At 60.6% G+C, this 111,584-nt stretch carries 120 protein-coding genes, 1 tRNA gene and 1 pseudogene (1 of these 122 running past the window's edge); 61 read left to right on the top strand and 61 right to left on the bottom strand.

The window, feature by feature from the left end; all coding sequences use genetic code 11:
• On the top strand, positions 1-1,120 hold the 3' portion of the coding sequence (locus AUR64_RS05640; RefSeq protein ID WP_058580971.1) for an MATE family efflux transporter. 275 nt of this gene lie to the left of the window's left edge; 1,120 of the gene's 1,395 nt are visible here — the last part of the coding sequence; its start codon lies off the left edge, out of view; the stop codon is at positions 1,118-1,120.
• 81 nt (positions 1,121-1,201) lie between these two features.
• Here the strand turns inward: AUR64_RS05640 and AUR64_RS05635 are convergent, their stop codons facing one another.
• Positions 1,202-1,522, bottom strand: coding sequence for a DUF7344 domain-containing protein (locus AUR64_RS05635; protein ID WP_058580970.1), 321 nt, complete (start codon positions 1,520-1,522; stop codon positions 1,202-1,204).
• A 547-nt stretch (positions 1,523-2,069) separates the two neighbouring features.
• Between AUR64_RS05635 and AUR64_RS05630 the strand changes: the two genes are divergently transcribed.
• Entirely contained in the window at positions 2,070-2,885 is an 816-nt protein-coding gene (locus AUR64_RS05630; RefSeq protein ID WP_058580969.1) for a TrmB family transcriptional regulator, read from the top strand.
• A gap of 44 nt (positions 2,886-2,929) precedes the next feature.
• Here the strand turns inward: AUR64_RS05630 and AUR64_RS05625 are convergent, their stop codons facing one another.
• The 4 genes from AUR64_RS05625 to AUR64_RS05610 form a co-directional block, all read right to left on the bottom strand.
• Complete coding sequence (locus tag AUR64_RS05625) at positions 2,930-3,403, bottom strand: ester cyclase (protein ID WP_082230624.1); 474 nt, start codon at positions 3,401-3,403, stop codon at positions 2,930-2,932.
• A gap of 85 nt (positions 3,404-3,488) precedes the next feature.
• Positions 3,489-4,445 carry an AEC family transporter gene (locus AUR64_RS05620; RefSeq protein WP_058580967.1) on the bottom strand — a complete coding sequence of 319 codons (957 nt, stop codon included), beginning with the start codon at positions 4,443-4,445 and terminating at the stop codon, positions 3,489-3,491.
• Between the two features lie 85 nt (positions 4,446-4,530).
• Complete coding sequence (locus AUR64_RS05615) at positions 4,531-4,827, bottom strand: hypothetical protein (RefSeq protein ID WP_058580966.1); 297 nt, start codon at positions 4,825-4,827, stop codon at positions 4,531-4,533.
• Positions 4,828-4,917: 90 nt separating this feature from the next.
• Positions 4,918-5,631, bottom strand: coding sequence for a phosphoribosyltransferase (locus AUR64_RS05610; RefSeq protein WP_058580990.1), 714 nt, complete (start codon positions 5,629-5,631; stop codon positions 4,918-4,920).
• Between the two features lie 183 nt (positions 5,632-5,814).
• Between AUR64_RS05610 and AUR64_RS05605 the strand changes: the two genes are divergently transcribed.
• Positions 5,815-6,747, top strand: coding sequence for a sulfide-dependent adenosine diphosphate thiazole synthase (locus AUR64_RS05605; RefSeq protein WP_058580965.1), 933 nt, complete (start codon positions 5,815-5,817; stop codon positions 6,745-6,747).
• 36 nt (positions 6,748-6,783) lie between these two features.
• Here AUR64_RS05605 and AUR64_RS05600 read toward each other — a convergent pair whose 3' ends face one another.
• Positions 6,784-7,671 (bottom strand): SDR family NAD(P)-dependent oxidoreductase, encoded by an 888-nt coding sequence (locus tag AUR64_RS05600; protein ID WP_058580964.1) that lies wholly within the window; start codon positions 7,669-7,671, stop codon positions 6,784-6,786.
• A 78-nt stretch (positions 7,672-7,749) separates the two neighbouring features.
• Here AUR64_RS05600 and AUR64_RS05595 point away from each other — a divergent pair, with 78 nt between their 5' ends.
• Positions 7,750-8,199 (top strand): hypothetical protein, encoded by a 450-nt coding sequence (locus AUR64_RS05595; protein ID WP_058580963.1) that lies wholly within the window; start codon positions 7,750-7,752, stop codon positions 8,197-8,199.
• An 18-nt stretch (positions 8,200-8,217) separates the two neighbouring features.
• Here AUR64_RS05595 and AUR64_RS05590 read toward each other — a convergent pair whose 3' ends face one another.
• From AUR64_RS05590 to AUR64_RS05570, 5 genes are all read right to left on the bottom strand, one after another.
• Positions 8,218-8,937, bottom strand: coding sequence for a class I SAM-dependent methyltransferase (locus AUR64_RS05590; protein ID WP_082230623.1), 720 nt, complete (start codon positions 8,935-8,937; stop codon positions 8,218-8,220).
• Positions 8,934-9,836, bottom strand: a complete 903-nt coding sequence (locus AUR64_RS05585; RefSeq protein WP_058580962.1) for a thiamine-phosphate synthase family protein — start codon at positions 9,834-9,836, stop codon at positions 8,934-8,936. The genes AUR64_RS05590 and AUR64_RS05585 overlap by 4 nt, the downstream gene beginning before the upstream one ends.
• Positions 9,833-10,420 (bottom strand): dCTP deaminase, encoded by a 588-nt coding sequence (dcd, locus tag AUR64_RS05580; protein ID WP_058580961.1) that lies wholly within the window; start codon positions 10,418-10,420, stop codon positions 9,833-9,835. Before dcd ends, AUR64_RS05585 begins: the two co-directional genes overlap by 4 nt.
• Before the next feature lie 117 nt (positions 10,421-10,537).
• Positions 10,538-11,245 carry a Yip1 family protein gene (locus AUR64_RS05575; protein WP_058580960.1) on the bottom strand — a complete coding sequence of 236 codons (708 nt, stop codon included), beginning with the start codon at positions 11,243-11,245 and terminating at the stop codon, positions 10,538-10,540.
• 53 nt (positions 11,246-11,298) lie between these two features.
• Positions 11,299-11,901, bottom strand: a complete 603-nt coding sequence (locus AUR64_RS05570) for a Yip1 family protein (RefSeq protein WP_162265528.1) — start codon at positions 11,899-11,901, stop codon at positions 11,299-11,301.
• Positions 11,902-12,002: 101 nt separating this feature from the next.
• Between AUR64_RS05570 and AUR64_RS05565 the strand changes: the two genes are divergently transcribed.
• Together AUR64_RS05565 and pth2 are read left to right on the top strand one after the other, a co-directional pair.
• Complete coding sequence (locus tag AUR64_RS05565) at positions 12,003-13,250, top strand: AI-2E family transporter (RefSeq protein ID WP_058580958.1); 1,248 nt, start codon at positions 12,003-12,005, stop codon at positions 13,248-13,250.
• A gap of 53 nt (positions 13,251-13,303) precedes the next feature.
• Positions 13,304-13,642, top strand: a complete 339-nt coding sequence (gene pth2, locus AUR64_RS05560) for a peptidyl-tRNA hydrolase Pth2 (protein ID WP_058580957.1) — start codon at positions 13,304-13,306, stop codon at positions 13,640-13,642.
• Between the two features lie 17 nt (positions 13,643-13,659).
• Here the strand turns inward: pth2 and AUR64_RS05555 are convergent, their stop codons facing one another.
• Entirely contained in the window at positions 13,660-14,052 is a 393-nt protein-coding gene (locus AUR64_RS05555) for a hypothetical protein (protein WP_058580956.1), read from the bottom strand.
• A gap of 165 nt (positions 14,053-14,217) precedes the next feature.
• On the opposite strand from AUR64_RS05555, the gene truD reads away from it, so the two are divergent.
• Positions 14,218-15,597, top strand: coding sequence for a tRNA pseudouridine(13) synthase TruD (gene truD, locus AUR64_RS05550; RefSeq protein WP_058580955.1), 1,380 nt, complete (start codon positions 14,218-14,220; stop codon positions 15,595-15,597).
• A gap of 11 nt (positions 15,598-15,608) precedes the next feature.
• Here truD and AUR64_RS05545 read toward each other — a convergent pair whose 3' ends face one another.
• Together AUR64_RS05545 and AUR64_RS05540 are read right to left on the bottom strand one after the other, a co-directional pair.
• Positions 15,609-16,118, bottom strand: a complete 510-nt coding sequence (locus AUR64_RS05545; RefSeq protein WP_058580954.1) for a hypothetical protein — start codon at positions 16,116-16,118, stop codon at positions 15,609-15,611.
• Between the two features lie 92 nt (positions 16,119-16,210).
• Positions 16,211-17,551, bottom strand: coding sequence for a hypothetical protein (locus tag AUR64_RS05540; protein WP_058580953.1), 1,341 nt, complete (start codon positions 17,549-17,551; stop codon positions 16,211-16,213).
• Between the two features lie 138 nt (positions 17,552-17,689).
• On the opposite strand from AUR64_RS05540, the gene AUR64_RS05535 reads away from it, so the two are divergent.
• Both AUR64_RS05535 and AUR64_RS05530 read left to right on the top strand, forming a co-directional pair.
• On the top strand, positions 17,690-18,388 hold the full coding sequence (locus tag AUR64_RS05535) for a DUF4336 domain-containing protein (protein ID WP_058580952.1): 699 nt from the start codon (positions 17,690-17,692) through the stop codon (positions 18,386-18,388).
• 47 nt (positions 18,389-18,435) lie between these two features.
• Positions 18,436-19,164 carry a DUF2103 domain-containing protein gene (locus tag AUR64_RS05530; protein WP_058580951.1) on the top strand — a complete coding sequence of 243 codons (729 nt, stop codon included), beginning with the start codon at positions 18,436-18,438 and terminating at the stop codon, positions 19,162-19,164.
• Between the two features lie 11 nt (positions 19,165-19,175).
• On the opposite strand, the gene AUR64_RS05525 is transcribed toward AUR64_RS05530, so the two are convergent.
• Positions 19,176-19,883, bottom strand: a complete 708-nt coding sequence (locus tag AUR64_RS05525) for a helix-turn-helix domain-containing protein (protein WP_058580950.1) — start codon at positions 19,881-19,883, stop codon at positions 19,176-19,178.
• A gap of 143 nt (positions 19,884-20,026) precedes the next feature.
• The gene (locus AUR64_RS05520) at positions 20,027-20,419 is read right to left on the bottom strand and encodes a DUF7344 domain-containing protein (RefSeq protein ID WP_155120534.1); all 393 of its coding nucleotides are present in this window, start codon (positions 20,417-20,419) and stop codon (positions 20,027-20,029) included.
• 183 nt (positions 20,420-20,602) lie between these two features.
• Between AUR64_RS05520 and AUR64_RS05515 the strand changes: the two genes are divergently transcribed.
• The 8 genes from AUR64_RS05515 to AUR64_RS05480 all read left to right on the top strand — a co-directional run bounded on the left by AUR64_RS05515 (position 20,603) and on the right by AUR64_RS05480 (position 25,665).
• Positions 20,603-20,869 (top strand): 50S ribosomal protein L37, encoded by a 267-nt coding sequence (locus AUR64_RS05515; RefSeq protein WP_058580948.1) that lies wholly within the window; start codon positions 20,603-20,605, stop codon positions 20,867-20,869.
• An 8-nt stretch (positions 20,870-20,877) separates the two neighbouring features.
• Positions 20,878-21,012 (top strand): DNA-directed RNA polymerase subunit P, encoded by a 135-nt coding sequence (locus AUR64_RS05510; protein ID WP_058580947.1) that lies wholly within the window; start codon positions 20,878-20,880, stop codon positions 21,010-21,012.
• Between the two features lie 10 nt (positions 21,013-21,022).
• On the top strand, positions 21,023-21,262 hold the full coding sequence (locus AUR64_RS05505) for a KEOPS complex subunit Pcc1 (protein ID WP_058580946.1): 240 nt from the start codon (positions 21,023-21,025) through the stop codon (positions 21,260-21,262).
• A 91-nt stretch (positions 21,263-21,353) separates the two neighbouring features.
• Entirely contained in the window at positions 21,354-21,737 is a 384-nt protein-coding gene (locus AUR64_RS05500) for a spore germination protein GerW family protein (protein WP_155120533.1), read from the top strand.
• 50 nt (positions 21,738-21,787) lie between these two features.
• On the top strand, positions 21,788-22,189 hold the full coding sequence (locus AUR64_RS05495; RefSeq protein WP_058580945.1) for a prefoldin subunit beta: 402 nt from the start codon (positions 21,788-21,790) through the stop codon (positions 22,187-22,189).
• Entirely contained in the window at positions 22,190-22,456 is a 267-nt protein-coding gene (locus AUR64_RS05490) for a DUF3194 domain-containing protein (RefSeq protein ID WP_058580944.1), read from the top strand.
• A gap of 71 nt (positions 22,457-22,527) precedes the next feature.
• Positions 22,528-22,737 (top strand): HVO_0649 family zinc finger protein, encoded by a 210-nt coding sequence (locus AUR64_RS21135; protein WP_082230621.1) that lies wholly within the window; start codon positions 22,528-22,530, stop codon positions 22,735-22,737.
• A 198-nt stretch (positions 22,738-22,935) separates the two neighbouring features.
• On the top strand, positions 22,936-25,665 hold the full coding sequence (locus tag AUR64_RS05480) for a PEP/pyruvate-binding domain-containing protein (RefSeq protein WP_058580942.1): 2,730 nt from the start codon (positions 22,936-22,938) through the stop codon (positions 25,663-25,665).
• A 62-nt stretch (positions 25,666-25,727) separates the two neighbouring features.
• On the opposite strand, the gene AUR64_RS05475 is transcribed toward AUR64_RS05480, so the two are convergent.
• From AUR64_RS05475 to AUR64_RS05465, 3 genes are all read right to left on the bottom strand, one after another.
• Entirely contained in the window at positions 25,728-27,740 is a 2,013-nt protein-coding gene (locus tag AUR64_RS05475) for a DUF2070 family protein (RefSeq protein ID WP_058580941.1), read from the bottom strand.
• Between the two features lie 177 nt (positions 27,741-27,917).
• Positions 27,918-28,469 carry a GMP synthase subunit A gene (locus tag AUR64_RS05470; protein ID WP_058580940.1) on the bottom strand — a complete coding sequence of 184 codons (552 nt, stop codon included), beginning with the start codon at positions 28,467-28,469 and terminating at the stop codon, positions 27,918-27,920.
• Between the two features lie 83 nt (positions 28,470-28,552).
• Positions 28,553-29,107: a DUF7097 family protein gene (locus AUR64_RS05465; RefSeq protein WP_058580939.1), complete on the bottom strand. Its 555-nt coding sequence runs from the start codon at positions 29,105-29,107 to the stop codon at positions 28,553-28,555.
• Between the two features lie 236 nt (positions 29,108-29,343).
• Here AUR64_RS05465 and AUR64_RS05460 point away from each other — a divergent pair, with 236 nt between their 5' ends.
• Both AUR64_RS05460 and AUR64_RS05455 read left to right on the top strand, forming a co-directional pair.
• A complete protein-coding gene (locus tag AUR64_RS05460) occupies positions 29,344-29,697 on the top strand; it encodes a HalOD1 output domain-containing protein (protein ID WP_058580938.1) in 354 nt (117 codons plus the stop codon).
• A gap of 56 nt (positions 29,698-29,753) precedes the next feature.
• Positions 29,754-30,089 carry a DUF192 domain-containing protein gene (locus AUR64_RS05455; RefSeq protein WP_058580937.1) on the top strand — a complete coding sequence of 112 codons (336 nt, stop codon included), beginning with the start codon at positions 29,754-29,756 and terminating at the stop codon, positions 30,087-30,089.
• A gap of 193 nt (positions 30,090-30,282) precedes the next feature.
• Here AUR64_RS05455 and AUR64_RS05450 read toward each other — a convergent pair whose 3' ends face one another.
• A complete protein-coding gene (locus tag AUR64_RS05450) occupies positions 30,283-31,239 on the bottom strand; it encodes a winged helix-turn-helix domain-containing protein (protein WP_058580936.1) in 957 nt (318 codons plus the stop codon).
• A 325-nt stretch (positions 31,240-31,564) separates the two neighbouring features.
• Between AUR64_RS05450 and AUR64_RS05445 the strand changes: the two genes are divergently transcribed.
• The 3 genes from AUR64_RS05445 (at position 31,565) to AUR64_RS05435 (ending at position 34,133) form a co-directional block, all read left to right on the top strand.
• The gene (locus tag AUR64_RS05445; RefSeq protein ID WP_058580935.1) at positions 31,565-33,049 is read left to right on the top strand and encodes an alpha-isopropylmalate synthase regulatory domain-containing protein; all 1,485 of its coding nucleotides are present in this window, start codon (positions 31,565-31,567) and stop codon (positions 33,047-33,049) included.
• 191 nt (positions 33,050-33,240) lie between these two features.
• The gene (locus AUR64_RS05440; RefSeq protein WP_058580934.1) at positions 33,241-33,765 is read left to right on the top strand and encodes a hypothetical protein; all 525 of its coding nucleotides are present in this window, start codon (positions 33,241-33,243) and stop codon (positions 33,763-33,765) included.
• Between the two features lie 53 nt (positions 33,766-33,818).
• Positions 33,819-34,133, top strand: a complete 315-nt coding sequence (locus AUR64_RS05435; protein WP_058580987.1) for a hypothetical protein — start codon at positions 33,819-33,821, stop codon at positions 34,131-34,133.
• A 3-nt stretch (positions 34,134-34,136) separates the two neighbouring features.
• On the opposite strand, the gene AUR64_RS05430 is transcribed toward AUR64_RS05435, so the two are convergent.
• The 3 genes from AUR64_RS05430 to AUR64_RS05420 form a co-directional block, all read right to left on the bottom strand.
• Positions 34,137-35,144 carry an AI-2E family transporter gene (locus AUR64_RS05430; protein WP_058580933.1) on the bottom strand — a complete coding sequence of 336 codons (1,008 nt, stop codon included), beginning with the start codon at positions 35,142-35,144 and terminating at the stop codon, positions 34,137-34,139.
• Positions 35,145-35,260: 116 nt separating this feature from the next.
• Entirely contained in the window at positions 35,261-35,731 is a 471-nt protein-coding gene (locus AUR64_RS05425) for an SHOCT domain-containing protein (protein WP_058580932.1), read from the bottom strand.
• A gap of 728 nt (positions 35,732-36,459) precedes the next feature.
• Positions 36,460-36,544: transfer RNA gene (locus tag AUR64_RS05420), tRNA-Ser, on the bottom strand.
• 126 nt (positions 36,545-36,670) lie between these two features.
• Here AUR64_RS05420 and AUR64_RS05415 point away from each other — a divergent pair.
• Positions 36,671-37,633 (top strand): AAA family ATPase, encoded by a 963-nt coding sequence (locus AUR64_RS05415; RefSeq protein WP_058580931.1) that lies wholly within the window; start codon positions 36,671-36,673, stop codon positions 37,631-37,633.
• A gap of 37 nt (positions 37,634-37,670) precedes the next feature.
• On the opposite strand, the gene AUR64_RS05410 is transcribed toward AUR64_RS05415, so the two are convergent.
• The 14 genes from AUR64_RS05410 to AUR64_RS05350 all read right to left on the bottom strand — a co-directional run bounded on the left by AUR64_RS05410 (position 37,671) and on the right by AUR64_RS05350 (position 50,311).
• Complete coding sequence (locus AUR64_RS05410) at positions 37,671-38,168, bottom strand: DUF7519 family protein (RefSeq protein WP_058580986.1); 498 nt, start codon at positions 38,166-38,168, stop codon at positions 37,671-37,673.
• Positions 38,165-39,439: a DUF58 domain-containing protein gene (locus AUR64_RS05405; RefSeq protein WP_058580930.1), complete on the bottom strand. Its 1,275-nt coding sequence runs from the start codon at positions 39,437-39,439 to the stop codon at positions 38,165-38,167. Before AUR64_RS05405 ends, AUR64_RS05410 begins: the two co-directional genes overlap by 4 nt.
• Positions 39,436-39,987, bottom strand: a complete 552-nt coding sequence (locus AUR64_RS05400; protein WP_058580929.1) for a DUF7269 family protein — start codon at positions 39,985-39,987, stop codon at positions 39,436-39,438. The genes AUR64_RS05405 and AUR64_RS05400 overlap by 4 nt, the downstream gene beginning before the upstream one ends.
• The gene (locus tag AUR64_RS05395; protein WP_058580928.1) at positions 39,984-40,976 is read right to left on the bottom strand and encodes a DUF4129 domain-containing protein; all 993 of its coding nucleotides are present in this window, start codon (positions 40,974-40,976) and stop codon (positions 39,984-39,986) included. The genes AUR64_RS05400 and AUR64_RS05395 overlap by 4 nt, the downstream gene beginning before the upstream one ends.
• 103 nt (positions 40,977-41,079) lie before the next feature.
• Positions 41,080-42,075: a metallophosphoesterase family protein gene (locus tag AUR64_RS05390; RefSeq protein ID WP_058580927.1), complete on the bottom strand. Its 996-nt coding sequence runs from the start codon at positions 42,073-42,075 to the stop codon at positions 41,080-41,082.
• A gap of 141 nt (positions 42,076-42,216) precedes the next feature.
• Positions 42,217-42,675, bottom strand: a complete 459-nt coding sequence (locus tag AUR64_RS05385) for an SHOCT domain-containing protein (protein ID WP_058580926.1) — start codon at positions 42,673-42,675, stop codon at positions 42,217-42,219.
• A gap of 88 nt (positions 42,676-42,763) precedes the next feature.
• Positions 42,764-42,943: a hypothetical protein gene (locus AUR64_RS05380; protein WP_058580925.1), complete on the bottom strand. Its 180-nt coding sequence runs from the start codon at positions 42,941-42,943 to the stop codon at positions 42,764-42,766.
• A 98-nt stretch (positions 42,944-43,041) separates the two neighbouring features.
• A complete protein-coding gene (locus AUR64_RS05375; protein WP_058580924.1) occupies positions 43,042-44,028 on the bottom strand; it encodes an MBL fold metallo-hydrolase in 987 nt (328 codons plus the stop codon).
• Between the two features lie 70 nt (positions 44,029-44,098).
• Complete coding sequence (locus AUR64_RS05370; RefSeq protein WP_058580923.1) at positions 44,099-45,859, bottom strand: ATP-dependent DNA ligase; 1,761 nt, start codon at positions 45,857-45,859, stop codon at positions 44,099-44,101.
• Between the two features lie 110 nt (positions 45,860-45,969).
• Positions 45,970-46,128 (bottom strand): hypothetical protein, encoded by a 159-nt coding sequence (locus tag AUR64_RS20875; protein WP_169794655.1) that lies wholly within the window; start codon positions 46,126-46,128, stop codon positions 45,970-45,972.
• Between the two features lie 167 nt (positions 46,129-46,295).
• Positions 46,296-46,598 carry a hypothetical protein gene (locus AUR64_RS05365; protein ID WP_058580922.1) on the bottom strand — a complete coding sequence of 101 codons (303 nt, stop codon included), beginning with the start codon at positions 46,596-46,598 and terminating at the stop codon, positions 46,296-46,298.
• A gap of 71 nt (positions 46,599-46,669) precedes the next feature.
• Positions 46,670-47,095 carry a GtrA family protein gene (locus AUR64_RS05360; protein WP_058580921.1) on the bottom strand — a complete coding sequence of 142 codons (426 nt, stop codon included), beginning with the start codon at positions 47,093-47,095 and terminating at the stop codon, positions 46,670-46,672.
• A 2-nt stretch (positions 47,096-47,097) separates the two neighbouring features.
• Positions 47,098-48,558, bottom strand: coding sequence for a sulfatase-like hydrolase/transferase (locus AUR64_RS05355; protein WP_058580920.1), 1,461 nt, complete (start codon positions 48,556-48,558; stop codon positions 47,098-47,100).
• Between the two features lie 421 nt (positions 48,559-48,979).
• A complete protein-coding gene (locus AUR64_RS05350) occupies positions 48,980-50,311 on the bottom strand; it encodes an IS200/IS605 family transposase (protein ID WP_058580919.1) in 1,332 nt (443 codons plus the stop codon).
• Positions 50,312-50,364: 53 nt separating this feature from the next.
• Between AUR64_RS05350 and AUR64_RS20870 the strand changes: the two genes are divergently transcribed.
• Complete coding sequence (locus AUR64_RS20870) at positions 50,365-50,502, top strand: hypothetical protein (protein ID WP_169794654.1); 138 nt, start codon at positions 50,365-50,367, stop codon at positions 50,500-50,502.
• Positions 50,503-50,578: 76 nt separating this feature from the next.
• On the opposite strand, the pseudogene AUR64_RS05345 reads toward AUR64_RS20870, so the two are convergent.
• Positions 50,579-50,902: pseudogene (locus AUR64_RS05345) on the bottom strand (DUF2071 domain-containing protein); the annotation flags it as partial.
• A 221-nt stretch (positions 50,903-51,123) separates the two neighbouring features.
• On the opposite strand from AUR64_RS05345, the gene AUR64_RS05340 reads away from it, so the two are divergent.
• Complete coding sequence (locus AUR64_RS05340) at positions 51,124-52,557, top strand: S8 family peptidase (protein WP_058580985.1); 1,434 nt, start codon at positions 51,124-51,126, stop codon at positions 52,555-52,557.
• Positions 52,558-52,580: 23 nt separating this feature from the next.
• Here AUR64_RS05340 and AUR64_RS05335 read toward each other — a convergent pair whose 3' ends face one another.
• Together AUR64_RS05335 and AUR64_RS05330 are read right to left on the bottom strand one after the other, a co-directional pair.
• Complete coding sequence (locus AUR64_RS05335) at positions 52,581-52,841, bottom strand: hypothetical protein (protein ID WP_058580918.1); 261 nt, start codon at positions 52,839-52,841, stop codon at positions 52,581-52,583.
• A 187-nt stretch (positions 52,842-53,028) separates the two neighbouring features.
• Complete coding sequence (locus AUR64_RS05330) at positions 53,029-53,760, bottom strand: bacteriorhodopsin (protein ID WP_082230616.1); 732 nt, start codon at positions 53,758-53,760, stop codon at positions 53,029-53,031.
• Positions 53,761-53,980: 220 nt separating this feature from the next.
• Here AUR64_RS05330 and AUR64_RS05325 point away from each other — a divergent pair, with 220 nt between their 5' ends.
• The gene (locus AUR64_RS05325; RefSeq protein ID WP_058580916.1) at positions 53,981-54,595 is read left to right on the top strand and encodes a hypothetical protein; all 615 of its coding nucleotides are present in this window, start codon (positions 53,981-53,983) and stop codon (positions 54,593-54,595) included.
• Positions 54,596-54,641: 46 nt separating this feature from the next.
• Here AUR64_RS05325 and AUR64_RS05320 read toward each other — a convergent pair whose 3' ends face one another.
• The 3 genes from AUR64_RS05320 to AUR64_RS05310 form a co-directional block, all read right to left on the bottom strand.
• Positions 54,642-55,253: a hypothetical protein gene (locus tag AUR64_RS05320; RefSeq protein WP_058580915.1), complete on the bottom strand. Its 612-nt coding sequence runs from the start codon at positions 55,251-55,253 to the stop codon at positions 54,642-54,644.
• 123 nt (positions 55,254-55,376) lie between these two features.
• Positions 55,377-56,555 carry a PQQ-binding-like beta-propeller repeat protein gene (locus AUR64_RS05315; RefSeq protein ID WP_205628377.1) on the bottom strand — a complete coding sequence of 393 codons (1,179 nt, stop codon included), beginning with the start codon at positions 56,553-56,555 and terminating at the stop codon, positions 55,377-55,379.
• Positions 56,556-56,994: 439 nt separating this feature from the next.
• A complete protein-coding gene (locus tag AUR64_RS05310) occupies positions 56,995-58,245 on the bottom strand; it encodes an RNA-guided endonuclease InsQ/TnpB family protein (RefSeq protein WP_058580913.1) in 1,251 nt (416 codons plus the stop codon).
• A gap of 452 nt (positions 58,246-58,697) precedes the next feature.
• On the opposite strand from AUR64_RS05310, the gene AUR64_RS05305 reads away from it, so the two are divergent.
• Genes AUR64_RS05305 through AUR64_RS05280 form a run of 6 tightly spaced genes read left to right on the top strand, consistent with a single transcriptional unit; the run spans position 58,698 to position 66,041 of the window.
• On the top strand, positions 58,698-59,111 hold the full coding sequence (locus AUR64_RS05305) for a hypothetical protein (protein ID WP_058580912.1): 414 nt from the start codon (positions 58,698-58,700) through the stop codon (positions 59,109-59,111).
• A 41-nt stretch (positions 59,112-59,152) separates the two neighbouring features.
• The gene (locus AUR64_RS05300; protein WP_338035568.1) at positions 59,153-60,829 is read left to right on the top strand and encodes a hypothetical protein; all 1,677 of its coding nucleotides are present in this window, start codon (positions 59,153-59,155) and stop codon (positions 60,827-60,829) included.
• The gene (locus AUR64_RS05295) at positions 60,826-61,671 is read left to right on the top strand and encodes a hypothetical protein (RefSeq protein ID WP_058580910.1); all 846 of its coding nucleotides are present in this window, start codon (positions 60,826-60,828) and stop codon (positions 61,669-61,671) included. The genes AUR64_RS05300 and AUR64_RS05295 overlap by 4 nt, the downstream gene beginning before the upstream one ends.
• Before the next feature lie 3 nt (positions 61,672-61,674).
• Positions 61,675-62,781: a hypothetical protein gene (locus tag AUR64_RS05290; protein WP_071391220.1), complete on the top strand. Its 1,107-nt coding sequence runs from the start codon at positions 61,675-61,677 to the stop codon at positions 62,779-62,781.
• A gap of 15 nt (positions 62,782-62,796) precedes the next feature.
• The gene (locus AUR64_RS05285) at positions 62,797-63,900 is read left to right on the top strand and encodes a hypothetical protein (protein WP_058580909.1); all 1,104 of its coding nucleotides are present in this window, start codon (positions 62,797-62,799) and stop codon (positions 63,898-63,900) included.
• Entirely contained in the window at positions 63,897-66,041 is a 2,145-nt protein-coding gene (locus tag AUR64_RS05280; RefSeq protein WP_240479587.1) for a VirB4 family type IV secretion system protein, read from the top strand. Before AUR64_RS05285 ends, AUR64_RS05280 begins: the two co-directional genes overlap by 4 nt.
• On the opposite strand, the gene AUR64_RS19980 is transcribed toward AUR64_RS05280, so the two are convergent.
• The 4 genes from AUR64_RS19980 to dctP form a co-directional block, all read right to left on the bottom strand.
• Positions 66,034-67,266 (bottom strand): PQQ-binding-like beta-propeller repeat protein, encoded by a 1,233-nt coding sequence (locus AUR64_RS19980; protein WP_082230615.1) that lies wholly within the window; start codon positions 67,264-67,266, stop codon positions 66,034-66,036. The genes AUR64_RS05280 and AUR64_RS19980 overlap by 8 nt on opposite strands.
• 163 nt (positions 67,267-67,429) lie before the next feature.
• Positions 67,430-68,719: a TRAP transporter large permease gene (locus AUR64_RS05275; protein WP_058580908.1), complete on the bottom strand. Its 1,290-nt coding sequence runs from the start codon at positions 68,717-68,719 to the stop codon at positions 67,430-67,432.
• 2 nt (positions 68,720-68,721) lie between these two features.
• Entirely contained in the window at positions 68,722-69,222 is a 501-nt protein-coding gene (locus tag AUR64_RS05270; protein ID WP_058580907.1) for a TRAP transporter small permease, read from the bottom strand.
• A gap of 10 nt (positions 69,223-69,232) precedes the next feature.
• Complete coding sequence (dctP, locus tag AUR64_RS05265) at positions 69,233-70,288, bottom strand: TRAP transporter substrate-binding protein DctP (RefSeq protein WP_071391219.1); 1,056 nt, start codon at positions 70,286-70,288, stop codon at positions 69,233-69,235.
• 91 nt (positions 70,289-70,379) lie between these two features.
• Here dctP and AUR64_RS05260 point away from each other — a divergent pair, with 91 nt between their 5' ends.
• From AUR64_RS05260 to AUR64_RS05250, 3 genes are all read left to right on the top strand, one after another.
• The gene (locus tag AUR64_RS05260; protein WP_058580905.1) at positions 70,380-71,207 is read left to right on the top strand and encodes a carbon-nitrogen hydrolase family protein; all 828 of its coding nucleotides are present in this window, start codon (positions 70,380-70,382) and stop codon (positions 71,205-71,207) included.
• Between the two features lie 141 nt (positions 71,208-71,348).
• Positions 71,349-72,155, top strand: coding sequence for a TrmB family transcriptional regulator (locus tag AUR64_RS05255; RefSeq protein WP_058580904.1), 807 nt, complete (start codon positions 71,349-71,351; stop codon positions 72,153-72,155).
• Between the two features lie 105 nt (positions 72,156-72,260).
• Positions 72,261-73,082: an HpcH/HpaI aldolase family protein gene (locus AUR64_RS05250; RefSeq protein WP_058580903.1), complete on the top strand. Its 822-nt coding sequence runs from the start codon at positions 72,261-72,263 to the stop codon at positions 73,080-73,082.
• A gap of 418 nt (positions 73,083-73,500) precedes the next feature.
• Here the strand turns inward: AUR64_RS05250 and AUR64_RS05245 are convergent, their stop codons facing one another.
• Positions 73,501-73,992 carry a thermonuclease family protein gene (locus tag AUR64_RS05245; protein WP_082230614.1) on the bottom strand — a complete coding sequence of 164 codons (492 nt, stop codon included), beginning with the start codon at positions 73,990-73,992 and terminating at the stop codon, positions 73,501-73,503.
• Positions 73,993-74,171: 179 nt separating this feature from the next.
• Between AUR64_RS05245 and AUR64_RS05240 the strand changes: the two genes are divergently transcribed.
• The 20 genes from AUR64_RS05240 to AUR64_RS05150 all read left to right on the top strand — a co-directional run bounded on the left by AUR64_RS05240 (position 74,172) and on the right by AUR64_RS05150 (position 93,633).
• A complete protein-coding gene (locus AUR64_RS05240; protein ID WP_058580901.1) occupies positions 74,172-74,600 on the top strand; it encodes a CopG family ribbon-helix-helix protein in 429 nt (142 codons plus the stop codon).
• Positions 74,601-74,905: 305 nt separating this feature from the next.
• Positions 74,906-75,973: an ABC transporter substrate-binding protein gene (locus AUR64_RS05235; RefSeq protein WP_205628376.1), complete on the top strand. Its 1,068-nt coding sequence runs from the start codon at positions 74,906-74,908 to the stop codon at positions 75,971-75,973.
• Positions 75,973-76,815, top strand: coding sequence for an ABC transporter permease (locus tag AUR64_RS05230; RefSeq protein ID WP_058580900.1), 843 nt, complete (start codon positions 75,973-75,975; stop codon positions 76,813-76,815). The genes AUR64_RS05235 and AUR64_RS05230 overlap by 1 nt, the downstream gene beginning before the upstream one ends.
• Positions 76,812-77,591 (top strand): ABC transporter ATP-binding protein, encoded by a 780-nt coding sequence (locus AUR64_RS05225; RefSeq protein WP_205628375.1) that lies wholly within the window; start codon positions 76,812-76,814, stop codon positions 77,589-77,591. The genes AUR64_RS05230 and AUR64_RS05225 overlap by 4 nt, the downstream gene beginning before the upstream one ends.
• A 474-nt stretch (positions 77,592-78,065) precedes the next feature.
• Complete coding sequence (locus AUR64_RS05220) at positions 78,066-78,476, top strand: CopG family ribbon-helix-helix protein (RefSeq protein ID WP_058580898.1); 411 nt, start codon at positions 78,066-78,068, stop codon at positions 78,474-78,476.
• A gap of 137 nt (positions 78,477-78,613) precedes the next feature.
• Complete coding sequence (locus AUR64_RS05215; protein WP_058580897.1) at positions 78,614-79,294, top strand: energy-coupling factor ABC transporter permease; 681 nt, start codon at positions 78,614-78,616, stop codon at positions 79,292-79,294.
• Positions 79,294-79,617 (top strand): hypothetical protein, encoded by a 324-nt coding sequence (locus AUR64_RS05210; protein ID WP_058580896.1) that lies wholly within the window; start codon positions 79,294-79,296, stop codon positions 79,615-79,617. Before AUR64_RS05215 ends, AUR64_RS05210 begins: the two co-directional genes overlap by 1 nt.
• A 2-nt stretch (positions 79,618-79,619) precedes the next feature.
• On the top strand, positions 79,620-80,432 hold the full coding sequence (locus AUR64_RS05205) for an energy-coupling factor transporter transmembrane component T family protein (protein WP_058580895.1): 813 nt from the start codon (positions 79,620-79,622) through the stop codon (positions 80,430-80,432).
• Positions 80,433-80,500: 68 nt separating this feature from the next.
• Entirely contained in the window at positions 80,501-81,304 is an 804-nt protein-coding gene (locus tag AUR64_RS05200; protein ID WP_082230612.1) for an energy-coupling factor ABC transporter ATP-binding protein, read from the top strand.
• A gap of 370 nt (positions 81,305-81,674) precedes the next feature.
• A complete protein-coding gene (locus AUR64_RS05195) occupies positions 81,675-82,424 on the top strand; it encodes a helix-turn-helix domain-containing protein (protein WP_058580893.1) in 750 nt (249 codons plus the stop codon).
• A 59-nt stretch (positions 82,425-82,483) separates the two neighbouring features.
• Positions 82,484-84,853 carry a heavy metal translocating P-type ATPase gene (locus AUR64_RS05190; protein ID WP_082230610.1) on the top strand — a complete coding sequence of 790 codons (2,370 nt, stop codon included), beginning with the start codon at positions 82,484-82,486 and terminating at the stop codon, positions 84,851-84,853.
• A gap of 274 nt (positions 84,854-85,127) precedes the next feature.
• Positions 85,128-86,378: a GTP-binding protein gene (locus AUR64_RS05185; protein ID WP_058580892.1), complete on the top strand. Its 1,251-nt coding sequence runs from the start codon at positions 85,128-85,130 to the stop codon at positions 86,376-86,378.
• The gene (locus AUR64_RS05180) at positions 86,378-87,697 is read left to right on the top strand and encodes a GTP-binding protein (protein ID WP_058580891.1); all 1,320 of its coding nucleotides are present in this window, start codon (positions 86,378-86,380) and stop codon (positions 87,695-87,697) included. Before AUR64_RS05185 ends, AUR64_RS05180 begins: the two co-directional genes overlap by 1 nt.
• On the top strand, positions 87,694-88,278 hold the full coding sequence (locus AUR64_RS05175; RefSeq protein ID WP_058580890.1) for a MogA/MoaB family molybdenum cofactor biosynthesis protein: 585 nt from the start codon (positions 87,694-87,696) through the stop codon (positions 88,276-88,278). The genes AUR64_RS05180 and AUR64_RS05175 overlap by 4 nt, the downstream gene beginning before the upstream one ends.
• 108 nt (positions 88,279-88,386) lie before the next feature.
• The gene (locus AUR64_RS05170; RefSeq protein WP_058580889.1) at positions 88,387-89,916 is read left to right on the top strand and encodes a metal ABC transporter solute-binding protein, Zn/Mn family; all 1,530 of its coding nucleotides are present in this window, start codon (positions 88,387-88,389) and stop codon (positions 89,914-89,916) included.
• Positions 89,913-90,134, top strand: a complete 222-nt coding sequence (locus tag AUR64_RS21415; RefSeq protein ID WP_082230608.1) for a DUF7511 domain-containing protein — start codon at positions 89,913-89,915, stop codon at positions 90,132-90,134. The genes AUR64_RS05170 and AUR64_RS21415 overlap by 4 nt, the downstream gene beginning before the upstream one ends.
• Complete coding sequence (locus tag AUR64_RS05165) at positions 90,131-90,904, top strand: metal ABC transporter ATP-binding protein (protein WP_058580888.1); 774 nt, start codon at positions 90,131-90,133, stop codon at positions 90,902-90,904. The genes AUR64_RS21415 and AUR64_RS05165 overlap by 4 nt, the downstream gene beginning before the upstream one ends.
• Before the next feature lie 2 nt (positions 90,905-90,906).
• Positions 90,907-91,962, top strand: coding sequence for a metal ABC transporter permease (locus tag AUR64_RS05160; RefSeq protein ID WP_058580887.1), 1,056 nt, complete (start codon positions 90,907-90,909; stop codon positions 91,960-91,962).
• On the top strand, positions 91,959-93,251 hold the full coding sequence (locus AUR64_RS05155; protein ID WP_058580886.1) for an FAD/NAD(P)-binding protein: 1,293 nt from the start codon (positions 91,959-91,961) through the stop codon (positions 93,249-93,251). The genes AUR64_RS05160 and AUR64_RS05155 overlap by 4 nt, the downstream gene beginning before the upstream one ends.
• Before the next feature lies 1 nt (position 93,252).
• Positions 93,253-93,633, top strand: a complete 381-nt coding sequence (locus AUR64_RS05150) for a DUF7124 domain-containing protein (protein WP_058580885.1) — start codon at positions 93,253-93,255, stop codon at positions 93,631-93,633.
• A 44-nt stretch (positions 93,634-93,677) separates the two neighbouring features.
• On the opposite strand, the gene AUR64_RS20420 is transcribed toward AUR64_RS05150, so the two are convergent.
• From AUR64_RS20420 to AUR64_RS05140, 3 genes are all read right to left on the bottom strand, one after another.
• Entirely contained in the window at positions 93,678-93,830 is a 153-nt protein-coding gene (locus tag AUR64_RS20420) for a C2H2-type zinc finger protein (RefSeq protein WP_155120531.1), read from the bottom strand.
• Between the two features lie 140 nt (positions 93,831-93,970).
• Positions 93,971-94,237, bottom strand: coding sequence for a hypothetical protein (locus tag AUR64_RS05145; protein WP_058580884.1), 267 nt, complete (start codon positions 94,235-94,237; stop codon positions 93,971-93,973).
• Positions 94,238-94,239: 2 nt separating this feature from the next.
• A complete protein-coding gene (locus tag AUR64_RS05140) occupies positions 94,240-95,520 on the bottom strand; it encodes a GTP-binding protein (protein WP_058580883.1) in 1,281 nt (426 codons plus the stop codon).
• A 52-nt stretch (positions 95,521-95,572) separates the two neighbouring features.
• On the opposite strand from AUR64_RS05140, the gene AUR64_RS05135 reads away from it, so the two are divergent.
• Genes AUR64_RS05135 through hisI form a run of 5 tightly spaced genes read left to right on the top strand, consistent with a single transcriptional unit; the run spans position 95,573 to position 99,448 of the window.
• On the top strand, positions 95,573-96,733 hold the full coding sequence (locus AUR64_RS05135) for an NAD(P)/FAD-dependent oxidoreductase (protein WP_058580882.1): 1,161 nt from the start codon (positions 95,573-95,575) through the stop codon (positions 96,731-96,733).
• Between the two features lie 2 nt (positions 96,734-96,735).
• Complete coding sequence (locus AUR64_RS05130; protein ID WP_058580881.1) at positions 96,736-96,921, top strand: 30S ribosomal protein S14; 186 nt, start codon at positions 96,736-96,738, stop codon at positions 96,919-96,921.
• A complete protein-coding gene (locus AUR64_RS05125; RefSeq protein WP_058580880.1) occupies positions 96,914-98,623 on the top strand; it encodes a nucleoside recognition domain-containing protein in 1,710 nt (569 codons plus the stop codon). The genes AUR64_RS05130 and AUR64_RS05125 overlap by 8 nt, the downstream gene beginning before the upstream one ends.
• A gap of 17 nt (positions 98,624-98,640) precedes the next feature.
• Complete coding sequence (locus tag AUR64_RS19970) at positions 98,641-99,036, top strand: DUF7124 domain-containing protein (protein ID WP_240479584.1); 396 nt, start codon at positions 98,641-98,643, stop codon at positions 99,034-99,036.
• 34 nt (positions 99,037-99,070) lie between these two features.
• A complete protein-coding gene (gene hisI / locus AUR64_RS05120; protein ID WP_058580879.1) occupies positions 99,071-99,448 on the top strand; it encodes a phosphoribosyl-AMP cyclohydrolase in 378 nt (125 codons plus the stop codon).
• Positions 99,449-99,450: 2 nt separating this feature from the next.
• On the opposite strand, the gene AUR64_RS05115 is transcribed toward hisI, so the two are convergent.
• A complete protein-coding gene (locus AUR64_RS05115; protein ID WP_058580878.1) occupies positions 99,451-99,828 on the bottom strand; it encodes a cupin domain-containing protein in 378 nt (125 codons plus the stop codon).
• A 198-nt stretch (positions 99,829-100,026) separates the two neighbouring features.
• Here AUR64_RS05115 and AUR64_RS05110 point away from each other — a divergent pair, with 198 nt between their 5' ends.
• Positions 100,027-101,634, top strand: coding sequence for a transposase (locus AUR64_RS05110; protein WP_155120530.1), 1,608 nt, complete (start codon positions 100,027-100,029; stop codon positions 101,632-101,634).
• 170 nt (positions 101,635-101,804) lie between these two features.
• On the opposite strand, the gene AUR64_RS21375 is transcribed toward AUR64_RS05110, so the two are convergent.
• The 9 genes from AUR64_RS21375 to AUR64_RS05070 form a co-directional block, all read right to left on the bottom strand.
• Positions 101,805-102,893: a thermonuclease family protein gene (locus tag AUR64_RS21375; protein ID WP_394326097.1), complete on the bottom strand. Its 1,089-nt coding sequence runs from the start codon at positions 102,891-102,893 to the stop codon at positions 101,805-101,807.
• Positions 102,894-103,134: 241 nt separating this feature from the next.
• A complete protein-coding gene (locus AUR64_RS05105; protein ID WP_058580981.1) occupies positions 103,135-104,067 on the bottom strand; it encodes a transcription initiation factor IIB in 933 nt (310 codons plus the stop codon).
• A 226-nt stretch (positions 104,068-104,293) separates the two neighbouring features.
• Positions 104,294-105,439: a Fic family protein gene (locus AUR64_RS05100; RefSeq protein ID WP_058580877.1), complete on the bottom strand. Its 1,146-nt coding sequence runs from the start codon at positions 105,437-105,439 to the stop codon at positions 104,294-104,296.
• 877 nt (positions 105,440-106,316) lie between these two features.
• Positions 106,317-106,580 carry a type II toxin-antitoxin system HicB family antitoxin gene (locus tag AUR64_RS05095; RefSeq protein WP_058580980.1) on the bottom strand — a complete coding sequence of 88 codons (264 nt, stop codon included), beginning with the start codon at positions 106,578-106,580 and terminating at the stop codon, positions 106,317-106,319.
• A 63-nt stretch (positions 106,581-106,643) separates the two neighbouring features.
• The gene (locus AUR64_RS05090; RefSeq protein WP_058580876.1) at positions 106,644-107,573 is read right to left on the bottom strand and encodes an ArdC-like ssDNA-binding domain-containing protein; all 930 of its coding nucleotides are present in this window, start codon (positions 107,571-107,573) and stop codon (positions 106,644-106,646) included.
• Between the two features lie 172 nt (positions 107,574-107,745).
• Positions 107,746-108,195, bottom strand: coding sequence for a hypothetical protein (locus AUR64_RS05085; protein WP_058580875.1), 450 nt, complete (start codon positions 108,193-108,195; stop codon positions 107,746-107,748).
• Positions 108,196-108,723: a DUF7342 family protein gene (locus AUR64_RS05080; RefSeq protein WP_058580874.1), complete on the bottom strand. Its 528-nt coding sequence runs from the start codon at positions 108,721-108,723 to the stop codon at positions 108,196-108,198.
• Between the two features lie 239 nt (positions 108,724-108,962).
• Positions 108,963-109,859, bottom strand: a complete 897-nt coding sequence (locus AUR64_RS05075; RefSeq protein ID WP_058580873.1) for an SOSS complex subunit B family protein — start codon at positions 109,857-109,859, stop codon at positions 108,963-108,965.
• Between the two features lie 483 nt (positions 109,860-110,342).
• Positions 110,343-111,320 (bottom strand): HNH endonuclease, encoded by a 978-nt coding sequence (locus AUR64_RS05070; protein ID WP_240479583.1) that lies wholly within the window; start codon positions 111,318-111,320, stop codon positions 110,343-110,345.
• Positions 111,321-111,584: the final 264 nt, after the last annotated feature.

Here is a 111,584-nt window from a genome sequence, read left to right as displayed (position 1 = left end):
CGGGATTTTGGGCTTCTTCCTCACGGACCCGATGCTGTCGCTTCTGCCGACGAACGCCGAGACGGGCGCGGACATCGTTCCGCTGGCGGGGCGTTACATGCGTCTGTTCTTCCTCGGGTCGCCGTTCCTCTTCGGCTTCTTCATTTTCTCGTCGTTGATGCGTGGCTACGGCAACACGCGGGTTCCGATGCTCGTGATGGTCGTCAGCGTCGCCATCAACGTCGTCCTCGACCCGCTTCTCATCTTCGGCTGGTGGGTGTTCCCCCGTCTGGAAATCGAGGGCGCAGCCATCGCCACCATCGCCGCCAGAGCCGTTGCGGCGGTCATCGGGATGTACGTCCTCTTCGGGACTGACGTCGGCCCGGACGTGGGTGTCGAACACCTTCCGTTACAGTTCGACCGCGTCCGCGACATCGTCTCGCTCGGCGTGCCGACGGCGCTCGAACAGTCTACCAGCGCGCTGGCGATGATTATCATGACCGCGATGGTCGCCACGTTCCCGCCGGCAATCGTCGCCGCCTACGGCCTCGGTAACCGCCTCACCTCGCTCATCTTCCTGCCGGCGATGGGGATGGGACAAGCCATAGACGCCGTCGTCGGGCAGAACCTCGGTGCGGGGAAACCCGAACGGGCAGCACGGGCGGCGAAACTGGCGGCGAAACTCGTCACCGTGGCGTTGCTCCCGCTGGCCGTCGTCGCCGCCGTCACGCCCGAACCTATCGTCGCCGTCTTCCTCGGGGCCGACAGCGCCCGAGCGGCTGAAACCATCGTCTACGCCAGCGACTACCTCCGTATCGCCTCGGTGATGTTCGTCTTCATGGGCGTCCTGCAGGTGATGCTCGGGACGTTCCGCGGCGCGGGCAACACGAAGACGGCGCTCGTGATGTCGGCTATCACGCTGTGGGTCGTCCGCCTGCCGGCGACGTACATCCTCGTCTTCGTCGAAGGCTGGGCGGAGACGGGTATCTGGGTCGCCGTCGCCCTCGGCGACATCGGCGGTGCTATCGTCGCCGTCGCGTGGTTCACCCGCGGGACGTGGAAAAGCGCCGTCGTCGACACCGACGACGCGGACGCCTCGAACGAAGAGGGTCCCGTCGACCGGACGCCGACGGACGATTGAGGTTCGGTGACCGACCGACGACTGACCGATAGCCGACCGACAACCGGAGGGACGTGTTCTGCGGCGAGAGTTGGAGGGTTCTCAAAAGACGGCTTCGATTACTGATTCGAGCGTTCCGTCGCCGACCAACGAGACGTGGTCGTCGTCGGGGTGGTGTCGAATCACCTCGAAGTCGGCCAGCATCGGTAGATGGACGTGCCGCAAGGTGATTTCGACCCGCTTGAGGTGTTCTTCGGTCACGTCGCTCGGCGAGTCGACTTCCCGGAGTGCCGTCTCGTACACCAACACCGGTATCGTCAGCGGCGAGTCCGCCTCGCGGAGTGCGAGGAGGACGTGTATCCGCCGCTGGCTACTGAGAAGCCGACTCGTCGTTGCGACGTTTCGTTGCTCTTTGTTTGTCATTTTAGTCACATCCGCTCGGGCTCTTTCTGTCGGTCCAAAACTATTAGCGCGGCGTCATGAGTCCGATACGAGAGAGAACTCCGCCTGAGAGTAAAACACCCGACGTTCACCCAGTAACTAAATTGCGGACGGAGTTTCGTCGCCTGTCGACAGTGAGGCTTCACCAGTGCCCTGTACGTCGGATGAAGATGTCTCCCGATTCCTCACACACAGCTTGTTTTCGCCCACCAGACTGTCAGACAAGATACACCGTTCCGTTCGTCGGGCGTTACTCGCTCGGTGTGGTCACTATCTCGACGAACGCCGAGCGTAGAAACGAGTGGCACGCACCGGACAGTGGTGGGGACCACAGCGCAATGCGTGCCAGTGACGCGTATGGGGTCAACTGGTATTACCCTTGTGTGATTAACTGAGTGAATCTGTTAAACGCGTGCCGTCTTCGAATCTGTGTAGAATAGTCACTACACAATACGAACGCCTTTTGCGGTTGCCTGAAAAATACACTAGTGACTGTCTTCGAGTTCGTTCGAAGGCTATGGTGGGGACCATGAGTTCAGATGACACACAGCAGCAGGCAGTAGGGTTACTCCAGCAACTCGGGTTAAAGGAGTACGAGGCGAAATGTTTCGTGGCGCTCTCTCGGTTACCGAAAGGGACGGCCAAACAGATAAGCGACATCGCGGACACACCGCGGACCAGAGTGTACGACGCGATACGAGTACTGGAGGCCAAAGGGCTGGTCGAGATTCAGCACAGCAGTCCCCAACAGTTTCGCGCCGTCTCGCTCGACGAAGCGACGGAGACGCTTCGACAGCAGTACGAGAGTCGTGTCGACGAACTCTCGGCGATGCTGGAAGATATCGAACCGGTCGAACTCGAGGAGGAGACGACTGCTCACGAAGTCTGGGGACTGTCGAGTGCCGGGAGTATCGCCGCGCGAACGAGCAAACTCATCGGTGAGGCGGCCGGCGAAGTCGTGTTGGTAGTTGGCTCCGACGGCGTGGTAACCGACGCTCTCATCGAGAGTTTGAACGAAGCGACGGAACGCGGTATCTCGGTGCTCGTCGGAACCGTCTCCGAGGACATCCGAGAGCAGTTACAGTCTCGGGTGACCGACATCAACGTGTTCGTCTCCGAACTCAAGTGGTTACACGAGTCCGAAAACTCCGAGAGTGACGACAACGTGACTATCGAGCGTATTCTCCTCGTGGACCGAGATACGATTCTGTTGAGTTCGCTGGACCCGAGTACGGCCGAAGAACACGCCGTGTTCGGCCGTGGCTTCGACAACGGACTCGTCGTTCTCACACGCCGACTGATGGCTTCGGGCCTCCTCTCGTCGCAAGACCCCGGTTGGAACTAAACGGTCCACGTCGATGAACGACGAGCGACGAGCGACGAGTCGCGCTACGCGCTCGCCTCGCCCATCTCGTCTGCGCGACCCGGAATCACGCCGAGTTGTTCCATCATTCCGAGCGCGTGCGGACTGTTGTACTCCTCGGTGCAGCGGTCGCCGTCGAACCTGACGATGGAGATGCCCGGCGTCTCCACGGATTTCCCCGTGGGCGGAATCTCCATGCCCCGAACCCGGAGGGTGCCTTCGTGCGTGCCAGTCACGCGGTACCGGCAGGTGACGCAGTCGCCGGCGACGACGAGTTCGTCGATGTGGACGGTGAGGTCCGGCATCGCCTCGCGGTACGATTCGATGAGTGCCCGATACTCGTCGATGCCGCGGAACGACTGTTCGAGTTGGTAATGTGTGGAAACGTATTCGTCGGCGAGCGTCTCGTCGAGGACGCTGTAATCGCCCTTGCTCCACGCGTCGTCGGCGATGCGTCTGAACTGTCTCTCCATCTCCGTCATCGGTGTGGTGGTTGCCATATCTATCACCGGTAATCGTGTACGTCGGCTGAAAGAATAGAGATTCGCTGCGACCCGACAGAGTGTCCCGAGCGTCGGCCGTTCGTCAGATAATCATCCCCGACTCCAACACGGCGATGAGAAGCGTCAACACGGGAATACTGACGAGCGTCGTCGAGAAGACGACGGCGCTGACGTACTCCGCCGCCGAGAGGCCGCCGATGGTCGCGCCGTCGGAGAACTCGATGAGCAAGATGAGTGGCGTGATGGCCGCGGGCATCGCACATTCGAGGACGAACACGCGCGCGACGGTGGGGTCGGCGAATCCGAGCGCGAACGCGACACCCAGACCGACGACGGGCGCGACGGCCATCTTGAGCGCGCTGGCGACGCCGACGTGCGAGAGCGCCGAACCGTAATCTGTGTTCGCCAACTGGATGCCGAGGATGAGAAGCATCACCGGAATCGAGGAGTCGCCGACGAGTTGGACCGTCTCCATCGCCGCGCCGTCGACGGGCGGAACGAGGTTCAGCCACCGCGCGACGAGTGCGACGACGACGGCGTAGACGAGCGGGATGCGGAGCACGCGCTTGAACCCGGCGAGGCCGGCCGACCCGCCGCTTCGAGAGGCGATGTAGATTCCGACCGAGTACATCAACACGCCCTGCACCGAAAGATACAGCACCGCGGTGCTGCGACCGGTCGACCCGAAGGCGAACTCAGACAGCGGGACGCCGTAGTTGCCGGCGTTCGGGAAGGCGCTGACGAGGACGAGCGCACTCAAGATGGGTTCGGGTTCGCCGAGCAGTCGGCCGATAGCTTCGGAGACGACAATCATCGCCAGCGTGTAGACGGTGACGCCGGCCGCGACGCGGACGAGCGTCCCGCCGCCGAGCGTCGTCGTCGCGAGACTGTGAAAGACGAGCGCCGGCGCGAGCACGTAGAGCGTAATCGTGTTCAACGGCCCGGGATTGACGTCCTGCGTCCGGCCGAGGAGAAAACCGATGCCGGCCAGCGCGAGAATCGGCAGTATCGCAGTCGCGAAGATAGAGACCAGTGACACGCTCGAAGCCACCCACGCGGCGGTAGCAAGCGTTTCGGATGCGGCGACCTACGAAATCGCCCTACACCTGTGGTTTCGACGTCCGTCAGTCAGTCCGGTGTCTCGGCCGTAACTCGCCGGCGACCCGCCGAAGCACGGCGACGACGACGGTGGCTTCGAGATACGCGAACAGCGCCCAGAGCGCGAAGAAGAACGTGTACGCGGGGACGCCGAACTCGTTGAACAGCAACGTGTCGAGGAAGAACGCGACGGCGTAGGCGGGGAACGTCACGTACAGAACCGCGTCGGCGGCGACTCCGACCCGGTTCAAAACGAGGAGGGCGACGAAGACACCGAACAGCGAGAGCGTCGCTGCGTCGAACGCGTCTCGGAGGGAACCCATACGAGAAGTTGCTTGTTCACTCACATAACGATACCGACGGAGTAGTTCCGAAAAACGCCCAAAAGCGCCGAAAGGGCCGAAAGGGCCGAACTACGCGCCGACGCCTTCGTTGTCGATGAGTCGCCACGCGCCGGAGCCAGTCGTCTCGACGAAGCCGCGGCGTTCCATCTCGTCCATCACTTCGGGCAGACGGTCCGGTTGCGCGATTTCCATCCCGATGGGGTCGACGTCGTGGAACTCGTCGAGGTAGTGGCGTACGTCTTCGAGTTCGAACGTCTCCTCGTCGGCTTTCACCATCACGCCCGAGATGAGGTCGACCATGTCCTCGATGAAGTTCCACGGGTACACTATCCACGCCCACTCTTCGAGACGCTCGCCGACGTAGTCCGGTTCGAACTCGCTGGTCTGCAGCAGTTGCAGCGTCGCCGTGCGGACCTCGTTGGCGTTGCGGTCGCGGACGTACTCGTCGGCGCGTTTGATGGAGCCGCCGGTGTCGGCGATGTCGTCGATGATGAGGACGTTCTTGCCTTCGACGCTGCCTTCCGGCATCGGGTAGCGGACCTCGGGTTCGCCCGACTTCTGGGCGGTGCCGACGTAGTGTTCCATCTTCAGACTCGTCAGGTCGTCGAGTCCGAGGAAGTCACAGAGACACCGACCCGCGAACCAGCCACCGCGGGCGAGGGCGACGACGACGTCCGGTTCGAACTCCGAGCGTTTCACCTCGTCACTCACGTCGCGGCAGAGACCGTAGATGTACTCCCAGTTGCTGATAGTGCACTTGAACTCGTCGGGGAGGTCGCTCATTTCCGACTGTGATTCGACCACGCCCGCACATAAGGGTTTACAGGCAGTCTCGTCGGTGTGTTCGGCCCCCAGCGACCCGACAGCGGCGGCGTCTCGGCGTCGATGTCTGGTCGGAGTCCGTTCGGAACTCGTCGAGGCGCTGTGGCCGCAAGATTTTAGCACTTGGTAATATCACTGGGTAGTATGACGGAGTTCACCGGATTCTCCGCGGCCGGAGAGGCGGAAGTGACCCGCGCGATAGCCAGCGAGTGGAGCGACGAGTTCCTCAACCACACCGAAAGCGACGTCATCGTCGTCGGCGGCGGTCCGTCCGGACTGATGGCTGCGAAAGAACTCGCAGAGCGAGGCGTGAAGACGACCGTCGTCGAGAAGAACAACTACCTCGGCGGCGGCTTCTGGCTGGGCGGCTTTCTGATGAACACGGTCACCGTCCGCGACCCCGCACAGACGGTACTCGACGAGTTGGGTGTCCCCTACGAAGAAACTGAGGAGGCGGAGGGGCTGTACACCGCGAAAGGGCCGCACGCCTGTTCGGCGCTCATTTCGGCTGCTTGCGACGCCGGAGCGCGGATGCAGAACATGACCGAGTTCACCGACATCGTCGTCCGCGAGGGCCACCGCGTCGCGGGCATCGTGATGAACTGGACGCCAGTCCACGCGCTCCCGCGCGAACTCACCTGCGTAGACCCCGTCGCCGTCGAATCCGACCTCGTCGTCGACGCCACCGGCCACGAAGCCGTCGTCGTCTCGAAACTCCAGGAGCGGGGCGTCCTCGACGCACCGGGTATCGAACACGCCCGCGAACACAACGTCGGTATGGACCAAACAGGCGAAGGCGAGTACGGCGCACCCGGTCACGACTCGCCGGGTCACGACTCGATGTGGGTCGCCGAGAGCGAAGACCAGGTCGTCGAGAAAACCGGCGTCGTCCACGATGGCCTCGTCGCCACCGGGTTGGCGACGGCGACGACGCACAAACTCCCCCGGATGGGGCCGACGTTCGGCGCGATGCTGCTGTCGGGCAAGCGTGCCGCACAGGTCGCACTGGAGGAACTCGGCGTCGACGCCGCGCCGGTCGAGATGGTTCCCGAACGGGCGACGCCCGCCGACGATTGAACCGAGCGCCACCAGTAGCAGCGTTGGCCGGACCGACTACCGCCCGTACCCGTCCGGCGAGATGCCAACCAAGCCGGCGCTCACGTCCCAGAGTCTGCGACGAGTCGTCTCGTCGCCGACCGACGACGCCGACCGGATTTCTTCGCTGTCGACGTACACCCCAGTCGATTCGCCGAAGTCGGTGTCGAGCGCCGCCGCGAGGATACTGTCGGTCCCCTCGTCGAGCGAGCGTGTGAAGCCGACGGGGAGACGCGAGAAGGCGGCGAGCAGCACGCGATTGCGAAGCGTCGACTCGCGGGCGAGGTTCGTCTCGGGAACGAACCCCGGGTTCACGGCCGTCGCGGTCACGCTCTCTCCGTTCAGACGCTCGGAGAGTTCGGCGGTGAACAGCACGTTGGCGAGTTTCGACCGAGCGTAGGCGTCCATCGTGTCGTAGTTCTCCTCGAAAAAGAGGTCCGAGAAATCCATCTCACCGCGTTCGAGCAGGCCGGACGAGACGGTGACGATGCGGGACGAAGCGCCCGCAGTGAGCAACGAAAGCAACTCGTGAGTCAAAAGAAACGGCGCGAGATGGTTGACCGCGAGGGTAAACTCGATACCGTCTTCGGTCAGTCGACGGGACGACGAGAAGACGCCCGCACCGTTGACGAGCAAGTCGAGTCGGTCGTGACGGGCGCGGAACTCGGCGGCGAGTTCGCGGACGACTGATTGAGAAGCGAGGTCGGCGCGGTAAAACTCGACTCGACCGTCGGTTCGCTCGCGGAGGTCGGCGGCGACGCGGCGGCCGCGTTTTCGGTTTCGCCCGACGATAGCGACGGATGCGTTTCGGTCGGCGAGTCGACGGGCGACCGCCGCGCCGAGGCCGCTGGTTCCACCGGTGACGAGGGCGGTGCGCTCCGAGAGACGGTCGTCCGGGAGGTCCATACTGTCGTCTCGTCGGGACACGTGAAATAGCTCCTCGCCGCCGGCAAGTTCATTCGTTCGACGACGAAACGGTGTGGTATGAGCGACGAACCGGTGTTCCGTGAGGTACAGCGATTCCGCCAGCGGTGGCTCTGGTTGCTCCTCGGGGGCGTGTTCGCGTTTTCGCTGCTGCTCGGCCCCGTCTCGATAGTCGGCTTCGCAGTCTCCGCCGCCGTCGGCGCACTGTTGTACAGCGCCCGACTGGAGACGGAAGTCAGAGACGACGGCGTGTACGTCAGGTTCGTTCCGTTCCACCGCTCGCCGCGTCGAATCGGGTGGGAGGAGATGACCTCGGCGGAGGCGACCGAGTACAGCCCAATCGGCGAGTTCGGCGGGTGGGGACTCCGGTGGCGGCCCGGTTCGGTCGCCTACTCCGTCAGCGGCACCGAGGCCGTCCGTATCGAGCGACCCGACGAGAAGACGGTCGTCGTCGGCTCACAGCGCGCCTCGGAGTTCGCTGCCGCCATCGAACGCGCGCGTCGTCAGTAGAAAGGGGAGAAAAGAGAGTCAGCGAACCGTACCCGCACCGAGGCGGGCAAATCCGAGCGCGTGTGTCGAGTACGTCGCGTCGACACACCGTTTTCGAAGTGCTCGCTGGGCGGCGACGACCCGCCGGTCGAGCAGTTCGGTCGCCGCGCTGAGGTCCGCCGGACGCTTCGAGGGCATCCCGGCGAGCACGAGGCCGTGAAACAAGGCGTTCAACGGACGGCCCGCAGGCCGGGTACTGCGAGCTAAATCCAGCAGCGCGAGACGCCCGCCGGGGCCGACGAGGTCCGCCCAGTCGTCGACGACGGCCGCGGGGTCGGCGAGCATGCCGGAGACGAACGAGGCGACGACGGCGTCCGTGTGCTCGACTGGCGGCTGGGTCGCGTCGCCGCGGACGACGTGGACGTTCTCCCACTTCTCTCGGACGACTCTGTCGCGGGCGACGGCGAGCATCCCCGGCGAGAAGTCGACGCCGACGACAGTGCCCGAATCACCGACTCGCTCGCGGAGATACGCGAAGTTCGCACCTGTACCGCAACCCATCTCGACGACGGTGTCACCCGCCTGCGGGTCGAGCGCCGCCGCGGTTCGCTCGCGGAGTGTCGAGACTCCGGGACCGTACGTCGCCAGCGCGTCGTACAGTCGCGCCCAGCGAGTGTAGAACTCTTGGGCGGTCGTGACGCCGGTCGTACTGGTCTCCGCGTCGCCGCCATCGCCAGCGTCCGCGTCACGGTCGGTCATCGCAACAGTTCTCGAACCGCGTTGGCTACGGTCGGTGCATTCGGGCCGAGGACGTACGTGATGGGTTCGATACCGTAGCTTCCCGACTGGTACAGGACGAACGTCTCGTCCAACTTCCTCCCTTCGAGGGCGGCGACGACGGCGTCGGTCGGCGCGTCGGGGTCGAACTCGACGGTCTGATAGCCCGCCGCTTCGAGCGACGCGACGATGTCGGAGTCGTAACGGACGTTGACCGCGGCGCGAACCGGAGCGCCCGCCTCTCGCGCCGACAGGAGAACCGACGCGACGTGGCCGCTCGCGCCGAATTCGGGGTCGCCCGCGACGGTGGCGCGACCTTTCACGTCGAAGATGCGGCCGGGGACGGCGGCGACGTCCTCTATCTCCTCGGCGTCGGGCAGACACTCCGCGAGGTTCGACCCGACGTGCGGGATGAGTCCCGAGAAGCCGCTGGCGTTCGTCAGCGTCCGCAGGCCGCGCCGGACAGACGAGAGCACTCGTTCGGTGGCTCTGAGCGCGCTGTCGGGGTCGTGGACGTCGAAACCGCCCTCGAACTCCGCGAGTTCCGGCATCGCCTCCTCGTGGAGGTCCGAAAGCAGGTCGCCGTCTTCGAGGTGACGGATGAGTACCTCGGCTTCGACGAGCGCCTGCAGTTGGCTCATCTCGCCGGTCGACAGTCCTTCGGCGACGCGTTCGACGAGTTCGCGGACCCGCTCGTCGGCTTCGACGGCCTCGTTGCGCGCGACCCGGCCGTGGGCGTACTTCGAGACGGCGCTCTGGCTGACGCCGAGCGCTTCGGCGACTTCCTGCTGGGTGAACTCTTTGTCCCTGAGTTCCGCGGCGAGCATCGACCGGAACGTCGGGAGAAACTCCTCGACGACGACCTCTTCGACGAACTTCATCGGTCCCTTTCGAACTCGGGGTCGTCACCCAATCTGGACGCCTGCGGGCCGCGCTGGCCCTGATATTTCGACCCGCGTTCGACGCCGTACGGGCGTTCGGCGCGCGTCTTCAACTCGGTGAAGATGAGTTGCGAGACCCGCATCCCGGGTGAGAGCGCGACCGGTGCGGTGCCGAGGTTCGACAGTTCGAGCGTTATCTGTCCTTCGTAACCGGGGTCGACGATACCGGCGGTCGCGTGGATGACGATAGCGAGACGACCGAGCGAGGAGCGGCCCTCGACGGTGGCGATGAGGTCCGGCGGAATCTCGACGCGCTCTTTCGTCGTGCCGAGGACGAAGTCACCCGGATGAAGGATGAACTCGTCGCCCTCGTCGACGTGGGTTTCGGAGACGTACTGGCCGATTTCCTCCTCGCGGTTGGGGTGGATACAGGAGATGTTCGTCCGCTGGAACTCCAGAAACTCCTCGCCGAGTCTGAGGTCGATGCTCGCCGGTTGCACTTGCATGTCGATGTCGTCCAGCGGGTCGACGACGAGGTCACCGACCTCCAGTCGTTCGAGAAGGTCCACGTCCGAGAGTATCATACTGGGGTGGGCGCGTGCCACCACGTAAAATCTCCCGGTCGACTCGCTTCTTCTGACTCTGCTCGACTCCCGGTCGGGTGACGATTCCCAGTCGGTCAACCGACGACTTCCAATCGCTCAGCCGACGACTCCCAAGAGAAACACGACGAGGGCGACGAGTCCGGCGACGCCGCGGGCCACGTCGCTGTCGAGGCCACGGGCGTGTTCGAGACCGGCGCGCCAGACGAACAGTTGCCATCCGGCGACGAGGAGGCCGACGCCGATGGCGAGCGGTAAGTCGAGAAACGACTGCAGTCCCTGCACCTGCTGGAGCAGTGCTTCCGGATTCTGCGAAAACGTCGTCTCGCGGATGACGCGCATCGCCGCGAGGAGTCCGACGGCCGATTCGACGAGCATCGGGACGCCACCCCACGCGGTGACGGCCAGCGTGTCGCCGAAGGTGCCGCTGTCGCCGCCGCGGGAGAGAACGTGGAGGAGTCCACCGACGACGACCCACCCGACGAGCGTCGAGAGGAACACCACAGGAAGCAGACCGACGAATCGGTCCCAGAGTTCGTCGCCGAGGTTCAGTTGCCGCGTTTCGGACTGCCCGCATCCGGGCCAGTCGTCGCCGTTCTGTTCGCAGACCCACTCCGGTGGGCGGTTCTCGTTTTCGACGGTGACAGTCGTGTCTATCGCTTGGCTGAACTGCCAGCCGACGGCTCCGATAGCCGCCGTCGTCAACAGCGAGACGACGAGCGCAATCGTCAGCGCGCGTCCGAAACTGAGTCCGGGTGCGCGCTCTCGGAAATACTCGTCGGGGTGGAGGAGGGGTGTACGGGGCATCGTCAGCGCCGATTCGACGAAGCGGCATAGCTCTTGTCCAAAGAAACGATACTTTATCCGAGAAACACGACGAGCGTCGCCACCGCGGCGAGCGCCGAGACACCGGCGGCGATGGGCGTCTCCGCGTGATGGACGTGGCGCATCCCGCCGAAGCAGACGTACGCCTGCCAGACCGCGCCGACGAGAACGGCGACGAGACCGACGATTCCAACGACGGCGAACGTCGACTGGGCGGTTCCCGGCGTCGCCGGAATCGTTCGGTAGAGAACCAGCGGTGCGAGCGGACCGACGACGAACGGCACCGACAGCGGCACGAGCGTCCACCCGACGAGCGCGAGCGACGCGCGGAATCCGCCGTCGCCGTCGCCCCAGCGGACGAACAGGTGGACGACGAGCGTGACGAGAAGCCAGAAGCCGAGCACCCCGACGAGCAGCAGTGGCAGTTGTGTGAGCGTTGCGACGAGCGCGCCGACGAGACCGCCACGAGCGGCGCCGAGTGCGACGAGCGAGACGAACGTCGCCAGTAAACTCAGTAGCACGAGCGAAACGACGGCGATGGCCGCAGTCCGAAGCGACGGTGAACCCGTCCGCTCGAAGTACGAACCCGGGGAGAGTAACGGTGTCCGAGCCATGTGGTCGGCTACGTGCGCGGCCACTAAGCATGCACCGTCACTGAACTGCGAGGTGGGTTCGAGATGACTTCGACCTTCCATTTACAGGCAGAATCACTTCCGAACCGCGTCAGAGACACACGGTGATGAAGCTATTCGACCGCGACGTCACCGTCGAACGACAACGCATCGGGTGGTGGCTGTTCGTCCTCACACTCGCTGCCGTCGTCGGCTACGTGCTGTACTCGTTCGTCGGGATGGTCGTCCTCGGCGTCGCCGCCTACTACGGGACGCGGCCGCTCAGTCGACGACTGGAGGAAGTCGTCGGGTCGAATCGCGTCGCCGCCGCGGTGACGCTTCTGGGTATCTTGGTGCCCGTCCTGTTGCTCGTCGTCTACGCCGGGGTCCAGTTCGTTCACTCCGTAGAGCTGTTCGTCGGAACGGCCGAAGCACAGCGCTACCGGCAGGTGCTGACGCAGTGGCTCGGCGTCGGAGCGCTCGCAGACGTGCAGTTTCAGCAACTCGCCCAGCAGCTACAGCGTCCGGGCGGCGCACTCGGGCAGTACCGCGACGTGGTGCGCTCGGCGTTGCAACTCGGCACGAACGTCGTGACCGCGCTCACCGGCGGTCTGCTGCTGGTCGGCCTGTCGTTGACACTCGCGTACTATCTCCTCCGGTTCGACGACCGACTCGCGGCCGTCTTCGAGCGAGTCGTCGGCGACGAGGGGTCGGCCGCGCACGCCTACGCGACCGCCGTCGACCGCGACCTCCAGAGCGTCTTCTTCGGCAACCTCGCGTTCATCGTCATCATGTCCGTCGTCGCTGCCGTCGTCTACTACGGCGCAGCCCTCGTCTCGCCGCCGTCGCTGTCCGTTCCGATGCCGCTGGTGCTCGCAGTACTGACCGGCGTGTCGAGCATCATCCCGGTCGTCGTCGGGAAGGTCGTGTACGTCCCGCTCGTGCTGTATCTGGCCGCGCAAGCGCTCCGCGCGGACGCAGCGGTGCTGTGGTTTCCCGCGGCGTTGCTGGCCGTCTCCGTCGTCGTTCTCGACCTCCTCCCACAGGCGTTCGTTCAGCCGTACGTCTCGGGGCAACGGCTCACCATGGGTTTGTTACTGTTCGCGTATCTGCTCGGCCCGATGCTGTTCGGCTGGTACGGGTTCTTCCTCCTCCCGCTGGTGACCGTACTCGTCGTCCAAGCCGTCCGTCTCGTACTGGCCGAACTCGTCCGGGGTGAACCGCTAACCCCGTGGGTGTCCGCACCGCTGGAGGTCGGGTCCGACCCGGCCATCGCACGTGGAGGCGGCGAGCAATCGAGGGACGACCAGAGCGGGGCCGGAAGCGGGGCGGGGGCGGCAGCGAGCAGAGCGAGTAAGCGGAGGGACGTCGAGTGAGCAGCGAACCGCCGAGTGAACAGAGATTTACCCCACCAGTGGGGACGGGAGGTATGAAGCAGGTCATCGTCGCCCGGACCGACATCGGGATGGGCCGCGGGAAACTGGCCGCGCAGGTCGCCCACGCGTCGTTGTCGGCGTACGAGGACGCCGACTCGCGGACGCGAAAGAAGTGGAAAGGCGAGGGTCAGAAGAAAGTCGTCGTCAAAGCGCAAGGCGAAAAAGAACTGTTCCGCCTCGCGGACCTCGCAGAGCGTGAGGGCTTGCCGAACGCTATCATCCGCGACGCCGGGCACACCCAGTTGGACCCGGGAACGGTGACGGCGCTCGCTATCGGTCCCGGGCAGGAGAACCTCGTCGACAAAGTGACCGGCGACCTCTCGCTGTACTGAGGGCCCCGTTTTCGCTCTCAGACCATCTCTTCTGCGGTGTCGACGCCGACGACCACACCCACGAAATCGTCCGCCGGTTCCACGCCCTCGGTCGACGAGTCGAACAGCAGTCTCGCTTGCTCGTCGTGGGTCCGGCGGGCCGCTGCGAGCAGTTTTTCGTCGAGGCCGAACGACACGACGAACGAGTCCCACGCCGCCTCGTCGACGAGGTACGCGCGGCGGCCGTCGACGGTGACGTGGTCGTACTCGCTTTCGAACTCGGAGTGTTTGCCGAGCAGTTCGGCGTCGACGACGGTGAGCGCGTCCGTCAACTCGTCGAGGGCGACGTCGGTCGTCTCGACGGTTCGCTCGACGACGCGGTCGTCGAACGGCAGGTCCCGCGTCTCGGCTTCGTTGGTGTGGTCGGACATCGTACTCGGGTCGATAGACGCCCGCGAGTCGTTTCGTCGTTGTGGCTCGCTCGGGAGTACGGAACTACAGCGCTTTTACCTGCGCCGCCGGAACCGACGGCCAATGAGTGATTCGACGGCGACAGCAGCAGTGCCGCGTCCGACGACGGACCGGAGGTCGAGTTGATGCGCGAGGCCCACCCCATCGAACGCGAAGTCGGTATGGAGTACTACGTGAGCGACGCCGACGGCATCGGCGGCGAACTGCGTGTCGAACCGGAGGATTTCCGCGTCCGCGAACTGGAGGCGTTCGACGCCGCGCCCGTCGACGCCGACCCCGGCGCGTACGCGAATCTCGTCGTCCGCGCGACGCTGCGCGGGTGGGACACCAACGACTTCGCCGCCCGCCTCTCCGACGCCCTCGGCGTCAGCCGCGAGCGCATCTCGTGGGCCGGAACGAAGGACAAACACGCCGTCACGACCCAGTTGTTCACGGTTCGTGGCGGCGACCCCGACGACCTCCCGGACGTGCGCGACGCCGACGTGGAGGTCGTCGGCCGCGCCGGCCGCGACATCTCCTTCGGCGATTTGGCGGGCAACGCGTTCGGGATTCGGGTTCGGAACGCCCAGAATGCAGAAAACGTCGACGAAATAACCGAGCAGTTGCGCGCGTTCGGCGGTGTCGAGAGCAACGGGAACGACGAGAAAGGAGATAGCGACGACGCGCCCGTCGTCGGCGTTCCGAACTACTTCGGCCAGCAACGGTTCGGCAGTCGCCGCCCGGTAACCCACGTCGTCGGCCTCCACGTCGTCCGCGGCGAGTGGCGTGAAGCGGTGCTGTCGTACGTCGGCAACCCCCACGAGAACGAACCCGAGGAGACCCAAGAGGCCAGAACTCTCGTCGACAAGGAGGCCAAAAGCGCCGACCCCGACTGGCACCGCGCGCTCGACCGGATGCCCGGCTACCTCCGCTACGAGCGGTCGATGCTGCACGGACTCGACGAAGATGGGGCAGAGACGGCCGACGACTGGCGACACGCGCTCGAAGCGGTCCCGTCGAATCTTCAGAGATTGTTCGTCAACGCCGCGCAGTCGTACGTGTTCAATCGAATCCTCTCCGAGCGCCTTCGCCGCGGTCTCCCGTTCCACAAGCCGGTCGAAGGCGACGTGGCGTGTTTCGCCGACCGAGACGCGCCCGAGGACCTGTTCCGCCCGGACACCGACCGCCTGCAGGAGGTGACGGACCGCCGCGTCGATATCGTGGGCAAACACTGCGAACGCGGGCGGGCGTTCGTCACCGCACCGCTCGTGGGCACCGAGACGGAACTGGGCGAGGGCGAACCGGGCGAGATAGAACGCGAGATTCTTTCGGAACTGGACCTCGAACAGCGCGACTTCGACCTCCCGGGCAACTTCGAGTCGACGGGGACACGCCGAGCGATTCTGGTTCGGACACGGATGGATGTCGAGAAAAACCCCCTGAACTTCGAGTTCTCGCTTCCCTCCGGGTCGTACGCGACGGCAGTGATGCGCGAGTACACGAAGTCGGGACCGCTGGACCTCTGAAAATTCTGCCACTACATTCTATTTTCTTTTATGTATCCGATTTCACAAAAAACAGAAACGACACCCACAGACAGTAGGAGAGCCCGAACGATATCGGAACCGGCACCCACTATGCCGTTCAAGACCATGAGAATGCCAAGCAGAACCGAGAGACCTACTTGAGGGACGGTTATTTCGCCGCCTCGGTACGCAATCCAGCAAAAGAGGACAAAAGCCACAAACGCGAATCCGGCGAAGAGTGGGTCCTCTTCTAGATAGCTAAGAACCGAATTTTGTAGGCTCGATACAAACAGGAGTGAGACGAGACAAAATCCCACCCCTGATCCAGCGACGGCTCTTTGCATCGTCTCTGTCTGTATCCGCTTGCTCGAAGTCACGAAAAACACGCCAGCGAACACCACTACTGTGATTCCGACAATTGGACTATGAGTGAAGGACGCCGGCGTAAGTATGAGTGCGACGATTCCACCGAACACGTTTCTCAAACGGATTCTGGGGAACGGTCCCTCCTTCAAATTCATCACTTACTGTGTTTTCACTAGGTTGTCATAGTTGTGTCGTGCGTTCAGGACCTCATCGGTCTGAATTACGAATCCAGCGTTACGAGGTTCGGTTACCGTCCAGTCGCTGGCGAGCGCTGACCCCCCGATAGCGACGCGCCGACGAGCAACAGCGGCGCGCCGAGTACCGCGATGGCGACGGCGTAGATTCCGGCGAGGAACACGGCCAAGAGCGCCATCCCGGCCATCGGGGCAGTGAGCGGCGACCACGACAGCACCGGAAGCGCGAACGCCAGCGTCGCTGTCGCAACGCCGAGTGTTCTCTCTCCTCGACCGACCGCGTACCCTGCCGGAAGGAGCGCGAACACCGGGGCGACGAAGGGGAGACTCGAGAGGAGCGCTGTCGTCACGCCGAACGCGCCGAACAGCGCCGCCCCGCCGATGGCTGCCGCGGCGGCGAGACACGCTACGCCGACCGCCCCCGCGAGTACGGTGCGGAACGTGGCGTGTTTGCGAGCGTCCGTCGCAGACAGGGCGAGTCCCGCGGCAGCGAGGCCGACACCGATGCCGAACACCGGTGCGTCGAATCCGCCGATACCCAACATGGAACCGGAGAGGAGTGGGAACACCACCGCGAGCACACCGACCGCGAGGAGGCCGGTTCCGACGTAGCCTTCGACCTGCTCGAACCGTCCGGTTCGCGTCGAGAGCCACGACACCGCGCCGGCGACGCCCGCGACGAGGGTGGCGAACAGCGCCGTCGGTAGGCCGACGAACACGCCGAAGTTCAGCGCGGCGACCGGACCGAGTTTCTCGGCGACGACGATGGGACTCAGCACTGCTCCGAAGGTACTGTCCTCGGGGACGAACGTGACGAAGTCGCCCTCGTCGGCGTCGGTGAACTCGGTGAGCGTCATCCGCGTTCGGTCTTCCGAGACCGTGGACCCCGAGACGGTCCAGCCGAGACGCATCCCTTCGGGGGCGACGACGGTGAGTTCGTCCGCGCCGAGGCCCGCGAGGTTGCGGTAGCCGTAGCCTTCGGTGAACGCGCCGGAGCGGAGCGTTCCAGCGACCGACTCCTCGGCGAACTCGGACTCGGTGTGGCGCGTGACGAGCGTTCCCGAGTCGGCGATGTTCGAAGAACGTTCGGACGGGTCGCCGGGGACGATAGCCTCGCGCAGCGAGTCGTTCGTTCGGAGTCTCGTCGCCGCCGCGTCCTCGGCGATTCGGTTGCGGACGACCCACGTCGCACTGCCGTTGTCGTGGACGTGAACCGTCACCGTACTTCGCTCGACGGTGAGGTCGAGGCCGTGTTCGGCCGCCGCCGATTCGACGTTCTCGCCGCAGAACCCGCAGAGTTCGCGCGGCGGCGGGCGGGCGTCTGCGGCCGGTGCGGCGAGCGAGGTTGCGATGAGGACGGCACAGAGGAGGGCGACCCACACGGGGCGATTCATGTCACCGACGAGGATAGTATCGAGTAAGAAGCTACCGGAGGGTCAAACGGCCGCTGTACTCTCGGTCGTCTCCGACTCCGCTGGCTGGGGTGGAGTGACTGTCCGAACCTCCATCTCCTCTCTCGTCGTCTACGGCGTATGACCGCCACATCCGACGTACTCGACCACCTCGACACTGGTCTGTGGACTTACCGCGAACCGCTGCGGTTCTTCGGCCTCGAAATCGGCCGCGTGATGGTCGTCGTCCGTCTTTCGAGCGGAGGATTGCTGATTTACTCGCCGGCCGAACTGACCGCCGACCTCCGCGGTGCGCTGGCCGAACTCGGCGACGTGCGCTTCGTCGTCCCCGCGAGCAAACTCCACGGCCATCTGTACATGGAACAGTACCGCGAGGCGTACCCGCGCGCCGAGTTGCTGGCCGCGCCGGGACTCGACAGACGGCGGACGGACCTCGATTTCGACGGCCTGCTCGGCGGGACGCCCGACCCACGGTGGAGCGCCGACCTCGACCAGACGGCGTTTCTCGGCCACCGGTGGCTCACCGAAATCGAGTTCTACCACCGCCCGAGTCGGACCCTGATTCTCGGCGACATCTGCTATCACGTCACCGGCGACGCGCCGTTGTCGACGCGGGCCGTCGCGCGCCTCGCCGGGATGTACGGACGACTCGCGGTGCCGCCGGACCTCCGCAGAACGATAGTGAACGAGGACGCGGCGCGGAACTCGGTCCGAAAGATACTGGCGTGGGAGTTCGACCGCGTACTCGTCGGTCACGGGTCGGTACTGGAGTCCGGCGGTCGGGCGGCCGTCGCCGACGCGTTCGACTGGTTGCGCTGACATCCCGAAACGAACGGAGTTATAGGTCGGCGAGAACCAGATTCGGTATGCACTGCGGCCGGTGTGGCACGCCGTTGGAGAAACCCGGAGACTACTGTCTGACCTGCCGCACCGGCAACTGCGACGCCGTCGTTCTCGACTGCTCGCGCGACCGAGCGACGCTCACGTTTCTCGACGAGGAGACGGTTCTCGGCGAGACGACGGTGACGACGATGCCCGAGACGGGCGAGGAGTCCGGCGTCGTCGAACTCCGGAACTTCGCCGGCCGCGTCGCCGACGAAATCCGTCGAAAGCGGCCCGAGACGGTGTACGCTGCCGGCGACCGAGACGTCATCCGCGAGACGCGCGCCCAGTTACATTACGAGTTCTACCGCGTCCGCGACGACGACCCCGTCGCGGCCGTCGTCGAGAGTCGCGGCGAACGCACGCTCGAAGTCGTCGAGGCGTCGCCGGGCGAGAAACTCGGCGGGTCGCACACGACGGTCATCGGCGGGCGCAAAGGCAGAAAAGCCATCGGCGTCGTCGCCAGCCATCCGCACGTCAAGAAGATAATTCCCGGCCCCATCGACGCCGGCGGGAAAGGGTCGCGGACGAGTCTCCGAGCGAAGGTGACCCGCGCCGACGACAACGGCAACGTCCGGTTTCTGTTGCGCGACGGGTCGAGCGTCCAAGAGAACCGCGTCGTGACGACGGCGATGAACCGAGAGACGGGCGAACGCGTCCGCGACGACCTGAACGAGGCGCTCGTCGAGGCGGAGTTACGCTCGGAGAACTGAACCGCTGCGACTCAGTCTGCGGGCCGGTCGGGAGTCTCGGCGTCCCTCGTGGGTTGGGCAGCGACCTCCTCCGGTGAGTTCTGTTCCGAAAGCGTGCTCCGCAGCAGCGTCTGGAGGCCGCGTCGGAGTCGCTCGGAAGTCGCCTGCCCGGAGATACCGAGTTCGTCGCCGATGTCGGCGAGCGAACAGCGTCGCGGAACCTCGAAGTAACCGGCCTCGAACGCGGCGGTCAACACGGCTTCCTGCGGTGCAGTGAGTCCGTACTGCGTTCGCCCGTGAGGTGATTTCTCGTACAACCGGTGCAGTCGGAACGAGATACCCGCGTCGACGCAGCGTTGTCGGTACGCCGAGACCGACGCCCGGTCGGGAAACTGGAGTCGGAGCGTCCATCCGTCGGTCGTCGCTTCGGCGTCGAGAAGCACCGCGTCCAGTTCCGTTCGCATGTGGTACGTGGACGCGTCGTCGCCCGCTGGGCTGAGTGTGAGGCGGTACTGTCGCCATCCATCGTCCTCACCGAGAAGTGCCGCGTCCGCGACGGTCGGGTCGTCGGGTAGTGCCGTGTCGAACGCCGTGAGTCCGTCGCCGGTCGCCTGTATCTGGAGGAGACTGGTATCGGTGTCCCGAGTGTACTGCTGGTCGAGACTGACGGTCACCTCCGGCGCAGTCGCCAACGCACGCTTGAGGATAGCGGTCGAAAGGGTGAGTTCGGCGATGAGCATCTGTCGGTCGTCCCTATTCGTCCGCTACTACAGGCTGGTTCGGTAAAAACGCACTGTTCAGATATGATACCGATATCGGTTGTGGACAGCACGTAACCTGCGGGGCTCCCCCGAGAGACGAGAAAAGCGAGAAAAACGCGCCGTTAGTTCAGTTCTTCGACAGCCGCGAGGTCGACCCAGTCGTGAATCACGGGGCTGTCGGACTGTTCGACGGTGTCCTGGTCGCGGTCGTAACTGAGCGCGCCGATTTCGGCCAGTTTCGGCAGGTGGACGTGACGAAGCGACACCAACAGACTCCGGAAGTGGTCGGACTCGACGGTTTCGAGACACTCGACTTCCCACGCAGTCATCGTGTCCGCGATGTCACAGACGTCGACCCTTCCGCCATCCGCTTGGTGTAAGTAGTACAGTACGTCCCGCCGTCGCCGGTTCGACAGTGCGTCGAACGCCTCGTCCAAGCGCGCACGGTCGACGGTTGTAGACGGTGCGTGCGTCGGGTGGTCGCTTCGGCGTCCTAGCGTATGTTCGTTTGACATGGTGAGGTGAGCACCCGGGGGAAGTTCCCAGCGCGGATAGAAACCGACGCTACACTCCCCAAACTGTGGCGCTTTCACAGCCATGGTTTTATATGAGGGTTAGGGACCGCACTCGGGAGCACCGACGGCGACTGAGGTGGACTCGTAGGCTTTATCTGTTCGCTCGGGATAGTTGCCACCACTATGGCCGACAATAAGGCACGACAGACCGGTAGCTCGGGCCGCTTCGGCGCGCGCTACGGTCGCGTCGCGCGCAAGCGGGTCTCCGACATCGAATCCGAGATGCGAAACGCCAGCGTCGACGGCGACGAGGTCAAGCGCCTCGGCACGGGCATCTGGGTCAACAAAGAGACGGGCGAGAAGTTCACCGGCGGCGCGTACCGCCCCGAGACGCCCGGCGGACGCTCGGTCCGACGCTCCATCCGCGCGGCACTCGACGAAGACGAATAATTCCACAGATGAGTTACAAATGCTCCCGCTGTAAGCGCGACGTCGAACTCGACGAGTACGGGGGCGTTCGCTGTCCGTACTGCGGTCACCGCGTTCTCCTGAAGGAACGCGCCCGCGTCGTCAAAGAAGTCGACGTAAAGTGACCTCGCGGCAGTGTCGCATCTAAGCGTTCTCCGCTTTTCGTACCCCGACGAGCGACGCGCACGCGTCGTCGAACGCAGTGTCGGTGTCGAAGTCGGCGAAATCGACGACGAGCGCTCACAAGCGAGTGTCGAAAGAGAGGGAAACACCGTCGAAGTACGGGTCGAAGCGACCGACCTCGTCGCCCTCCGCGCCGGTATCAACTCGTGGACTCGGATGGTCGCCGTCGCCGAACGCCTCGCAGCGCGCTGACGACCTGCTGCGGCCCGACGACTCACCGGCCACGACTGTCACGGACCCCAAACAGAGCCAGTAGAACCGTTATTCACTCCGGTAGCGTAGCGTGTGGTATGGGGCAATCAGTAGCGTACAGACGATTCGGTCGCTCGTCGAACAGCTCCGGGAGAAAGCGACCGTCGAGGCGGCCTACGGCGACGCAATCGTGGCGGAGGGTCACACCACCGTTCCCGTCGCACGCATCAGATACGGCTTCGGTGGAGGGTTCGGCAGCGGCGGCGTCGACGACGAGATGGAACCCGACCGGACCGGCGAAGGCGGCGGTTTCGGCGGAGGTGTGACGGTGACGCCGCTGGGTGTCGTCGAAATCACGGCCGACGACGTTCGATTCGTCCCCGTCGCCGCTCGACGGCGGTTCGCCCGAGGGTTCGTCGTCGGGGCCGCAGTCGGGGCACTCGTCGGACGCCGACTCCGGAGACGGTCCACCTGACGGGAGAGTAAATACGGGGCTTTTTCAGTCCGGCGCGCATCGGACCGACTATGCAAGGAAGCCTACCACCGGAGGCGCAGGAGAAGCTCGAAGAACTGCAGGACCTCCAAGAGACCGCACAGCAAGTCAGCGCACAGAAACAGCAGGCCGAGAGCACGCTCTCGGAGTCGAAGACGGCGCTCGAAACGCTCGACGACGTCGACGAGGACGCGACGATGTACCGCGAAGTCGGCGAACTGCTCGTCGAAACCGAGTACGGCGAGGCCCGCGAGCAACTCGAAGACCGCGTCGAGAGCCTCGAAGTCCGCGTCGAGCAACTCGACAAACAGGAAGGGCGCGTGCAGGAGCAGTTCGAGAGCCTGCAGAGCGAACTCCAGCAGATGCTGCAGGGCGGCGCGGGCGGCCCCGGCGGCCCCGGCGGGATGGGCGGCCCCGGTGCAGGCGGCGCGTAAATGACAAGCGAGGAACCGACCGACGAAGAAGTCGTCCAGACGGCCGCTGACGCCGCCGAAGGCGTCATCTTCACGCACTACAAGCAGTCGAACGTGCGCGACATGGACGTCACGGTCACCTTCGAGGACGGAGTCTTGGACGTGGACGTGTATCTGAACGCGCCCGCCGACGAGACCGACCCGGAGGCTGTCGCCGACGAGGCAGCGCTTGCGGCGCGCGACGCCGTCGACGACCTGTTCGCGTCCGCCGAATCGTCGTCGGAGTAACCGACTCATTTCTTTCCAAACAGTTCCGCCGAGGCGAACAGCTAAGCAGCCACAGTGTTAATAGTTAACACATGGCTACCGGAGGCCGGAGGAGCGGGACGACGGCGTTAGACAGACTGCGGTCGCACTACAACCGTGTCGACTTGCGGTGTCCCCAGTGTGGATACCGAGACGAGGAAGGGCAGTGGACCGCCCGAACGACCGGTTCGCAGGTGTTGTACCGCCACATTTGTCCGAGTTGCGGCGAGATTCGAACGCGAACGCTTCGACTCGGTCAGTGAACGCGTATCGCCGACGCCGAACACCGGCGGGACGAACAGTGGCATCGCTCGACTCCGTCACGGCAGTCGCTCCAGTAGCTACGAACGCAGCAGTCGAGTCAGTCCGTTCGGGTCTGCCGCAGCGACCGGAAACGGAAGCGTCGAGCGGCGGCGACTCGGACGGACCGAATCCGACACGAACTGAGTCGGTGATGTGAGATGAACGAGACGAAACACACGGCGCACAGCGACCCGTTCGTCGTCGACTTGGCGGACCCGTCGGCGACGGACCGAACACTGGTTGGCGGCAAGAGCGCGAACGTCGCCCGACTCGTCACCGCCGGGATTCCGGTTCCCGGGGGATTCTGCGTGACGACGGCCGCCTATCGTACGTTAGTCGACGACGAGACGATTCGAACGGCGGTTCGCGCGCTGTCGGACCTCGACCCGGCGGAAACCGACGCGCTCGCGCAGGCTGGAGAGTATCTTCGCGATTTGATTCGGGCACGGCCGATTCCCGCAGCACTTCGAGAGGCCATCGAGCGAGCGGTGGCCGACGAGGACGAGGCGACCTCCTTTGCGGTTCGGTCGAGCGCAACCGCCGAAGACCTTCCGGACGCCTCCTTTGCCGGCCAACAGGAGACGTATCTCAACGTCCCCGAAGAGAGACTCGAAGAACGGGTCCGCGACTGCATGGCGAGTCTGTTCACCGACCGCGCTATCGCCTACCGGGCGCGAAACGGCATCGACCACGAGAGCGTCTCCATCGCGGTCCTCGTCCAGCGGATGGTCGACGCCGACAGTTCCGGTATCCTCTTCACTGCCGACCCGACGACCGGTAACCGCCGCGTCGCCGCTATCGAGGCCGGAGTCGGACTCGGCGAAGCGCTCGTTTCAGGAGAGGTGAGCGCCGACAGCGTCCGAGTCGATAGGGAGACTGGAGAGATACTCGATTACCAAGCCGGAGTGCAGACAGTCGCCGTTAGACCGGCCACCGGCGGCGGGGTCGAACGAGTCGACCGCGCGGTCGACGAACGAGGCGACCGTAGCGCCCCTGACGACCGCGCACTCACCGACGACGACGTCCGAACGCTCGTCGAAACCGGAGCCGAAATCGAGGCGCTGTTCGAGTCGCCACAGGATATCGAGTGGTGTTTCGCCGACGGCGACCTGTTCGTTCTCCAGTCGCGGCCCATCACGTCACTGTTTCCGGTTCCCTCGCCCGCGCCCGCAGACGACCGACTCCACGTCTACTACAGCGTCGGCCACGCACAGGCGTTGCCCGAAGCGATGCCGCCGCTGGTCAGAGACGTGTGGCTCTCGTACGCGGAGTCGTCGCTGGCGGCGTTCGGGTTCGACTCGGAGAGCTCGTGGGGCGTCGAGGCCGGCGGCCGCGTCTACGTCGACATCACGAACGTGCTCCGAATCGACGCGCTCCGCGACGACGTTCCCGAGTTTCTCGGTTCGATAAGCGAACCGATGTCGGTCGCGCTCACCGACCTGCTCGCACGCCGCGGCGACGAGTTCCGAACCGAACGGTCGCGCCGAGAACGGGCCACATCGCTACCGCGTGTCGCCGGCCGTGTCTGGGCGGGCCTTCGACGGGGCTACCCGTTGGTTCGACTCACGCTCGCCGGATTCTTCGGGGCGTTCGTCGGCGACCCGGAGCCACCGCGCTACGAGGAGGCGCTGTGGACGGTCTGGGGCGTCGAGACGGCCGACGAAATCGAGCAGACGGAACCGTTCGTCGAACGGGTTCGGACGCCGTTCGACCTCTACGCGGTGGTCGACCAGTTCGGGTCGCTTCCGCGAATCGGGCCGCTGTACGCGGCGCTGCTCGTCGACAGTTGGCTCCGACGTCGGTTCGCGGCAGAGGCGGCCGACGACGTGAACGCCGTCGGCAGGGGTTTCCCGGCCGAACTGGTGACGCGACTCAACCTCGGACTCGGCGACCTCGCGGACCTCGCGCGCGAACACCCGCAAGTCGCCGACGCGCTCCGAGAGGGCGCGTCGCTCGACGAACTCCACGAGTACGACGGCGGCGAGGCGTTCTGCGACGCGTTCGACGAGTATCTCCGCGAGTTCGGCCACCGCGGGACCGGCGAGATAGACATCAGTCGGCCGCGGTGGCGCGAAGACCCCTCCGGATTGCTGGCGACGGTACGGGCGAACCTCGAACACGGAGAAAGCGGCGACCACCACGAACATCTTCGACGGATGGAACGCGAGGCGGCCGAGGCGGCCGACCGACTCGAAAACCGGGTCGACCACGGAGTGTTGGGTCCGATTCGGAGACGGGTTCTCAGACAGTTGCTCACGACGTACCGCGGCTACATCCAGACGCGGGAGTACCCCAAGCAGGGCGTTGCGCATCTCTTTGCCGCGTGGCGCGAGGTGCTTCTCGAAGCCGGTGAGTCGCTCGTCGCCGACGGCCGCTTGGACGAGGTCGACGACGTCTGGTTCCTCCGGCGTGACGAACTGCTCGCCGCCTCGGAAGGGGAATCGCTCTCCGTCGATATCGCCGCCCGGCGCGCCGAGTTCGAGCGACACGCCGCCATGGACGCGCCGCCGATACTAACCAGCGAGGGCGAAGCACCGAACCCGGTCGTCTCCCGCGACGACGTTCCGGCGGGAGCGCTCGTGGGAACCGGCGTCTCCGGCGGCGTCGTCGAAGGCGTCGCCCGCGTCGTCCGCGACCCCACGAAAGAGACCATCGAGAAGGGAGAGATTCTCGTCGCCCCCTCTGCGGACCCCGGATGGACGCCGCTGTTTCTCAACGCCGCGGGGATGGTCGTCGAAGTCGGCGGCCGGATGAGCCACGGTGCGCTCGTCGCCCGCGAGTACGGCCTCCCGGCGGTGGTGTCGGTGCCGCGTGCGACCCGAACCATCGAGACGGGTCAGCGACTCCGCGTCGACGGAACCCGAGGTGTCGTGGAGTTCGTCGACTGAGACAGTGCGGAGAGCGAGCGGCGAATCCGAACGAGGACGGACACCGACGGACGACGACCCGTTCAGGCGAGGAAGAAGATGAGAATGCTCACGAGAATCGTCGCGCAGGCGATGGCGGCGGCGAACGCCCCGCCCATGGAGACGGCGACGTTGGCGTGACTGGCGAGCGTCTCCGTCCGGTCGTTGCCGAAGACGGTTACTTCGGCGTGTTCGACGGCCATGCCGGCTTCAACGGGTTCGCAGTCGGCGGCCGCCTCCGAGACGAGACGCCGAATCAGCGAGCGGAGTTCGTCGTGGTCGATGACCGCGCCGACCTGGTTGTCGGCTTTCACCGTGTTGACGATGTGGGTGTCGGTGGTCATCACTTCCGCCGTGTCGACGAGGCCGCCGCCGTCGCTGACGACGCGTTCGGCTTTCGCCGGGTCCGCGCCGCCGCTCTGCGTACTCGGCGCGCTGACGACCTCGGGGTCCTCGGGCGTCGTCGATTCGACGGTCTCACAGAGGTCCGAGACGATTTCGTCGCGCAGTCCCGGTTCCATGTTGTTGCCGTCGACGAGGACGTACGCCGTCCGCTGGCCGTCGACCTCCGAGACGGCGACGCGGATGCCGAGTGGACCGATTCCCTCCCGCGGCGTCCACTCGGTCGGGTCGGAGGCGGTCCCGAGACGCAGTTGGTCGGTGTCGGCGTCCGACAGCGCCCGGCCGACAGCGCCCGCGCCGCGAATCATGTCGAAGGAGCGCCGACTGCCGGGCGTGACGTGACCCAAGTCGGGTCCTTCGAGTCCGTTGTTACAGTTGTGCGCGTCGACGAGCAGCACGTCGCCCAGTCCGCTGGTGCGCGCCTCCGTCGCCGCCGAGAGGCCGACGGAGTACTCCACGTCGTCGGCGAAGTTCGGCGCGAACGTCGAGACGACGAGCGCATCGTCGCCGAAGCGCTGGCCGAGCAGTTTCGCCTCACCGGAGTCGACGCTGGCGCTCTTCGTCGCTTCCGCGCTGTACTCGATGCGCTCGTGGGCGTTCTCGGCGGCGTCGAGGATGGTGTCGACCTCGCGTTCGGTGACGAGGTTGAAGTCGTGGCCCGCGGTGGCGTGCGGCGGGAACGCGAGTCCCTCGCTGCGACGGGCGACGCGTTCGGGGAAGTTGCCGCCGCCGATTTCGCCCATCGGGCCGGGATGAATCATCGGGAGGACGAACTGGGCTTTCTCGTCGCCGTTCTCGTCGCGGAACGCGAGGACGGTGACGGGAACGACGGCCTCCTGTCCGAGTTGCTCGAAGAAGTCCTCCAGTTCCCGGGAGCCTTCGGCGATGTGACCGATGAAGCCGCGGATGAAGTCCAAGACGGAGACGCCGAGGCTGTTGCGCCACGGGCGGTCGATGACTTCGAGGAAGGCGTAGACGCTCGTCGCGTAGATAACGCACATAACGCCGAGAAGGACGAAGTGGTTCGGCGTGAGCGCCGAGACGACGTCGGGCGCTTGCTCGGAGCGAGCGAAGTACGGCATCAGGTAGGCGTCGAGAATCGGGCCGCCGACTTCCAGATAGCTGAGCGTCCCGCTGTAAACGAACAGCAGCAACGCCGAGACGACCGTCTGGATGCTCGCCGGAATCGACGCGACGAGAATCGACGACCGAGAGACGGCCATGATGACGAGCAAGCGGAGCGCGAAGATAGACGCGAGTGCAACGACGAGCACGTTGTAGACGAACCGCTGGTCGAGCGAGGCGAACACGGCAACGATTGCGCCGACGGTGAGCAGACCGACGAGAACGATTTCGCAGGCCAACGCCAGAAGCGACGACCGGTTCGGCGTCAGTCGGCCGCCGAGAAACCGGTCGACACCGGTGGTTGCGACACTGGCGACGACGGTGGGAATCCCGACGAAGAAGATACCCTCCCAGGCGTCTTTACCGACGAAGAATAGACCCCGCCACGTCCCCTCGCGGAGGCCGGAGTCGAACGCGCCGACTCCGGCGATGGCGGCGATGAGCAACGCGAACCCGAGGCTCGCGTACCACGACGGCGCGCGGAAGATGAACCGCGACAAGCCGGCGAGGTTGCTCTGCGACGCTGTCATGCCGACGAGGTTGTGTGCGCGACTCCTAAAACCTCGCTACTTGTTTCGCTGTGTGGACTGTCTCTACGTCTGTCACTCTCGGCGCCGTCTGGCGGTCTACTCTCGGCCAGTTCTCGGCCAGTTCTCGGCCAGTTCTCGGCCAGTTCTCGGTCGATTTTCGACCGGTTTTCGGTTGGTTCAGCGTTCGCAACGGGCGATGAAGTTCTCGAACACTTCCTCGCCGCGTTCGGTGTGAGCGACTTCGGGGTGCCACTGGACGCCGTAGAGGTCGCGGTCGGCGTCGCTCATCGCTTCGATGCCGCAGACGTCGCTCGTCGCGGTGTGGGTGAACCCGTCTGGGAGTTCTTTCACCTCGTCGGCGTGGCTCGCCCAGACACGAGTCTCGGGCGCGAGCGAGCCGACGAGCGGGTCGTCGTCGTCGAGAATGTCGACGGTTACGTCGGCGTAGCCGCCGTAGTCGCCGGAGCCGACGCGGCCGCCGAGTTCACTGGCCATAATCTGCATCCCGAGACAGATGCCGAGAACAGGAACGTCGATGTCGAGAAACTCCGCCGAGCGTCCCGCCCGGTCGGCGTCAGGACCACCGGAGAGGACGACGCCGTCCGCGTCGATTTCCTCTGGAGGGGTGTCGTTGTCGACGAGTTCGGTGTCGACGCCCGCGTCCCGCAAGGCTCGCTGCTCCAGATGTGTGAACTGCCCGTGGTTGTCGATGACGACGATTCTGGTCATAGCCGGGGTTGGACCGACGAGCCTAAAAGCGAATCGGACTCGGGTCGAAGTAAGCACGTTCGTGCATTGGGCGTCGCCCGAACTCAGGCGTCCTCAGAACCGCGCTCGAACCGCTCGCTCGCGGACTGAAACCCGAACTCGGCCTGTTCCTCGCTGCGGCGCTGTTCGCGCGCGGCCAACGCTTCGGCGTCGGGGTTCACGTCGTCGTCGACGCGGGCGAAGGAGTTGTGGACTTTCGCGTGACACCACCGACACAGCGACACCGTGATTTCGTGGTTCGGGTCGGCGTCGTCTCCGTCGCTGTTGTCACCACCGCCGTGGTACGAGAGGTGGTGTTCCTCCAACAACGGACGCGCCGACGACTGGTGTGCCATCCGAATTTCGGGCAGGTCACACCGGACGCATTCGCGGCCATCGGTCGTCGAACGGTACTGTGGACAGTCGCGCCACTCGCAGCCTTCTTCGCCAACGAGACAGCGATAGTCGTCGGCGCGGCGCGCGCGGGCGAACTCGGGGTCGTCACCCGCGTGCGAAAGTGCGTAGCGACACCGGCCGTCGCCGGTCAGGTGGTCGCATCGGCCCGCGAACTCGTAGGGGTCGTCTACGCCGACGGACGTCCCTTTCGGCGTCTTCTCCATGTCGGCGACTCGGGCCGCTCTCACTTGTACGTTCGACGTTTGCTCGCGCGCGAGCGGACTGAACAGATTCGAAGAAACTCGTTGGATGAGACTTATTCGAGTCTACAATCGTGTATAAACTAAGTTCCGAACGGTCGTCTATGAAACGGTAGTTTGAAAAGCCCGGATGTTGGTAGATGGATTACAACCAAAATACTGCTGGTCGCGGATGCCAGCACGGGCGCGAGAACCTATCCATGACAGACCACTCACCATCTCACACCGGGCACTCCTACGACACGGACCGCTATCGACAACAACACGAAGCTATCGTCGACCCCAGCGAAACCGACCTCTCGTTCGCTGTCATCGACGCGATAGCGGCCGTCGAGGGTGTCGACCCGCTCGACTTGGACCCCTTCATGCACGAATCTATCAACCCCGACGCGCTGAACAACCTCTTCGCCGGGACCGAGAAAACGAGTCTCGGCGGTTCCGTCGCGTTCGAGGCACTCAGCTACACCATCGTCGTCGAGAGCCACGGCCGAATCACCGTCTACGAGCAGAAAGACGGCGGCGGGCGGCGGACGCTCGCGGCCGGCATGCGGTAACGTTCTCTGCCGAACGAATCTCACATATTTTTATCGTTCCGTCGTAACGCCGAGTCGTGCAACTCGTTCACGAGAACCGGCCGATAGCGAGCACCGTCGAGTTCGCGGATTCCTTCTTCGAGCAGAGTCGTGGCCTGATGTTTCGACGGTCGGTTCCCGACGACTACGCGCTCGTCTTCCGGTTCGACGAGGCCGAACGCCGGAGTCTCCACATGCTGTTCGTTCCGTTTCCCATCGATGCGCTCTGGATAGTCGACGGTGAGGTGACCAAACACGCCCGACTCTCCGGGTGGACGGGCCTCGGATGGGGCACCGCCGACACTATCGTCGAACTCCCCGCCGGTGCGGCCGACGGTGTCGAGGAGGGCGATTCGGTCGAACTCGTCGAATGAGTCCCGAAAGCTGGACGGGTGTTTAGATGTGAAGCGCGATGGCAAGTGACATCTGAAATTGATTTTTGCAGTCGTTCCTGAAGATGCCTTCGTCGGCGTGTTCGTGTTCGATGGCCTGTACGGTACAACGACGAGATGAGAGATTCAGTCGACTGTCGGAGAGTGCCAACGACACGCCACTGCGTTCAGACCGTCACCCGGAAAGTTGCGCGCGACGCGTGGTGAGCGCGCCGAGTGATTTATCGACGGTTACCCAAAGCGACTCGTCGTCCACGGTAAACCGGACGGTGAGTTCGAGGGGGTCCATCGAGACGACGTCCGTTTCGGACCGCCGTCCGTAACGCTCTATCTCCCACACCGGTATCTCGACGATATCGACGCCGTGGTCGCGGTAGAACTGGACGACTGTCGGATGGTACAAGAGAAGCGTCGCCAGATTCGAGACAGTCCACAACCCACAACAGCGACACTCGAACTTGACCGTCATCACCGGCTCCAACCCGTCACCGAGAGGGTGGGTTCCTGCCTTCTCTCCGGTGCGTTCCCGACGGAGGTCCGGAGGCGCATCCCGTTCGTGTTCGAGGTGAGCAAGTCGACCGCTGGCCGCACAGTTCGGACAGATATCGCGAGCGACGAGCGTGAAGTACGAGCGTGCGAACTGGTCGGAGACGGTCACCAGTTCCTCGTCGGTGCGTCCAACGACACCACTGGGGGGAAACGGGAACATCTGGTGCATCCAGCCGCAGTCCACGCAGTCGACGTACAGCAGTCCGTCGTCGTAGCGCGCTTCGAGCGGCGCCGAACACCACTCACAGTCGCTGTCCACCGGAAACGGGTCACGGTGAGTCTCGACGGTGAATCGTCCAGACGCGATAGCCCAGACGACGTTGACACCCGCCATCCGAAGGTCGTAGCCGTCGGGCGTCCGACGTACGTAGTAGTCGGTGAGTTTGTTGAGGTGATAGGAGAACTGGCCGGGGTCACGCATACCGACGCGCCGTCGAAGCTCTGCGAACCCGAGCGGCCGGTCCGAGGCGGCCCACAGTTCTTCGAGAATCCGAACCCGCGTTTCGTTGCCGACGACGGCGAACGCGTCAGCCACCGACGCGTATGCGCCTTCGGTCGACTGGTCTGCTCGCTCCACAGTCATGGCTGTACGTCACCTACGGTTGTAGACGCTGTCACCGCGCTAAACTGTGTGCTCACGATGTCGGGACGCTCGTTCTATCGGGATGGTCTCACAGATACCGTCGAGCGACGACGAATCGGACTGGCAAGTTCTGTCATACCCCACAGGTTCATAGGTAGGCGAACCCACGAAGCATCCACAATGTCGGACCACACCGGCACGGAGGATAGGGTAAGTCGCCGCGAGGCGACTGGCCGAGAAATTCCGCGCCAAGGATAACACATCGACCGACGACGCGAACGCGGCCGCCAACCCGTTCGCCACGTCGCTCGACGACCGCGACGTACTGCTTTTAGACACGACACTCAGAGACGGCGAGCAAGCGCCAGGTGTCTCGCTCTCTGCGGACGAGAAAGTCGACATCGCACGCGCACTCGACAGCGCGGCGGTGCCGTTCGTCGAAGCGGGTAGCGCCTGCACCGGCGCGGGCGAACGCGACGCCATCTCCCGCGTCGCCGACTTGGGTCTCGACGCGACGGTGACGAGTTTCGCCCGCGGCGTCCGCGCCGACGTGGATCTCGCACTCGACTGCGGCGTCGACGGCGTCAACCTCGTCGTCCCCGCCAGCGACCGCCACGTCGAGCGAAAGGTCGGCACCGACCACGACTCGGTTCTCGAAACGACGGTCGAACTCGTCGAGTACGCCCGCGACCACGGCCTCTGGGTCGAGGTGCTGGGCGAAGACGGCTCCCGCGCCGACCTCGACTTTCTCGACCGACTCGCGGCGGCGGCACACGACGCCGGGGCCGACCGGTTCTGTTACTGCGATACGGTCGGCTACGGAAGCCCCGAACACACAGCGCGCGTCGTCTCCCGCCTCGCCGAACACGGCCCGACGAGCACGCACGTCCACGACGACTTGGGCTTCGCCATGACGAACGTCCACGCCAGTCTCCGGGCGGGCGCGGACCTCGTCCACGCCACCGTCAACGGCGTCGGCGAACGCGCCGGCAACGTCGCACTCGAAGAAGTCGCCGTCGCGCTCTCGCACTGTTACGACGTCGACTGCGCGAACCTCGACGAACTGTACTCGCTCGCACAGACCGTCGCCCGCGCGACGGGGACACCGCTGCCACCCAACAAAGCCGTCGTCGGCGAGAACGCCTTCGCCCACGAGAGCGGTATCCACACCGACGGCACGCTGAAAGACGAGGCGATGTACGAACCGTACCCGCCCGAGTTAGTGGGCCGAGAACGACGCCTCGTGCTCGGCAAACACGCCGGGCGCGCGGGCGTACGCGCAGCACTCGACGAACACGGCGTCGACGTCTCCGACGAGGAACTCGCGCAGGTCGTCGACCGCGTCAAAGGCCTCGCCGAACGCGGCAAACGGGTCACCGACGCCGACCTCCTCACCGTCGCCGAGGACGTGCAGGGTCGCTCCCGCGAACGGCGCGTCCGCCTCGTCGACCTGCAGGCGACCAGCGGCGGTGGGGTGCCGACTGCGAGCGTCCGTCTCGCCGTCGACGACGAGGAACGCGTCGCCGCAGGCACCGGAAACGGCCCCGTCGACGCCGCCGTCGAAGCGGTCCGGACTGCGCTCGGCCCCGACGCCGCCTTCCAGTTGGAGTCGTACCACGTCGACGCTATCTCCGGCGGCACCGACGCCGTCGTCACCGTCGAAGTCGAACTCTCGCGCGAGGACCGGTCGGTGAGCGTCGCCGCGTCGGACGCCGACATCACCCGCGCGAGCGTCGTGGCGATGGTCGACGCACTCGACCGACTCCGCGCACCAACTGCGGTCGCAGACACGCCACCCACCGCCGACTGAACCTCGAGTCGAGAGAAGGGCGACGGTCTCGAAGCCACCCGAAACATTCGGGAACGAATTTCGTCCGAATCTCCGCCAGTAACAAAGTGACATGTCAACCTGACACAGGCTAAAAATCGACAGACTGCGTGGCGAAGTTAGTTATTTTACCTATCAGGGGACTTATCACCAATGCCGATAATATTGACAGTATGGAACGTCGCCGCTTTCTCGCCCTCCTGGGAACGGTCGGTGCCGGTGGACTCGCCGGCTGTACCGGACGACTGCCGACGTTTGACGAGAACATGCAGTTTCCGCCCGCCGCGCGCGACGCCGAGTTCGACCCGCAACTGGACGCGAGTCCGGCCGAACGGGTCGATATCGGCTCTCGATTCGGCGTCCTCCGACCGGCAAACAACGGCCCACACGCCTTCAACGTCTGGAACGACGGCCCGGACCGCGAGATTACCGTCTCGGTGTATCGGAACTCGCTCCGTCCGTTCAAGACGTTCGAGCGGGCGTTCGACGTCGACGGCGATACACACGTCGCGCTGACGCTGCATCGCCCGGCGAACTACACCGCCGTCGTCGCAGCCGAGGATAGCCAAGCCTCGACAGTTGGTGTCGCCCGTTCGAACTTCGACTGCAACGAGTCGGCGACTACCGTCGCCATCCGCGAGAACGGACAGATGGAGAGTTCGACGTGGTCGACGACGATGGGCTGTGGACCGTTCTAGGCGGACGAAGTGAAACACCGAAGTGCGTCCGAATCGAACGCCGAGTCGTCACTGTGAGCGAGTTCGTCGTCGAAGTGAAACAGTCGGCCCGGCGGACCAACGGCGCGGTCGGTGCCGCCGTCGTCCGCCGCGGGAGTCGGCGGCGTTTCCGAACGCGCGCCGACGCCGAATCGTGGGCCGCGTCGCTCTCCGGTGGGGGCGAGCCTCGCGTCTGGATTCGACTGGCCGACCCCCGAGACGACTCCGACACCGACGGCTATCTCGTCGGCCGTCGCTGCCGAGTCGCTCTCGACGGTGCGTACGACAAACGCCGGCGTCGACTCCGCGGCGGCACCGACGCCGAACAGTCGGGATTCGACCGGTTTTGAGGCTCAGTCGCTGCCGACCGGCAGCGAGTTGCTGTTCGCGTACTCGCGGACGTACACGTCGACGAGCGCCTTCAGCACCCCGAGAACGATGGGGCCGAAGAAGATACCCATAAAGCCGAGAGCGGCGACGCCGCCGAAGATGCCGACGACGAACAATCCGGGGTTGAGGCGCGCCTCACGGCCGCCGATAACGGGCCGAAGATAGTTGTCCGAGAGGCTGACCACGACGGCCCCGTACACGAACAGGAAACCCGCCGCGACGTACTGTCCGGAGAGTCCCAGATACACCGCCGCGGGGAACCAGACGATAGAGGCCCCGATGAGCGGCAAAAGCGAGAGCAGGACGGTGAACACGGTCCAGAAGACGACGCTCGGAAAGCCGACGACGAACAGGCCGATACCGGTGAGGATGCCTTGAACGATGGCGACGAGGACGTTGCCGACCAACACCGCCCACATGAGTCGGTTGATGTGCGCGTGGAGTTCGTCCTGTATGTGCACCGGAAGCGGTGTTGCCCGTCGAATCCACGCGACGAACGCCGCACCGTCGGTCAGCAGGTAGTAGAGCAGAAACAGGAGTACCGTGAGGCCGATGACGGCGTTCGAGAGACCGCCGAACACGTCGACGACGCTCCCGACGAGCGTCGACCCGCTTCCCTGCGCGGACCCGAACAGCGCTTCCACCGAGAGGTTCATCCGCGTGAACTCCTCGAACGGTGTCGACCCCGACACGAGGTTACGGATGGTGTTGAACACGGAGCGAGCCTCCTGAAGCACCACCTGCACGATGAGCAGCACCGGCAGTAACACGACGAGTGTCGAGATAGCGATGAGCGCTGCGGCGGCGATTCGTGCTCCGACTCTGGGTTCGAGCCGGCGATGAATCGGTGTCAACACGTACGCGAGGAGTATTGCTGCGAGAACGTACTGCAGGAACGGGAACAGCAGTAGAAACGAGAGCAACCCGACGACCCCGATAGCGAGGAGGAGGAACGAACGGTCGCTGTTCATACCCCTACAACGAGTGACAACTGGATAAATCGGGAGGCTGGACCGTACCGTTCGCTAACCGTCTCTCGTGGGTCGCCGTCGACGTGTCGACGAAGTGAGTTCGTGTCGGCCTCGGACTACTCGACGAGTTCGTTCGTCTCCGCGTTCTCCGGCGACGAGTCGCTCTCTTCGCCGCTTCGGAGCAGTCGGGTCAGTTGTTCTTCGAACTCCTCGTCGGTCACCTCGCCGTCGGCGTACCGTCGCTGCAGAACGCCGACCGGGTCCGATTCGACGACCTGTTCGCCGCCCGCCCGGTCACCACGGCGTTCCGTCGTGTCGGCGTTCCCGCCGACGAGCGACCACGTCGACACGAGTCCGAGGAGTCCGAACGCGAGGAACGCCCACGCCGTGAACACGCCACCCGGGACGGCGAGTAGAAACGCCAGCGTCGACAGCGTTTGCTCGACTACTCCTTCGTGGAGCATCCCCGAGAGAAGATACGACACGCCCGAGAGGACCAGTTCGACGCTCAGTGTGAGCGCGAGGAGAGAGACGACTGCGCGCGACATCGACGTCGGGAGCCGGCGGTCGACGACTGTTCTGCGCATGAGACCTATTTCAGAAGAGAACGGTATGTAGTTTTCCGTCGCTTTCGGTGCTGAAGTTGTGAGGAAGGGGCGATTCGAACGGGTGAGTTCAGTCTCGTTGAACCTTTCGACTATCGAGTCTCAAAGGTACCTTCTCGCAAGATTACGTTCTTGCTCACGTCATGGATATTGTGTGAATCTCACGAATATGGCGTCCGTCGTTCAAACACCTCACTCGTGAGAACGGGGAATGCAATCCAAAATATCCCAAAGAGAATCCCTACTTGGGGACCGAGGGCCGCCCACACAACCGATGTGGATACTATTGAGAAAACCACGCCAATGCATATCGCGATGGTTCTCTTCTTCATAGAGAAGGATACAACTATATTGTATTAAAGTCCATCTGTGACGCCGTTCGTCAAAGAAACTCAACAGGTATTTTACTTCTGTTAAACCCCAAGCGAGAGAGTCAGTGAATTCAACACTCGGGTGTGTCGGCTGTTCCAGTATGTATTCTCAATAAATCGCACCTCGAACTACTGTTGGGTCGTTGAGTCTCCCAGCGTCACAAAACGCGCTACTCGGAGTACAACGGAACGAAACGCGCCGAGGGAGAGATTTGAACTACGCGGAGTTCGCTCCCTTCGGTCGCCTCTCCTCTCGTTCAAATCACTCGTCTATCGTTTACGTTGTTGAGCCTCTCAGCACCATAAAACGCGCTGCTCGGAGTACAACAGAACGAAAAGCGCCGAGGGAGAGATTTGAACTCCCGAGTCCGAATGGACAGTAGATTTCGAATCTACCGCCTTGGCCAGGCTAGGCTACCTCGGCTTACGTTCCACCAAACGCCCGCCCTCGTTTAATCGGTTTCGATTTCTTCGAGGCGACCCGACAGTGTCAGTGACTCTCACAGAAGGCCAATGGGTCTAAGTTCCCCGAGAACGCGTCTCCGGTCACATGGACATCTCCGACGCAAGCACCGCCTGTGACCGGGTTCTCGACACGGTCAAAGGTGCGGTCATCGCAGACGACGAGTTCTTCGAGCGCATCATGCTCGGCGTGCTCGCCCGTGGCCACGTCCTCCTCGAAGACGTTCCGGGCACCGGTAAGACGCTTACCGCCCGCAGTATCGCGCAAGCGCTCGGTCTCAGTTTCTCCCGCGTACAGTTCACTCCCGACCTGCTTCCCTCCGACGTCACCGGGACGAACATCTTCAACGAGCAGGAACGGACGTTCGAGTTCTCCGAAGGCCCCATCTTCGCCAACATCGTCCTCGCGGACGAAATCAACCGCGCGCCGCCGAAGACGCAGGCCGCACTGCTGGAAGCGATGGAGGAAGGACAGGTCACCGTCGACGGCGAGACCCACCAACTGCCGAAACCGTTCTTCGTCATCGCGACGCAGAACCCCGTCGAGCAGGAAGGGACGTTCCCGCTACCGGAGGCACAGGTCGACCGCTTCTCGGTGAAGACGGCCATCGGCTACCCCGAACTCGACGGCGAAGTCGAACTGCTGCGTCGCCGCGCCGGCCGTGACACGCGCAGTCCGTCGGTCGAGACGGTGCTCTCGCAGGACGAGGTGCTGGCGATGCGGGCGACGCCCGAACGCGTCCGCGTCCACGACGACTTACTGCAGTACATGGCCGAGATAACCCACGCGACGCGTAACGACCGACGGGTGGCCGTCGGCGTCTCCCCGCGTGGGACCCAGCGGATGTTCGAGGCCACTCGCGCCCGCGCCGTCTACGCCGGCCGCGAGTTCGTCACGCCCGACGACGTCAAACGCGTCAGTCATCCAGTGTTGGCCCACCGCCTCGTGCTCACGCCGGACGCGAAAGTCTCTGACGTGGACAAAGGCGACGTCGTTGACGACGTGCTCAACACCGTCGACGTCCCGACCGTCGAGTTCGAAGCGCGATAGCGCGGACACGGACGCGAGCCGATTTTTCCCGCTCGTTTCAGTCGCGTAGCGCCGCGACCAGCGCCACGACGCCCAAGAGGAGAAACACGAGCGCCGTCACCGGTTGGCCGCCACCGGCGGCGCGGTACGCGCCGTAGCCCAACACGGTGGCGACGACGCCGACGACGAGCGTCGACGCCGCGTGGACGAGTTCCGCACGCGCGGTGTCCGTCTCTCTGCCCAACTGCTCGCCGATGCCGATAGCGTTCTCGCCGACGTCCCACGCGAAGACGGCCGCGAGCAGGCCGACGAGCAGCAGTTCCGGACCCGACCCTGCGAGGCCGCCGAAGACGACGGCCGCGAACAGTGCGACTCCGCCGGCGGTCACCGCCCGCCGCCCACCGGCGACCAATCCGATACCGAGGACGACGACGCCGATAGCCGCCGCCGCGAGTGCAGTCGACGAACTCACCGCCGCTACGACGAGACAGATCCCCGCTCCGACAATCGAGAGCGAGACGCTCAGAAGCGCCGGCTTTCTGGTTATCTCGCTCACGAGGACCACCGCTCCCGTGCGCGGGCGAGTTCGGTCGCCAGCGACTCCTCGCGCCAGTCGATAACGCGGATGCCGCTGCGGCGGAGTCGACTCATCCGATTGCGGCGTTCGACCCCTGCGAGTCGTCGACCCGGCGTCTCGTCGGCCGTCGGGTCGGGACTGACGACGGTGACGAGATGGCCGTGGGCGTCGAGTCGCCGCGCCGCGGTGACGACGTAGTCGTCGACCAGCGGCGAGAACAGAATCACCTGCGCGTCCGCCGGGAGTCGACGCTGCAGTCGACGCAGACGAATCGACGGGAAGAACGCGGCGTCTTCGGGCGGTGTCGGTGCGAGCGACGGGTGTGTTGCCAGCAGTCGTCGTCCCTGTGCGCGATGGTCGTCACCTGTACCCGGCGGCAACCAGAGGCTCTCGGCGGCGAACGTCGCCAAGCCGACGCGGTCACCGCCGTTCAACAGCGCGACGAACGTCTCGCCGGCGGCCTCCGCCGAGCGCTCGACGGCGTTCGGTGCGTCCTCCTCGGGTGCGAGATACGCACTCTCCCGGGCGTCGACGAGGAGGACTACCGTCGCGGCGCGCTCCTCGCGGAACTCGGTCGTGGCGAGTTCGCCGGTCCGTGCGAGACGATTCCAGTCGACGCGCTTGAGCGGGTCGCCGCGGCGGTACTCGCGCGTCGAGGTGAACTCCAGTCCCGCGCCGGCGACGTCCGTCGTGATGCGCCCAGCGTACTGCGTGGTGAGGCCACGAAGCGGGAGGTTCTCGGTCGCCGACAGTCGCGGTTCACAGCGCAGTACCGTCTCGGAGTTCGTCTCCGTCACGCGTTCGTTGCTCCCGCTGGCGTTGCGGACGATAGCGCGCATCGGCTTCCACTCGTGTTCGCCGCGGACCGCGCGAACCTCGTACGAGAAGCGTGCCCGTTTGCCGGGCCGAAGCGCAGTGCCGAGTCGGGCGGTCCCGTCGGTCACCTCCAAGGCGGGGGGAACGCCGTCGACGACGCGGAGGTCCGGCAGCGTCGACTCGCCGGTGTTTCGCACGGTGACGGTGACGCGAACCGTCTCGTCGGGTTCGGGCGTCGGGTCGTCGAGTTCGCGTTCGACGCTCACCGAGGGAGTCGGGGCGTCGCCGCCGTAAGCGTAGGCTGCGTAAGCGATACCCAGCACGCCGGCGAGCAGCAGCGCCGGTTGACGAGGAGAGACGAGAATCGCCAGACTCCCCGCGAGGAGTGCGAGCGCTTCGACACCGGTCCAGCGGTTCGTCTCGAAGGCACTCATCGTCTCCCCTCCTGAATCGCCACGAGTTCGTCGACGACGTGGCGGGCGCTCCGTTCGAACGCCGATTCGGTCCGGAACATGGCTCGAATTCGGGTGACGACGGAGGGTCGCCGCGGCGACTCGTGGAGCGCGGCGGCCGCGAGGGCGTCGTCGGTCCACGTTCCCTCGTTCAAGCGTTTCTGTGCCTCCTCACGCGTCAGTCCGCCGTAGCCGACGAGCGTCTCCAACGCCGCCTCGCGGAGTCGGTCGCGGACCTTTTCTCGTTTCTGTGCGCGTCCGAACGAGCGCTCGCTGGCGAACTCCATATCCACCTCGTCGCCGGGAACCGGCACGTGGTATCGGAGTTCCGGGTCGTCGGTCGTCGTCGCGTGAAGCGGCGTTTTCCGTCGGGAGAGTCCGTATCGGACGCCCTGAACGAGCGCCAGCGCGCCGACGAGGGTGACAATGAGATAGTTGAGGTCGAACAGGCCCGCCAACCCCCGGTCGACGACGACGGCGAAGCCGAACACCGTCGCGGTGAGGCCCGCGAACGCGGTGATTGTCCTCATCGTGTCTCACCTCTACCGGCGTCCGCATCGTCGCCGCCGATACGTGAGTTCGCCTCGGAGTACGTCGATTCAATGCGACGCAGCGCCGAAACGGCGCGTTCCTCCCGGTCGGCGGTGACTTCGCTGTCGCCGTAGCGGACCTGCTCGAACAGGTCGGTGAGTTCACGGACGTCTTCGCGGGCCATACCCGCGTCTTCGGCGGCGGCGGCGAACTCCGCTGGCGTACTCGTCTGCGGGCGTTCGACGTCCAACAGACCGGTCATTTCGGTCCACGCTCTGTACACCTCGTTGTCGGTGTCGGCGTTCGCTTCGATTCGGTCGGCGGCGCGCCCTGCGGCCTCGCCGAGCGCAGCCACGTCGGGAACCGGTTCGGTCGTGTCGTCGCTGCGTTCGACGACTTCGTCGTCGTCGCCGGTGGAGACGAAAAGCAGTAGCACTGCTCCCACGAGAACGACGCCGAGAACGACCAGCAGCAGGAGCGTCGGTGACGTAATCGTCTCACCGGCCCCAGTGAGACCCGACGACCCCGAAGCACCCGAGAACACCGAGTTGTTCGTCGCGTTGCTGTTGCCGAAGCCGAACGACTGCTGCGGAGTCGCACACGAGGTGAGCAACACGTAGAAGACGAAGACGAGACTGCCGAACGAGACGGTGAACGCGAGACCGAGGAGATACGACCCGGTTCTGTACCGGGCGACGGCGTTCATCACCAGAAACACGCCGACGATGGCGGGGACGACCCACCACTGCGTCAGCCACGGAAGACAGAAACTGATGACGGGGGCCGCCGACGCCTCGGACCCACCCAACGGTGGTTGGTCCTCGGGGGCATCGTTCTCGCCACCGAACGAACCGCTGTCGGAGGGGCCGAAGCCGAAACTACCGCCGTCGTCGGTGACGACGGCCGAGTCGAGTGTCGCAGCGGCGAGGGCGAGCGCGCAGACGGCGAGGGCGGCGAGACCAATCCGGAGGGCGGTGTCTCTCTGCACGTCACGTGATAGCGTGTCAACGCCGTATAGTGGTTTCGACACTGACCCGTCAGTCAGGAACCACGAAAGGAAGTCGGAGGGAGGTCGAAGGAGGGCCGAACGTTCAGTCGGAGGTGGTCGGTTCGGGTGCTCGTTCCTCGAGAAGTGGGAACCCCTCGAAGTAACCCTCGTCGGTGCTGTCGGCGACGGCCCCGTCGCGTGCGCCGTCGGCCGCGGCGTAGCGGTACGCCTCTTTTCTGGCCTCGTCGTCGCCGACGGGGACCATCGAGACGGTCGTTCCGTCGGGCGTCACGCGGACCAGCAGATACCCTTGCGGGAACGAGCAGGCGGCGGGCGTCGTCACCTGTGTCAGACCACCCGACGTGTTCTCCGAGACGGCTGCTCCCTCCACAGAGTCGCCGACATGAGCGGCCGTCGGCCAGTGGATGTGCCCCGAAATCGCCGCCTCGACGCCAGCGGCGTCGAGCGTTTCGGCCACCGATTCGGCGTTCTGTAACTGGAAGTGGTCCGTTTCGGGGAAGCGCTCGAAGAGGTGGCCGACGTGCGTCGTCGGGTGGTGGAAGACGGCGACGGTGGGTCGCTCGGGGTCGACAGCACTCTCGACCCAGTCGAGTTGTGCCTCCGAGATGCGTCCGGCATGTCCGTTCCGAAGTGAACCATCGGCGTCGGCGGCGCTGTTGAGACAGAGGAAGTCGAGGCCACCGAGACGGGCGCGGTACGGGAGTTCGTCGGGACAGTGCGCCTCGACGAACGACGACAGCGGCGGCGTGTCGTGGTCGTCGAACGTCTTCGGCACGTCGTGATTACCGGGGACGGCGACGTACGGCGCGTCGAGGCCGGAAAGAATCTCGGTGACGCGTTCGAACTCCTCGGGCGTACCGTCCTTGGTCAGGTCGCCGGCGAAGACGAGTCCGTCGACGTCTCGATGATTCACGTCTTCGATTACCGACTGGAGGCGTGACTCGGTTCGGTGAAACACTTTCCACGTCCCCTCGGCGTCGGCGGTGACGTGTGCGTCGGAGACGACGGCGATGGTCGTCTCCTCGGCTTTCGGACGGTCGAGATGCGCGAGTTCGGTTTCGCGGGTGGGGCCGGGCATCGGTGTTCGGCGACGCTAGTCCGGCCGGCCGGGTAAACATATCGGCCGCGTTATCATTTTGGCTATATAGCGCACACAGGTCCAACCGAGACCCCGTGACGAAGAAACTGTGTCAGTATCGACGACGAAGAATCCGTTCTGTCACTCACGTGCCTGTTCGCGCTCACGTTCGAGGTCAGCGCCGGCAGATTCGCGGCGGCGGAGTTCCGCCCGTGCGTCCGCCGTCGTCTCCGTGTTTAGGAGTTGCTCCAGTCGGCGTTCGAACTCCGATTCGTCGAGTTCGCCGTTGGCATATCGGTCACGGAGCGTCGCCAACGCGCGGTCGGTGTCGTCGGTCTGCGACACCGAGAACTCCTCACGAGCGGTTTCGTCGCGTTCGTGAGTCCGTTCGTACCAGCGGACGAGACCGATAGCCGCCGGGAGGACGCCGGCGAATCCGACCGGGAACACCACCCAGAACCATCGGAACTGCGCCGCTAACAGGCCGAATCCGACGAGGAAGATGAGCGCGATGACGACGCCGGCGACGATTTGCTCTAAGGGAGACTCCTCGTCTTCGTGCTCTTCGTCGGCCGGCTGCGGGCTCCGAACGTTGGCCATCGAGTGAGTACAGTGTGTGCAGGATGATAACAGTTCGTTCGCTCGGATGCGGTATCGACGAGTCGAGTCTTCGACTTGGCCGGTCGAACTACCGTTTCTCGGCGGGCGCAGAAACCAGAAACGTTCTGGTTCCTCTCCGTTCGAGGTACAGTTCGACGCCGCGTTCGCGCTGCCGGTCGATGCAGGCGGGAACGTCTTCGGCGGCCAACTCGGTAATCTCGATGCATTTCCGCGACTGCTCTCGGTCGCGTCTCACGGCGATGCTCATACACCTACATTCCCACTCAATGACTTGTAGGCGAGCCTAGCAGAGTGAAACTGAAACTGAACGACAGCGGCGGGGTCAGTGCGTACCGCAACGGGGAATTAGAAATCCGAGAGCGCGGTCTGGTTGCGCTTCAACGAGCGGGCTTGGTAGTCGAGTTCGGCACCGAGATAGTCGGCGAACTCGTCGGCGAAGCCGTGGTTCGTGTACACCTGTTCGGGGTCGGCGCGTTCGACGACGTCGACGAGTTCGGTGAAGTCACAGTGGTCCGAGAGCGCGAACGTCTCGTCGTAGTCGCCGCGGAAGCGGAAGCTCTCGTCGACGGCCCACCCAGAGACGCCGACTTTCACCGCGTCCGTCTCCTCGACGATGTCGTCGACGAACGCGGACCGACTCGTCTGTGTTGGGAGTACGAGCACGTCACCAGCGCCGAGTTCGACGTCTCGGGTGAAGCGTGACGCGCCGAAGCAGACGTCGAGGTGGTCTTCGACGACGGCGTTGATTCGCGCGACGGCTTTCGTGACGAACAACCGCGAGCGCTCCGAGCGTCCGGCGAGCAACTGGAGTTTCTGTGCTCGGCCCAGCGAGTAACCGAACAGAAGGACGGGTCTATCGTCGGTGTCGTCGAGCCAATCGACCAGTTCCCGCTCGACTATCTTCTGCGGAGGCAGGACGTACTCGGGTTTGCCGTACGTCGATTCGATTATCAGCACATCTACGTTCGGCGGCTCGAACCCGTCGAGGTAAAAACGGTCACGCGTCGAGATATCGCCCGTGTAGCAGTAGCGTCGTTCGCCGTCGTCGACGACGGCAGCCGTCGACCCGGCGACGTGTCCGGCGTCGACGAGTTCGACCATCGGGTGTGGCGTCGGCGTCAGCGGTTCCTTGTCGTCGCGGCGGGCGTTCGCCAGTGCGGCGGTCAGTTCCGAGCAGACCACGTCGCCGGGCGCAGAGCGGTAGAGATGGTCGCCGTGGGCGTGGCTCAGCACGTTGATTTCGCCGTCGACGTACTCGCTGTCGGCGGCCACCGTCTCGCCGGTTGCGAGGTCGATGCGGATACCGTCGGTGTATCTGACGCTCCCGGTCACTGTGTAGAGAGACGAATCGAGGGGCAAAGTGGGTTCTGCCGGTTACCCCCGTCTCACTGCCCGTCGTTGCTCACTGCTCGGCGTACAGCCGTTCGACCTTCGAGAGCGAGTCGACTTCGTCGAACGAGAGGTCGTCGCGGAAGCCTGCAAACCGAGGAAACCGGAGCGCGTAGCCCGACTCGGACTCCGTCGACTGCTGTATCTCTTCGTACTCGGCTTCGACGACGACTTCGGGCCGGACACGAACTTCGCGGCCGTCTCGCTCCGTGACGAGCGGTTCGAGTCGGTGCGTTATCTCCGCGAGTTGTTCGTCCGTGAGTCCCGAGAACAACCATCCGATGTCGCGCAGTTCCCCCGACTCCTCGACGCGGCAGGCGAGATGCAGTCGGCCCAGAAACTCGCTCTTTCTGCCCTCGCTCCACTTCGCGCCGACGACGACGAGGTCCAGTGGCTCCATCAGCGGCTTGACCTTCAGCATGTAGCCGACGCGCGACCCGGGTTGGTACGTCGCGTCGAGGTTCTTCACCATGATTCCCTCGTGGCCCGAAGAGAGGGCGTCCTCGTAGAACTCGCGGGCCTCGGATTCGTCCGCGGGCGCGACCGCGGTCGCCGGGCGGAGTACGTCGGAGTCGTCAGAGTCGTTCGGGTCGGTGTCGACACAGTCGCCTAGTCTGCCGACACGGACGCGAAGCGACTCGTCCAAGAGCGACTCGCCGTCGACGTAGAGCGCATCGAACAGGTGTGTCACGACCGGCACCGACTCCACCAACTCCTCGATTCGGTTCTCGCGCTTGATGCGCTGGGAGAGTTCTTGAAACGGTACGGGTCGTCCGGTTTCGGGACTGTATCCGACCGTCTCGCCTTCGAGAATGCAGCGCTCTGCAGTGATACGTTCACGCACCGCAGAGACGACTTCGGGGAACTGCTCGGTCACGTCTTCGAGGCGCCGAGTGAATATCCGCACCTCGTCGCCGCGTTTGTGAATCTGCGTTCGGAGGCCGTCGTACTTGTACTCGCAGCGAACCGCGTTCTGCCCCGTTTCCGTGTCGTCGGCGATGTCGGTCGCATCCGTCTCGTCGGCCGCGTCTGCGTCGCCCTGTACTTCCGTGAGCGCGTCACCGACGCCTTCGGCTTTCTGTGCGAGCATCACCTTCAGCGGGCGGAACAGTTCCACGTCCAGCGCGCGGAGTCCCTCGACACCCTCGTCGCGCGCCGTCTCGGCGACGACGCGGAAGTCGTTGGTCAGTTGGTGGGCGCGTTCGACGACTGCGATAGCTTCGTCGCTGCCGTCGAGAAACGCTACCGCGATGGCGTCGCGGACGGTTCCCTCGCCGATGCCGAGACGCATCGCGCCGACGACGGTGCGAACGACGTACCGCGCCTCGTCGGGGTCGGCACTCGTCAACAGTTTGGCGACGGCGTCGACGCGGCGTGACTGGCTTCCCTCGCCGATGTACTCGGCGAGGTCGGTGAGCGTCTCGTGGACCGACTCGACCGTCAGCGTCTCCGAAAACAGCGTCTGCTGAGTTCGATGCTCGACAGCGAGCGCTGCGGCGTCGCCCAAATCGCCGTATTCGCGCCACCACTCCTCGACTCGGTCGTCGTCGACGCCCGTCGCTTTTCGTATCGCTTCGCGGGTGAGACTGGAGGAGACGCCGAGTTCGCGGCTATCCCACGCCGGAAACAGTTTGCCGCGAATCAAGGTCGCGAGAATCGGTAGCTGTGACTCACTCGCTGCGTCGAAACAGTCGGCCAACACGGCCGTCTTCTCGTTGGTGGAGGCGGTCGCTTCGAGGTGTTCGTAGATGTCGACGAGGGCGGCATACTCCATCGTCTCGACTACGTGGCGAACCCGAATAAGCCCTCTCCGGTGGCCGATTGAGCGCTAACTGTGGCTCACAGAACTCGACAGTCGGTGGTGACGTGTGCGGTCCGAAGAACTCACTGCAGCGACTCGGCGGCGTACTCGGCGACGTCGTCGGACCCGCAGCACTGACAGCGCTCGTCGTCCGCATCGAGCGTGGTTCCGCAGCGACGACACTCGCAGAACGTCGTGTCGCGTGTATCTCGGCCGACGACGGATTTGACAGATTCGAACATAGATGATAGGTGGGCGTGATGCCCGCGTAGTTGGGAGTGTCGGTAGACCCTTTAGAAGGTTGTCCATCCGCGGTGAAAGTGATGACTCGACCGCCCTCGTGCGTTTTTACTCCACAAATGTATGAGAAAAAGAGAGAGTGTGGATTCGCTAGATGCGTCGAGTTCGGTTACGACTCGCTCGGACACGCGTTGGGGTGGGCGGAGTCACTCGGACCGCCGTTGACGAATATCTGCTCGTCACCGTGGTACGCGAAGAGACGTACCCAAGTGTCGTCGTCGGAGGTATCGAGATGTTCGACCTCGACCTCCTTCGACTCACCCGCCGGGACGGTGACGTAGAACTTCTCGTCGTGTCTGACGTAGTTCACCTGCACTCGCGTCTCTTCGTCGGTCGGGTTGTCGACGAGGAGAGTTCCACACCCGGAGTCGGTGACGGTGACCGACGGCAGTCGCGCCGGTTCGACGAACACCGTCGCGTAACGCTCGCCGTCGATTTCCTTCGAAGATTCGCTGTCGGCGTGTCGTTAGTACGTCAACGCCGTCAGTCCGCCCAGGTCCACCGCGAGTCGAGGACGTATCGGTAGATACCGCTGAGAACGATTGCGACAGCGTTGGCGAGTAGGTACGGAACGCCGCGCCACGTCACCAACCCGTAGAGAATGCCGAGTTGGATGGGAATCGCACTGCCGCGGACGAGGTTCGTCTTCACCAACCCGGAGAGAAACGAGGTTCGGCCGGTGTTCTGCGACGCCTGAAATGTCCACGAGTTGTTCAGGACGTACTGGAAGACGATGGTTATCTCGATGGCGATGGCGGCCGCCACGAGGTAGTTTACGCGTCCCTGTTCGACGAACAGCCACAGCAACAGCATCTGGACGCCGGCGGCGACGGCACCGACGACGACGAATCGACTCAACCGGACGGCAATCGGTTCGTCGGCGAGACGTCGAAGCAGCGTTCGAACCATCGTTATCGATACCCGAGCGCCGAGAGGCGCGTCTCGACGGCGTCGTCGACGGCGTCCGCTTCGGGGCCGTCGCCGTTGGCGTCGGAGTCGCTACCACGCTCACTTGCGTCGGCGAGTCGTTTCGCGTGTTCGCGCACCGGTTCGCGGAGTCGGGCGATGACCGCCTCGTCCTCCGGTGTCGGGTCGACTGCACGGTTGGTCTGTTGGGTGGGGTCGCTCGGCCGGTGGTACAGTTCGGCGTCGCCCGTCTCCGTGTTCTCGATGTACGTCCACTCGCTGGTCCGCGCACTCACCAGCAGGTCGCCGTCGGCGAGCGCCCGCGGAATCGGCTGCTGGGTCACCTCGTCGCCGCGGACGGCGACGGAGACGACCGGTTTGTCCTCGGGGTCCGCGCCGTCGACGACGCTTCCGAGGAGGCTCTCACCGCGCCACTCCGCTGGTGAGTCCACGCCGAAGAGGTCCAAAACCGTCGGCGGGACGGCGTCGAGACCGACGTGGCCCTCGATGCGACGGGCATCTGCCCCCGGGACGTCGACGAGAAGTGGGACGTGGATGAGTTCGTCGTACAGTTTCGGATAGTGTGCGAGGTGGCCGTGTTCCTGAAACTCCTCACCGTGGTCGCCGGCGACGACGACGGCCGTCTCCTCGCGGTGGCCCGCCGCGTCGAGACTGTCGAGTAAGCGGCCGATGCTCGCGTCGACCTGTCTGACCGCGCCCTGATACAGCGTCCGGAGGTCCGAGAGCGTCCGGTCGCCGACTTCCCAACCGAGACCGGTTCTGGTGTGCGCCAAGAGCATCCGGTGAGTGCCGAACATCGCCGAGGAGACCTCACGGATGTACCGCGGCGCGGGGACGTACGGCGTGTGTGCGTCCATGTAGTGAATCCACAGGAAGAACGGTTCGTCGGCGCGTTCGAGAAACGAGGTCGCCGCCCCTTCGGCGTCGAGCATCCGCGAGGTGTCGAGAAACGGGCGGTCGTCGCCGTCGCGTCTCAGCCGCGAGGAGAGTCGTCGGAACGGCGAAGCCGCGAGTTGGAGCCATCCTTCGACCGTTGGATGCGCGGCGAGATACCGCCCGTAGAGACTCGACCCGACGTCGGCGACGAACGGTTCGAACTCGTCGAATCCCTCGTCGTACCCCCAGTACTCGGTGAGAAAGCCGTTCGCGGCGTTGAACCCACCAGTCCGGATGCCCGCGTCCGTGAGCGTCTCCGCGAGCGTCGGCGTGTCGTCGACGCCGATGCGGCCCGAGTCAGCGAAAACGGGACGGGACGCGAGCAGTCCGGGAAACGAAAACGGCGTCCAGTTACCCGTCGCAAACGCGTTCTCGAACACCGTTCCTCGGTCTGCTAACTCCTGTAGTACGGGTGTGTGGCGGTCCGCGTCGTACGGACTAGCCGCGTCCGCACGGAGCGAATCGACCGTCACGAGCACCACGTTGGAGATGTCGGCGTGTATCGTCATGGATAGCGAGCCGTGTTGCCACAGACTGACGTCGTCTCGAACGCTGCCGAACAGAATGCCTCACGCACCGCGAGACGGTCCAGTCAGTGGCAGAGCCGTGAGCGTCAGTAACGTTCACCATACGCGGGTCGTCCTTCTCACAGTTTCGGTTTCGGTGGCCGGCCGTCGCCGGGGCCGCAAACGCTCGAACGGTCGGGTTAGTGGGCGAACAGTCGATGTATTCGGCGAACAGTCGGCGTAATCGGCGAACAGTCGGCGTAATCGGCGAACAGTTGGGTTAGTCGGTGCTCGTTCGAGTCGGTCGTAACTCACTCGGAGTCGAGAACTCGCACACTCGGCGATGCGACCACGTCCAGCCCGGGACTGTAATGACATCCTCCTCGCCGTGAACGGCGAGGTTTCCTCTCGCTGGGGGTATCGCTTACCGACCCACGGAGGCAACTTGCGGGTTCGTATGCTCCTCGTTGGGAACTGAGCGTGGTGACTCTGACCAATTGTGGTCGTCCCACTTGAGGCATACAGGCCGTGCCATCGACCGTGTTACCGTCGTCTGCCGTTGACGAGATACGGAGTGTCTCGTTCGCCGATCAGAACTCTCTGAGTTCTGATGACGTCTCAAGAACGATTCACTTGCCACAAGGTCGGCGTGTCCCTCGAAACCACACGAACACGTCAGCGTATCTTTGTGGCGAATCGTGTCCTCTGTCGAACCGCAGTTCGGACACGTCTGGCTCGTCCACGCCTCAGACCGTACTTCCACCGTGATACCGTATTCTTCGGCGGTACACGCCAGTCGGTTCACGAACGCTCGGAACGCCCAGAAGTTGTGCGTCTTCGCGTTCGTCTCAACCGACCAGTGCGTTTCCAACACGTCGGTCAAGTCACCGACGTACACCGTCGAGACGCCTTCGTCGTAGAGGCGTTCAATGAAGTCGCGGGCGAGCGCGTCTTGGGCGTGGTCACGCCGTTTCGTTCGCCGGTCGTACAGGCGTCGGATACGATGACTGCTGTATCGTCCTTCTTCCAAGAGTGATTGAAGTCGAGCGATTTCTCGCGTGGTTTCACGGAACCTGTCAAACAAGCCGCGTCCCTCGTACAGGAGTTGCTGGCCGGTTGTGGTTGTGCAGGCGACGAGGTTGTTCGCACCAATATCCAGAGCGGCTTCTTCCGAAGCCAGTGGGTGTGCCAGTCGAGAATCATCGACGGTGACTGGCTGAAAGGCCCTGAACGTCTGTGCTTGCTCGTCGTAGAACAACTCCAACCGACCCTGCTTCTTGTACTCCTTCCAGTTTGGTTCGCCTCGAACTTCGAGTCTGAGGCGTTCGCGGTGTCCAAGACCGTACTCGTCTTTCAGGTCTTGGCCGACGAGAATTTCGAGCCGGGAGTATTCGCCCCACTTGACCGAGTACGACGTGTTGCGGATGTACGTGCGGAGTTCGCGGCCTTCCTCGGCGTTGCCCCAGAATCCGGGTTTGCCGTTGGCTTCGCTCTTCTTTTCGAGCGCGAAGAACGACCGCCACGCTTCGCGGTTCTTGCGTTCGATTTGCTGAACCGTGGAAGCGCCAAGTGTCCCGCCGTAGCGCCCGCGATACTCGTTGATGTCCCATACATCCGCGTCTGGGTCGGCGTAGTTCTCGCGGCGCTCGTAGTTGATTTGGTTCCAGAGAGCGGCAGAAGCGTCCAACAGGCGTCGAAGCAACTCCTCGTCCTCAGCGGACTGCGGAATCACCTCGAACGTGTTGGCTCGCTTCATCAACTACTGGTTGTACCCGAACACACATAAATGTGGGATTCATGTGTTACTATATGGTTGAGGTCCGAATCGAGTTCGATGACGAGGAACAGTACGAGCGGTTGAAAGCGTTGAAGAAACATCGTGGGTTGACGTGGAAGGGGTTGCTCCTCGAAGGCGAGAAGAAAGTTAGGGAGGATACCCCGGAGTAAGCGTCGAACGCGGTTTTCGAAATGTAGTGGCGGATTCACGCCCGGCCTAAAGGACGGGACTCTCTCCTTGATTCAGGTAGTACGGCAGATGGTGAAATACGCGCGCGCCGAGAACGCTCAAGATTCCCTGTGCGTCGAGACTGAAGAAGTACACCGCCGGTTCGCCGTCGTGGGTGACGTACGTCCGGAGGTTCAGTTCGGGCAGTGGGAGGCTCAGTCGTCGTGGAAGCCCTTTCGGGCGGACGTTCACGTTGGTGAAGGGCACCACCGAGAGCCACCCCGAACTGTCGTACTCGTCGACGTCGAGCGACTCGGGGAGGTGGGTGGCGAGATGGTCGGGGTCGACGCGCCAGTTCTCGAATAGAAGATGTCGCCACCCCATCGCCAGCGGGAGAACCATGGTGCTCAGTTAGCGCCGAGTGTAGTAAATTCCAACCGTTTGGTGACTTCGCAGACGTCCCTCGCATCCTCCCGACTCTCGGCGGCTGCGAGAAACTAGAATACTGACCTCTGTTCGTGAACACAATAATCAGGAGGTGCAGCAACTTTGCTTCTGTTTTACTAAGTTCAAGAGTAGAACATCTTAGTAAATTATTTATACACTGTGTGGAACTGTCTACCGTGACCCGACATAACAGGCGGACGTTTCTGAAGCTCACCGGCGCAACAATCGGCGGCCTCGCACTCGGTGCGGGCACTGCCGCGGGTGCGACCGGAGCGGACGAACGATTCCTCGTCGACCTACGCGAAGTGTCGCGGTCGGACATCCCCGACAGCGTCGAAATCGTCCACGACCTCTCGCAAGTCGACATGCTGGTCGCCCGCGGCGACGCGGCAGCAGTCGGTGGAGCGGCGGCGACGACGCCGGACGTAACGGTGTATCAGGCCAACGGCGGCGTCGCCGCGGAAGCCGACGGCCCGAAAGCCAGCGGAAGCGGCGCGAGCCACAACCACGACGGTCCGGCGAAGAACTCCGAACTCCAGTGGGACAAGCGTGTCCAGAACGTTGGCGACCTGACGGACAAACCCGGCGGCGGCAAGTTCATCCACGACACGACGAAGGGCGAAGGCACGCGCGTCGCTGTCGTCGACTCCGGCGTCTACGACGCCCACCCGGACCTCGCAGGCGTCGTCAACGACGGCCTCTCGGGGAACTTTACGACCGACGGCCTAGACTTCCGCCCGAACGGTGCAGGCAGCCACGGGACGCACGTCGCGGGCACCATCGCGGCGACGAACAGCAACGACGGCCCCGCCGGCGGTGTCCTCGGCACCGCACCCGAGACGGAACTCGTCGCGCTCCGCGTGTTCTCCGGATTCGAGGGCGCAAGCGGTGACACGCTCGCTGCACTGCTCTACGCGGCCGACAACGGCTGTGACGCCGCGAACATCAGCCTCGGCTATCCGCTGCCGTACGCCTACCCCGAGCAGTTCCCCGAACTGCTCGCCATCAAGGAGGCGTACCGCCGGGTCGCCGAATACGCGCGTACGAAGGACATGGTCATCGTCAACTCCGCTGGCAACGACGCACTCGACATGGACGGCGAAGGCGTGTTGAGCCTCCCGACCGAAGTGGAGGGTATCTTCGGCGTCGCCGCCACCGGCCCCATCGGCTACGGCTGGGGCGGCAAACACTCCGACAACGAGGAGAAGTGGCTCACCGGCAACCGTCTCGACGAACCGACGACCGAATCGGCGTTCTACACCAACTACGGTAGCGCCGTCGACGTTTCGGCGGCCGGCGGCAACGCCGACCTCGACGCACTCAACGGTGGCGTCGCAGGTGCCGAGCGTGACCTCGTGTTCTCGACGGTCAACGTCGTCGAAGAAGACGGCAGTGTCTCCGCCGGCTACGGCTGGAAGGCGGGCACCTCGATGGCGGCACCGCAGGTCGCAGGCGCAGTCGCACTCGTTCGCTCGCTGCAACCCGACGCTAGCGCCGAGGAAGTCGAGGCGCTCATCAAAGACACCGCCAGCCGCGTGAAAGGCGGTAGCGAAGCTTACCACGGTGCAGGCCACCTCGACCTGAAGCGTCTGGTCAAGGCCGCGCAGTAAACAGAGCGACACCTCGTCTCGATTTATCGGTCCGTCCGTCCGTTCGAAGCTGCCGTTTCGAGTTCGTCGATACGCGCTTCGAGTTCGTCGACCCGCTGCTCCAGACTCGGTGAGTTGTCGTCGTCGACGACGGTCTCTTCGAGTCGTCGGATGCGGTGTACCAACCCGCTGAGCGGCCACTCCGTTCGTTCCGAGGGAACCCCAGCGAAATCTTCGGCCTCCGCGCCCAGTACGTGACGTTCGAGCGTCCGCACTCGCCGTTTCAGTCGGTCTGTGTCGCTCATCGTGTGACGAGTAGCGTTTCGGCACCGATGTATGCTGAGATTCGTCCACAGCGCAGTAACTCACGTCGCCGGACGCGAGTACGAACAGGGTCAGTAGCTACGCGACGTGGTGAGAAGTCGAATCGAAGCGCCCTCGCTCACGACAGGTGCGTCGTCAAAAAAGTCGTACGAGCGATGTGCTCGGTAGCTACCCGGTGGTCGCAGTCGCGGGTTCGGGTTTCGTCGCCGCTTCCAGCGTGCTGCGCGAGCGCAGCAGCAGGACGCCGAAGCCCACCTTCGCCGAGAGGTCGAGGACCATGAACGCGGCCGTCTCCCAGTACAGCGGGAGGATGCCGATGGTCCCCTCAGTCCCGAGAATCCAGACGACTGGATAGAGCAACCACAGCACGATGGTCAGGTTCCGGAGTGTGCTGAACAGCCGTGCCACCTCGGGCGACTTCCGGTTGGCTTGTTCGGAGAGCGTGCCGACGAGCACGTACAGGAGTACGAGTAGCGCGCCGGTGCTGATTCCCCACCACAGGATGCGGTAGGCGGCGACGGACTCGAACGCGGCGATGACACCGGTGACAATCATGAACACGTCGAGGCCGACGAGCGTCGCAATGGTGTTTCGATTCGCCCCTGCGAGGAGTGCGAGGTCGAACAGCAGTAACGGGGTGGTAAACACCCAGTCCGCGTATCGAGCCCAGTAGATGTCGAGTACCTGGTTTCCGACTTGGACCTGCGTGAGGCCGAACCCGGTCGCCATGAGGAGGTACATTGCGCCCGCGATGGTCGTGATAAATATCGTCGCGATGTAGAATTTCTGCATTTCGGGGTCACGGACACCTCGCCCACGGCCGATGAAATATAGCGTCCCGATCGTCATCCCGATGGTGCCGACCCAGAGCCATATCGATTCTGTACCTGGCGTTGCCATACACGGGTGTAGAGTTTGCTAGAGGATAAGCTACGCGTGACATTAGCAGAAATTTTAATAATTCAATTAGAAGTCTCTTACATTTGATTTGATATTCGATGTACCGTTCACGAGGAACGGAATCTCTCGCCAGACGCTCTATCACCGAAATACCACGCCTTCAGCACGTCTGCCACCGAAGCGGTTTTGTTCACATGTATCCGATTGAACTTCGATTCGTATGGACAGCGACGACGGCGTCACCGACCCGATTGCGTCCGCACTACTCGAGGGGCCACAGTACCAGCGACTCCGGGCACGACGGCACAGTCTGTTCAAGCAGTCCATCCCGCGAAAACTCGCGTGGCAAGCAGCTATCCTGGGTGCGCTCGCGCTCGTGTTGCCGCTGGCCATGACGCTTCCCGCGTCGACGCGCGGACTGTTTCCGGGTGGTGACCCGCTGTCGTCGACGCCGAAGATTCTCCTTTTGGGCGCGTACGCAGGTGTAATCGAGGTAGTTGCGGCGGCCGGACTGCTGTACGTCGGGTACCGGCGGTTACGGACAGGCGATTCGCTGAGCGAGCACGAGGCACGCCACCTCCTGAGTATCGAAGACGTCTCCTCGATGATTAGTCTCGTCACCGGCGCTTTCGCCGTCGTCGCAGTCGACGGCTTCTTTCTTCTCGGCCACGGCGGCGAACCAGCGGTCGGAGCGTTTCTCGCCGCCGGCGGCGGTAACCCGTTCGCTGGAACGACGGTTCCCGTCACCGTCGTCGGCGTCGCTGTTCCCGCGGCGGTACTGGCTGCGGTCCTCTTTTCGCTCAGTCGGGTGTTGGAGCGCCGTCTCCCGCCCTGACCCGTGATTTTCACAACGAAACACACTAAAAATCCAAGATTAACGCTCAGATTCCGAGTCGCATCCCCGTCATGATGAAGATGATGCCGAGCATCACGACGGCTTCGAACACACCGATGACGGGCAATCGTTTGCCGAGCAACGCCAGTAACTCCGTGTCGGGCCGCTCACGACTACCCTCGTAGTACGCCCGGAGATGGAGTCGGTGCGGGACGAGCAAGCCGAAAAGGAACAGTCCCCATCCGGCAGTCAGCGCGGCCGTCGGCCAGAACGAGGAGAATCCGTACCCGAGACCCATCCCCGTGAGCAGAAGCGTTCCCGAAAGCACCGTCGTGAGACTGAAGCCGAAGAGGAAGAAGACGCTCTTCGGAGTGAGTTTCGCGGTCACCTCCTGTGAAACCTCGGGGTCGAGCCCGCCGAGAACCGGCCCGATAACCGCCGGGAAGATGAGCGCGAACGCGAACCAAACTGCCCCAGCCGCGACGTGGGTGTAAAAGAGCAGTTCGACGCTGTTCGTCGCCACCGAAACGGCGACGAACAGAAGTGGGACGAGGATGCTGCCGCCGGCGAACGCCGGGTTCGCCTGTGCTGCGAGGTGCTGTACGCGTTCGAGAAGTGGGAGTTCTCCGGTTTCGGCTGGGTTATCAAATACTGACATATGAGGCAGAATAACAATAATGGAGATGAACATTTCGCATTATTTATATTTACCCAGTACGCGTTTCGATACGTCAATCCGCCGTCGTTTAGAAACAAGCCGAAACGCTCGCTGACGGACAGTTCAGGACTCGCTCGGGCCGATGCCGTGGAACCCGTCCCGGGCGCTCACGTACACGGCGTCGTCGACGGGGGTGACGCCGTAAATCGTCTGCCCGACGGTGTCGTGAACTTGCACGTCTTCGGTCTCGTAGCTCCAGAGTTCGCCCTCCCCCGCCGCGTCGAGCGCGGAAATCGTCCCCCGCTGGACGGTGTAGAGGACGTCGCCGACACGAGCGACCGGTTCGCCGCTTCCGCCGAGCGTCAGCGTCTCGCGCCCGTCGGTGGGGTCGACGGCGACGACTCCCGCGTCCGTACCGACGTACACCGCGTTCGGGGTGACGACGGGCGGGACGCTCCGCATCGCTCCGGCGGATTTGCGCCAGCGAACGCTTCCGTCGGCAGCGTCGATGGCGAGCAGTTCGTCGGCACCGTCTCGGTACGCCATCGCGTACACGGTGTCACCGCCGACCGCAGGTGTCCCCCACTCGTCGGCCGCGTCGCCGACGGTGAACAGTGTACTTCCGTCGGTCGCGTCGACGGCGTGGAGTCCGTCACGGCTGTTGACGAAGACGCGGTCGTCGGCGACCGCCGGCGTCGACTTCGACTCGCTGTCGGTGTCGTAGCGCCACTGTTGTTCGCCCGTCTCGGCGTCGAACGCTCGCAGGTGCGGCGACACCGACCGAAAGCCCCCGGTGTTGACGTACACCGTCCCGTCGCTGACCGTCGGGACACCTTGGATACCGTCCATCTCGGGGCCGCGCCACAGCAGTTCGTCTCGGTCGGCTGCGAGACAGAACACCTCGATGAACGACGTGACGTACACCCGGTCTCCGACCACCGTCGGCGGCGAGTTCGTCCCGTACTGGACGAGTCGCGTCCGTGTCCGGGTTGCGGCGGTCGCGGGGTCGCTCCGGGCCAGCGACGTGTGCTCGGAGTCTCCAGAGAGCGTAAACAGCGTCCCGTCGGCGACGCTTGCGGACCCGGCAGGTCTGAGTCGCCAGTGGTGGTCGGCGTCCCGGAGACCTCTACCGGACGAGTTGTAACCGGTGTTGGCCGCGTCGAACCGGTAGGTGGGCCACCGACCGCTCGGGGAGAGTTTCGGCGACCCCGGTGGCGTCCGCGTCTCTCGTTCGTCGGGACCCGAGGTGAGTTCCCCGGGCGTCTCCGAGGCCTCCGGCGCTTCCGTCGTGGACGTTGTCAATGCGACGGGAGACGAGTTGTCTGCAGGTGAGCGGTCCGTCCGAGTAGAGGTACACCCAGCGAGACCGAGCAATCCTCCTGTGGCGACCGTCTGGAGGAGCTGTCGGCGAGAGCGGGGGGTCGGCATGGTCGCCGCTTCTCTACGACCCGGTATATGTTTCTCTCCGAAACGAAAAGATAGAGAGAATAGGCAGAGGTTGGCTGCAGACCAACTAATCACTCCGATCGAATGTTCTGCGTTTCGTTGAGCAGCCTAAAGCTCGTTATCGGAACTATCGGAAATTACCCGGTTCCGTTTATTACAGCTCCCGAGGAAGACTGCTGGTAAGCATGATTAACGATGCTCGCGTGCTGCAACCTGAGTTCATCCCTCAGGAGGTGACATCCTCCCCGTCGTGAACGACGGGGCTTCCCGTACCGCAGGTGGGATATTTGCCGGTCTACGACACCACTCGTTCTCTCGTGTGAAACATCCCGCTCTCGCGGTCGAACAAGTATGTCGATGGCTGTGCCACACAGCCGTTACTCCTATCCTCACCGTGAGGACTCGGAGTTATCTTCTGTCGCATATTTTCCGCCCCGTTGCAATCCGCGTTGGCTACCAACTCACACGACGAGCAGACGTACAGGCCACGTTCGACACGATTCGCTTTCGTGTCGTCACCACACTTCGAGCAGGTCTTCGACGTATCCCACTCGTTCTCTTTCAATACCTCAACACCACGAATCTCTCCTTTGTAGTTGAGGTACTGGTAGATGCGGTCGAATGCCCACGTATGTAACTTCTTGTTCCCAGTCTTCCCCCAGTCGGACTCCCGCACGTCTTCAGGCCAACTCACCGCGAGCGTCCCAACACCACGCTCGACACACTCTGTGATGATGGTATCTGAGAGGACGTGGTAGAAGTGTGATTCACGCTCAGAGAGTTTCTCGCGTGCCCACATCGACTTCTCAGACGGGCCGTTCTCACCCTCGGTGTCGTACTCTGCTCGCGTGAAGTAGTGCTTGTCTTGCTTGAGCGAGTTACCGGGGTACAGGACGTACTCGTTAGGGAACGCGACCGTGGCGAGGTTCTTGATGCCGAGGTCGATACCTGCTACTTCGTCGCCTGCTGAGTCGTTGGTTTCGAGACTGACCTTGCAGACGAAGTGCAGTTCCCACTCGTCGTCGTTCCAGACCGCACGAACGTTCTGCACCTTGTTCACCTCGGAGAGGTCTACGTCCGGGCGGGTCTGGTACTCGCAGAGGATGAAGTCTGAGAAGTGTTCCTTGAGGTTGGAGCCTTTGCTGAGTCGGACGCGGTTGTTCTGGGGGTCATGTTTGAAGCCGTCTGCTTTGAACGTGACCGTACTACGTGGTCGGGTGTCGCCGTGTTTGCGGTAGCCGGGCGGATTCGCCTTATCGTCTTTCTGTCGCAAGTCGAACCATGACTGGAAAGCGTCAGAGAGTTCTTCAATGACTTTCTGACTGGATTGTGCGTTCAGGTCTTTCCAGCACGACTGGTTCTTCATGTACGATTTTAGCGGACCTTCGTCTGGGATTTTACCGATTTCGTCCCATATGCGGTCTGCTGTCCATCGTGCGACGTTCCAGATTTTCGAGGCGGAGTCTCCAAGCGAGTCGAGGCCATCGCAGACCTGACGGTGGTTCTGGATGGAACCAATGTAGGTGCGAGTGACCTCAATCGCCATACATAGCCAATGTCGAACCAGTTACTTAATCGTGTGGATTAGCGTTGAATATCCGGCGAAAGTGTCGTCGGTGGGCCGTGGCGATATTGTCGGATTCACGCCCGCGGTAAACGGCGGGATTCTCTCCTTGTAGAAAGATAGCTTACTGCGAGCCATCCGTCAGGGCAACCGTCGACACCAACAACGTGCATCGTTAGACCGGAGGACTGGACAGATAGTTTATCAATCTTAAGGTGTCGCGTGATGGTGGGAGGCCCCATCATCGCTTCTGTGAATTTAGTGTACAGAGTGTCTGATAGATTGGAATAAATCTAGAAAATACCGATATTCTGTCGATAAATGCGACGAGTATCAAATTTTATAGTCCACTGTTCCACTCCTCGAGTACAGTCACAGAATACAGACAAACCAGAAGTTTGTCTATGACAGATAAAATATAATAGATTTCAAATATGGCCTCTGAAGACCCAAAGACCACTCTGAAACAACGCTCAGTTCAAAAATTTGCACTAGTGTATGGCCGAAAGCTCGGAATAGTTGCACTAGTACTTAGCCTCACAGCCATCCAACCAGCGCTCGCCCAAGGGACGGGCATCTGTTCGGCTGCGAAACTCCCTGGAATGATTGAGGGATTCTTCCAACTGACCACGGGAATTGGCGTCCTCGGTGTCGCAATCGCGTGGCAAGCTGACTCCCTTGCCGAGCTGTTCACCACCACTCCGGAGCAACGTCGTAGCATCAAGCAGCACCGGCGCTCTGCACTCAAATCCGGACTCATCCTCCTCATCCTCGGCCCGCTCTACACCGTCGCAGGTTCGATGATGGGGCTTCCACTCGCAGAGTGTGTCAACCTCACGCCGTGGTAACTCGCTGAAACCTATCTCACAATATGCGTTCCCGACTTCGTGTGGTGCTCGCTCTGTGTCTCGTCGTCAGCTTCTATGCTGGCCTCGTAGTTGCGACACCACCACAGCCGGGAACCGAAGGAAACGGACTCACGGAAAACGAGACCGCGACGCTTTGGTCGCGAGATCCAGACGCCTGTACCTCGAATACCGAGTATTACGAGCAGTTCGACGAGAACCGCTCACTTCTCGGTGAAATCGGCGATTGCACCGACCTTGCGTTCAAACGTCCACCAGAGACTGCAGCGACGTGGACGACAAATGACTTCGAGGATTACAGCCCTGGGAACGCCAGTACCTCTGTGTATCCCTCGCACGCGAATCTCGAAGACAGCACAATCGTCCGGGATGCACACGCAACAATATTCGCTGTCCAACCGTCGACTCGAACACACATCGAACCGAGTGAGTCACCACTCTATGTCGCCCGGGAGGGCCGACTCAGTGGGGTCGTTGATTACCGAATCGCGACACTGGAGGCGTCGAATCAATCACCACGCCGGTCGGTGGTTAGCCACGAGATCGAATCGGTCCGACTCCTGCAAGACGGTGACGTACTCGACACAGTAGACGGGACCCACAAACCAGCGTTCGACTACGAACTCCACGGCAGTGGGCAGACGACGCTCACGCTTGAGGCTGAGATTACAGTCGAGTTCGAACGGTCGACTGGAAACCAGTCTGCGGGTGCTACTGAGCAAGTAACGCGCTCAGTTGTCGTTTCCGACAGTATCGACGTCACGGTCTACGATCCCGAGGCCTCGCTCTACACAGCCACGTATCCGGATGGTGACGCAGGGACGGCGGTCTTCATCGACCAACCCTGGCAGGGATACTCGCTTGGTAGTGAGGATCGGGTTCGTGGTGTTTGGCGTTTCTACACCGCACGCGATACCCGGTGGGACAGCCTTGTCCGCTCAAGCGCGAACGGAGAGGTCTCCGTTCAATCTGATAGTCTCCCTGTCTACGTGCACGCGTATCCGTCCGTCCTCGGACCACGGGCGTATCCTGTCCAGACCGGCCCGGAGATACTGCGTGTCTGGGGCTACGACCGAGACAGTCCTACTCAGACGATTGGTGAAAATGTCCACGTTGGCGTCGTCAACGAGTTTTTCACACAGTCGTCCGGCATCGCCGTCCGGACAGACGAAACCCATCGTGAGGATCTCACTGTCCGTGGAATCGTCCGTGGTGTGAACGCAACGGTTGAGACGCCACCTGAGGAGTCCGAACGTGATCTCCGCGAGAGCAATCTCACGCTGGAGGTCGTCGACAGCGACGCCTCCCAGACGACACTCCGTGTTGAGCTGCGAGACGACGAGACAGGGGAGCCGATTGGGCTTCGACGAGACTCGAATTCGCTCCCTGATACAGAAACTCGATACGGATACGTCTCTGTTGCAGGCGAGCGCGTCCAGACGAACGACTCTGGTGTTGCACTCGTGACCGTCGACGGTCATGGGATGTTCACCGCAACGTATCACGCAGGGTCGTGGCTCTCGCACGACCCAGCCTATACTGGAGATGAAGCGACTGTTCGACACCATCCACTGTGGTCGATATCGGGTGTGTTCAGTCTCTTACTCGAAACGCTCTGGTGGTTCGTTCCCTTCCTCGTCGCGCTCGTAGCCGGACTGAAACTCGGCTCCTTCCTCCAATTCGAGAAATTCGACATATGACACAATCAGACTTCACGATCGACAGACGAACCGTCCTCTCTAGCATTACCGGTGCAACACTCGTCGGCCTCGCTGGCTGTACGAGTAGTCGTGACGATAGTACTGGAAGCAATGGTACTGCATCGGATGGGACCGGCGACTCTGGTCCATTAAAGCAAGTTAGCGTTGAGGGACTGCAGTTAGTTGTTGAACTCACTGCGGACGCCGAGGTTGAGCACCTCAACGTCATCTCTCCGAATGGAGAGCTCTTCGACAGCCAAGAACTCTCACAAGGCGTCTCCCGTGCTGCATTCGAGCTGGGGACGTCGTACACGCCTGGAGAGTATCGAGTACTCGCGCTCCGAGGGGAAGATGAGATCGGCAGCTCGGTGCTCGCAATTGAGCCGGATTTGCAGATCGTCGAAGTGGGTATTGGAGCAAATCATCTCGAACGCTTTCCGGAGGAACTCACGTTCAAAGACCAGCAAGCACTCGTCACTGTTGAGAATCGGGGGACTGGACCAGATGCCATAACGAGACTTCTGTTCAAAGGTGACGTTCCAGGTCCAACGACGGATTATGAAACCGGTGATGTGAGTGGAATCTGGGGTCCTGATGCAAACAATCAGCGCGGTGTTGATGCAGTAGCTATAACAGCGGATAGCGAGGAGACGATTTTCAGTATTTCACTTCCGTTTTCGTTTGCTGCCGACAACGGCATTGACTGCAAATCAACTCCTCAATCTGGCTCGTTTAGAGTTGTCGTCCAGTCGCAGATTGATGGGAAGACCACCGCATCTCGTAGAATAGAGTATTCGGAATCTGACCGGTACGACGGCTGTGACACAACGATCTCTGATTGAGCTATGCCTGAAATCCCGTTTGTCGACGTTGGCAAGAAATGGTTCGAGGACATTGTCCAGGTACTCGTCAAGTGGTTTCAAAATGGCCACCGACAGGGCCTACAGCAACTCGAAAGTATCGCGTTTGGGACCCCAACTCCAGAGACAGCGACAAACTCGCTCGTCTTCGGTACCCCTGTCTCTGAGCCGTGGGCATCCATCTACGACACGGTCGTTGGTGGCGAACTGATGATGCTCTCGTTCCTCATCCTGTTAGTCTCTGTACAGGGACGACACACGCTCCGGATTTTCAATTTCAGTAGTGGGTATGAAGCCCAGAAAACGCGCAAAAATGCGTGGACCGGTGCCTTCCTCATTATGTGCTGGTATTGGATTGGTGTTCTCTCGCTGACTCTCGTAGATGGATTCACACTAGCGCTCATTCCCAGTCTTGGCTCTCTCGGAAATGAGATGATCAAATTCATCCCCAGTATCCTCTCTAACCCTGCGTTCACCCTGGTGATGGCTGCCATTGGTGGCCTTGCGATGATCGCACTGGAGGCGCTCTACTACATCCGAAACGTCCTACTCTACATCTACATGTATGGGATGCCACTCGGCATCGCCGTCGCGTATGGCAACCTCCCTATCGTCTCAGATATCGCCAAGCGGCTCTGCCAGCAATTTGTCCCGTTGGCTATCCTGCCCCTACCTGCGGCGATTCTCTTCCGAGGCTACGAAGTACTGTTCGTCGGCGACGCCTCCCTCGACCCGCCGACGGAGTTCCTCGAATACCTCGTCGCTGTCTCATTGCCCGTCCTGGCGCTGTATCTCTCGTGGAAAGTGTTCAAGTACGGCACCCCACTGACTGCGAGAGTCATCGGCACTGCCTCTACTGCAGCCGTCACAGTGGGTGCCGTTGCAGCCGGCGGCTACGTTGGTGGCGCACACGTCGCCTCGACAGCGGCTCGATACGGACCCAGAGCCGCTGCTGGACACGTAGTCGCTCAGCAAGTCGGCCAACGTACACAGGCAGATCCAGACAACGGTGGCACGAAACACGACAACCTCGCCGACAGCGGTCCGAATAGCTCTGTTCCGCAGTACCGACGCACCGAGAACGACCCCTAATACGATTCTCCAAATATGTCCACAGATAGCAACGGCGCAGCACGACGCGTAATGAACGCCTTTGGCGAAGAAAGTCGCATTCCCTACCTCAACATTGACGAGGGAGACGTCGGTGTCCTTCTTGGATTCCCAATCCTCTCGTTGTTTCTCGCAGAGGTACTGGGGTTGCAGTCACTCGCGGTCCCCCTCATTGCCGCTGGATTCGGGTTTGGAGCCGCCCTCATCTTCGTCACACCTGACCACCTCTCAGCGAGTCAGTGGCTTCACACGCTGGTTCGGTACGCAAAGCGACCACAGATCACCTACAATGTCTCAAACAGGGGGCAGACGGAGACGACACGTAACGAGGGTGGGCTTGCGAACTACACGCCCTTCACGCCAGATGAGCGCACGCAGGATTTGACGAATATCGAGCGTGCCTGGCCTGGGACGAGTGCAATTCAGCGGCAAGACGGTGTGATGGAGGCCTTCATCGAGGTCCATCCAGGGAATATGGACTTTGCAATGTCTGGTAACTGGGCATCACTGCAGCACGCTGCCAGCGAGTTTGCGAACAAAGAACTGGATTTCCCACTCAAGTTCCACACCACCACGCGGTCGTTCCCAGTCGAGAAAGTCATCGCTCGAACCGAAGAGCGACTCCAAGACGATGACGTGAAATCAAATCCAGTATTCGAGGAGTTGCTGCGTGAGTATCGTGACCGTCGTCCAGAAGAGATGGACGGCACTCAGCAACTGCACTACTACCTCGGCGTCGAAGTGAATCAGCTGGAAGTCTACGACCGGTTCCAATACGAACGTACGCCCGCAGAGAAGCTCACGACGATTCCCTTCATTGGAATTCTCTTTACACCCTTTGTGACGCGACGTGAGGATTTCTCGGATGCAGAGCTTCGTGCGAAGATGTTCGAACGGTTGGATGAGCGACTCTCGACGGTTCGCTCTGAGTTCATCCAGCAAGCCGATGAGTGGTCTGCTCGTCGACTGAGTACTGTCGAGTTGTTTGTGCTTTGCATGGACTTCTGGAACGGCGAAGAGTACGATGTCGACGACGCGTCGCACGTCGTTCGTGAGCAACCCCTCGTGGGTGAGCCCACTCGTCGGGAGGATGAAACATGAGCACGCTGCTGCAGGCGGATACGATCGATGGCATCGCTGAGTCGCTTCCGAATCCAGCGACGCCTGAAGGGTTCGTACTCATCCTCGTCGGTGTATTCGTGCTCGCGCTTGTGGTGAAACGTCTGTACGACCGACGCTCGGGCGATGAGACGGAGACTGTCGACATGGCAGATGTGCTGGAACCCGAGACGGTCGAACGCGGCAGTGCCGAAGGTCAGGTGCTCGATGATATCGCAGAACGACACAAGAGTACGGTTGCACCAGCTGCTATCGAGTGGAATACGCGAAGTGCAGTCGTCGGTGAACAGTGGACACAGACACTGTATATCGAGGAGTATCCCGACTACCCGAAAGACGGGTATCTAAACGAACTCTTCGACCTCACTGATGTCGAGTTCGACCTCACAGTTCATATCACACCGAAGAACCAGCAGGCAGCGCGTGATGAACTACAGAAAGTCGCAGACAGCCTGCAAGCCGATGCGGATCTCGAACACTCTGTACGTGGTGTGTACCTCCAAGACCGCGCCAGTGAAGCTGCCGCCACGTACACCGCCGTCGAAGGCGGAGCTCGCGTGTTCGACCAAGCAATGTTCGTAACTGTACGTGCCGAGACACAGGCAGAACTCAGTGAGTCAGTCCGTCATGTTCGCAGTACACTTCGTGACCAACCTGCGGGCCTCATCCCGAAGACTGCACTCTGTAAACAAGACCTGGCACTCCAGTCTGCGGCACCTGTTGGTCCGAACCGGTTTGGCCGGGAAGCGATTGCGCTGGGAGGGGCTGTTGGAGCGTTGCTCGCCTCACCGCATAACGCGACGATTCTCGAAGAGGGTGGCGTCGAGTTCGGGGTTCACAAAGACAACCGCAGTCCCGTCGTGATAGACCCGTTCGCTCGTGAGAACGGCTATGCGATGTTCACCATTGGCGATCCCGGTTCGGGCAAGTCGTTTGGGTCGAAACAGAACTTCATTCGCTCCATCGAACAAAGCGAGGACCGAATTGGAATCATCCTCGAACCACTGAACAACTGGGCCGGGGTCGCAGAAGCCCTCGGTGCAGAGCGAATTACGGTTGGTGGGAATATGGGGTTGAATCCACTTGAGTTGAAGCAGACGCCGGAGCGTGTGCGGCGGGCGATGGGTGAGGACGCGAGTCCGTTCAAAGACAAGAAAGACGACGCGTTGAGCTTCCTGATGAACTTCTTCGCACTCCGAGGTGTGGAGCTTGGGGACCGCCTTACGACGGTTGAGACAGCACGCGATGAAGCGTATGCTCGGAAGGGGATTACTGACGACATCGATACGCACGACAGTGAGAGTCCGACGCTGCGGGATATGATGGACGTCTTCGAGGAGATGGTTGAGCACCCCGAGGAATTCGTCGTTCGCTCAGACGCTGAGTCCGAGAAGATTCGAGATGATGCGAAGTGGTTGCTCGATCAGTTCCGGCCATTCGAAGAAGGCGGCCGATACGCGAACCTCGGAAAGCAAACAGAGTTCGATATTCGCAACGAGGACATCATCTATCTCGACTTCGGGCAGAAAGACGGCAGCGTCGGTGGGAGTACGAGTCTCATCATGCAGCTCCTCATCTCGCTCGTCTACGAGCGTGCAAAAGAGACGGACAAAGAGATCGTGTTCGTCATCGACGAAGCGCGGTACATCATGCAGGATACGGCGACGCTACAGTTCTTAGAGACGGTGTTCAGACATCACCGTCACCACGACCTCTCGATTCGACTCGTGACACAGACTGTCGACGAGTTCTTCCAGCACGATGAGTCGGAGGCGATTCTCGACCAGTGTGCAGTCAAGCAGTTCCACCAACTCGACGGCATGGACGAACACTGGGCGAATGAGTTTGGATTAAACCATGCCCAAATGCGGTACGTACAGAACGCTGTGTTGGGCAGTGAGGAAGTCGGGTATTCAGAGGCACTGGTTGGTGTGGATAACGACTGGCGAGGAATTGAGGTTCGAGCCTTGCCGAAAGAACAGCGCGTCATCGACTTCAACGCCAAAGAGCAGTCGCGAGTGGAGTTGCCTGGGGCTACGGACAGCGAATCAGTTGGTGGTGATAAGGAGAGGAGTGTAGAGAATCATAGGGATGGTGAAATTTCGTCGACTGTCATTAGTTGAGCACTGTTATCGAAGGTGCCGTCTCCGCGCGCGTCACCAAGACACCACTGCCGTCATCAATTGTAACCCCTGTCACTGGATGGCCCGGAAGCGTCCAGGTTTCGACTATCGACCCGTCTGTGCGGTCAAGCAGGCCGAGTTCGTGGGACTCTCCGACCGGGACGTAAATATGTGCCTCAGTCACCGAGAGCGGGTCATAGTCGACAGTGTGAGTGTGTGGTCCCTGCCACTGTTGATCGCCACTTGACGCATCAAGTGCAACCACCCTCGGATACCGTCCCGGATTCTGTGTGAGCGTAATACACTGGCCATTGTCAACTGCGACGTTCGGATACTCGTGTCGTGAACCTCGAAGTGTAGTGGCCCACGCTTGTTCTCCAGTCGCCTTGTCGAAGGCTCTGAGTTGGAAGTCAACCCAGAAATATACTCGATCCGATCCTACGACAGGCGTTGCGACTCGGCCCTGGAGTCCTGTACGCCACTCGTACTCGCCAGTGGTTGGGTCAAGTCTGACGAGTTCACCCGGATTCTCGTCATCACTGGGTGTACATGCGTAAATTCCTTGGTCATCGCTTGCGATGCCTGTCGGGAAGTTGTGAACGAGCGGTGTGCTCCAGAGCTGTTCGCCTGTCTGGGCATCCATGCCAACGACCGTTCGGGATCTCGCAGCGATGATGGCGACTATGTCATTGGCGACGACGGGTGCGGTGCCTGAGTAGCCGTATCCACTCCGATACTCCCAGTATACTGAGCCATCACTCCGATTGAGCGCATAGGTTGTGTCTCCCTGAACGAAGATGGTGTTGCCGACGACAGTGGGGGTTGCGAACGGTTTCTCGTAGGCGAACCGCCACTGCTCGCGACCCGTCCGTGGATTGAGTGCGAGAAGACCCTCGAAGGATGGTTCGTACGAATCGCCCTCTGGAGGGAGTTGTGCGGGGATGATGAGTTGGTTAGGAGCGAAGACAGGCTGGCCTTCCCACCAATCATCAACTGTGAGAACGGGTGTTGCTGTGGCGTCCGCTGGAAGGCGACCGGTGGCTATGCTTCGGCGTTCAGTGCCTCCGTGTTTGCTTCGCCAACCTGGGGTTCTGGGTGTCGTGACTGCGTCTTGGTTGTAGACTCGTTTCGGAAAACGAGGGAGGACGTCGAGACAGCCAGTGACCCCGGTCGTTGCGAGGGTACCGAGTCCGGCGAGGAATTGACGGCGTGAAGGAGGGACCATACACTGGTTCTCTAGTGTTTAGGTGATGATTCTTCTGAGAGATCTGTGTACTCTACTCTCTATCTGGTATTATGCTGCCACGACCTCTCTGCGAACGTGGGAAAGCCACGACGTTTACCACAGGGAATGAGTCACCTCTAATCCACGAAAAGTTTGCACGCCTTCAGTTCATTAGACTTGGTAGCAACAGACTCACTGTTGGTACGTAGGTGATGACGAGGAGAACGACCAACAAGAGCACGTAATAGGCTTTAGTCTCCTTTATGACCTCACTCACGGGTACATCAGCGACATCCGCTGAAAGGAAGATCGAGAGACCAAGTGGGGGTGTGAGCAACCCAAGCATCAGGTTGAATACCATGATAACACCGATGTGGACCGGGTCAATGCCAAGTTGAGTGAGTGGTGGAACCACGATTGGGATCGACATAATCATAGCTGCAATCGGGTCGAGGAACAGACCAAGTACCAATAAGAGAATGTTGACTAACAAGAGCACGACTAGCGGATTCTGCGATACTGAGAAGAGCAGCGTCGCAAATATGTTATCGACGTTCTCAGCAGCGATAACCCAGCTGAAAAGGCCGGCGCTACCGAGGATAATAACAACAGTTCCTGTCGTCTGTACGGTTTCGACACCTGCGTCCCAAATATATCTGAGATTCAAAACTCGGTAGTAGAGTGCGTTAACAAGAATAATGTACACTGTAGTGAAGGCCGCTGCTTCCGTTGGCCCGAAAAGTCCACTAAACATGCCTGCGAGTAAAACGAGAGGTGTCAGAAGCGCTGGGAGCGCTGCACGCATCGTAGACAAGACACGTCGGGCAGATAGCGATTCGCCGTTATTGGGAAGGCCGTCACGTTTCGCAATCCAAGCAGTCCCAATCATGAGTGTGATAACGGCAAACACCGCAGGAAGTGCACCAGCGATTAGAAGCGATAAGACAGACACCTGCGCTACGAGCCCGTAGATAATGAGTGGGATACTTGGAGGGAAGATAGGTCCAACAGTCGCTGAAGCGCTCGTAAGAGCCGCGGCGTAGCTTTTGTCGTAGCCTTCATTCTCCATTGCACGGATGAGAATTCGACCGATTCCTCCGATGTCAGCTAAGGCAGATCCTGAAATCCCTGAGAAAATGAGACTGGTGAAGATATTCACCTGTGCAAGGCCACCGTCAAAGTGGCCAACGAGGCTGTTTGCGAAATCGAATATCTTGTCTGTGATTTCACCGTGGTTCATGAGGCTGCCAACGAAAATAAACAGCGGAATTGCAAGCAGCGTATATGAGTCAAGCATCCGTACCATCCGCTGAGCAGGGAATACAAGTGGGAAACCCTTGACGAAAATATAAACAATTGGAGGGACCGCCAGAGCGATGAAAACCGGTGTCCGGATGAGGACCAACACAAGGAACGCAAGAACCACTAATAGCCCAGCATTGAATTCAACCATAATTACTCACCACCTCGCAGTGAATAGACTACGTCTCGAAGTTGCCCAAGATAGCTTCCGAGCAGCAGTGTCATCCCGATAACTGGAGCAGCATGGAGCACGGGCGTTGGGATGTGGATGGATGAGAGCGTAGTTCCCCACGATGCACCAATTGCTGTGAGAGCAGAGAGGAGGATGACTGCTGCACCGAAAATGTTCACTGTCATCACGAACAGCCTGAGCACAGCTTGAGGCTTGTTCGGGAGCTTCTCAACGAAGAAGTCGATCTCGATATGACGATCTTCAAGTTCGATGTTCCCCACTACAAGAAACGTCATCCACACAGCGAGGAGTTGTGCAAGCACCTGCAGTCCCGCGAACCCGATATTGAATGCTCGTGTGACGATCTGAGCGAATAAGGTTGCTCCGACTAAGAACAAACAGAGTGTCGCCGCTGCATAGAGTATGTGACTAATGCTCTCTGGGGAAAGCCTGCTTCGGATTGTTTGAAAACGGTGAGACATGGCTAAGGATCTACTGGTAGTCGCCACCGTGAATTTTTTCGATGGTGTCTATCCAGTCTGGGAATTTCTCACGGATATGACTCCGGACAGATGACTGGAATGCTGGCATATCGATGTCTTTCGATTCGATGATTTCGACTTCATCACCGATTTTTTGTTTGAGGTCTGAAAGCGAAGATTCGAGTTCATCCAACGCCTTCGGCTGTACTGCTTTCATGGACTCACGGAAGATATCTTGTTGGTCGGACGAGAGCTTCTTCCAGGAGTGCTCACTGATGTAGATGGGGAGGGTTGAATCCATATGATTCGTTTCAATGAGGTAGTCTTGACTCTCGTACACGCCTGCATTCCAAATGATGTTGTATGGATTCTCTTGCCCATCAACAGAGCCTGTAGAGAGTGCAGACGGCACTTCACTCCAGTCAATATTGACCGCATTAGCGCCGATCCCGTTTACGGCTTCAAACATCATATCAATAGGCACGGCGCGTACTTTCCGGCCCTTCAAATCATCAGGATGATGTGCTGGCTCACCACTCAGTGTGAGACGCCGTGTTCCCTGTACAACAGACCCAATTGCGCGGATATTTGTCTCCTCGACAAGATTCCCAATCAGTTCCTTTGCAACATCTGATTGTTCCGGATCAGTCGCTTCGAGAATATGTTCGTAATCGCGGTACATGTAGGGTGTGTCAAATACTTGCACGGGCTCGTATTGCGTACCTGCGAGCGAAAATCCAGTAATGAACATATCGACAGCGCCACTCGACATATTCTCGAACGATTCGACTTGGCCACCAAGTTCCCCATTAAAGAAGAGTTCAATGGTTACGTCGCCTCCAGAACGTTCCTCTACTTCTTGTTTGAACCACTGCGGGGTCTTTCCTTGAATCGATTTATCACCTGTTGGAATATTGAAACGGAAATTCGTTGAACCACCATTATCGGCGCTACCCATACAACCAGCAGTTGTTGCGACTCCGATCGACCCAATAGCGCCTGCTGTCTTCAGGAACTGTCTTCGTGTCGTCCGGTTTGATACTGGGGTGTGCTCTTCAAATCCCATATCTCATCATTATTCAAACCGGCCATGATAGTATGTCACCACTCTCCGGTAGTGAATAACATACTCACACCCATCACGGAGTTACTGAGCTATGTCACAATTCGTGGCCGCAGCCTGCCAGATGGACTCGAAAGACACCAAAGAAGACAACCTCAACAGAGCACTCAGCTTTGTCGACGAAGCTAGCGAAATTGGTGCAGACCTCGTTACCTTCCCTGAAATGGTGACATACATCGGAGACAAAGACCGCTACCCCGAAATTGCAGAACCTCTCGACGGCCCAACAGTGAACAAGTTCGCCGAAAAAGCCCGCGAGAATGACCTGTACGTTCATACAGGCAGTTTCTTCGAACAAATCCCAGACTCCGACCGCGTATACAACACATCTGTCGTTATTGATTCAGATGGGAACGTACTCAACTCCTACCGTAAGTCGCATCTCTTCGACATCGAACTGGATGGAAACGTCGAATATCAAGAATCTGCCTGTGTCGCACCCGGTGACAAAGCAGTAACTGTCGAAACTGAATTCGCCACGCTGGGGCTCTCTATCTGCTACGATCTCCGATTTCCACAGCTCTACCAAACGATGGCCCACCGCGGCGCGAACGTTATGCTCGTACCGGCAGCATTCACGATGTTCACTGGAAAAGATCACTGGGAGTCACTCCTTCGTGCTCGTGCCATCGAGAACCAAGCCTACATAATCGCCCCCGGTCAAATTGGAGACAAACCTTCGTCGGTTCCTACCTACGGTCGAACCCTTATTGTTGACCCATGGGGTAATGTCATCTCGAAAGCGAAAGATCGCGAAGAAATGATCACCGCGACTATCGATATGGACTATCTCAATGCGGTTCGACGTGATCTCCAGAGCCTTCGTCATGCACGACCAAATGTCTACGAACTTCCAGAATAGGACAACAGTGCGTCAGGTATAACGACTGTGTCAGTCGCCTACGAGCGAAGCCGTGGGTTTTCTCTTCATATCTGTGTGACAATTACAACCGTGCCAATCGCAACCGCTTTCAAAGTGCTTACCCTCCCACGTCGTATCCTCATGGCAAACCACCCCGACCCAGACAGCAGCCTAATTCCATATCTCAAACAGCTGGGTCTGTCTGACTACCAATCACGAGCATACATTGCGCTCCTCATTAGAGGAACCTCAACGGCCAAACAAGCCTCATCAGAAGCAAACATCCCTCAATCACGGGTCTATGACGTCCTCGAAGAACTCGAAGAGCTCGGCTTTGTCACAATCCAGCCTGGACGCCCGAAGAAATACGGGTCGGTTGACCCAGAACGAGCAATCGCACAGTACACGAGGCATAAACGTGCAGAATTCGATGAAAAGCTAAGCGAAGTCGAAGAACTCGGTGCGGAGTTCCTTGAGGAAACCTCCAACGCCCTGTCTCGCTGGCAAGGTAGCGAAGAAATGGACATCGGCTGGTCCTACAACGAAAGGGAACACATTCGAGAACTTATGGGACAACTCTGTCAGCGTACAGAATCGGAGATTCGGATGATGACAACGGCGTATGCACTCAAACGCGTCGCTAATCATCATAAAGAATGTCTTGCCGCTCGAGCCGAAGATGGTGTGAACATCCAAATTCTTCTCGCATCCGATGAACCACTGAATGACGCAGTTATCGGCGCAGCGAGCGAATGGGCAGATATTCGGATGGCTGAAAATGTTGAGGGGAAAATCTATCTCTATGACGGTGAGGAAATCGTGATGGCATACAGAACGCATGACGACAGTAAGTACGTTGGGTTTGCCACCCGCAGTCCCTATCTCTACCGTACACTTAGTCACCTCTTCGATTTACTGTGGAAACAGGGTACTGCGCTCTCAGAGTGAGCTTTCGAGGTAAGCAGCTAACCGATAAGTGTCTGAGATAATTAGTATCCTTGCGCAGTGGTAAACAATCTATATGTCGTTTGTACAGGGCAATTATACCGACTAATGAAACAAACAAACGCAATCAAAACAGGACTTGATGCTGACGACGCTCTCTTCGGAGCAAGCGTCGAAACCGGAAGTCCCGCACTCGTCGAAATCTATGGCGAACTCGGATTCAACTGGATTTGGCTGGACCTCGAACACAAAAACCCCAGCGCAACAGACAGCAACTACCTCGAACACATGCTGCGCGCTGCAGAATGCAGCGACACCGAACTTATCGTACGCGTCCCAGACAATAACCCAGCCCAAATCCGGAAAGTACTCGACACAGGTGTCCGCAATATCATCGTCCCACGAGTCAAAACACGCGACGAACTAGAAACGGCAATCGAAGCTGCATACTACTCATACGACGGCAGACCTGGAGAACGAGGGCTCAGTTTCGGCCGCACAAGCGGCTACGGTTCTTTTCTCTCGATGGATGGCGACACCTCATACCACCACGACGAAGATAAAAGCGTCCTCATGGGCGTCCTTATCGAGAACGAAACCGCAGTCAACAATATCGATGAAATCCTGGACGTTCCAGAGCTTGGCTTCGTCTTCCCCGGCCCGGGCGACCTCGGTGTCTCGATGAACCATACCCTTGAGTACGGCCACCCGGAAGTCACAGAAGCACTCACCCAAGTCGAAACAGCCAGCCTCGAACGAGACATTCCGTTACTCGGACTCTTGGGAAGTAACTTCCCAACCCTTGACGACACCGAACAAGCAATCGATGACGGGTACCGACTCCTCGGACTCGGAAACGAATTCAGTGCTGTTCGTGATGTTTTCGGACAACGCCTTCGCACTCTCACCAAAACACGACTCAACATCTAACATTGGCCTTTTTGTGACTCAACTGGCAGCCAGTGCCAGTATAACCACGATTTGGAATCCTTCTGGAGTGCTTTTATCCATCAGATCACTCAGTCTGAAGGCGATACTCACAGACCCATTTGACGTCTTTGAGCGTGAGTCGATATACTTGAACGTGATACTTAAGCTATCTAGAAGATAGTGCTTTCACAAACGTTTGAGAGAACTCTGCTCTTGGTGGTACTGGGAAGTCGTTAGGAGAGAGTACTTCCAAGTGAGAATCGCCGTTGTGTACGCGACGTTCAGTTGAGTTTCGAGCATCAGTACTGAGTCAGCAACCCACGTGTTGTGTCTGAGGGAATGAGTGTAAGCTGCTTCAGACTCCCCGATTTACCACTGACTTCCAATGACTCTCCAAAGATAGGCCGCGATTTTTCGCTCAGTTCAGTGATTCACAGGCGGTGCCATCGTTGTCGCCATCGAGTCTGTGAGGATCGCTGGTGTCCTGTTCGTAGACGTATTGAGCTTGTTCGTGGGTGTCGAAGTCTCCACAGTTGTAGTCGCCGTCTTCAGGCAATGGCGGAAGATCAATATCTTCGTCATCGTCTTCGGGTTCCGGTGTAGGGGTAGGCGTTGGGGTTGAGATGTCGGTACACTCCCACACCCCACGATTGTTGTTCTGTGCAGTTTCCTCGGACTCGTAGTATGAGTCCTGTTTCATGAACTGGCTGTCGTACACGCGGCCGTAGCCATTTTTCACTAGTTCGTGGTTGAAGTCTTCTCCGTCGAGTATGACGTACGCGAGGAGGCGGTCGTAGTATCCGCGCCGTGGCTCGTTGTCGTCGAATTTGAGGGTGACTTTCTCACCCCACAACCTCGGAGGATGGTTTTGATGCGTGCCTTCTGTTTTCTTCGATCCGACTGAATACACGTCGAGAATTTTGCCAACAAAAAATTTGTCCCTCAGTAGACAAGTTCCCGTCTGTGCACCGCTCTGAGTCTCCGGAGGTACCGGTAGCTCACAGGAGCATGGGTGTCTTACCTGTAATCACGGTACTCACTGCACTGAAAATAATAAAGTTTAATATTTTTGTCGCACTGTGTTGTTACATGAGCGTGGTCAGCGTCTCGATGCCGGAAGAGTTGCTCAATCGAATCGACCAGTTCGCGGACGATCATGGCTATACTGGTCGTAGTGAAGTACTTCGTGAGGCGAGCCGGAATCTGCTGGGTGAGTTCGAAGATACGAAACTCGAAGACCGTGACTTGATGGGGGTCGTCACAGTGGTTTTCGATTACGAAACGACAAGCGTCGAGGAGAAGATGATGCACCTCCGTCACGAGCACGAGGGCATCGTCGCTTCGAACTTCCACAGCCACGTCGGCGGCCATCACTGTATGGAACTGTTCGTCCTCGAGGGTTCGCTCGAAGAGATCTCGACGTTCGTCGGGAAGATTCGGGCGACGAAAGACACGCTCACAATCGACTACTCTGTGCTACCTGTGGATGACTTCGGTCCGCTCGCCGACATGAACTGATTCCGATGGCTTTGGTGAACTGTCTCGGAGCTTGATCTCGAGGCACTCGCCCTGCTCGCACAGATGCAAGGAGGAAGCCCACGAGTTCAGTCGTGGGTAACTTACAGACATTTCTCGGGTTTTGTGGTCCTGTTCGATCACAGCACTCGCTTGCTCCGTTCGTGATGTTCAGAATAGAGCACTCCCCCTACTGAACCGAACCAGGAGGGCTAGCAAAATCTCCTCGTATAGTAGCTCCCGATTATTAAGATTCTACTCTCGAATCACAGGAGTTATTATACCAGAACCTTGTGTTAACAACACCAATGGACCAAGTCACACGGCGGACGCTGCTCCGAGGAGCAGGAGCGAGTGCGGTTGGTATCACCGGAATCGCTGGCTGCATCGGTCAAAACGGTGGATCATCTGATTCCGGCAACAGCTCATCTGACTCCAGTAGCACGTCGTTCGGTTCTCTGACTGTCGGGTACGTCCCGATTTACCCGAATATGCAGCACTACGTGATGAAGGGAGAGGGTTACTACGAGAATATCCCGGCAGAAGTCTCCGTAGAGCGCTTCAGCTCGGGGCCGAACGTCGTCAAGGCATTCGCCAGCGGCGACGTCGACGTTGCGCTCTTCGGAATTACCCCTGCAATGGTCCTCGTCGACAAGGGGACCGACGCCGGTATCCTCGCAGCAAACTCGAGAAACGGCTTCAAAGTGATGGGTACAACCGAACTCGCCAACCTCTACGAACAGGAAGGGCCAGCCACGTTCGAGCGCTTCGAGGAAGAGCGCGGCCGTAAGGTCCGGTTCGGTGCCCCACCGGACGGAAGCGTCCCCGACATCGTGCTTCGGTATTGGATTCAAGAGGACCTCGACGTCGGTGAGATGGAGTCCGTCATCGATAAGTCCAAAGTCCCACCGGCGAAGGCGGTGCAGACAATCCAATCCGGAGACATCGATGCGACGATCATCCAGGAACCGTTTGCGACGATCATCGGCCAAGAAGAGGGCTTCAGCGAACTCGCCTGGTCCGGCAACATCTTGGAGAACCACCCCGTCACAGTGCTGTTCGCGAACCAACGTGTGCTCGACGACAGTGAGGTCGCACAATCGCTCGTCGAACAGCACATCGCGGCAACTGAGTTCGCCGAAGACTCACCCGATGCTGCCGCCACCCACGCCGCGTCGGTGATCGGCTCTGGCGTAAGCGAGGACCTCGCAAAGGCCGCAATGGAGTCGAAGGCATCGGAGTTTATCTCGGACCCGCACGCGATCACCGACCAGGCCGCGACGATGGGTGAGTTCGTTGCAAACGTCGGGAACATAGAGGAACCAGTCGCGACGGAGAACCTGTTCGCGTTCGGCCCCTACGACGCAACCCAGTAATGAGCACGCAGACCGACACCAGTTCCGACGCGGTAGTCGCCGGTAGCTTCGAGGGGGACCTGCGCCGGTATCTACGCGGTCTGGGCGGTCTCCTCGTGTTCCTCCTCGTCTGGTGGGTTGGCGCGACGACTACCCAACCGTCGTATCTGGTGCCGGGACCGGTCGATTCGGCGCGTGCGTTCGTCGACCTGTTTGCGACATCGACTTCGATCGTCGTCCCCGTACTGGGGTCGAGTCCAGTGTTGCCGACCGGGCTCGCGCACCTCGCAGAGACGTTGTTCCACTACGTTCCTGGCCTCCTCCTCGGTGCGGGCTGTGGAATCAGTCTCGGACTGGCGATGGGCTGGAACGGGGCGCTCGACGACTGGTTGCGGCCACTCGTCCGGGTTCTCAGACCGATCCCGCCGCTGGCGTGGGTCGTCTTTGCGATCGTCTGGTTCGGAATCGGCCACACGGGGGCGGCGTTCATCGTCTTCGTCGGTGCGTTCTGGATCAACTTCTACGGAGCCTACGGTGGCGTCGAAGGCGTCTCCAGCGACCTGACCGATGCGGCGTCGACGCTCGGCGTAGAGCGCGACCTCTCGATGCTGAAACTCGTCGCACTCCCGAGCGCCGCCCCCCAGGTGTTGACCGGGTTCCGGACGAGCATCGGTCGCTGCTGGATGATCGTCGTCGGCGCGGAGTTGTTCGGCGCACCCGGCGTCGGCTACGAAATCATCAACGCCTCGAACAACCTCGCAATGGCGACCAGCGTCGCCTACATGTTCCTGATTAGCCTGGCGTTCCTCTGTATGGACGTCGGGTTCCGACTACTCGAACGGAGGGTGCTCGCGTGGCGATGAGTAAGCTACCATCCACCAACAAGGAGTCTAGCGAGAAGATCAGCGTCCAGAACGTCAGCAAATCGTATGAGTCAATGCAAGCGCTCGAAGATGTCTCGTTTTCGGTGCCAGAGGGCGAGTTTTGCTGTGTCGTTGGCCCGTCCGGGTGCGGGAAGACGACACTGCTGCGGGCGATAGCGGGCCTCGACGACCTAGACAGTGGGTCGGTTCTGGTCGACGATGACCCGGTTACTGGGCCGGGTCTGGACCGGGGCATGGTCTTTCAGGAGTACGCATTGTTCCCCTGGCGGACCGTCCGCGGGAACATCCGATTCGGTCTCGACCGGCCCGCGTGTGACTGTGCGGACTGTGAGGGACGGGTCCGGGAACTGGTCGATCTCGTCGGACTCGACGACTTCGAGGACGCGTATCCGAAGGAGCTGTCGGGGGGCATGAAACAACGTGTCGGGATCGCTCGCGCTCTCGCCCCCGATCCGGAAATCCTACTGATGGACGAACCGTTCGCCAGTGTCGACGCTCGGACGCGTGACCGGCTACACGCCGAATTGCTGGATATCTGGGCGCAGACCGAACAGACCGTCGTGTTTGTCACGCACGACATCGACGAAGCGGTGACGTTGGCCGACCGGGTCGTCGTGATGGGCACTGACCCAGGGACCGTGCAGTCGACGTTTTCCATCGACCTGGAACGTCCGCGTGAACGAACGGATCATGACTTCGTCGACTACGTTGCGAAAATCAGGGACGAACTCGGAAGCCCAACAGATACTAGATAATTTCCACGAGGCGAAGAAGTCGGGTCTGTCCGGGTAATTGTCAGAGATCGCAGCTTCGGATGATGGCCCAATTTCAGAACACACTTCCTTTCCACGAGGAATTGTAGAATATATCAATAGACGAAGTGTCGAATATTTTCGTCACTATTAAATACTCGTCAGAAAGGGAACGATTTCTCCCACGTCCTTCTAACGTTGCTACTCACGAAAGGCAGACCGAGTCTTTCTGCCTGCTTAGTCCGGCGGAATCAGGCGGAGGCAACCAACTCGACGCATTTCCCTGCAGTCAATATAGGCGCACTACTCAAGTAGACGATGGACGACACGATGCAGTCTTGACTTTATACCGGGGAGCCCGAGTGACACTAATTGCTGGTACACTCTCATAGATGGATTATTAATTGACGCCCCCTACACCGTCATCTCTATTATCTGCGAGTTTATTTTTAATATATGCCCATTGTGAGCTCCTCGATGACGGAGCGACTCCGGGACGAACTTGACACGTTTGCGGAGGAACACGGCTACAGTGGCCGAAGTGAGGTCATCCGCGAAGCGTGCCAGTCACTGCTCGACGAGTACCAAGAAACAGATTACGAGGGCCGGCGAGTCTTGGCAACGGTTACTGCCGTCTTCGGATACGACGAACCGGAAATCGAGCGTCGGATGATGGATATTCGCCACGAATTCGAAGCGTCGATTCGGTCGAACTCTCACAACTGCCTCGAAGGGAACGCAGGCTGTGTCGAGACCTTCGTCATCGAAGCTGCGTACGAGGACGCCTTGCGATTTATTGGGACCGTCCGCGGAGCAGATGAGTCAGTCTCGGTCGAATATACGGTCGTACCCGTCGATGTAATGAACACAGAGATCGGCGAGTACTAGACATGATATCGCTGGCCTCTACAGACGTGTCGGTCCAATTCTATCAAGTCACAACGTCACTTTGCCCCATTGTTGTTATCTACTCTGGCCCAGCACAGCAACTTTATTATAATTAGGATAAGAATTGACAAACAACTATGGCACATATTCACCTCGGTGAAGGAGCGTTCCCTTTGTGGGCATTGGCTCTCTGGACCCTGCTTGCTGTCGGGCTGATCGGCAGCGTAGTGTACCGGGTCCGGAAGGGCGGTATCAGAACTCAACAGATCGCGCTTGCCGGAATCGCCGCGGCCGCGAGTTTTGCGATCTTCCAGTTGAATATCCCGGTTTGGGGTGGTATTCACATGAATCTCACCGGCCTCGTTGGTATTCTCGCTGGGCCGCTGCTCGGGGCGCTCATCGCGCTGGTCGTGAACATCTTCTCGGCGGCACTTGGCCACGGTGCGGTCGGTCTGCTCGGCGCGAACACGCTCGTCAACGCGAGTGAAGCCATCGTCGCCTACTACGCGTTCAAGACGCTGATGGGAATGGACTGGGACGTCTTCCCCGCCAGCGCGAGTGCGGCGACGCTCGGCCTCTCTGCGGGGGCGGTCCTGATGGGTGTCATCATCGTTATCAGTGGTGTGAACGGGAGCGCGCTGCCCCGTGGTGATCTGGCAATCGCTGTCGCCGGCCTCGTCGGACTCAACCTCGGCGTCGCCGTCATCGAGGGTATCCTGACCGGCTTCATCGTTCAGTTCCTCGCCTCCGTACGCCCCGACCTTGTCGGCCTCGCCGACCGCGACACCCGCGACGAAACCACCGGGGTGACGGCCTGATGCAGCGCTGGAAGCAGTACGGTGGCTTGGCTGCTCTCTTCGCGGCCTTTCTCGCTGCTGGCTTCTGGGGCTTCACCGCGACCGGCGGTGCACTCCCGTGGGCCAAGCGCTCCGCCCAGACACTCCAGCGTGGCGTGCAGCAGAGCGGCGGCGCGCTCGTCGACCTTGGCCGCGGCATCGTCGTGGCCGGTCCCATCCGAAAGGGCGGAATGATGCTTGAATTCGGCGGACTCGTTGTCCTGCTAATCGTCTTCGGTATCGGATTGTACGTCTACGCCGACCGCTACGGCGGCTTCGAGGACGGAGAACGTTCGGCCCGGTAATCGTGACGACACTCTCGAACCACGTTCCCGACCCACGGCTCATCACCGCGTTCGCCGAGCGTCAGGACGGACCGCTGCACCGCGTCAATCCCTGGACCAAAGTCGGCATCGTCGGCGCACTCGTCCTCGCGGTCACGGTGTTCGACCGACTCGTGCTCTTGGCCGGCCTGTACGGCGCCGTTCTGCTCGTCTACGGGGTGGCGGGACTTCCGTATCGACGACTCGCTGGCTGGTACACTCTCCCACTACTGTTCATCGTCTCCGTGGCTGGGCCGCTGGCCTTTCTCGAACCAGGGACGCCGATCGGTGGCGCGCTCTCGACACCGCTCGGCGAACTATCGGTCACGTGGGCGGGGCTCGTTCTCTTCGCTGAACTCAGCTGTCGGTCACTCACCGTTGTCACGTTTACGCTGGCGGCGTCGATGACGACCAAATACAACGACGTCGCATACCTACTCGGACGGTTGCTACCACGGCCGATCGATCAGATCGCGTTGCTCACCTATCGGTTCACGTTCGTCATGATCGAGACGCTCGAGGATCTGGTGAAAGCCGTGCTTTCTCGGGGAGCGAACCTCTCTGAGTTCTGGTCGAACAAACGACTGTACGCGAGAATCCTCGGCATGACTTTGCTGACGGCGATCGAGCAGTCCGAACGGCTCGTCAAATCCATGGAAGCCCGCGGGTACAACGGCGACATCACGCTGTACGGCGACGTCTCCCGGCCGCCGGTCCACGAACTCGTGGTCGTCGCTGGCGCATACGTCACCGTCGTCGGCTACGCGGCGGTCGGGGTCTACGGAGTGGGACTGTGAGCCGAGATAAGCCTCCCCTCATCGATCTCCAATGTGAGGCGCACACTTACCCAGACGGGACAGTCGGGATGCACGACGTCAAGTTCAGCGTCTTCCCCGACGAAGTCGTCGCACTACTCGGTGGCAACGGCGCGGGAAAATCGACGCTCCTCGAACACCTGAACGCGACACTCGTGCCCGACGACGGCGAACTCGTCGTCGGCGGTACCCCGATTACCGAAGAGAACAGGGCCCACGCCCGGAAACAAGTCGGCTTCGTCTTTCAGGACGCCGATACACAACTCGTCGCGCCAACGGTCCTCGATGACGTGATGTTCGGGCTTCAGAACTACGGTGTCTCCGGTGACGAAGCGAGAGAGCGTGCTCGTGAGGCGCTTACGACCGTCGACGCGAGCCACCTCGAAGACCGGATTCCACACTACCTGAGCGGTGGCGAGAAACGCCTCGTCGGTCTCGCCGGCGTGTTGGTACTCGAGCCGAGCGTTGTCGTACTCGACGAACCGCTCGCAGGGCTTGATCCCGAGCGATCTCAGCTTGTCGCAAAACGAATCAAGGAGATTCATCAGGAGGATATCAGCGTCGTTCTGTCGACCCACGACCTTGACTTCGCTGCTCAGGTCGCCGATCGGGTCTGTGTAATGGCCGACGGCAACGTCGTCGGAGATGGTACGCCACGAGAGGTGTTCTACGACGACGCACTATTGGATGACGCGAATCTTCACCCACCGAGTGCAGTTCGTGTGGCTCGCGATGCGGCGTTGGATGCGACCGCACAGCCAGTAACGGAAGCTGATCTCGTTGCACTCCTCACAGAAACTGGCGATTCAGAAACTCTACAAACATCCTCAACCGATAGCAGCGAACGCGACTAAGGCCTGTATCATCCTGCACAGCTTCGGAAAGTAGAACTCTACCGATCGATTGATGTCTTCCTCCGTAGACGCGAATCCATCCTCTCGTCGCTGTTCACCACTTTCTATCTACACGACCTCGAACGGCGAGCAGTAGTACCGCAAGAAACGAGCGGTCACTCTTTCGCCGATGTCCGCGACACGACGGCCACTGTTGGCCGATCCGGACGATTTCAGGTCGGTCAACCACGCCGTATCTGAAGGAGTAGTACGCCGCCAAAGCCCAGCGAATGCAAGGGAAACACGACTCCGACGACATGGCCTGAGTCCAGTCAACACGATGGCAGCACTGAGCAGACATGCTATATCCAATCAACTTCTATGCGTAGGCATGCGCGAACTCGTCTTCGCCCTCGAATACGAGCCGGGATGTAACAAGGTGGGGGACGCTCTCGCCGACCACCCCGATACCCGTGTTCGCTCGCTCTCGCTGCACGCCACCGCCGAGCAGCTCTGGCGAGTCGACCACGCCAACGGTACTCCGGACGCACTCGACGCCATCGAGGACGCTTTCCTTACCAGCGACTACTACGCTGACTGTCTCGCTACTGGTGACTGTGGCGCCACCCAGACCGCTCACGTCCTCGACCGCACGGACGACACGCTCGTCCTTTACTCCGACTGGGAGCGAACCAACAGTTGCACGTCCGTCCCCCACATTGCCCACGACCACCTCGGCGACGGCGTACTATTCGAAACCCGCCACGAGGGTCGTCACTACACGTGGCGACTCATCCACTCCGGTGAGGGTGACGTGGCCGCGTTCTTCGCTGCGCTTGAAGCCGCCGTCGGGGACTGTGCCCGGATGGAGATGCTCCGAACCGCGGACACGACGGCGTCGGTGAGAGGTGCCGACGAGAGAGAAAGTGGCCTGCCGTCGGAGCAAGAGTCCGCACTCCTTGCAGCCGTCGAACACGGCTACTACGAGTCTCCACGCGAAATCGACGTTGGCGAGTTGGCTGAGCATCTTGACGTGCCGCGGTCGACGCTCACCTACCGACTCCGTCGGGCGGAGGAACACTTGGCGAAGCAGCACGTCGCGGGCGAGCAAGTACAGGGAGAGCCGCCGACAACACGTTGATACACAGATTGGAATATTCCAACTGATGCTTATCGAACTGACGCGCCTACCGTGAGGTGATGGCAGAGAAGTCGGATACAGCGAAGCAGGCGAGCGGGAGCGGACAGCGACGGGAACTGACCGCTCGTCTCGTCGTCCCCGAGATGGACTGTCCGTCCTGCGCCCAGAAGGTCGATAAGAGCCTCCAGCGCGTCGACGGTGTCGTCGAGGCCACACTCCAACCGACCACCGGAACGGCCAACGTCACGTACGTCTCTGACCGCACCAGCGAGACCGACGTGGTCGAGGCGATCGAGGCCGCCGGCTACGAGGTCGTCGGAGGGTCGGATTCCGACACTGATGAGCGAGAGAAGGCCGTCGACAACGTCGACATCGCGCCGGCATCGGAGGTCTGGACGAGTCCCCGCGCGATGAAGACGTGGATCGGCACGGCGTTCGTCACTCTCGGCCTGTTCTTCGAGTTCCTTTTCACTGGCCAAAACGTCGCAATAGCGAGCTTTCTCGACTATCCGCTTCACGTCGCCGACGTCCTGTTCCTCGGTGCCGTCGCCGCCAGTGGCGTCCCCGTCGTCCGCAGCGGCTACTACTCTGCGAAGAACCGGAGTCTGGACATCGACTTACTCATGGGGACGGCGATCATCGCCGCGACCGGCATCGGCTACTTTGTCGAGGCAGCCACGCTGGCCGTCTTGTTCAGCATCGCCGAGTTACTCGAGAACTACGCGATGGACAGGTCCCGTGACTCCCTACGCGAGCTGATGGAGCTGTCGCCCGACGAGGCCACCGTCAAGCGCGACGGCGAAGAAGTGACGATGCCTGCCGATGAGGTTGCGGTAGGCGAGACGGTTGTTGTCCGGCCCGGAAGCAAGATTCCGCTTGACGGAACGGTCGTTGAGGGCGAGAGTGCGGTCGACCAGTCACCGATTACCGGCGAAAGCGTTCCCGTTGATAAAACAGTAGGCGACGAAGTGTATGCCGGTGCCGTCAACGAGGAGGGCTACCTCGAGGTGGAAGTCACGTCGACAGCAGGGGACTCGACGCTCTCGCGCATCATTGAGATGGTGCAGGGCGCACAGGCGAAAAAGACCGAGACCGAGCAGTTCGTCGACCGCTTCTCTGGCTACTACACGCCACTGGTGGTCGTACTGGCAATCCTGACCGCCGCCATTCCGCTGCTGGTCATCGCCGACCCTGTGTCGGTAGAAGTGTCTGGGTATGGAATCACCTTTGCCGGCGACTGGCAGACGTGGTTCATCCGCGGGCTCACACTGTTGGTAATCGCTTGCCCGTGCGCGTTCGTCATCTCAACGCCAGCCTCCGTGGTATCGGGCATCACCAGCGCCGCAAAGAACGGCGTTCTGATCAAGGGCGGGAACTACCTCGAAGCAATGGGTGAGGTCGACGCCGTCGCCCTCGACAAGACAGGGACGCTCACAAAGGGCGAACTTGCCGTCACTAACGTCGTTTTAGCCGGCAACACTGACGAGGCGACGCTGCTCCGTCACACCGCCGGGCTGGAGCGCCGCAGCGAACACCCCATCGCCGAAGCGATCCTCGTCCATGCCGACGAGGCAGGCGTGAGCGAACTGCCTGACCCCACGGACTTCGATAGCCTGACGGGCAAGGGTATCTGCGGCGAGATCGATGGCGAGACGTACTACGCGGGCAAGCCCGCGCTCTTCGAGGAACTGGGCTTCGACCTCCCGCGGGCCCGCTCGGCGACCGACGGCGGCGTTCCGTCGGCGGGCACGATTGAGACCGACGACGGAGCATTCACCGAGGATGCACTCGCTGCGCTGGAGCGGGAGGGCAAAACAGTCGTCATCGTCGGGACGGAGTCGGAGTTGCTGGGCGCCATCGCCATCGCCGACGAGGTGCGCCCAGCCTCGAAGGGGGCCGTCGAACGCCTACACGAACTGGGTGTGAAACACGTGGTGATGCTGACCGGGGACAACGAAGGCACTGCCCGTGTCATCGCCGAGCAGGTCGGCATCGACGAGTACCGCGCAGAACTCCTCCCCGAGGGGAAGGTCGACGCTATCGAGGAGTTACAGGCAGAGTATGGTGAGGTGGCGATGGTCGGCGACGGTATCAACGACGCGCCCGCACTGGCGACCGCCGACGTGGGTGTCGCAATGGGTGCGGCAGGGACAGATACTGCACTGGAGACCGCCGACATCGCACTGATGGGCGACGACATCGGGAGACTCCCCTACCTGTACGAACTATCGAATACGGCCAACGGCGTGATCCGGCAGAGCATCTGGGCGAGCCTCGGCGTGAAGTTCATGCTCGCCCTCGGTGTGCCGTTGGGGCTGGTGAGCGTCGCGCTTGCGGTCGTGGTCGGCGACATGGGGATGAGTCTTGGCGTAACCGGGAACGCGATGAGGCTGTCACGGATAGAGCCTGACCGGATCTTCGACGCCTGACGTCCTCCCTCACCCTTCAAACCTGCTGTACTGCTGGAACTGTTACCGGACCCTGTCTTCCTCGGTCGGAGGCTTCATTCTCTCCTCGTTCTGCCTCGCACCTAGTCGGTCAGTTCCCTGATGTCCTCGTCGAAGGCCGTGTAGCGCCTCGGGAGTGGGGATGAAACGACGCACGCATAATAAACTTATGTGTCTTATTACCAATTTCTATTATATATACCACAATTAGAGCATCATGATTAGTATTTTAATACCTTGAATTCATAACTACCACATGCTGTTCAGCAACGATTCGATTCCGGTGACTATCCTAAGTGGAAGCCTCGGTGCCGGAAAGACAACGACACTCAACCACATCCTCAGTAACGAGCAAGACCTGAACGCCGCCGTCGTCGTCAACGACATGGGTGAGGTAAACGTCGACACCGATTTCATCGAACATGAGTCAGAACTCACTCAGAACGACGAGGAGATCATCGAACTGTCGAACGGCTGCATCTGTTGCCGGCTTCGTGGAGATATGCTCGAAAAGGTGGGACGATTGGCCGAACAACGGGACTTCGAGTATCTCCTCGTCGAGTCATCCGGGATCAGCGAGCCGATCCCGGTCGCACAGACGTTCACCCGCGGATTCGAGGACGCGGAGTTCGACCCGACGGGGGTTTACGCACTCGATACGATGGTCAGCGTCGTCGACGCACACAGTTTCTGGCAAGGTTTCGATTCAGGACAGGCACTCACCGACGACTCCATCGATCCGCAGGGTAACCGCGTTCCCGAGGAAGCACTCATGGACCAGATCGAATTCTGTGATGTCCTCCTCCTCAATAAATGCGACCTCGTGCCCGAAAAAGAGTTAGAAGAGATGGAAATAGTACTGAAAGCACTCCAGCCCAGAGCGAAGATTGTTCGCACCGAACACGGTGCAGTCGATCCGAAAAATATCCTGAACACGGGGCGATTCGACTTCGACGAGGCGAGTCAGTCCGCGGGGTGGCTGCGGGAACTTCAGCACGGACATCACCATGATGAGGACGGAGAGGGACACGGACATCATCACGAAGGAACCGCAGCGGAGCACGGCGTCACCTCCTTCGTGTTCAGGGCCGACCGGCCGTTCCACCCCGAGCGTATCGCTCGACTCTTCACCGACATTCCGGACGAAATCGTCCGCGCGAAGGGTTTTTTCTGGTCGGCAGGTCGGGAAGACGTTGCGATGGGACTCGACAAAGCAGGGCAGTCCGTTCGTGCCGGTCCGAAAGGTGGGTGGATCGCTACGCTCTCGAAGGCAGATCGGGAACGGTACTTCGAGGCCCGTCCCGGAATCAAAGAGGATTGGGATGAACAGTGGGGTGATCGTGGAATCCAACTCGTGTTCATCGGCCGCGAATTCGATCAGGAACCACTGGTCGAACGACTAAACGACTGTCTTCTCACGGACGCGGAGATGGACGAAGATTGGAACGAGTACCCAGATCCGTTCAGCCCGGATGAACAGCGCGAGCTAGCGCTGGCTGATAACTAATGAGCTTCGAAGACCAACCCCCGGTCACGGTTCTGAGCGGTGGGCTCGGTGCGGGAAAGACGACCCTACTCAACCACCTCCTCACTGTCGGCAGCGAACAGTACGACATCGCGGTCCTCGTCAACGACGTCGGCGAGGTGAACGTCGACGCCGACCTCATCGAGAGTGGTTCGGACCTCTCGATGGACGACGGTGGTGTCACGGAACTGTCGAACGGGTGTATCTGTTGTGGACTGCAAAACGAACTGGATCAAGAACTACGGCGTCTCGCCCTCGACGAGGAGTTCGATTACTTGGTCATCGAAGCCTCGGGTATCAGCGACCCAGTTCCGATTGCACAGCGATTCGTCTCACCGGCGCGGGCCTCGTCGTTGTACGAACTCGACACGACGGTCACCGTCGTCGACGCCCACCAGTTCCACCAGACGTTCGTCCTCGATGAGCCACTCAATCCGACCGAAGACGGCGCTCGCCCACTCTCGGATCTGCTCGCCGAGCAGGTCGAGTTCTGTGACGTTCTCGTCCTCAACAAGTGCGATCTCGTCTCTGCGGAGGAGCGCGAAGAGGTCGAGCGTGTTATCCGAACGTTTCACCCCGGAGTAGACATCGTTCGGACGACCGAAAGCGCCGTCGACCCTGAGCGAATCCTCGGGACAGGGCGGTTCGACAAGGACGAGGCGAGTAACGCCGCCCGCTGGAGACAGCTCATCTCCTCAGACCACGGCGACGCCACAGACGATGCTCTGCACGAGCACAATGTTGAGGTGGAGATAGATGTCCATGGTCACGAACACGGACACAGTGACGACCACAGCCACGAACACGACCATCTCCACCCACCCGAGGAGTTCGGTGTCGAGTCGTTCGTCTACGAGCGCCACCGGCCGTTCCATCCCGAGCGGTTCCACGAGTGGCTCTGCTCGTTCCCCAATTCCGTCGTCCGCGCGAAAGGACATCTGTGGGTCGCTGGTCGCGATCGCTACGCCCTCGACCTAAGTCAGGCGGGCACGCAGACCCACGTCGAGGTCAACGGTCGATGGGCGGTCACGCTTCCGGATTTCCAGCGCGAATCATACCGCGAATCGGGGGCGGACCGCCACTGGGACGAAAAGTGGGGTGACCGGGAGACGAAACTCGTCTTCATCGGTGCAGGGATGGACGAGTCTCATCTCGTCGAAACGCTCGACGAGTGCCTCCTCTCGGAGACAGAAATGGAGTTGGACGACGACTGGGACACGTTCGAGAATCCGTTCCCAGGGACGATAGAGTGGTCTCAGCCCCCGATGCAACAACGCCTCGTGGTCGGTGAGGGCCAATGACTCAGAACGCCCGAGAACTCCCACCCGCCCAAGACCGACGGACAACCGATTCCCACGGGCACGACTGTATCGACCCACTCGGCGTGGCCATCGTCACCGTGTCGACGTCTCGCGGCGATATCGTCGAGACGGCACCCTCTGATTCCGGTGGCGACGCGATTGCGAGTATCCTCGTCGACGCGGGTCACGTCGTCACAGCACGACAGATTGTTCCAGACGACTACGTCCGAATCAAGACGACTGTGAGCGAGTGTCTCGACCGAGAAGACGTCGACGTCGTCATCACCACGGGCGGGACGGGTGTCACCGTCGACGACGTCACACCCGATGCGGTTGGCGACCTCTTCGACCGCGAACTCCCGGGATTCGGCGAGGCGTTCCGGTGGCTTTCGTGGGAAGAGGTCCGGACGCGAGTCGTCTCGACTCGTGCAACCGCGGGTATCGGCCGTGACGTGCCAGTGTTCGTGCTGCCCGGAAGCGAAAACGCCGTTCGACTCGCGACGGCAGAGATCATCGTCAACGAAGCGCCGCATCTCGCTGGACTCGCGACGCGACATCTAGCTGGCGAGACGAACGAGTGAGGACAACGTTCGAGCCCCACGTTCGGGTCGGAAGTACGTCGATTGATTATTAATTCTCAAGACTCTAATCACAGCTCTTATTATTTTCCTTGGAGTGTTTAACAATACATGAACCGTTACACCCGACGACGAATCATCAGAACTGGACTCGGTGCCGCCGCTTTCGGCGCTCTGGCAGGCTGTACGTCGAGTGACGTCGACTCCGGTGGTTCCAGCGAGGACCGACCGGAAGCACAGTCTTCGTTCTTCGTCTTCGGAGACTTCTCCAGACAAGTTGCAGGCGACATCGCCACTGCCGAGACACTCGTCCCAATCGGTCAACACGGCCACGGGTGGGAGCCCGGGCCTCAGATTCAGGGAACCGTCCTCGACTCGGACCTCTTCATCTACGGAATGGAAGGGTTCCAACCGTGGGCTGACGACCTCGTGACGAGCCTCCGTGAAGACAACACCGAAGTCACCATCGTGGCGGCTGGTGACGGGATCGAACTCATCGAAGGCGGTCACGACTACGACCACGGGAACGAAGAAGATCACGAGGGGGACCACGAGGAAGGCCACGAAGGCGAGGGTGAACACGACCACAGCGAGGAGACGTTCTGGGAGTGGGCTGGACTGTACCATCTTGAAGCGGGTTCCTATACGTACACGTTCAACGAGGGACCAGACCCCGAGATGCATCTCGCCGTCCTCAAGACCGAAGAGGGCGGTGACCACGGGATTCACCGCGTCGAGGAGGCGGCAACACACCTCTACGGCACCGACCACGACACGCACACGGAGGTCCAAGACGACGGAACGCTCACGTCCTCTAGCGAGACCCTCTATCACCTCCAGTTCGCGGATTCCGGTGAGACGACGTTCACCCTCGACATCGAAGCGGAGGGCCATTACGTGCTGTTCGGACAGCACGTCCCCGCGGAGTTCGACGCGACACTCACCGACACCAGTGGGTCAGTTGTCGAACCCGAGGTGACTGAAACCACTGGCGAACACGGACACGAGAGCGGCGGCAACGCTGAGGATGAGCACGAAGAGGGAACGCACGAAGGCGACCACGACGACCACGACGACGAAGAAGGCGGCCACAGCCACTCCGAAGGAACCGACCCGCACTTCTGGTTGGATCCGATGCGGGCGAAGGAGGCCGTCAGCAACATTCGCAGCGGGTTCGTCGACGGCGACGGCGACAACGCCAGCGTGTACGCCGAGAACGCAGAAGAGTACCGAACTCGGCTCGACGAACTCGACAGTTCGTTCCAGTCTGCATTAGAGAATGCTTCGACGGACGTCGTATTCGTTGCCGGTCACAACGCCTTCCAGTATCTTGGCCAACGATACGGGTTCGAGGTCCAGACGCTGACGGGACTGTCGCCGGACGATCAGCCGACCCCGAAGGACATCGAGCGAGCGCAGGAGATCATCTCGGAGCACGAACTTCAGTACGTCTGTGCCGATCCACTCGAATCCCAGAAGGCGGCGAATCAACTCGTCGCGGAGACCGATGCCACCGGAGTTCTCCCGCTGACGCCGATACCTGGACAGACACAGGAGTGGGCCGATAACGGTTGGGGATACGTCGAAATCATGGAGAACGTCAATCTCGAGACGTTGAAGAAGGCACTCGGTGCAGCATGACTGACCGAGCCTCTAGCGAATCCGAGCCGACGTGGAATGGGAACGCAAGTCCCGGTTCGCCTGACCGGCCACGCTCGGGATTACTGTCAATCGTCGCCGGGCCAGACGAGCGACCGGCCTGTACGATTTATCCACCAGACGTTGCTGTTCCGTTTCGGACGACGACGTGGATAACGGCGTACGGGGACGCGTTCGTCGACCTCAACGACTGCCAATGACGACGACAACCACAGATAGGAAACGGTCAACATCCCCAATCATCAGCGCCGGCGACGTCACGTTCGGCTACAGTGACGTCTCAGTTCTCGAATCAGTATCCGTCGACGTCGAACCTGGTGCGTTTCTGGGATTGGTCGGGCCGAACGGGAGCGGCAAAAGTACACTCCTCGAACTGATGCTCGGTCTGCGCCGGCTGGACGACGGGACAGTCTCCCTGTTCGGTCAACCCGCGCACGAGTTCGACGACGGCGAACGAATCGGATACGTCGCACAGGACGTGACGAAAGCGGCGCGCGATATGCCGGTCACGGTTCGAGAGGTGGTCGAGATGGGGCGGTACCCACGGCGACTCTTCGGCCGGTTCTCGACCGAAGACCGGAGAGCGGTTTCGGAAGCGATGGAACGGGTCGGCATCACCGATCTCGCGTCACGTCGCGTCGGCCGACTATCCGGCGGCCAGAGACAGCGGGTCTTTGTCGCCCGCGCACTCGCCTCAGAGGCTGACTTGCTCGCGCTCGACGAACCGACCGTCAGCGTCGATGCCGAATCTAGAGAGGAGTTCTACGGTCTCCTGCACGATCTGAACGCGACCGGACTGACCGTCGTCCTCGTCGAACACGACATCGGCGTCGTCACCACGTACGCGACGGAGGTCGCTTGTCTCAATCGCCAGTTGTACTTCCACGGCAATCCGGAGGAGTTCGTCGAGACGGATGCGCTCGCACGAGCGTACGGAACCGACCAGCATGTCCTCCATCACGACCACTAGCCATGTTTGTACTACACAGCCGCAAGATTCGTGCGCTGCTCGATGAAGCGATAGCTCCCCTGTTGCTCACAGTCGACGTCTTCGCCCCCGTCGAGTGGTTTCTTGACCACGTGTTCGGCGCTGGGATGGACGTGCTGGCTGAACTCCTCGACACGCCGATGCTCGGGTATCCTTACATGCAGCGGGCCTATCTCGCTGCGTTCTGTATCGCCGTTATCGGACCACTCGTCGGTACCTTCCTCGTCCATCGGGAGCTGTCGATGATCGGCGATACGCTCGCCCACACCGCCTTCGCCGGCGTCGCCGTCGGGTTGTTCCTCAATTCGGTCCTGTCGCTCACGCTGTCACCGCTGCTCACCGCATTCGTGGTCGCAATCGGGACCGCACTCCTCGTTGAGCTACTCGTAGAACACGCTGACGCGTACAGTGATACCTCGCTGGCAATCGTCTTGACGGGCGGGTTCGCCGTCGGCAGTATCCTTATCACGGCGACCGACGGCGGCATCGCGGTCGGCATCGACGCCTACCTCTTCGGTAGTCTGGCTACCGTCTCGACGGAGGACGTTGGCATCCTCGTTCTGATGAGTCTTCTCGTTGGGAGCCTCGTCACGGTAGCGTACCGACCACTGCTCTACGTTACGTTCGACGCGACCGCCGCACGGGTGGCTCGGCTGAACGCCCGTCTGTACAAACGCCTCATGGTCGTACTCACGGCACTCGTCGTCGTCAGCGCGATGCAGATCATGGGTGTTATTCTGGTCGCCGCGATGCTCGTCGTTCCGGTCGCCGCCGCGGCACAGGTGGCGCACAGTTTCAAACAGTCCATCTTCCTCGCAATACTGGCCGCGGAGTTTGCGGCGATAACCGGGGTTACACTGTCGTACGTCTACGGAATCGCGGCTGGTGGCTCGATTGTCGTTTCGGCAATCGGCGTGTACACCGTCGCTGTCGGCTTCGATAAACAGACACACTGGCTGCCGAGCGTGCGACGACGCAATAGACGTCGACCCGAACACTCCCCAGAGGAACTCGGAGCCAACGGAGGCGAACGAGAGTGAACGTCCCCGAACGCGACACCGACCACACGTCGGACTCTCGTCCACCCTACGAGTACGTAGTCATCGGAGGCGGCATTCACGGAACCTCCCTGGTGAACTATCTCCTCGCCGAAGGTGGATACACTCACCAGGATATCTGTCTCGTCGAGCCCCACGAGCAGTTGCTCGGTTCGTTCGAGAGAAAAGCTCGTCAGTGTGGGATGCAAACGCTCCGGTCGACGTTCGTTCACCACATCGGCACAGAGCCGTTCTCACTTGGGTCGTTTGCAGAGGGAGCGGATCGAGAACACGAACTCGTCTCGACGGACAACTATCCGAATCGGCCGACGCTCGAACTCTTTCTCGACCACGCCGGATACGTCGTCGACCGACGTGATATCGACGAGTGTCACCTCCAGTCGAGGGTGACGGGAATTACTGAAAATAGGGCGGGTGACCGACTCGACGTGCAGACGGCTGTCGGAACGCTCGAAGCTCGCCAAGTCGTTTTGGCCATCGGACTCGGTAGGTCGCGGACGGTCCCGACGTGGGGGACGTCACTCCCCGACGACGCCCCACTCGTTCACGTCTGGGACGACGAGTTCGACCCGACGACAGCAGCAAAATTTGCGGGACCGACGTTCGTCGTCGGTGGCGGTATCACCGCTGCGCAATGCGCCTGCAGCCTCTCGGAACACGCGGACGTAACGCTCCTTTCGCGTCACGACCTCGAAGTCGAACTGACCGAAGCCCACCCGTACTGGATCAATTGGCGACACATCGAAAAAGAGGTTCACACGCTCCCGCCGGGGTCAAAGGCCCGTCTCAACCGGATCCGAGCCGCCCGCAACGATGCGACAATCCCCCCGTACGTCGAACGTCGACTGGACGAGGTTCGAGGTTGTGGCGGCGTCGAACTCCGACGGGGTGAAATCACGTCTGCATACGCGACAGACGACGGTTTACTGGTGCGGTTTGACGACGGCACGACCGAAAAGAATGCGCAGGTCGTCCTTGCGACCGGACTCGATTCAGTCTCGGAGCACCCCTTAGTGGAATCCGTCGCCGAATCGTTGTCTCTCGAACGCGGGGCAGACGGCTTTCCCGTTCTCGACGACCGAACACTCGCGTGGCGAGGGACCGACGGGGTGGATTCATCAGTGTACGTTTCGGGAGCACTCGCAGAACTCAGCGTAGGCCCGCTCGCCCGAAACATCGTCGGCGCTCGTCGAGTCGCAGAACGGCTCCTCGAATCACGAACCGAGGCCGATTCAGAGAGAGCATCGTTGGCTCCCAGAGGGAGGTCCTGAAGTGCCGTCGAACGATCTCACGCTTGCAATTTCGTTGCAGGCGCTCGAAGAACTGGCTCGACCGAGACAAGCACTCGAAGACGCCGAAACGTGGACGAGCTACGTCGGAATCGTCTCCTCAGAACCGTCCTACATCGAACGACGGCGAGTCCGGGAAGCGGGATACCCGCAGGACTTCTTATCGGGTCCGCGGTCGATTGAAGAGGCGTTGGTGAGCGTGCGAACCCACTTTGAGACGGACCGGTACGTGTTCGTCGGGACAGACGAGACCAGCGATGTGGCGAAAACGGTTCCAGATTGGACGTACCAGTCGGTGACGGACGCTGCAAAAGCCGCGGACTGGCCACTTGCGACTGACTCCTCTGCTAACGACTGGCCTTAGTGAGAAAATTCGAACGTCGAGTGGTCGCTCACCGACGCGTCCACTTAGTGGCTCTCGTGGATGTGGTCGCGCAGCGAATCGGTGTCGTCGAATTTCTCGTCGCACTCGGCACACGTGTTGTGGTGAAGCGCGACGTGCTGGGTCACGCCGGCCGCGCTCTTGAACTGTGCATCGCAGCTGGAGCAGGTGTAGGACATTGCATTAACAACTCAGGTGCCAGGGCAGTAAAAGGGTTATTAAAAACGGGGTCAGAGAGATTGATACGGACTAGTAATCTCGTTCTCCGGCTAACTAAGCCAGGCTAGGCAGAAACTGACGAGGTTCGCCCTCGTCGGAGTTACAATAGCTCTGCTGCCTGTTTCCGGAGAGGCTGTGTGATACTTCTCTCGTCGGCGAGCGTATCGAGTTCGTCGGTCGCTCGACACCGACCGAGTGCATCCAGTGCTCGGCGGCGAAGTCGCCCGGAGAGACCGCTTGTAACCACGATAATGCGTAGTTGCGTGGTCGCTCCTGCCTCCGCGAGTCCGTCGATGGCGTCCTCCCGCGTTCGCTGCGGCGTGTTCTTGTCGACGACCGTCTGAAAGAGTGAGCGTGGCGAGGACATCGTCAATCGGTGAGGCCGACCTCCTCGGCGCTGTCGTCGGTGGGCTGGGTGTCCTCGTCGGTGGCTTCTTCGGCGTCTTCGCCGTCTTCGAACGTCGGGAAGCGGTCCTCGAAGACGCCCCAGTCGGCATCCATCTCCTCGTCGGAAAGCGTGGCCGTTTCGAGTTCTGCGCGGAGTTCGTCGTGGTCCATATCGGTCCCGATGATGACGAGCTGAGTGCCTCGGTCGCCGTACTCGGGATGCCAGTCCTCCTCCAGTTCGGGATATGCCTCGAAGTACTGTGCTCGTTCCTCCTGCGGGAGCGTTGCGATCCACGCTCCAGCGGGCGTGAGACGAATCGACTGGCCCGCGACGTCGATGCCAAGTGCGACCTCTTCACGTCCTGCCAGCCAGAAGTGGCCCTTCGAGCGGACGACGTTCGTCGGAAAGTCGCTCAACAGGTCGGCGAACCGTTCGGGGTGGAGCGGTCGGCGGGACTCGAAGACGAATGAAGTGACCCCGTGTTCTTCCTCCGCAGAAGCATGGGGCTCTTCGAGTTCCTGCATCCAGCCGGCGGACTGACTCGCTGCTTCGAAGTCGAACCGTCCGGTATCGACGATTGCTTCCGGATCGACGGCGCCGTGTTCCGTCCGAATGATCTCCGCACGCGGTTGCAGGAACTCGACCATCTCTTCGATTTCGTCGAGCGTCTCCTCGTCTACGAGGTCACACTTGTTCAGAAGCAGGACGTCACAGAATTCGATCTGTTCGACCAACAGGCTCCCGAGGTCTTTCTCGGTGTCACCGTCCATCAGCGATTCCTTCGAGTCGAACGTCGTCCAGAACTGGTGGGCGTCGACGACGGTGACCGTCGTGTCGAGTTCGTAGTAGTCCATGACCTCGATACCGGTCTCCTCGTAGAACTCCGTGGGGTCGAGGTCACCCTGGTCGAATCCCATGGTGAGCGTCTGGGCGACGGGCAACGGTTCGGCGACACCCGTCGATTCGATAACCAAGTAATCGAACTCGCGGGTTTGTGCGAGCTTCGCGAGCGCGTCCAGCAGGTCGCCGCGCAGCTCACAACAGATGCAGCCGTTCGACAGTTCGATCAGGTCCTCGTCGTCCTCCGAGATGTCAGAGTGTTCGGCGACGCGCTCGGCATCGACGTTCACTTCTCCCATGTCGTTGACCAAGACCGCGATGTCCAGGTCCGTTCGCGTGTTCAGGAGGTTGTTCAACACGGTCGTCTTGCCCGCGCCGAGGTTGCCGCTCAGCACGGTGACGGGAATCGTCTCTCGACTCATCTGTTATTAAGACTGGAGCGTATATTATTTATAATTGGCTATCTAGGTGCCTATGTTGTTAACAGTGAATTCAGAAAATACCCGTACACACGAGTCGCTCGACGTCGCAATCGTCGGAGCAGGTGCCGCTGGCGTGGGTATCGGGGCCGCCCTCGCGGATCTTGGTCTCGACTCCTACGCAATCCTCGAGCGAGACGAAGTCGGAGCATCGTTCAGACAGTGGCCAGAAGAGATGCGCCTCATCACGCCATCGTTTCCCAGCAACAGCTTCGGCTGCCGGGACCTGAACGCTGTCACCACTGACACCTCACCTGCATTTGCGCTCGACCGTGAACATCCGACCGGCGCAGAGTACGCCGAATATCTTCAGGGAGTCGTCGAGTTTCACGACTTACCAGTCCGAACCGGTGTGGAAGTAGAATCCGTCAGACGAGACGACGACGGATTCGTCCTTCACACGTCCACCGGCGTCATCCAGAGCCGGTTCGTCATCTGGGCGGCAGGCCAGTTTGGGCAGCCGAACGACGACCCGTTCCCCGGTGCAAGCCACTGCGTCCACAACTCTCGGGTCGGGTCTTGGAGTGCGTTCGCCGACGAGTGTGTCGAGGACCCCATCGTCATCGTCGGCGGGTACGAGAGCGGTATCGACGCGGCACTCGCACTCGCCGACCTGGGTCACGAAGTGCTCGTCGTCGACGAGGAAGGGCCGTGGCAGTTCCGGGGCCCCGATCCGAGCGAAGTACTCTCTCCGTATACCAGCCAGCGGCTGCGGAGGGCCCTCGAACACGATGAACCGATTGCTCTCGAAGACGGAATCCGCGTCGAGCGCGTCGACGTTGAGGAGGCGACATTCGATGTAACCGGTACCGACGGCGAGTCGTTTATCACACGAAATCGGCCAGTGCTCGCGACTGGATTCGAGAGCGGGCTCGGTCTCGTCGACGAATACTTCGAATTCGAGAACGGCCAACGCCAGCTAACTGAACGGGACGAGTCGACCACCACTCCCGGCTTGTTCCTGGCCGGTCCACGGGTCGCACACAACGGCCAAGAGTTCTGCTTCATCTACAAGTTCAGACAGCGCTTCGCTGTCGTCGCCGACGAAATTGCTGCGAGACTCGACATCGACCGAACTCCGCTGGAGGAGTACCGTGAAAAGGACATGTTCCTCGAGGATCTGTCCTGCTGTGAACCCGACATGTGCGACTGCTAATTATGACACGAGAGACTCCGCAGGATGACAACGGAACCGAGCAGTCGAACGAGGCAAGAGACGACGAGCGACACGTCTGCCGGATGACGGGCCGCGAACAGGGGCTCGTCGGCAAGTATGACATCTGGCTCTGTCGGCAGTCGTTCCGTGAACTGGCTCCGAAGATGGGGTTCAAGAAGTATGACTGATGCACAGAGCGTCACGGGGAACGTCCCATCGACGGAGAACAGCGGGAAGAAATCCGTCGTCGTCGTCGGCAAAGAGAGCGTCGGGAAGTCGGAACTCGTCGCTGGTCTCTCGGGGGCGAATCCGACGACGGGGAACTTCCGCGGAACGACCGTCGATGTCGAGCGGTACGAGTCCGAGGAGTTCGTCTTCGTCGATACACCCGGCATCCTGCTCGGGACGGACACCGAGACCACTCGGACGGCGATTAGCGCCGTCGAAGCAACTGAGACCGTGTTACTCGTCGTTCGTGCGACGAACATCGACGACGACCTCGAAGACTTACTGCCGCTGGTGCAGGGAAAAGTCGGTGCGATTGCGGTGACGTTCTGGGACAAGGTTGAGAACCAGCCTGACGCACGTGCTGAACTAGACGAGCTCTCCGACGACCTCGGGGTCCCGCTCGCTCCGGTGGACGCGCGAAGCGTCTCCCGCGTTGCGACTGATGGCGGCAGCGCTGCAGTTGACGGAACCGGTCACAAGCACCTCGTCAGTGCGCTTCACGACGCCGACGAGTTCCCGGGGCGGGTTCACCGGCAGACAGGTATTCATCTCGACCGGCCGGAGACGATTATCGAGCATCCGCTTTTCGGCCCGTTGGTCAGTATTGCTTTGCTCCTGCTACCAGCCGCGGCCGCAGTTCACTTCGCGAACGCTGCGGCGGCCGAACTCTCTCCCCGAGTGAGTGCACTGCTGGAACCCGCGATTCGATGGACGAGCGAGCTCCCGGGACCGCTCGCAGCAGTTCTGGGTGGCGATTACGGCCTGCTCTCGATGGGCCCGTTCCTGTTCGTCTGGGCCGGGCCGACCATCCTTATTTTCGCGGTCTTCATGGCCGTCTACAAGAAGAGCGGACTCGTCACGCGACTCACCGCGTCACTCCATCCATACCTTCAGCGCGTGGGTCTCACCGGGCGGGACCTCGTTCGCGTGGTGATGGGATTCGGTTGTAACGTTCCGGCAGTCACCAGCACTCGAGGCTGTTCGGACTGTACGCGCCGAACGACCGTCTCGGCAATCGGGTTCGGTTCGGCCTGTTCGTACCAGTTCCCTGCGACGCTTGCTGTGTTCGCAGCCGTCGAGATGCCATGGCTCGTTCTCCCATATCTCGGAATTCTCACCACTACGACGCTCGTCTACGCGCGTCTGATCGCACCCGAGCGTGCGCGAACAGCGTCACTCGCCACCGAAAACCGTGCGTTCCTCCAGTGGCCCAGTTGGCAGTCCGTGTGGCGAGAGACCAGAACTGTGATTCGGAGTTTCTTCCTGAAGGCGCTCCCTATCTTCGCCGGGATCGTCCTCGTCGCTTCACTCCTCGATTATTTCGGCGTCTTAGACGTGATCGGCGAGGTGCTCTCCCCAGTGATGGGGCTGTTCAACCTCCCTGGTGAGACGGCACTCGTCGTCGTGATGGGGTCTATCCGCAAGGACGGTCTTCTCCTGTTACAGTCGGATGGCCTCAGCGCGACGCTGTCCGCGATGACCCCCGTGCAGGTTCTGACGGCTGTCTACCTCGCGGGAGTGTTGCTTCCGTGTCTGGTTACAGCGATCACAGTCGCAAAAGAACTTTCCCCGAAGTACGCTGGACGGATGATGCTCCGGCAGGCAGCGGCTGCCGCTGGCTTCTCACTCCTCATCGGGTGGGGCGGCGCGTTCTTCCTCTAACGATGGCTGGGAAGACGATGACGCTCGCGTTCGAACTTGCGTCGCTTCAGCAGATTCGTGAGCCACAGGCGGTGGTCGTCGATGCACGACGCTGGGCGCAGAACGTCGGTCTCGTCTCGACGGATTCCGACGCCGCTCACGCCTTCAGCGCCGAGCATCTCATTCGGCGAGATTTCCAGGTGAGGCCAACCTCATCAAACTTCCAGCGTCTCTGTAGCCAGTTTAACACGGAGAGACACGTCTTGGTCGGAGCCGTCTCCAATCACCCGGGCTACCTCCCTCAGCCCCGATGGGAATATCTTAGCCTCGGAGATGCTGCAGATGCTGCTGGCTGGGAGCTGGAAACCCCAGATACGCCACCACGGACACGATGGACCGCACGGTTGAATCGCATCCTCCGGACACAAGAATGAGAATTGGTATCCCTCGGCGCTCATACCGTCCTGTATGGACGATGGTTCGCTAGATACTGAACTCGATTTTGGGGACGACGAGCTGATTCCGGCGGTTGCACAAGACGTAGAGACGGACGAAATTCTGATGCTCGCGTACGTCTCTCCCCAAGCGGTGGCGGCGACGAAGGAGACTGGCCTCGCCCACTACTACTCTCGGAGTCGTGACGAACTCTGGAAAAAGGGTGGAACGAGCGGACACATCCAACGGGTGCAGGAGATTCGCGTCGATTGTGACGGAGACGGACTCCTCTATCGCGTCGAGCAAGAGAGCGGGGCCTGTCATACGGGATATCGTTCGTGCTTTTCCCGAACGATTGATGGCGAAACGGTCGGAGAGAAAGTCTACGACCCAGATGAGGTCTATGGGTAGGTCTATCCCTGAAACCCAGTGAGGTTCCAAGCATCATCTGCACTTCCGGAGGAATCGAATTCGGGAGCACTGATCAGGACGAAGGCACTCTCTTCCTTACCGTTTCGAATCTGTCTCGTTGCCTCAGGCGCAATCCAGACCGCATCTCCCTCTTCAACAGGCACCGATTCTTGATCAACTCGGACTTCTGCAGCCCCGCTGACCAGCACGTAGACTTCCTCGTGCTCATCATCGACGTGGTCGTGCGGTTCACTGTTCCACCCTGGTAGACATCGAGAGAACGTCACGCCAACCTGGCGACAGCCGAGCGGTTCACTCAGGAAATGCTTCGCATCCGAAACCTGTTCGACGTCCTCATAGTTCACCTTCCGATAGCTCATATACGCAGTCCTGAGTTCAACGTATTAATATTCTATATTGGATTAGCTATTCTTGATAATGATGTTGCCAACAGTAATAGTCACCTTTCCAGTAGGGCGAGATAGTCGTGTATACAAGCAGTGTCAAAATCCGTGGGTGGCGCCACAAAACAGACGTTTCCGCGACCACTTCTACCGCGCCGCTCCGATCGGGAGTTAATGGCGGACTCGCTGGAGCCGCTCTCGGACCGTGCCTGCCGGATGACCCACGCCTACAGTACGGGAATCGAAATCACTGAGCAGCTGCGAGCAGGAAAATCTCTAGTATCGAGCGTTGCAGAGAGTTCAATCCAGACGAAATACCTTGACGATAGCTACCCTGAGTGGCACCCTGCTCCACACTCCTTTCTCGGAATGGTTCGGCTCCTCATCTACCGAGAGGCCACGGGTACAAGCTATCGAGCGCTGGCTCGGTTCCAAGAACTCGCCGAGCCACTCGGTTTGAAACACATCCCCGATGAATCTGTGTTGTCCCGAACGTGGCGCAAGCGCTTCGACGACGGGGTCCGGGAATTCGTTCAGGTTACTGCCCACTTCGTCATCAAACAGGCCCACGACCGCGAGTTTTCAGCTCCCACTGTCCGGCCGAAGGCAGAGATCATTGACGAAGTGATCGCCTCTACTGATGACGAGACAGCTGGCTGTGAATTTTCCGACGAGCAAATCTACCGGACGACACGACTCGCTCGTGATCACGGCTTTGATGAGTTCGATTCCGGTCGTGCTGCGAACGCGACCTATGAAGACACGCAGTTCTTCGAGTTGCAAACCTTCATGGGAATGGTTAGCTGCGGGACGCCGCAAGGAGCGGCCCGGTTTCAGTATCGACACAGCTCGGACGGTAGTCCACACGGCGATACGCATCTCAGAACGATCAAACAATTTGAGTCCGAGAAGTTGATTGATGGATTCGACTTAGCGACCGACCGGCTACTCTCGGTCATAAAATCCGAAGCATCGTTCCGCCGGCCGGTGACAGTCGCGATCGACATCACGACCGTCCCATTCTATGGCGATGTCGAGGGAATGACGATGGTTAGTGGGCTCAATCACGAAGAGCGAGCGTTCAAATTTGCCACCCTGTCGATCGTTGGGCTGAATGTCCCACTCATCCTGGCCGTCGAACCAGTTCGAGAGAGTTCAGCCTGGGACGACAACCCGCCCAATCAGATCCATCGCGTCGTCCGTCAATTGGTTCGGCGAGCTAAGCAGCACGTTCCAATCGAGACAGTGCTCTGCGACCGCGAGTTCGACTCGATGCGTGTCTTTCAGACGTTGTCCAATCTCAGTGTGAATTACCTCATCCCGAAGCGAATCACCAGTACGGAGAAGAAGGTGATTGAGACGATGGAGAGTGATGGGGAAGACGTGGCCGTCGAATCGGCCTCTGTACACATTGAGTCGGGAGAGCACTCGATGCAGTTTCTGTACGTCCCGTCGACGAAAGGCGATGGAACAGCTGTGTTTGCGACGAATCTCAGAGTCGGGCCGAAGGAGGCCGAGTCGTTCTGTCAGCGCTACAGCCGCCGCTGGCAAATCGAAAACGAGTACAAGAGCATTAAGAACGATTTCCTCGCAAAGACGTCCTCGAAGGACTACCGTGTTCGGTTGTTCTACTTCGTGTTCGCGGTCTTACTCTACAATATCTGGCGGCTCACAGATTTCCTACTGAAAGCGGGGGTTGACGGCGAGATAGGCTACGCGCCGATTCTGACCGCTGGTGAGTGTGTCGAGATCGTCGTTTCAGCGCTGATTCCACCCGACTGACCGACCGACCCGCTACTGGTCGCCTCTTAGGAGTGGTAACGCTGTTCAGCAGCGCCAGAATCCGAGAAATTCTGGACGTTCCCTTGGTAGATCGGATCCAGAGGGTTCAAAATCGGTACTCGAACGGTAAGTAGAACCACGAGCAGACGGCGATTTAATCCCGAACTGACCTATCCTCCGAAACTGTGCTCACCCATCAGTTCGCTCTTCGTAAAGCTGCTCGCAGTGTCTCCGTGTTCGCTGAGGCAGTTGGCACCGGCCTCGGTGTTCGGGACACCTTCGAATTCGTCGGGAGTATTGCCGACGTGTACTTCGGGTGTGTCGACACCGAGGAGTCGGACAGTGTCCCGAGTGCCATTTTCGTATTTGACTTTGATCGTGTCTCCATCGACGACTTCAACGACTGTGACGACCAGCTCCTGTTGCTTCGGTGTCGGCGTAGGCGTTGGGGTAGGCGTCTCTGTCGGCGTAGAGGTAGGTGTTGGTGTTGCTGTCGAAGTCGTCGAAGCCGTGGTAGGCGTTGACGTTGGAGTCGCTGTGGCTGTCGCAGTGCTCGTTGTAGTAGTCTCTGCTGAGTCCAAAGAGGACACACTACTCTCAGAAGGATCGTCGACGATTTTTATAGTACGTGTTTGTGAGGTGATCAGGGTGTCACTCAGAGCATCGCCTTCATACAGTGTAACATTGACTGTGACTGTCGACCCTGCATGGCGTTGGATGGATTCTTTTGGAACTAAAATCGTATACTCCCCATCTTCCGAGATTGCTACTTTCTCAGTTCGAGTGACGCGCTCTCTGTTGAGTGCGACAGCAAAGAAGGGGTCTTCTTCACTCGTGATGTCTCCCAGTGGAATAGAGGTGTTCGCTCGGGTTTTTAGATCAAAGTCAGTGTAGCCACCATTCTGTTTCTCTGCGTTGTGCAGCCTGACTTCGAATAGGCGCGATGTACTCTGATTGTTCGTAGTCGCTGCGCTTGTTGATGCGGTGGAACTGTCGTCGTCTGTCTCGGTCGCTGTTGGCGTTGGAGTCGCAGTCGCGGTAGGTGTTGATGTAGGTGTGGCCGTGGAAGGGCTCTCGGTTGGTGTTGCGGTTGGAGTTCCTTCTTCGCTTGTCGAATTGCTCGTCTCTACTTCCTCAGTCGTGACGTTTCCTGTCACCGTTGATTCGGCTGATTTGGTTGTGGCTGGATCGGCGTCGGTTGCCGTACACCCGGCGAGAGTAATGAGGAGTACTACGACCACCAGAAATTTCCGCTTCATGGCACAAACACGGTTGTCAGAGAATTTTCATACAATGTAATTTTTCACATAGTTGTAACTTATTGATATTCTCATTTGTCAGCCATTCGCTCATGGATTGGGCTCCGAGCAAAACAATGTGACCGTCTATCGACGCGGTGGATCTTCGCTTGTACTCGAAACCTGTCGAGGGACTCCTCAGAAACCACTCACCAAAGTCGCGGATAACTTACTCCAGACAACAGCCTTCGCACGGACGTTGTCACAACGCAACATTCTGTAGCTCCTCATATCGCCCTCGAAGCGTCACAGGGGACGTCCCTGCTGTTTTTGCGACATCGACCTGTGTGATCGCGTCACCGACTTCGTCGACGGCCATGTAGACACACGCTGCTGCGATACCCGACGGTGCTCGTCCGTTCGCTAACCCTTCATCCCAGGCGACATCTGCGAGTTCAAGTGCCCGTCGTTCGGCCAGCCGTGAGACATCACACGCAGAAGCAATTCGTGGAACGAGTTGCTTCGGTCGCTGCACCGCTGCCGCCAGTCCCAGCTCGGCGTTGAGTACTTTGTAGTCGTTCTTCACACGCTGGTATCGACACGCGGCTACTCGCGCAACGTCGTTGAGGGTTCGAGTTGTACCTGTGCACCGACACGCCGCGTACAGACTCGCCGACGACATGGACTCGATCGAACGACCAACGAGAAGATTCTCGTTCTGTGCTGTTCGGAACAGCTGCGACGCGAATTCGACGACAGTTTTGTCGAGTCCAAGCGCACCGCTCATCCGCTTGATCTCGCCGAAACCATGTGCGAGATTTCGCTCCTGTTTTGAGCCAAACCGCGCCCGGTTCTGCTGCTTTCGGAGCCGGCCGAACTCACGTTGTCTCTTGCCTGAGAGCATCTTGCCGTATCCGTCTTTCTTGTAGCCGATTTCGGTCGACAGTCCCCGATCGTGCCGACTCACTGTCAACGGCGCACCAGTCCGTTTTCGACTCCGTTCTTCCGATGAAAACACACGCGGCTGCGCTGTGTTGTCGATCCAGTATTCGTTGACAATCAGCCCGCACTCGGTGCAGCGATGTTCGCCGCCTTCAGTTCGAAGCCTGCCGTCACATTCGGGGCAGTGCTCGGCTTGGATGGTCTGTCCGTTCGATTCGTCAAACGTGGTGGTGTAGACGTTTCTCGTTGTCATCTTCGATCTCGGGACGACCACTTTCTGACCGCCCCGCACCCCTCGGGGGCGGCGATAAAATTCTCTGAGCTACCGTCTCACAATCGTCTCTGGATGGACGAACCGACCATCTGTTCGGGGTGTTTTTCAGCCTGGGCTGGCGAAGCGGACCGTCCAGAGAAGTTCTGGGGGATGCAATACAGTGCAGGACGAGACCAATTCATGCAGGTCCCAGTTGGCCTGCTACTTACCCAAGAATGTCGAACACGTCGACTGCTTTGTACTCTTTTCCGCGCTGCTTGCCGGTTACCTCCTCTATGAGGCCATCTGCTTCGAGTTTGTCAACGATTTTGTAAGCGGTCCGGCGTGAGACATCAAGATACTCGACGAGATCTGGTGTTTTGAAGTATGGATACTGGAGCAGTTTTCGAGCAAACGTATCCGTAGCCGTGCTACTGGAGTATTCCTGCTCGTAGCGTTCTTGAAGATCACGGAGTTGTTGTGTCCGATCATACGATGTCTCGGCTTGACTCCGGAGTCCCTCAATGAAGAACGCAAGCCACTCGTCCCAGGTTCCTTCGTCGCTTACCGCTCGCATATGTTCGACGTACTCGATTTTGTGGCGATTGAAGTACGCACTTGGATAGATGTATGGACTTTCGAGATAACCTTGACTCACCAAATACAGAATGATGAGCAATCGACCGAGTCGGCCGTTGCCATCTGAAAACGGGTGAACTGTCTCGAAGAAATAGTGAATGATAGCAGCGTCGATAAGCGGATGATACTGCCCACCCATCTGGATGTACGATTCGAGCGACTGCATGAGTCCATCGAGGGCTTCCGGGGCCGGGGGAACGAACGGACGGTGTCCAGACTGTGGACTTGTGAGATGAACCATATGATCGCGGAAGTCACCAACGACATCACCGTCGTTCCGAACACCGTCGAGCAGGACTGAGTGGAGTTCTTTGATGAGTGAGAGTGTGATCGAGTCTCCACTCTCGATTCTTTCGAGTCCAGATGTCAGGGCGTGCTCGTAGTTGAGTGCCTCTCTCAGGTCTTTCTCGATCGTCGTCTCTGTCTCCCCGGATGGATGCTGCGTATGATACGCTTCGACATCTTGATACTCAACTTCTGCACCTTCGATACGTGCTGATTCAACGGCTTCCAACCGAATGAGTGAGGTATACAGTACTGCTGAGAAGTCAACTGTCGAACTAATTCCATCAACACGGCCGATTTGATAGGCGGCGTCAGCAACAAGGTCGCGTGTTTGATCCGAAATATCGAGCTTCGGCGTTATCGGCAGCGGTTCCGGGGAGTAGTACGGGTTCGGATGATACGGGACATACTTTCCCGGTGCGCTGTCCGGAAGCTCTCTTGTAGGCATTTAGGTAGTACTACTCTCTATCTATACTCGTATAGTTGTTTTTATAGTCACTACACAAACTTGGCGTCCAGATGATTCTCGATGAAATCTCAGGACAGATAGTACACTTACAACCGTCGGGTCGCTCGCTAAGTGCAACGACTGAGGATTTTCACCACACTATTACTCACTCACCGTCTCACAACCGTCCCTGGTCGAACAAACCGACCATCCGGTCGTGGCGTCTTTGCTGCTCGAATCTCCATATCGACTCGACGGATGTGCTTACACCCGTTCTCGGGTTCTCGTTTCTCGTAGTCAGGGCAGCTGCAACTTCGTGCGGCAATATCGACACTGTATGTATTCCCGCTCGCGCTGTCGACGAGATACTGCGGGCCACACACTCCGAAGCGAACGTCAATGTCTTCGGTTATCGCCCGACGAGTCCGCGGGTCGTCGATTGAGTACCCACCATCTGTTACCGCATCGGTCGATGACTCGACAGTGCAGGATTCGATGAAATCCTCGATGTCGTTGCGTTCTTGCCCGCACTTCTCACAGCGCCAGTAGCTCGTCCGGTATTCTCGTACCTGCGGACTTGGAAGTTGTATGTGACTGTCTGTTGGTTCTCGGCCAGGCACCCATTCGGCGATTCGAAGGAGTTGGTGTTGCCTCCAGTTTCGAGAACGGCTGAGTTGGTTACTGGTCGATCCTGCGTCTGCGGGTTGTTTCTGACTCGACATGGCAAACACGGAGACGACTGATTATGAATCGCGCCTCCGGCCCTCCGGGGGCGCGAAAAATTGGTCTGGATGAGTGTCAGGTGGAAACGTGATGGTCTACTCAGTACTGACAGGCATTACGATATCCAGAGAACGTTCGTCTCCCCATCGATCAGTCAAGTACGTCTGGGGGGCTCTTGGTCGCCAGTGGTGTTGTCCGCTGGTTCGATGCCCAACGCACGAAGTTCCTCGTCCGTCGGTTCGTGACCACTTTGGTCGGTGTGAACTGCGACCGCATCATCAAGGTTTTCTAGCGCTACCTCTCTGGATTCGCCTTGAGTCGTCACACCCGTATCGACATCTTTCGCAACCCACCAGTCGTCCTCCTGCCAGAGACGGATTTTACCGTCATTGGTGTCGTTCTGAGTCGAACTGGCCATTGTATTCACAGCTACGAGATAGGTTGTATAAGTGTTCAACATCCAGTACGTGCTACGGCCTCACTACGAAATCTCTGTACTCAACCGATCGATGAACTCTCCAGCCGTATCGCTGATTCGATGTAATCGGTCAGCAACTGCTTCGGGGTCGTCACCTTCCCACGCGGCCAGATACAGTGCAGAACGACTCATATCGAGGTTGAAGTGTTGGCCGACGATGTAGGCTGTCCCCTCAGCTTCGACTTCCCGTTTGGCTCGCTCTGTTTCGTCGAGCGCCGAATCGTGCAGAATCGCATGCGCGAGTTCGTGAATCAGTGTGCCTGCGACTGCTGCGTCGTCTGGTTTCTGTTTGACCTCGATTTTCTGGTAGAGGCTCGATTCTCGATATTTGCAGATCCCATTTGCCTCACCGTGTTTCCATTCCGCTGGTGGTATGATGGAGACATCGGCGTCATACTTCGGAGCGATTACAAGGAGTGCAGGGAGAAGATCAGATGCATCTCCACGTGCGTCTGTATCGAGTCCTGGGAGTTGCTCACCCTCTGTCTGAGAGACATCGAAGACGGGGACTGGTCTGAATCCGACGACGCCTCTGTTCCACTCTTCGGGTGGTCTCTTGTCGTACTCACAGTCTGTATTCGCGTGGTAGGAGGGACTGTTCCCGCACTTCGGGCATTTGTTGGTGATGATGGGTGCCCAAATCCAGATTGCCTGTTCGCCCTCAGTGACGTGGCGATCGAACTCCGTCTGCCACGTCCGGTAGCCTGCGACTTTCGTCGCATGCGGACACTGCTGTCTGATGAGGAGTGTGTTCCGATAGGAGTAGTTGTGGAACTGACTCTGAACATCCAGCCATGTCTGGAACTCCGCTGTCGTTTTGGCTTCGTCGACGAGTGTTGTAAGCTCCTGAATCCACTCGTCGATGGCTGCCTGCATCTGGTCTGTGCGCGTTTCCGATTCGTCGAATCTGACTCGCTTTTCGGTTGTTGCCATTCGTTGAGATACCTCTCAACGGAACGCTCATGTCTATTCGAGCGCCCCGCACCCTGTAGGGGCCGATAAAATTCGGTATTGAGAGAGTCTTTAGAAAATTGTCAAATAGCCTGTCAAACCTCAGCATTTTCGGGGTGGTACCTCTCTTTCGAGAGACTACCCAAACACTCGCTTACTGCGACGACCACAATGCCTCTATGCGCTGCTCTATCGCCGTGAGCACCGTGGAGTATATTTCGAGTGGATGCAACGACGGCAGTTCGAGGTCGGTGATTTCGTCCGCAGTTGGTGGCTCATGGAAATGTAATCGAGTGTTGTGCGTGTTCGGGTGCCGGTCCCAGCGACACTCCCAGCGTCCTCCGTCCTCGTGTTCTTCGACGTAGTGGACCGAGAAATCCCCAGTCGTGAACCATCGGATGTCAAGTCGGGCCGCTGTCACTGTATCAGGAAATCGTCCAGCGTCGAGCAGTCCACGAAGCAGTCGAGGTTCGTAGGAATCCGGGTCGAACGCAGTTTCGGCGACGAGTGCGTCTGACGTAAGCTGTCGCTCCAGCAGACGCAGCGTCTGTCGATCCGGTGGGCCCGTCGAGTGTGAGGCTAAATCCTCCGGTGGCTGACTCATTTAGGCTGAAATCAGATGCCCGTCGTTCTGCGAAAGCTGGCGAGCAAGTTCGTACAGCCGGATATCTCGAATCACGCCCTGCCACTCGCTGACTGCGGTCATCCGCTCGTGAATGGTGTCGTGACTATCGTGATCAAACACGTTGACGGCCGTTGGGTCCGTCGTCTCGAATTGGGCTTCGTATTCCGTCAGTTGGGCTTCAAGCGCCTCTACGCGGTCGATGATTGCTTCGACAGAGAGTTCGCTTGCGATTCGACTGGCGTCCTGCCATTCGAGATACCCCTCGTTTCGTTCGTATGTCGCTGGGCGGCTGTCTCTATCGGTTCGGGCGATACCCATCTCCGCCAAGCGGTCGAGATGCTTTTTCGCAGCGTTTGGAGAGCAGTCCGCGAGCTCAGCGATCTCGGTGTAGACAGTCGGAGAGGTGACTCCGAGAACGACGTCGTAGACACGACCGAACGTGTCTGTCCCCGTCTGCCACCGGCGCTGCGTATTGTCGGACGTGGGGGCCGGATCGAACTCGGTCATACCTATCCGTAGGCAACTATTCTCAATATATCTTTGGATGGCTCATATATATTTGAGTATGCTGGTTTGGGGTCTCCAGAAGAACAGATTCGGTCTCAATCACACAATATTGCGCCTGTCTTTCTTAAGGTCGTGGCTGCGCGCACAGCGAACGGCGTGAGCGAGCACGGAGCGGAGGGTGGGGCGGTGGGGTCTGGGCTGGTCCGGTACATAGCAAAAAAGAGAGTTGCGACGACTGGCTATTCCCACCAGCGACCGCGCTCTGGGAACATCACGGTGCTCCACCCAGTGACGGCCAGTGAGACGCGTCCTTCGTACCAGTTCCGCGCCGCTCCGTGAATGCGCACCTGTTCGCCCTCCTCTATCCACGGAGCATCCGATTTCTCCCAAATCGTCACCCGAGTCTGCCCACTGTCGTCCGCAATGAGCCCAACTTGGCTAATCGCTGAGTGTGAGGGAGTCCACAACGTCTCGACACGTCCTTCGATGCTCACTTCCCGTCGATTCGCGTCTTCGAGTTTCCCGATGGGAACCACTTGCCCGGGTGCCGTCTGCAACTCCTCGAACACCCCAACGACTGCACTCATCATATCCTTCCCATCGAGTACCACTTCGGCCAATCGCCGACTGACCGCCGCCTGCGACCAGCCATCCAACTTCTCAGCTAATCGCATTGCCTGCGTATTCACCGCCGCCAACTGCTCTTGAGACAGTTCGACACGAGGGTCTGGACGATCCGGGTCGAACACTGGATTCACGCTCGCTGCACGCCGCTGAAACTCCACACGCCGCTGCGCGCTCTGCTCTGCAACAACCGCTCGCGTCCGCTTCTCACGACCCTCTTGCGTTCCGAACGCCGCTCGGGCACTGATACGCTCCAACTCCGCTTCCCGCGCTCTGATGCACTCTTCCTGTTCGAGGGTCACACCGTAGATCCGATCCTCACTGGTGTCGACCATCCCGTTTGGGTGGTTGAAATCGACTTTCGCCTGAATCTCCATCTGCACCGTTGGCTGGAACTCCGGCGTCTCATCGACGACCTCGAAACCGTCCTCATCGACCACTTGTCCGTCCGACTGCTCGAATGCCTGTTCATCGACCGAAACTACATTACTGGAAACGTTCTTACTTGACATTGGTATCTTACCTAGGTACCACTGAAGGCGCTCACTCGGCGTCTTCTTCCGACACCACGACTCTCCAGCCGTGGCTGTCCACACAGGCCAACCAACCATCGCGCGCTCTCGCTCGCGCCTTCACGAGCGCCCACTGGGCGCGAGTGAGAGCGCGCCAACGTCAGGACACAGAACCAGCAACGCGCGCCGTCTCACCGAGCGAAGCGCGGTGAGGCTCGGGGCGCGAACAAAGTGAGCGACCCAGCGTCCGCCTGGAGCGAACGGCCAGCGGAGTGAGAGTGAGCGTGTTCTGCGCACCGCCAGGAGCGCAAGAACCGCCTCCCTCACCCGCTGGCGTACCGGGAAGGTACGAGTGACGCGTACGTCTCGTGAGCGGAGCGAACGAGACGTCGGTGAGCTCTGCTCACCAGAAGGCGGCACGCGGCGAGCGGGGCGTGCCGAGAACGTTTGCAGAGGATAGTTACGAGAGAGATGGCAATCGGTTCACGCCCACTCAAGCGCCGCGTTGTGCTGCGCCAAGTGCTTCGAACTGAGTCCTACCTCAGAGATGGGTAATTGTTCACCCGCGCGGTCGAGAATCGTCCGCTTCAACAAATCACTCTCAGTCTCGAAAGTCGGATTCACGAGCAGTCGGTAGTCAGCGTCGATTGTGAAGAGCTCGCGGTCAAACGCGGCATGATGCGTCTTACTGAGCGTCAAGACGTTCGAGAGATCCGCCCGATACGCTGGGTAGTCACTCCAGGAGAGAACGTGTGCGACATCGAGCAGACCCGGGTGGTCCACGCCTGAGACGGGGCACTGCTGGTCATAGCGTGCAAGTGCCGTTGCACGAAACTCCGGGTCGACCGCCCGTGCATATGTCACCGTCTCGTACGTGCTGGCCGTTATCGGGTCGCTCTGTTCGGTCGTCGAGGGTGACGCCCACATTTCGACAGCATCCTCGACGAACTCACGACCCTTTCCAGTGAGTTCGTACAGGTCGCCCTCCTTTTCGACGAGATTCATACTCCGAAGCCAGTTGGCTCGCTGGTGGGCCATATCCGTCTCCCCACGACTCCACCCCAATTCCGGGTGGGTATCGAGTTGCTGGTCGCTGATCTCTTCGATGGTCATCGGAGCGACCGCAAGCGCGTAGAGCAGACTTCTGAGGCCGACGTTGTGATCACACAGGATCTGGAGCAGTATCGCTGTGTCATGGTCCTGCGTGTACTCATTGCCGGAAGGCCCGAGTGTCCATCCGTCGCCTTTCTGCTGTAGAAACCCCATCTTCCCGAGATACCTGACACGCCGCATGATCGATGTTCGGCTGGAGACGTTCGAGAAAGTCCCACGATGCCAGCCGACGAGTTCGTCCGTCGTTGGGTGATACGAGTCGACGAATTCGAGAATCGAATTCAGCGTTTCAACGTATCGAGTCCCCCCACCGAACATCGGAACGATACTTCGGAAACGGTCTGTCATTGTGTAGTGGGTTAGGCGGCTACCGTATGATCGTTTATTTGTAGTCGTCAGTGGAGCACACTCAAGAGCAAATATCCTCTGTCACGAAGACTGAATTCGCTGATACTCTCAACGACGAATTCGACGATAATTGTGGATGAGACACCGCAAGTCGACACAGAATTGCAGTGACGGTCTCAGAGCCAGTTTTCTGTGCTGCGTCAGTATAGTCTCGGTGGGAGACGAATGAACACTCGAAATGACCTCTCTCCTATCAGAGGTGCT

This window comes from Haloprofundus marisrubri, from assembly GCF_001469955.1.
Taxonomy (GTDB): domain Archaea; phylum Halobacteriota; class Halobacteria; order Halobacteriales; family Haloferacaceae; genus Haloprofundus; species Haloprofundus marisrubri.
Note: the sequence above shows the minus strand (reverse complement) of the source record. Positions and strands in the feature narration are given on the sequence as shown.

What these genes read in the sequence shown, in the direction of transcription:
- AUR64_RS05425 (WP_058580932.1), bottom strand. Translation starts at nt 35,731, where the DNA reads ATGCGCAGAACAGTCGTCGACCGCCGGCTCCCGACGTCGATGTCGCGC.
- AUR64_RS05280 (WP_240479587.1), top strand. Translation starts at nt 63,897, where the DNA reads ATGAGCACGCTGCTGCAGGCGGATACGATCGATGGCATCGCTGAGTCG.
- AUR64_RS05145 (WP_058580884.1), bottom strand. Translation starts at nt 94,237, where the DNA reads ATGTCCTCGCCACGCTCACTCTTTCAGACGGTCGTCGACAAGAACACG.
- AUR64_RS05480 (WP_058580942.1), top strand. Translation starts at nt 22,936, where the DNA reads ATGAACGAGACGAAACACACGGCGCACAGCGACCCGTTCGTCGTCGAC.
- AUR64_RS05290 (WP_071391220.1), top strand. Translation starts at nt 61,675, where the DNA reads ATGCCTGAAATCCCGTTTGTCGACGTTGGCAAGAAATGGTTCGAGGAC.
- AUR64_RS05370 (WP_058580923.1), bottom strand. Translation starts at nt 45,859, where the DNA reads ATGGAGTATGCCGCCCTCGTCGACATCTACGAACACCTCGAAGCGACC.
- AUR64_RS05540 (WP_058580953.1), bottom strand. Translation starts at nt 17,551, where the DNA reads ATGAATCGCCCCGTGTGGGTCGCCCTCCTCTGTGCCGTCCTCATCGCA.
- AUR64_RS05305 (WP_058580912.1), top strand. Translation starts at nt 58,698, where the DNA reads ATGGCCTCTGAAGACCCAAAGACCACTCTGAAACAACGCTCAGTTCAA.
- AUR64_RS05470 (WP_058580940.1), bottom strand. Translation starts at nt 28,469, where the DNA reads ATGACCAGAATCGTCGTCATCGACAACCACGGGCAGTTCACACATCTG.
- AUR64_RS21135 (WP_082230621.1), top strand. Translation starts at nt 22,528, where the DNA reads ATGGCTACCGGAGGCCGGAGGAGCGGGACGACGGCGTTAGACAGACTG.
- AUR64_RS05240 (WP_058580901.1), top strand. Translation starts at nt 74,172, where the DNA reads ATGAGCGTGGTCAGCGTCTCGATGCCGGAAGAGTTGCTCAATCGAATC.
- AUR64_RS05230 (WP_058580900.1), top strand. Translation starts at nt 75,973, where the DNA reads ATGAGCACGCAGACCGACACCAGTTCCGACGCGGTAGTCGCCGGTAGC.
- AUR64_RS05460 (WP_058580938.1), top strand. Translation starts at nt 29,344, where the DNA reads ATGACAGACCACTCACCATCTCACACCGGGCACTCCTACGACACGGAC.
- AUR64_RS05115 (WP_058580878.1), bottom strand. Translation starts at nt 99,828, where the DNA reads ATGAGCTATCGGAAGGTGAACTATGAGGACGTCGAACAGGTTTCGGAT.
- AUR64_RS20870 (WP_169794654.1), top strand. Translation starts at nt 50,365, where the DNA reads ATGGTTGAGGTCCGAATCGAGTTCGATGACGAGGAACAGTACGAGCGG.
- AUR64_RS20420 (WP_155120531.1), bottom strand. Translation starts at nt 93,830, where the DNA reads ATGTCCTACACCTGCTCCAGCTGCGATGCACAGTTCAAGAGCGCGGCC.
- AUR64_RS05080 (WP_058580874.1), bottom strand. Translation starts at nt 108,723, where the DNA reads ATGACCGAGTTCGATCCGGCCCCCACGTCCGACAATACGCAGCGCCGG.
- AUR64_RS05070 (WP_240479583.1), bottom strand. Translation starts at nt 111,320, where the DNA reads ATGACAGACCGTTTCCGAAGTATCGTTCCGATGTTCGGTGGGGGGACT.
- AUR64_RS05535 (WP_058580952.1), top strand. Translation starts at nt 17,690, where the DNA reads ATGACCGCCACATCCGACGTACTCGACCACCTCGACACTGGTCTGTGG.
- AUR64_RS05175 (WP_058580890.1), top strand. Translation starts at nt 87,694, where the DNA reads ATGACTCAGAACGCCCGAGAACTCCCACCCGCCCAAGACCGACGGACA.
- AUR64_RS05405 (WP_058580930.1), bottom strand. Translation starts at nt 39,439, where the DNA reads ATGAGTGCCTTCGAGACGAACCGCTGGACCGGTGTCGAAGCGCTCGCA.
- AUR64_RS05525 (WP_058580950.1), bottom strand. Translation starts at nt 19,883, where the DNA reads ATGCTCATCGCCGAACTCACCCTTTCGACCGCTATCCTCAAGCGTGCG.
- AUR64_RS05215 (WP_058580897.1), top strand. Translation starts at nt 78,614, where the DNA reads ATGGCACATATTCACCTCGGTGAAGGAGCGTTCCCTTTGTGGGCATTG.
- AUR64_RS05235 (WP_205628376.1), top strand. Translation starts at nt 74,906, where the DNA reads ATGGACCAAGTCACACGGCGGACGCTGCTCCGAGGAGCAGGAGCGAGT.
- AUR64_RS05495 (WP_058580945.1), top strand. Translation starts at nt 21,788, where the DNA reads ATGCAAGGAAGCCTACCACCGGAGGCGCAGGAGAAGCTCGAAGAACTG.
- AUR64_RS05430 (WP_058580933.1), bottom strand. Translation starts at nt 35,144, where the DNA reads ATGAACAGCGACCGTTCGTTCCTCCTCCTCGCTATCGGGGTCGTCGGG.
- AUR64_RS05510 (WP_058580947.1), top strand. Translation starts at nt 20,878, where the DNA reads ATGAGTTACAAATGCTCCCGCTGTAAGCGCGACGTCGAACTCGACGAG.
- AUR64_RS05275 (WP_058580908.1), bottom strand. Translation starts at nt 68,719, where the DNA reads ATGGTTGAATTCAATGCTGGGCTATTAGTGGTTCTTGCGTTCCTTGTG.
- AUR64_RS05125 (WP_058580880.1), top strand. Translation starts at nt 96,914, where the DNA reads ATGACTGATGCACAGAGCGTCACGGGGAACGTCCCATCGACGGAGAAC.
- AUR64_RS05585 (WP_058580962.1), bottom strand. Translation starts at nt 9,836, where the DNA reads ATGAAGTTCGTCGAAGAGGTCGTCGTCGAGGAGTTTCTCCCGACGTTC.
- AUR64_RS05250 (WP_058580903.1), top strand. Translation starts at nt 72,261, where the DNA reads ATGAAACAAACAAACGCAATCAAAACAGGACTTGATGCTGACGACGCT.
- AUR64_RS05630 (WP_058580969.1), top strand. Translation starts at nt 2,070, where the DNA reads ATGAGTTCAGATGACACACAGCAGCAGGCAGTAGGGTTACTCCAGCAA.
- AUR64_RS05360 (WP_058580921.1), bottom strand. Translation starts at nt 47,095, where the DNA reads ATGGTTCGAACGCTGCTTCGACGTCTCGCCGACGAACCGATTGCCGTC.
- AUR64_RS05575 (WP_058580960.1), bottom strand. Translation starts at nt 11,245, where the DNA reads ATGCCCCGTACACCCCTCCTCCACCCCGACGAGTATTTCCGAGAGCGC.
- AUR64_RS21375 (WP_394326097.1), bottom strand. Translation starts at nt 102,893, where the DNA reads ATGAAGCGGAAATTTCTGGTGGTCGTAGTACTCCTCATTACTCTCGCC.
- AUR64_RS05255 (WP_058580904.1), top strand. Translation starts at nt 71,349, where the DNA reads ATGGCAAACCACCCCGACCCAGACAGCAGCCTAATTCCATATCTCAAA.
- AUR64_RS05295 (WP_058580910.1), top strand. Translation starts at nt 60,826, where the DNA reads ATGACACAATCAGACTTCACGATCGACAGACGAACCGTCCTCTCTAGC.
- AUR64_RS05200 (WP_082230612.1), top strand. Translation starts at nt 80,501, where the DNA reads ATGCACGACGTCAAGTTCAGCGTCTTCCCCGACGAAGTCGTCGCACTA.
- AUR64_RS05100 (WP_058580877.1), bottom strand. Translation starts at nt 105,439, where the DNA reads ATGCCTACAAGAGAGCTTCCGGACAGCGCACCGGGAAAGTATGTCCCG.
- AUR64_RS05320 (WP_058580915.1), bottom strand. Translation starts at nt 55,253, where the DNA reads ATGTCAGTATTTGATAACCCAGCCGAAACCGGAGAACTCCCACTTCTC.
- AUR64_RS05105 (WP_058580981.1), bottom strand. Translation starts at nt 104,067, where the DNA reads ATGACAACGAGAAACGTCTACACCACCACGTTTGACGAATCGAACGGA.
- AUR64_RS05530 (WP_058580951.1), top strand. Translation starts at nt 18,436, where the DNA reads ATGCACTGCGGCCGGTGTGGCACGCCGTTGGAGAAACCCGGAGACTAC.
- AUR64_RS05400 (WP_058580929.1), bottom strand. Translation starts at nt 39,987, where the DNA reads ATGAGGACAATCACCGCGTTCGCGGGCCTCACCGCGACGGTGTTCGGC.
- AUR64_RS05615 (WP_058580966.1), bottom strand. Translation starts at nt 4,827, where the DNA reads ATGGGTTCCCTCCGAGACGCGTTCGACGCAGCGACGCTCTCGCTGTTC.
- AUR64_RS05095 (WP_058580980.1), bottom strand. Translation starts at nt 106,580, where the DNA reads ATGGCCAGTTCGACTCAGAACGACACCAATGACGGTAAAATCCGTCTC.
- AUR64_RS05605 (WP_058580965.1), top strand. Translation starts at nt 5,815, where the DNA reads ATGACGGAGTTCACCGGATTCTCCGCGGCCGGAGAGGCGGAAGTGACC.
- AUR64_RS05565 (WP_058580958.1), top strand. Translation starts at nt 12,003, where the DNA reads ATGAAGCTATTCGACCGCGACGTCACCGTCGAACGACAACGCATCGGG.
- AUR64_RS05130 (WP_058580881.1), top strand. Translation starts at nt 96,736, where the DNA reads ATGACACGAGAGACTCCGCAGGATGACAACGGAACCGAGCAGTCGAAC.
- AUR64_RS05355 (WP_058580920.1), bottom strand. Translation starts at nt 48,558, where the DNA reads ATGACGATACACGCCGACATCTCCAACGTGGTGCTCGTGACGGTCGAT.
- AUR64_RS05330 (WP_082230616.1), bottom strand. Translation starts at nt 53,760, where the DNA reads ATGGCAACGCCAGGTACAGAATCGATATGGCTCTGGGTCGGCACCATC.
- dcd (WP_058580961.1), bottom strand. Translation starts at nt 10,420, where the DNA reads ATGATACTCTCGGACGTGGACCTTCTCGAACGACTGGAGGTCGGTGAC.
- AUR64_RS05415 (WP_058580931.1), top strand. Translation starts at nt 36,671, where the DNA reads ATGGACATCTCCGACGCAAGCACCGCCTGTGACCGGGTTCTCGACACG.
- AUR64_RS05185 (WP_058580892.1), top strand. Translation starts at nt 85,128, where the DNA reads ATGCTGTTCAGCAACGATTCGATTCCGGTGACTATCCTAAGTGGAAGC.
- AUR64_RS19970 (WP_240479584.1), top strand. Translation starts at nt 98,641, where the DNA reads ATGACGCTCGCGTTCGAACTTGCGTCGCTTCAGCAGATTCGTGAGCCA.
- AUR64_RS05610 (WP_058580990.1), bottom strand. Translation starts at nt 5,631, where the DNA reads ATGAGCGACCTCCCCGACGAGTTCAAGTGCACTATCAGCAACTGGGAG.
- AUR64_RS05385 (WP_058580926.1), bottom strand. Translation starts at nt 42,675, where the DNA reads ATGGCCAACGTTCGGAGCCCGCAGCCGGCCGACGAAGAGCACGAAGAC.
- AUR64_RS05450 (WP_058580936.1), bottom strand. Translation starts at nt 31,239, where the DNA reads ATGACTGTGGAGCGAGCAGACCAGTCGACCGAAGGCGCATACGCGTCG.
- AUR64_RS05515 (WP_058580948.1), top strand. Translation starts at nt 20,603, where the DNA reads ATGGCCGACAATAAGGCACGACAGACCGGTAGCTCGGGCCGCTTCGGC.
- AUR64_RS05225 (WP_205628375.1), top strand. Translation starts at nt 76,812, where the DNA reads ATGAGTAAGCTACCATCCACCAACAAGGAGTCTAGCGAGAAGATCAGC.
- AUR64_RS05285 (WP_058580909.1), top strand. Translation starts at nt 62,797, where the DNA reads ATGTCCACAGATAGCAACGGCGCAGCACGACGCGTAATGAACGCCTTT.
- AUR64_RS05140 (WP_058580883.1), bottom strand. Translation starts at nt 95,520, where the DNA reads ATGAGTCGAGAGACGATTCCCGTCACCGTGCTGAGCGGCAACCTCGGC.
- AUR64_RS05135 (WP_058580882.1), top strand. Translation starts at nt 95,573, where the DNA reads ATGTTGTTAACAGTGAATTCAGAAAATACCCGTACACACGAGTCGCTC.
- AUR64_RS05260 (WP_058580905.1), top strand. Translation starts at nt 70,380, where the DNA reads ATGTCACAATTCGTGGCCGCAGCCTGCCAGATGGACTCGAAAGACACC.
- AUR64_RS05160 (WP_058580887.1), top strand. Translation starts at nt 90,907, where the DNA reads ATGTTTGTACTACACAGCCGCAAGATTCGTGCGCTGCTCGATGAAGCG.
- AUR64_RS05090 (WP_058580876.1), bottom strand. Translation starts at nt 107,573, where the DNA reads ATGGCAACAACCGAAAAGCGAGTCAGATTCGACGAATCGGAAACGCGC.
- AUR64_RS05625 (WP_082230624.1), bottom strand. Translation starts at nt 3,403, where the DNA reads ATGGCAACCACCACACCGATGACGGAGATGGAGAGACAGTTCAGACGC.
- AUR64_RS05350 (WP_058580919.1), bottom strand. Translation starts at nt 50,311, where the DNA reads ATGAAGCGAGCCAACACGTTCGAGGTGATTCCGCAGTCCGCTGAGGAC.
- truD (WP_058580955.1), top strand. Translation starts at nt 14,218, where the DNA reads ATGCGCGAGGCCCACCCCATCGAACGCGAAGTCGGTATGGAGTACTAC.
- AUR64_RS05165 (WP_058580888.1), top strand. Translation starts at nt 90,131, where the DNA reads ATGACGACGACAACCACAGATAGGAAACGGTCAACATCCCCAATCATC.
- AUR64_RS05190 (WP_082230610.1), top strand. Translation starts at nt 82,484, where the DNA reads ATGGCAGAGAAGTCGGATACAGCGAAGCAGGCGAGCGGGAGCGGACAG.
- AUR64_RS05465 (WP_058580939.1), bottom strand. Translation starts at nt 29,107, where the DNA reads ATGGAGAAGACGCCGAAAGGGACGTCCGTCGGCGTAGACGACCCCTAC.
- AUR64_RS05220 (WP_058580898.1), top strand. Translation starts at nt 78,066, where the DNA reads ATGACGGAGCGACTCCGGGACGAACTTGACACGTTTGCGGAGGAACAC.
- AUR64_RS05075 (WP_058580873.1), bottom strand. Translation starts at nt 109,859, where the DNA reads ATGTCAAGTAAGAACGTTTCCAGTAATGTAGTTTCGGTCGATGAACAG.
- AUR64_RS05545 (WP_058580954.1), bottom strand. Translation starts at nt 16,118, where the DNA reads ATGAATTTGAAGGAGGGACCGTTCCCCAGAATCCGTTTGAGAAACGTG.
- AUR64_RS05440 (WP_058580934.1), top strand. Translation starts at nt 33,241, where the DNA reads ATGGAACGTCGCCGCTTTCTCGCCCTCCTGGGAACGGTCGGTGCCGGT.
- AUR64_RS05170 (WP_058580889.1), top strand. Translation starts at nt 88,387, where the DNA reads ATGAACCGTTACACCCGACGACGAATCATCAGAACTGGACTCGGTGCC.
- AUR64_RS05475 (WP_058580941.1), bottom strand. Translation starts at nt 27,740, where the DNA reads ATGACAGCGTCGCAGAGCAACCTCGCCGGCTTGTCGCGGTTCATCTTC.
- AUR64_RS05380 (WP_058580925.1), bottom strand. Translation starts at nt 42,943, where the DNA reads ATGAGCATCGCCGTGAGACGCGACCGAGAGCAGTCGCGGAAATGCATC.
- pth2 (WP_058580957.1), top strand. Translation starts at nt 13,304, where the DNA reads ATGAAGCAGGTCATCGTCGCCCGGACCGACATCGGGATGGGCCGCGGG.
- AUR64_RS05310 (WP_058580913.1), bottom strand. Translation starts at nt 58,245, where the DNA reads ATGGCGATTGAGGTCACTCGCACCTACATTGGTTCCATCCAGAACCAC.
- hisI (WP_058580879.1), top strand. Translation starts at nt 99,071, where the DNA reads ATGGACGATGGTTCGCTAGATACTGAACTCGATTTTGGGGACGACGAG.
- AUR64_RS05490 (WP_058580944.1), top strand. Translation starts at nt 22,190, where the DNA reads ATGACAAGCGAGGAACCGACCGACGAAGAAGTCGTCCAGACGGCCGCT.
- AUR64_RS05520 (WP_155120534.1), bottom strand. Translation starts at nt 20,419, where the DNA reads ATGTCAAACGAACATACGCTAGGACGCCGAAGCGACCACCCGACGCAC.
- AUR64_RS05335 (WP_058580918.1), bottom strand. Translation starts at nt 52,841, where the DNA reads ATGAGCGACACAGACCGACTGAAACGGCGAGTGCGGACGCTCGAACGT.
- AUR64_RS05210 (WP_058580896.1), top strand. Translation starts at nt 79,294, where the DNA reads ATGCAGCGCTGGAAGCAGTACGGTGGCTTGGCTGCTCTCTTCGCGGCC.
- dctP (WP_071391219.1), bottom strand. Translation starts at nt 70,288, where the DNA reads ATGGGATTTGAAGAGCACACCCCAGTATCAAACCGGACGACACGAAGA.
- AUR64_RS21415 (WP_082230608.1), top strand. Translation starts at nt 89,913, where the DNA reads ATGACTGACCGAGCCTCTAGCGAATCCGAGCCGACGTGGAATGGGAAC.
- AUR64_RS05270 (WP_058580907.1), bottom strand. Translation starts at nt 69,222, where the DNA reads ATGTCTCACCGTTTTCAAACAATCCGAAGCAGGCTTTCCCCAGAGAGC.
- AUR64_RS05110 (WP_155120530.1), top strand. Translation starts at nt 100,027, where the DNA reads ATGGCGGACTCGCTGGAGCCGCTCTCGGACCGTGCCTGCCGGATGACC.
- AUR64_RS05635 (WP_058580970.1), bottom strand. Translation starts at nt 1,522, where the DNA reads ATGACAAACAAAGAGCAACGAAACGTCGCAACGACGAGTCGGCTTCTC.
- AUR64_RS05555 (WP_058580956.1), bottom strand. Translation starts at nt 14,052, where the DNA reads ATGTCCGACCACACCAACGAAGCCGAGACGCGGGACCTGCCGTTCGAC.
- AUR64_RS05325 (WP_058580916.1), top strand. Translation starts at nt 53,981, where the DNA reads ATGGACAGCGACGACGGCGTCACCGACCCGATTGCGTCCGCACTACTC.
- AUR64_RS05595 (WP_058580963.1), top strand. Translation starts at nt 7,750, where the DNA reads ATGAGCGACGAACCGGTGTTCCGTGAGGTACAGCGATTCCGCCAGCGG.
- AUR64_RS19980 (WP_082230615.1), bottom strand. Translation starts at nt 67,266, where the DNA reads ATGGTCCCTCCTTCACGCCGTCAATTCCTCGCCGGACTCGGTACCCTC.
- AUR64_RS20875 (WP_169794655.1), bottom strand. Translation starts at nt 46,128, where the DNA reads ATGTTCGAATCTGTCAAATCCGTCGTCGGCCGAGATACACGCGACACG.
- AUR64_RS05195 (WP_058580893.1), top strand. Translation starts at nt 81,675, where the DNA reads ATGCGCGAACTCGTCTTCGCCCTCGAATACGAGCCGGGATGTAACAAG.
- AUR64_RS05180 (WP_058580891.1), top strand. Translation starts at nt 86,378, where the DNA reads ATGAGCTTCGAAGACCAACCCCCGGTCACGGTTCTGAGCGGTGGGCTC.
- AUR64_RS05085 (WP_058580875.1), bottom strand. Translation starts at nt 108,195, where the DNA reads ATGAGTCAGCCACCGGAGGATTTAGCCTCACACTCGACGGGCCCACCG.
- AUR64_RS05390 (WP_058580927.1), bottom strand. Translation starts at nt 42,075, where the DNA reads ATGCCCGGCCCCACCCGCGAAACCGAACTCGCGCATCTCGACCGTCCG.
- AUR64_RS05600 (WP_058580964.1), bottom strand. Translation starts at nt 7,671, where the DNA reads ATGGACCTCCCGGACGACCGTCTCTCGGAGCGCACCGCCCTCGTCACC.
- AUR64_RS05590 (WP_082230623.1), bottom strand. Translation starts at nt 8,937, where the DNA reads ATGACCGACCGTGACGCGGACGCTGGCGATGGCGGCGACGCGGAGACC.